Raw genomic sequence first — 115,343 nt, 5'->3', positions numbered from 1 at the left:
GGGGTTCACCCGGTCTCGATATACCCACCACTTTCGTGACAATCCCAGATACTGGTCTGGCGTCAACAAGAGGGGCTTTACCCCTTTTGGGCTGTTCGCCATGGCGTTCCCCCGCATCACGCCGGGTCAGGGCTACCGGAAACCGGTGCTGTAAGCCATTGGATCACCTCTTCAGTCCATTCGCAATGGCGCGCCCGGCGCGCTAGCGCGCCGGGCGCGAATGTTCAAATCCCGCGTGGCCGTCACAATGGATTAGTGACTGGGAAATGTGGCGGATGTTCTCTCGCCTTCCAGCCTCGGAAGGCAAAACAGGTAGTTGGCATCGAAGCAGGGGATGACGGGCGGTCCGATCTACCTCGGCGATTCGGCCAATTTTTCACACACCAGATAGTACCCGATGCATCTTCGGCCGAGAAGGAGAACTTATGGACACGGCTATTCTTGTTGGCGGGGCGGTGATGATCTTCGGCGCGCTGGTCCTCGGTACAGTGGCTATCGTCGCCCTCCTTCAGGGGGCAAAAGCTAGCGGCAGACTTGACGAGAACGGGATGTACTTGGCGGTAAGACCGTCGAGCGAGGCTGCTCAATCAGTGGGAGTAAACAACCCAAAACCGACGGTGAGAAACCGGGGAAAACAGCGAAAGAAGCGGTTGCTTTAGCGGACGATTCTCCGTTGCTCGAACAAACCACTCACCGGCCGACCTTGGTCCAGTCGCTATTCCGGTTGTAGCGGGATGCTATAAAGAAAAAATATCTTAATTATTGTTAGAATTTTTAATCTTATTATTTTTATACATAATTTTGTTCTTATGCACCATAAACGGTGCGGAAACGCTGTGAATTACATGTGAAACGACGAAGGGTGGTTCCCGCCCTTCGTATTGGTGTGTCACGAACCCGTTACTCGTCACGTAGTAAACCGGGCGTCATCTCCTCTCTTCCTTCAGGAGGTATTCGACCCGCTTGGCCGCCGCCTTCTCGTCACGCGCGCCGAACCCGCCAATGACGTGCCGTCGCGGCCGATGATCAGCGTGTGCGGGTACCCGCGGATGCCCAACTTATCGGCCAGCGCCCCCCGGCCGGCATTTTCGTCCTCACTCTCCTGCTTGCCGGACACGAGGGCCAGTGGCAGAGTTTGGCAGAGATGGCATTCCCAACCGTGCAAAATCCTGCAATAATGTGCAGGAAGTGCTGGGTACGGAGGCTTGATACCTGCCAGTGTAAGTACCGATAGAGATTGAATTTAAACGACATCCAGGTTTTGACGAGCATTCGTCTTCGGAACCGAGGGTTAGAGGTTCAAATCCTCTCGGGTGTACTCATAATCTCAAGCCCGCAGCGAGTTACAATGTTCGCTGTGTTTTTTTTACCGCCCCAGAATCGTCCCAGAATCAGTTGCCCTAGTTGTTCGTACCCTCTTCTCCCTTCTGATTTCCCTAACACTTTGCACGCCCCCAAAGGCACGTTACCAGCACGGCTGGCGCGACCCACCAGTATCCGTGCAATCCGCCGGGAACCGCGTATGTAGTGACGGTAATCGCGGCCTGCCACCACGCGATCGCAACTGCGGGAAGCCACGTTCCGTTCCGAACAAACCGAGCCGTCACCCAGAGTACGGGCAAGAGTAGTATCGGAAGGTCGAAGAGCCAGCCACCGTAAGGCGTTGCGAGAACCGATACGGCGCAGATTAGCGGCAGCGCGTGCGTCCAAGCCCACGTGTTTCCCTTGTACACTCGGTATCCCAGAAACCCGGCACACGCAACCACGCAGGGCACAAATTGAACCCAGAAGTGGCCCGGGGCGAGCCACATCCGCAGCCAGTAGGCCGGAACTGGTAGCGCCCATTCCGATAGCGGAACAGCCCCCTCTTCCGGAGTTCGCACGGCCGCGATAAACTGCGAAACGACGCGCGGGTTCGCCACCAGCGCGATCCCTAGGGCGAGCACGAGCACTGCACACCCGGCGCCGAGCGTCGCGCGCCCGCGTCGGGTAAGCACGTCAGTCACGAGCAGCACGCCGAACACCGCGAGCAGGTGCGGTTTGAGCGCGGTGAGTGCGGCACACGCACCGGCCGCGAGCGGCCGCTCGTTTTTCGTGAAGTGCACGAAACCGGCCAATCCCAGCAGAAGAAGCCCCGTATTTTGACCGTAACTGACCAGCCACCACGTCCCCACGAAGGAGAGCGCCACGAGCGCCGCGAACCAGCGGTGAACCGGGCAGTACGCGCGCCACAACAGATCACAAGCGACGAACACAGCAGCCAGTTGCAACCCGATCCACAGGAGCATGGCCCACCGCGGCGCGCAAGCGCCGAGGGGCATGTACAAGGCGAGTGCAGAGGGCGGGTTCCACATCATTACCGCGTCAGCGCGGGTCGGATCGGCGCGCTTCTGCTCAGCGAATAGTTCGGAAGGGTGGTACGGGTTCCCACCGCGCAGGTTTACGCGCCCGGCGGACCAGTACTCAAGAAAGTCGCGCGGTACGAGGAGCCCGGGCGTGCGCACGAGTCCGTCCGCAACGAACACGAGCACAACTCCACCCACGAGCAACACAAATGCCGAACGAAAGCGTGGTGACATAGTTCGGTCGAGCGGATCCTGATGGTTGTTCCTTGCCCCCCACCGGGGCTACCGCGATCGCGTCACTTCGCCGAGATCGCGCGCACACGTCGGACGGCCGCGGCGTCGCCGGTGAGATCAAAAACGTACAAGCTGCCACCGAGAATAGCCGTCGGCGCGCGCGCGCGCAACCAGGCAAACGTGTCCGGATCGTTCAAGTAAATGCCGAGCAAGTTATTCGCGCTCACGACAACGACCTGGCGCGGCGCGTCCGCGGGAACGAGTTCACCACCCGGGACACCTACGCGCCCGTATGCCGGTAACGGTTGATAGCGCATGCAGTAGGCTTCGGGTCGGTCGGTGCCGAAGTACGAGAGGTAGATCACGTCCGGTCCGTGTGCGTCGAGGTACGCCTTCAACGCGGGGAGCCCCTGCCCCCAATCCGCGTTGGAATCCGCGGCGAAACGAAGCCCGCCGCGCGGCCCACTGGCCAATTCGTTGAAATACGCGATCGGGTACGGGTCACTTCGCGCGGCCGAAGCACCCGCCCACACCAAGCAAAGTGCAAACAGAACTCGGCCTGCGACACGGCAACAAGCCCCGCCCGCCAGTCCCGCCGCAATGAGGTACAAGAACGGCAGAACGGGCAACACGACACGAATACCGAGATCGACCCGTGAGTACGATGCGAGGGCGAAGAATACGACCGCGGGTACGAGCAGGAGCGCGCTTCGTGGTACGCGAGTCAACCGGCCCGTAATGCCCACGAGCAGCACACCCGTGAGTAACCCGAGCGGCAGCTTCAGGGGCAGAAGAACCAAGAAATAGTGGTACCAACCGGCGCGCGAGAGTTCGCCGTTGAGGTACATCACCCCGCCACCGTGCGCGGCGCGCGTAAGCTGAAACTTCAGTCCGCGCCCCCACTGGTCGAAGTGGACGAAGCCGTAAGTCGCGGCGAGCGTCACGAGCCCAATCAGTCCCAGCCGGAACGTGAACTCGATAAGCGCGCGCCCACGGGGGGCGTCGGGCGAAGCGTTCGGTAACGCGAGCCTTCCGCCCCTGAGCACGAACACCGCCCCGGCCGCACCGAGCCCCAGAACGACCGCCAGTGCCGAGAACTTCGCCCCGAGTGCGAGCCCCAGAGCCACGCCCGCACCAACTAGCAACCCGCGCGACGGTGCGGCCGCGTACTCCCACACGAAGTAGCACGCGAGCAGCGTAAACAACGTCAGCCCAACGTCGGTGGAGAGGACACACGAGAGCGCGAGTAAATTTGGGTCACACACCGCGAATCCCACCGCTCCGGCGCCCGCGAGACACGACCCCCACAGTCGAAACGCCCACCACCCCGCCAACAGAACCACACACACACCCAGTGCCAGATTGACGCGGCGCGCCGGTGTCAGCAGTTCGTTCGGTGCCCGCCCCGATTGGAAGAGGAAGGCGTTCCCGACGTGCCAGTGATCGTTGTTGGTTTCACCCGCAACGTCATACGGGTACGGCGGGTTCGCACCGAACACGAGTGGCGCGGCCCAGAGCATTTTCAAGAACGGCGGGTGCTCGCGGTTGAGCCGAACGCTGCCCGTCACCCAATACGAATAACCGGCCGCGAGGTGGGCCGGTTCATCAAACGTTGGTCCGTTCGCAGCCATGAAACGCTCGCCGCGGCTCCAAAACCACGCCACAAGCGCGACACAAACAGTAATTGCAAACAGGCCGCGAGTGTTCATGCGGTAGCTTAGAACGCAGCCCGGTAGATGCCGAGAATATCGTCCTCGCTCTGCGGCATCCGCGGGTTCACGCGCATCAGCCGCTTGATGGCGAACGCCTTCGACGCGAACCCGGGCAGCATGGCTTCGGTCACGCCAATGTCACGCAGGCGCAGCGGAATACCAATGTCTGCACGAAGTTGCTCGATCGCAGAGATCGTTTTTTCGGCGAGTACCTCGTCCGAAGTCGTGCCAGTTTCACCCAGCAAAGCGCGACCGATTTCAGCCGTTTCGCGCACACGCTTTTCCAGGTTGAAGCGCATTACGAACGGCAGCAGCAGCCCGTTCCCGGCTCCGTGCGAAACGTGAACCGCTCCGCCGACCGGGTACTCCATCGCGTGAACGAGGGCGACGCCCGCGTTCGAGAACGCGAGCCCACCGAGAGTTGCGGCCAGCGCCATGCCGTCGCGTGCTTCAAGATTGTTCCCGTCCTTCACCGCGCGCCTCAAATGCGTCCCGACGAGTCGAAACGTCTCACGCGCCATTGAGTCCGCCATCGGGTTCTTGCCCTGATAAACGGTCTTCTCACCGCTCGGCAGCGGGAACTCATCGTTGTGAACGGCGCAGAAGCCCTCGATCGCGTGCGTGAGGGCGTCGATACCGGAATCGGCCGTCACCTTCGGCGGGCAGCTCACGGTGAACAGCGGGTCGACGATCGCGAACGCGGGCCGCAGGAACGGGCTGAGGCAGCTCACCTTGATGTGGTTCGCGGTGTCGGTGAACACGGCCGCCGCAGAGACTTCCGACCCGGTGCCGGCCGTCGTCGGGACGCAGATGAGCGGCTTGACCGGTCCCGGTACGCGGCAATCGCCGGTGTAATCGAGCGGGTCGCCGCCGTGGGCCAGGATCATCGACACGAGTTTGGCCGTGTCGATGTTGCTCCCCCCGCCCAAACCAATGACAACATCGGGATCGAAGGCCCGCGCTGCTGCGACGCACTCGCGCACGAGTTCCACGCCCGGTTCCGGCGTGATCTTGTCGAAGTGCGCGAACGCCACGTTCCCCGCGGTGAGCGGCTCGGTCGTTTGTGCGAGCAAGCCCACCTTCACCAGAACGGAATCCGTCACGATGAACGCGCGCTTCGCGCCGAGCCGCTCGCACGCTTCGCGGAGGTGGACGCGGACCGCGTTCCGGCCGAAGAACAGTGCGCCGGCGGAGGAGAAGGACCAGGTGCGCATGATGAAGATTCGGGTTCGGGATGGAAATTCGGGGCGCGAGAGTGCGAGTCTCGGGACACCGGGCGGTTATACTACACGGTGTGCGATCGCTCACGCGGTTCTTTCCCCGAATCCCGACCCGACCCCTCCCATGCGCATCGGCATCCTCACCGTTTCCGATCGGGCCAGTCACGGCGTGTACGAAGATCGCGGCGGCCCGGCGATCCGCGAGTGCCTGACCGAGTTCCTCTCGTGCGAATGGCAGCCGCACGCGCTGGTGATCCCGGACGAGCAGGAGCACATCGAAGCGACCCTCAAAGCCATGAGCGACGACGAGGGGTGCTGCCTCATCGTTACCACCGGCGGCACCGGCCCCGCCAAGCGCGACGTGACCCCCGAAGCGACCGAGGCCGTGTGCGAAAAGATCCTGCCGGGGTTCGGCGAACTCATGCGCCAAGTTTCGCTGAAATCTGTGCCCACCGCGATCTTGTCGCGTCAAACGGCGGGAATTCGCGGAAAAACACTCATTGTGAACCTCCCCGGCAAGCCGTCCGCGATCCGCGAGTGCCTGCTCGCGGTGATGCCCGCGATCCCCTACTGCGTCGACCTGATCGGTGGACCGCTCCTGACCACAAACGAGGCCGTGGTGAAAGCGTTCCGGCCCAAAGGCTGATTCAGAACTCCATTTCGCGCAGCGACCGTGCCCCGTAGCGCAGCGGTAACACGGTCGCGAGCATACCAATAATCAGCCCGATCGGGATGCCCACAAACACCCACGGGTTGATTTTCGCCGCGCCCCCCTTCGCGAGCTGCGTGACGTGGAACGGAACCACCATCACACCGATTACAGTGACGAGGAACGCCAAACCCATCACCATGTTCACGGTGCCGCCGAACCCGACCACGATCTTCGACGGGTCCGTTTCTCGGAACGTCGGCAGGTAGGCGCCCAACCCCACGTTCAGCGCACTCAGGCCGATTGCGACCACCGCGACCGCGACCGCGTGCAGTAGTAGAGCCTCTGCGGGGAGTGTGAGTAATAAATCACTCACCAGAATGAGAGTCTCGGCCACGATCAGTGCCCCGGTCGCGGCGAACGCGAACTTCCCCCACAGAATCTGATCGCGGCTGACCGGCGTGAGGCCCAGAATCCAGAACTTCCGCCCCTCCAATGAGATCAGCGGGAAGATGAACCGGCTCAAGCCGGCACACATTAGAATCGCGGTCCCGCAGAGGTTCATGAGGCTGATCGCGTACTTGTCCATGATCCCGATATCGGCGGAGTAATACTGGCGGAAGTTGCTAGCCCCGATCAGCATGAGCACCGCGAAAATGGCGAGCACGGCCCACTGCGTCGGGTCGCGCCGGAACGTGCGGAAGTCCTTCACCACGAGCACGCGGGTCCGTTTGTCGAAGTACCACACGAGCAGTTCCATCACCCGGTCGAGCGGGCTGGTACCGTAAATCTTCTTCCCGCGCCCGAACGCCGAAATGCGATCGTACCCGGTGCGGTAAACGCGCCGCGCGACCCACGCCGCGAACACGAAGAGCAGAAGCCCGTTGCTCCAGACCTGCGCGAGCGGGACGAGCGCCCCACTCACGTTCCCGCGGGCCGCGGCCATCAACCCGCTCGTCATCCAGTGGCTCGGCGAAAAGCTGCTCCGCAGCAAACTGAACTGCCCGATCAGGTCGTCCAGTTCCCGGCCGCTCGTCACGAGCGACTTTCTCAAACTCAGCACCACCCGGTACCCCCACACCACGAGCGCGAGCACGAAAACGAGGGCGACGAGCGCGAAGAACTGTTTGCGGTTCCGGGGCATGTACCGCACAAGCAACAAGCACACCGCGGCTGATATGGAGCCGGGCAGGAGCACGTAACCGAACAGGTACGCGGGCAAGAGCGGGTAGAAGTACCACGGCACGCTCGACATGATGCCGTAGGCCACGAAGACCGGCAGCCCGAGTACCACGAAGCCCCACGAACTGAACGTCACCGCGGCCTGGAACTTCGTCGCGAAGATCTGATCCGCGCGCGCCGGCGAGCAGAGCAAGAACCGCGCTTCCGGGCTGGTGAACAGGCTCGCGTAGAGGATGATCCCGGTCGAGAAAATGAGCATCGTACCGAGCGTGAAGAACAGCAGGTCGAAGAGCGCTTCGACGATGGCCCCCTTGAACGGGATGTTGTTGACCGCGAGCTGGTTGAACAGGTACAGGCTCACCGCGAACGTGAACGCGGCCACCACCCCGCTCGTGGCGATCATGGTGAACAGCCGCACGCGACCGTTTTCGAGTGCGACGCGCAAACCGTTGCGAAACAGTTGCGCGCGGAGGCGCCGAAACAGCGCCCCCTGATCGGCGACCGCGGGAATTTCCGCACCCATGTTCGACTCCCCACAGCATTCCGTCAGCGAGACTAACAAATGCTAACATTTCCGGACGTTCGGGCCGGCGCCATCGCCGCAACCACTAATTTGACAACCACTTGGCACGAAACCATCGCCTCGAACCACTCGAAACAGGCTAACATCCGCTAACAACCCGATTCAAAACATCCATTTTTGGCGAACGGCTGCTAACAACCACAATCAATATCGCCCTCAAACAAGAGGTTATTGCTCTCCGTTTACTAGCAGGCTCGCACCGGTCGTTCGCCCAATCTCCGCCCCAACGCACCAGGAATTAATCAATTGTATACTAGTGAACAAGAAAAGCAAAAGATTATTCCCTTTCAAGAGCTATCGGATATGGCATCGAAACGCCGGTCGTTGCATCGGGGAACAGCCGCCCCGATTTCGCAATCGCGTAGGCGAGTATCTGGTCCGTGGTCAGTTCAACGTAGAGCAGTGATTCGTTGTTGAACCAGTGATTGGGCCAGTAGAGCAAATCGGACACGTTCGCGTTCGGCAGATTGGTTTCCAGCCAGTTCAGGTAGTACGTCGCGACCGCTTCGGACAACTCCTGATCCGTCACCGATCGCAGCACCTGACGTAACTCTGCGTAGGTCAAATCGGGCACAAATGCCGGGGCACCGAGCAGCATTCCACCAACGAACGTCTCAACATCCATCGATCCGTAATACGACCGAACGTCGGACTGCGTGTACAGCGTTCCCGCTCGCGTGTTCCACCGGTCGAGGAGCGGGACCAGTTCGTCGGAAGTCGCGTCCTCGATCCGGTGGCACAGCGCGATGTACTCGCGGAACTCCTCGACCGATGGCGGCGGCGGACGCAAGCGCGGCGGTACGGGCATGGGGCACCTGCGGCAAAAGCCAGCCAACCACCCGCTGTTTTTGCTCGTGGCACAGGCCTCCGGCCTGTGTAAGCGCCTCGACAGGCCAGAGGCCTGTGCCACCAAACAAAGGCGCAAATCCATTAACAGCACATCACACCAAACCCAACTCACAGAACTCAGACCGTCGCGGCTTCTGCCGGAGTTTCTTCAGTGATCTTCATGAACAAATCTTCCAGGCTGCCGTCCTGGTTCGCCTGTTTGCGCAGGTCGGTCATGGTGCCGCACCCGAGGAGCTGACCGCGGTCCAAGATCCCGATGCGGTCGGCGAGTTCCTGGGCGATGTCCAGCGTGTGCGTGCTGAGGAACACCGTCATTCCCCCAGCCGCGAGCTTGCGGAGCAGCACTTTGAGTTCGCGGATACTTTTCGGGTCGAGACCCACCGTCGGCTCGTCGGCGATCAGCAGTTTCGGCTCGTGAACGAGCGCGGCGGCGAACACGGTGCGCTGGCGCATGCCGTGCGAGTAGCGCTCGGTGAGGTCGTCCACGAACTCGTCGAGGTGAAAGAGGTCGATCACCTCTTCGATCTTGTCCGCCGTGCGCGCGGCCGGCATCGCGTAGAGATCGGCCGTGAATTGGAGGAACTCGCGCCCGGTCAGTTTCTCATAAAGGAACGGCTGATCGGGCACGTAACTGACAAGCGCCCGGGCGTGATCGCCCTGCGCACGCACATCGAACCCGCCGATGCTGACGCTCCCCGTTGTGGGGTAGAGCAATCCGCAAAGCATCTTGATGGTGGTCGTCTTCCCGGCCCCGTTCGGTCCGAGGAAGGCGAACAGTTCACCCGCGGGGACGTGCAAATTGAGATCCCGCACCGCGACCTTCGGGCCGTAGAGCTTCGTGACGTTGTCGATTCGGATCATGGCGAGCAGCTCCAACTCTCCGGAGGGAGGATAGTTACTTCACGAAGGCAACCTAACCCCCTACCCCCCTTCCCTAAGAAGGGGGAACAGAACTCCTCCCCCAAACGGAGAGGGGCTTAAAACCGTCACCGATTGTTTTGTGCCTACTGTATTTGGTTCTGTTCCCCCTTCCTTCTTAGGGAAGGGGGGTAGGGGGTTAGGTTGCCTTTCCTCCCCCTTCCCTTCAGGGAGGGGGGCCGGGGGGTAGGTTCTTCGAGGGCGCCCCAGGAGGTAGGTTCCTTCACGCTAGTCCTCCCGGTCGAACATGAGCGACTCGCCGCCCTCAGACGCTTCCTGGCGCAGCACCTTGCCGTCGGCGACTTGCACCCAAGTGCGCGCGATCACGTCCGCGTCCCGCCGGTACTCGATCACCCAGCACGCGATGTCCTGCTTCTGCCAGCGCAGGTTTTGCGGCGCGCTATCCACTTCTGCGATCAGCGCCGCTTTAGGTTTGGGCGCGCCGAAGGTGATTCCGCTCTTGGCGATCTGCTTGCGAATCAGGTCACCAAGCGCGTCCTGGAGCGGGTTGTACTCGTGAACGACCCACGAACGCATCCCGCCGTGTACGTATGCGATCCGGTTCACCGGTTGGAGCGGGTTCAGCGGTTGCCCCTGTTTCACTTCCACCGGGTCGAGGTCGCTCGCGATCGTGAGGAGGGGGCTTTTCAGTTCGGCGCGCCCGGTCAGCTTGTTGTTTTTGACCTGCCCCCGCACATCGATCTCGCCCTCAATTGTGATGCCGCGATAAATCGCTTTGACCTTCGCCGTCATGCCCTGCTCTTTGAGGTCGCCGGCCCGGGTCATGCGCACATCAGAAATGGCTTCCGGAACTTCGAGCGTGAGTCCGGCCTGTTCGAGTTTGAGGTTGGTGTAACGGTAGGTGAACTGAAAGGCGTCGTCCGAGTCGTGGTACTTCATGAGAGTCGTGAGTTTACCGACCGATTGCCCGTTGCGGTACAGCGTCCACCGCGCGGGGACGTTCTGTTTGGCCTCGTCCGCGAGTTCGATCGAGACCGGCGGCGGGCCGGACGCGAACAGGCGCGGCCACAGGTCGCGGTACGCGATGTAGACAGTTGTGGCGAGCCAGAACACGACGATGCCCGCAACGGCGGAACGCGGCGGCATGATAAAGCACCCGTGACCCGAACCAACAAGACGTGAACACCAGATTGGCTCAGAGAGCCTTCTCAATCCTAGACATTTGACGCCGTGCGGGACAAGGCATTTCATCGTGAGAGCCGTTCCCCTTGTTTCACTTCTCCGCGGGTTCCTAAATCAATAGTTCCGGGTCCACGAATTCCGAGTTCCGTGTGGAGCGGCCGGTCACAACGATCGGTCGGCCGCCCCAGCCTCAGAACGTGAACCTTCGATTTCCGAGGTCTGTCATGATTGTCGGCGTCCCCAAAGAAGTGAAGCAAGACGAGTACCGCGTCGCGATGGTGCCGGCGGGCGTGGAAGAACTCACCCGGGCCGGCCACACCGTGCTCATCCAGTCCGGCGCCGGGTCGGGCTCCGGTATCAGCGACGAGCAGTACGTCGCCACCGGCGCGGAGATCGTCGCGAGCGACGCCGACGTTTGGAAGCGGGCGGAACTCATTGTGAAGGTGAAGGAGCCGATGCGGGCCGAGTGGGAGCACATGCGCAGCGGGCAGACCGTGTTCACGTACTTCCACTTCGCCGCGGACAAGCACCTGACCGAAGCCGTCATCAAGTCCGGCATCACCGCGATCGCCTACGAAACCATCAAGGACGCGAAGGGCACGCTCCCGCTCCTCACGCCGATGAGCGAGGTGGCCGGGCGCATGAGCATTCAGGAAGGCGCGAAGTACCTGGAACGGCCGTTCGACGGGCGCGGGATTTTGCTCGCGGGCGTCCCCGGGGTGCCCCCGGCCACGGTGTCCGTCATCGGCGCCGGGATCGTCGGCGCGAACGCAGCTCGGGTCGCGGCCGGGTTGGGCGCGAACGTGTTCATCCTCGACGTGAACCTCGACCGCCTGCGGTACATCGACGACGTGATGCCGCAGAACGTGACGACCGTGTTCAGCAACCGGCTGAACATCATGGACTGCCTCCAGCAATCGGACCTCGTGATCGGCGCCGTGCTCATTCCGGGCGCCAAGGCCCCGCACCTCGTCCGGCGCGAAGACCTCAAGAAGATGCCCCCGCGGGCGGTCATCATCGACGTGGCCATCGACCAAGGCGGGTGCTTCGAGACGAGCCTGCCGACGACCCACGCGAAGCCGACGTACATCGTGGACGACATCGTTCACTACTGCGTGACGAACATGCCCGGCGCGGTGGGCCGCACGAGCACCTACGCGCTCACCAACGTGACGCTCCCCTACGCGCTCCAACTCGCGAACAAGGGACCGGAGCGGGCGGTCAAGGAAAACGCGGCGCTGCTCGCGGGCGTCAACATTAAGGCCGGCCAGGTGACCAACGCCGCTGTCGCCGAAACCTTCGGCCTGGAGTGCGTCTCGGCGGTGTAATGGCGAACCCCGCACGCCAGTGCGGTGGGTGTACACAGCGCCGCGGGACCAAGCACCCACCGCACTGGCGTGCGGGGTTCGCCTCGACAACCTCATTCCCATGAATGATCTCGCCCGACAGCTCTTCGGCGACGATGTGCCAGCCAAGCGGTTGGCACTCATCGTCGACCTCGACGAAACGGTGTGTACCGGGTTCGCGTGCCCGCTGCGCGCCGCGCTCGATGTGCTCTCGCGCCTGCACCGGCAGAAGGTCGAAGTCCACTACGTCACCGCGCGCACCGAAGTGAGCCGCAAGGGAACGGACGACTTCCTCGCGGAACACCGGCTCCCGGGACATCGTAACGTCTACTACTGCCCGAACTGGCAGGGGTCGAAGCGCCACAAAGCCGAGATTCATGCGCGCCTCGCCCGCGAGTACCAGATCATCGCGAGCATCGGCGACACGGACGAAGAAGAAGGCGAAGCGTCGCGACTGGCGGGCGTACCGTTCGTGCTAGTCGACCGCGACAAACCCGACGGCGCCTGGGCCGTTCTCGCGGAACTCATCGTCGCTGTAGAAGGCTTTCGGGTGGAAATTGAGGAATGAGGAACAAGGAAGAGCCACGGATAAACACAGATAACGCGGATCAGGCAAGAGAGAATGAAGAGGAGATGGTCATAAAAGCAGAAGGCAGAACGCAGGGGCCGAAGTGTGTCGTTTTTTTAGCCCCGGAAGGGGCGACCGAGTGTAGCCAGGGGTGGAGTGTAGCGCAACCCCTGGCGGAGTGCCGGAGACTACGAAATACGTACTCGGCCTCGGTTCTCTGATCTGTGTTCATCCGTGGCGGATTTTCTGATGCACCCCTCCCTTCGCCGCGTGCGCCGATGGGCGCTCTTCCTCCTCGTCACTTACCTGGGAATCGTCGTTGTGTTCTGGTTCATCGAGCGCCAACTCGTGTTCCGCCCGTCCTCGGCAGAAGAAGCGTGGCTGAAGCCGGAAGACCCACGCACGCAGGACGTGTGGTTCTACTCCGCCGACGGCACCAAAATCTTCGGGCGCTGGATTCCGCCGGAGTCGCCGCAACACGGCGCGGTACTGGTCGCCAATGGCAACGGCGGCAACCTCACGCACCGCGGTCGGCTCGCGGCCGACCTGCGTCGCACCCTGGGCGCGGGCGTGTTACTGTTCGATTACCCCGGCTACGGCAAGAGTGCGGGGAAACCCACCGAAGAGGGCTGTTACGCGGCCGGCGACGCGGCGTATCAGTGGCTGACGGACGAATCGCGGATCGCGCCGAACCGGATCGTCCTGTGTGGCGAGTCGCTCGGCGGCGGAACGGCGGTCGAACTCGCTACGAAACACGAGCACCGCGCGCTCGTGCTCATCTATACGTTCACCAGCCTCCCGGCTGCGGCGAAGCATCACTTTCCGGTCTTGCCCGTTCACACGCTCATGCGCACGCGATTCGACAACCTCGCGAAGATCGACCGGTGCCCGCGCCCGGTGTTCTTCGTCCACGGGACCGCCGACCGCGTGGTGCCGTTCGACCACTCGGAGCAACTCTTCGCCGCCGCGAACGAGCCCAAACTCTTCGTTCGGCTCGACGGGGCCGGGCACAGCACGCTGCCCGGCGATGCGTATTTGGGGGAATTGGCCACGTTCCTGAACACTTACGCCCCCTGACGCACTCGTTCGCCTGCAAACGGACCGATCCGCGCCCCGCGTGAGTCGCATTGCAGCAACTCGCCAAATTCGCTATTACCCCCAGCCGGCAAGATCGCGCCACGTCCCGTACCCGCGCGGACCGGCGACTCGACCCGTTCGGTAACGACCACTCGACCGCTTCAGTCGGCGCGACAGTGCGGCCGATACGGGTAGTAACTGCGCCGGTTCGGACGGAGGGTGATAAGTGGCGGTCCTATTAACTTGGGCACTGTTCGTGGGCTGGGCTCTCGTCGGCACCGCGGTGCTGAAGTTGGCCCGGTTCCGCTGGACCACGGTGACGCTGCTCCTCGCGCCGACCGTCGGGTTCGCCGCGCTGCTCGTACCCACGTACATCCTGATACGGTTCGGCGTGCCCGTCCGCCTTTCGGCGGCCCCGGTCGGCGGCGCGCTGCTCGCGGGTGCGCTGGGGGTGCTATGGCGCACGCGCCCGACCGCGGCGCGCGCGGGGAACTTGTGGCGCCGCTCCCGGGCCTTCGGCTTAATACTCATCGCATCGTTCGTCTTAAACACGTGGCCGTTGTTCAAGTACGGGTTCGATTGGGTGGCCAACGGCAACGACGACATGGCCAACTACTGCCTGCTGGCGACCGGGTACCGCGATCACGCCTTCGCGACCGTGCCGACGGCCGACGACCTGCTCGACGGGCGCGATTCGACCCAGCCGATGTGGTTCATGGCGGTGCTCTTACAGGCCCGGTCCGGGGCCGATGTGCTCCTGGCACTGACCTCGGTCTGGACCGGCCTCGCGGCCCAGCAAGTGTTCATGCCGGTAATAGCCGCGCTGAACGCGGCCCTCGTGGCCGCGGCCAGCGGACTGGCCGTCGCGGGTACCCGGCGCCGCGGCGCCGGGCTACTGACCGGCGCGCTCCTGACGGTTTCGGCCGCGAACACATACGGGGTGATCCAACAGCTCATCGCCCAGGTCGGCGGCCTCGCGCTGTTGTGCGCGTCCCTCGCCCTCGTTTCGGGGAACTTCCGGCGGCTCCGAACGGGGCTCCTCGTCCGGCGGGCCGGGGCGTGCGGGCTCGTGTTTGCGGGGTTACTCGTGTTTTATCCGGAGGTGATTCCGATCCTCGTGGGCGGGTGCGTGCTGCTGGGGGTGCAGGATCTGGTGCGCCGGCGCCTGGCCCCCCGGCACCTGGGCCACGCGGCCGCGGCGATCGGGGTCATGGCCGCGCTGCTGCCCGTCTACCTGTACGGAGCGGCCCACTTCCTTGCCACGCAGTCGGGCGGCAACGGCGGGTCATCGGAGGCGGTGGCGGAGGTGTTCCCGTACTACCTGACCCCCCGCGCCCCGGCCCTAGTGTGCGGGCTCCTGCCGCTCGCGGGGCCCGAGTCCGCCGCCCTGCAAGACGCCTGCATCCTCTTCGGGTTCGTGTTCCTGGGCGCCGTACTGGCCCCGACCGTTTCAAACATCCGCGGGCGGCGCGCGTTCGCGGCCGCACTGGGAACGATCGCGGTTATGACCGCGGTGCTCTACGCCCAGCGGACCTCGTTCGGGCTGTTTAAAATCGCCATGTTCGCCCAACCGTTCCTGTGGGCGGTCGCGGCCGCGTGGGCGGTCACCCGGCGGTCCCGCGGGGCGGCGGCGGGGGCCGCGGCCCTCCTACTCGTCGCGGCCGGGTTGAACGCCCGGGTCCAGTTCTGGTACGTGGACCAGAGCCAGGGGCGGGAGCACCGGGTCGAGGTCACGGCCGCCACCTCCCGGCGCGTCCTCTCCGATTTCCGCGCGCAGTACGCGGCCCGCGCGGCGGCGGGCGACGTGGACCGCGTGGTCCTGGCGACCGAAAACAACGTGCTGATGAAGCTGCTCGCGTCGGAGGTCCGGGGGACACCGGTGAGCGCGATCGGGGTCTCCCCGTTCACCGAGCTGGCCGAAACCGGGTACAGCTTCATCAACGACAACAACCACTCGCCCTGGCTCCGGTTCCACGAGGAGTGGCGGGAACCGCTCCGGTCGATGGGCGCGTCCTTCCTCGCGGCCCAAAAGCGGACCCGAACCTCTTTCGTCGACCCGAGCACCCACCGGCCCGCGCACACGCTGATTTATGCGCCCTACGACCGCACGACCGGGGCGCCGGGGCGCACGCTCGTAGTGGCCGGGGGCGGGGGCCTGTCGCTCCTGAACCGGTACCGGTTCCCGGAACTCACCGGACCGGGGCTCGTGTGCGCGCCGCTATCGGAGTTTCAGAATTTTGCCGTCTTCTGCGACGCGAGCGGCGCCCGGCAGCACTTCGTCGGGATGGGCGCGCCCGAGGAGATCGCCCTCTACCAATTGGAACAGGACCCCGTGCTCCGCGACCGCACGGTCGGCGGCGTCGGCCGGGCGATGCTCCTCGACGTGCTCAACCCGGCCCCGCGCGTCCGGGTACTCGTCAACTGCACCGGTTCGTTCCGGCGCGACGCGGCGCAGCGCCGGGTGCCCCCGGTACACGTGACCGGGGACCAGCGCGTGGCACTCGGCGCGATCGGTTCCGGCTCGGCGCGACTGGTTTCACCGCCGGTCGCCACACAACCGGACGGCCCCGGGCGGTACCTCGCGCTCGATTTCGGGCCGACGGGCCGCAACTCCAACCAGTTGACCGCGATCGAGCGGCTCTGGGGGGCGCACCTGCCGCGCGACCGGCGCCGGCTGGCCGGCCACGCCCGCGACATTTCGGTGCTCTCCGAAGAAGAGTACGCGGCGTTCCGCCCGCCGGAGCGGGTGGAGCGCTTCCCCGACGACCTGACCCACCCGCACCTCGAGTACTCCGGCCTTTACGAGGAGGGCTGGGTCGGGACGGAGTTCAAGGTCCGGCTCACGCAGCCGGCCCCGGACCAGGAAGCGGTGATCCGCGGGATGATCCCCCAGATCGGGGCGGCCGAGTTCCGCACCGAGGCCACGGTGCTCGTTGACGGGCGCCCGGTCGAGACCCGGGCACTGAGCCCGGGCGAGTTCGAGATCCGCGCGCCCGGGGGCGCGGGGGCCGGCCCGCGGTGGATCGAGTTGCGGTTCTCGCACGCACAGGTACTGCCCGAGCCCGACGGTCGGAGCGCGGTCGCGCTACTCCGATCCGTGGGCTTCGAGCCGAAGAACGATGCCCTTTCGCGCCCCCCCGAGGCCCTCACCTCGTTCCCGGGCGACCTGCGCCACCCGCGCGCGGGGGTGGTCGGGGTCCACGGCGACGGCTGGTGCTCGCGGGCGTTCGCGGCGCAGGTGTGGCAACCCGAACCGGGGCGCGACCTGGTCGTGCGCGGGCAGATCCCCGTGGTCGACGGGAACACGGGGTTCCGGACCGAACTGGTGGTGGTGCTCGACGGGACCGAGGTCGCGAAACGGTCCCTGCCCCCGGGCGACTTCGAGGTGCGGGCGCCCTCGCCGAAGGGCTCTCAAGCGCACCGACTCGAATGCCGATTCTTGAACACACAAGTGCTCCCCGCCCCGGACGGGCGCGCCGTGGGCGCGCTGCTCCGGTTCGTCGGCACCGAGCCCGCGCGCCCGGCACCGTAACCGCCCCAGCCCCACGCGAACACCCAGGAGCTTGCGCAAATGCGCGCCCCACAACTGAGCCTCGTGGTCCCCGCGTTCAACGAGGTCGCGACCATCCAGCGCACGCTCCGCGCGATCGGGGAGTACCTCGCGCCACGGGGGATCACCTACGAGCTGATCGTGGCCGCCGACGGCACCGACGGCACGCGCGAGGCCGCAACCGCGCTCGCGGGCGCGCTACCGGTCACGGTAATGGGGGCTCCGGAGCGCCGGGGCAAGGGGCGCGGGGTGCGGGAGGGCGTGCTGGCCGCGACCGGCGCCATCGTCGGGTTCCTCGACGCCGACTACAAGGTCACCATCGACGAGATCGAGAAGGTGCTCCCCTGGTTCGACCAGGGGTTCGACGTCGTGATCGGGTCGCGCAAGGCGGCCGGCGCGGCCCTCCACGCCCGGCGCCCGTGGTACCGCACCGCCGGGTCCGCGGGGTTCGCGCTGCTGATGCGCCCGCTCGTCGGGCTGTACGGGATCGGCGACACCCAGTGCGGGTTCAAGTTCTTCCGGCGCGCCGTGGCGCGCGACCTGTTCGCGCGCCAGCGCATCGACGGCTACATGTTCGACGTGGAGGTGCTCTCGCTCGCGGTCCGCGCCGGGTACACGGTGAAGGAGATCGGCGTGAGCTGGCAGGACGACGGGGACACGCGGTTGAAACTCGTGTCGGGCAACTGGAAGAACCTGAAGGACCTGTTCCGCATCCGTTTCGGCCGGGCGAAGGCCGCCTGATTTTTGGGAACTCACGACATGCGCTACTTCGTTACCGGCGGGGCCGGGTTCATCGGCAGCAACCTGGTGGACCGGCTCCTCGCGGCCGGGCACCACGTGACCGCGTTCGACAACTTCAGCACGGGCCAGCGCCAGTTCCTCGCGGACGCGCGGACGAGCGCCCGGTTCGCGCTCGTCGAGGGCGACCTGCTCGACAAAGCCGCCCTCACGCGCGCGGTCGCGGGGCACGACCTCGTGTTCCACCTCGCGGCCAACGCGGACGTCCGGTTCGGCACCGACCACCCGGACCGCGACCTCCAGCAGAACACGATCGCCACGTTCAACGTGCTCGAAGCGATGCGCCTGAACGGGGTGAAGCGCATCGGGTTCTCGTCCACGGGCTCCGTGTACGGCGAGGCCGAGGTGTTCCCGACGCCCGAGAACGCGCCGTTCCCGGTCCAGACGAGCCTGTACGCGGCCAGCAAGGTCGCGGGCGAAGGGCTGATCTCGGCCTACGCGACCGGGTTCGGGTTCCAGGCGTTCATCTTCCGGTTCGTCTCGATCCTGGGCGAGCGCTACACCCACGGGCACGTGTTCGACTTCTACGCGAAGCTGCTCGCCAACCCGCACGCCATCGAGGTGCTCGGCAACGGCAAGCAGCGGAAGAGCTATCTCTACGTACAGGACTGCATCAACGCGATTTTCACTGTGGTCGAGAAGGCCACGGACCCGGTCACCGTCGTGAACCTGGGCGCCGACGAGTACTGCCAGGTCGACGACTCCCTGGGGTGGATCTGTGAACGGCTCGGGTTAACCCCCAAGGTGAACCACACCGGCGGCACGCGCGGGTGGATCGGCGACAGCCCGTTCATCTTCCTCGATACCGCGAAGCTCAAATCGCTCGGCTGGTGCCAAACCCTGAGTATCCGCGAGGCGGTCGTGCGCACGCTCGACTACCTCCGCACGAACCCGTGGGTTCTGGAAGCGCGCCACGCGGCCTGATGCCAGCAAGACACGCGCCACACGAGGCCCGGGGCACCCGCCCCGGGCCTCACTTGTTACAAAGGCCCCGAACACCACAGTTGGCCTTGCAGCGTGTTTCTCACCTCGGCTATAGACGCTTCGTTCTTATTCCCAACCCGTGCAAGTTACCGTGACCGGTGATGAGCCGTTGCTCCGGAAGGAAGCCGGATGGATTCGCGGACCGTGAAGCCACTGGCCGACCGCGTCGCTGTTGTTACGGGCGCGTCCCGGGGACTGGGGTTGGCCCTCGCCCGAGCGCTCGCCGCGAACGGGGCGCGTTTGGGGCTACTGGCCCGTGATGCCGGCGCGCTCCAGCAAGCCGCCGATGCGGTTCGGGCCGAGGGCTCTGAGGCGCGCGCCTACCCGGTCGATTTGACGGACCGCGCCGGCACCGAAGCCGCGGTCGCGTCGTGCCTGTCCGACTTCGGGCGCGTAGACGTTCTCGTAAACAACGCGGCGGTTCAGGGCACAATCGGGCCGTTCGTGGCCGAAGGCGGAGACGGCTGGGAGGACGTGTTCCGTGTTAACCTGCTCGCTCCCGTGTGGCTCACCCGAACGGTGCTCTCGGGCATGATCGAGCGCCGGTTCGGGCGCGTGATTAACGTTTCCGGAGGCGGCGCGACCGGTCCGCGCCCGGACTTCGCCGCCTACGCCGCGTCCAAGTGCGCACTGGTCCGGTTCACCGAGACGCTCGCGCAGGAGTTGGCCGGTACCGGGGTCACGATTAACGCGGTCGCACCCGGTGCGATGAACACCCGGATGCTGAACGAAGTACTGGCCGCCGGACCGGGTCGGGCGCGGGCCGAGTACGAAGCCGCGGTCGCGCGAGGCGCAAACGGCGGCACGCCCCCGGACAAGGCCGCGGCACTCGTAACGTGGTTGGCCTCTGCCGCGTCCGACGGGATCTCCGGGCGGCTCCTGAGTGCGGTGTGGGACGACTGGGCGAACCTGCCCGAGAAGAAAGACGAACTGGCGGCCGGCGACATTTACACGCTGCGCCGGATCACACCGGACGACCGCGGGGGGTGGAAGAAGTGCGCGTAGCCATCGTGGGGTGCGGGTTGATCGGCGGGAAGCGCGCGAAGTCCATCGCGGCGCTGGGGCACACCGTCGCGGGCACCGCGGACGCGGTCCCGGAGCGCGCGGCCCAGCTCGCCAAATCGTACCCGGGATGTGCAGCCAGCGCGGACTGGCGCGAGTTGGTCGCCCGGATCGACATCGACGCGGTCGTCGTCGCGACGATCAACGATTCACTCGCGGCGATCACGCTCGGCGCCGTTCGCGCGGGCAAGCACGTTCTCGTGGAGAAGCCGGCCGCGCGCTCGGCGGACGAGCTCCGCCCCGTTGCGGCCGCGGCAAAGAGCGCGGGAGTGACGGTCCGCGTCGGGTTCAATCACCGGTTCCACCCGGCCCTCCGCAAGGCGCGGGAACTCGTCGACGCGGGCGCGTGCGGGCCGATGATGTTCGTCCGCGGGCGCTACGGGCACGGCGGGCGCGTGGGCTACGATCGCGAGTGGCGCGCGGACCCGGCACTCGCGGGCGGCGGCGAGTTGCTCGACCAGGGCGTTCACCTGATCGACCTCACGCGCTGGTTCCTCGGCGACGTGGCGAGCGTGAGCGGGTTCGCGGGGACGTTCTTCTGGGACATGCCGGTCGAAGACAACGGGTTCGTCTGCCTGCACCACGCGGGCGGGCAAGTGGGGTGGCTGCACGCGAGCTGCTCCGAGTGGAAGAACCTGTTCTGCCTGGAAATCTACGGCCGCACCGGGAAACTCCAGATCGATGGGCTTGGTGGGAGCTACGGCGTCGAACGGCTCGCGTACTACCGCATGCTGCCGCAAATGGGCCCGCCGGAAACGACCATCTGGGAGTACCCGGGCGAAGACACGTCCTGGAACGCCGAGTTCCGGGACTTCGAGAACGCGATCGCGGGAACGACGGGCACGGGCGCAACGCTAACAGACGCGATCGCGGCCCTCGACGTGGTCGCGGCCGTGTACCAGCAATCCGGTGGGGCAAAGCGCGCGGCGTAACGGCCAGAGTCGAGCACCGAGCGGGAAACGGTTCGAGAAGGTGCGCGACGGAACGAGCGGATTTTCCGGCAAACTCTGGAGCAGAGTGGGCCCCGTAACCGACCATTACAATACCGCGCGATGCGCGGTTATCCCGAAGTACCACACCGCACGGAAGCGGAGTGACCGATGATTATCACGCGAAGTCCGCTCCGCATCTCGCTCGGTGGTGGTGGGACCGACCTGCCGTCGTACTACCGCGACCACACCGGGTTCCTCGTCGCCGCGGCCATCGACCGGCACGTCCACATCGTCATCAACCGGACCATCCTGCCGGAGATGATCCTCAAGTACTCGCAGACCGAGCGCGTCACGGACGTCGGCGCCATCCAGCACCCGCTGGTGCGCGAGGCGATGCGGCTCGTGGGCCTGCCCGCGGACGGGCTGGAGATCGCGGCGATGGCCGACATCCCGGCCGGCACGGGGTTGGGGTCGTCCGGGAGCTTCTGCACGGCGCTCCTGCGCGGGCTGCACGCGCTCCGCAACGGGAACCCGAGCGCCGCCGAGATCGCCGAGCAAGCGTGCCACATCGAGATCGACCGGCTCCGCGAACCGGTCGGCAAGCAGGACCAGTTCATCGCCGCGGTCGGCGGGGTCACGTGCTTCCGGTTCCACCCGGACGGGCACGTCGAATACTGGCCGCTCCGGGCGTCGTCGGACACGCTCCGTAAGCTCGAACAGAACCTGGTGCTGTACTTCACCGGCTACACGCGGTCCGCGTCCGAGGTGCTGCGCGAGCAGGACACGAAGACGAAGGCCGCCGACCAGTCGATGATCGACAACCTGCACTTCATCAAGGATCTCGGGCTGAAGAGTAAGGACGCCCTCGAGGGCGGCGACCTGCGCGGGTTCGCGGAACTGATGAACGTCCACTGGCGCTCGAAGAAGAAGCGCAGCGGGAACATGTCGAACTCCCGCATCGACGAGTGGTACGACCTCGGGCTCAAGCACGGCGGCTTGGGCGGCAAGCTGATCGGTGCCGGCGGCGGCGGGTTCCTCATGTTCTACACCGAGGACGCCGAACAACTCACCGGCGCGATGACCGAAGCCGGGTTGCAACAGGTGCCGTTCCGGTTCGACTTCGAGGGCACGCGGATCGTGAGCGGTGCGACGCCCTCGCCGGCCCTGCGCCCCGCGATCCGCCGGGCGGCGTAACTCGAAACCGGTCCGGTTCCCACGCACGAAAGTCACAAAAGTAAGGTAGCGCCCGTGACGGACCTCGCTTCGACACCCGTTCTGATCCTCGCCGGCGGTAAGGCCACGCGCCTGGGCGACGTCACGAAGGCGATCCCCAAGGCACTGGTGCCGCTCGCCGGGCGCCCGTTCGTGGACCACCAGTTCGAGGATCTTTACGAACAGGGCGTCCGAGAAGTCATAATGTGCGTCGGCCACTTCGCGGACCAGATCCGGGACTACGTGGGCGACGGCGCGCGGTTCGGCCTCCGCGTCCGGTACTCGGAAGACGGCCCGACCCTGCGCGGCACCGGCGGCGCGGTGCGCCGGGCACTGCCGCTCATCGGCGACGGCTGTTTCGTGCTGTACGGCGACTCGCTCCTCGACGTGGATTACGCGCGCGTCTTCGATTCCCTGTCGCACACCGCGCTCGGGCTGATGACCGTGTTCCACAACGAGAACAGCTTCGACAAGAGCAACGTGCTCTTCCAGCGCGGGCGCCTCTTGCGGTACAGCAAGCAGGACGCGACCCCGGACATGACGCACATCGACTACGGGCTGTCGCTGTTGCGCCGGGCCGCGATCGAGCGCATCCCGGCGGGCCAGCCGTCGGACCTCGCGGAACTGTACAGCGCGCTGGTCGCGACCGGCGAGATGGTCGGCTTCGAGGTGACGAAGCGGTTCTACGAGATCGGGTCGCCGTCGGGCCTGCGCGAGGCGGAGCAGTTCGTTCTGAGCCGCGCGGCGTAAGGTGCGAGTGCGCCCCTGACCCAATTAAGGGACGGGCCGAATCCTGCTCCCCCTTCCTTCTTAGGGAAGGGGGGCGGGGGGTTAGGTTCTCTGATCCTACAGCGAACGGAGTCGCTCGAATGTCCTTCACGAAGCAGTTCCTCGCCGAAGCGAGCGAAATCATCGCCCGGCTCGACACCGGCGCCATCGATCAGGTCGTGGACGCGCTCGCGAGCGTGCGCGGGCGCGGCGGGCGCCTGTTCATCCTCGGCGTCGGGGGCAGCGCCGCGAACGCGGCACACGCCGTCAACGACTTCCGCAAGATCGCGGGCATCGAGACGTACTCGCCGACCGACAACGTGTCCGAACTCACGGCCCGCACCAACGACGAGGGCTGGGAGACGGTGTTCGTCGAGTGGCTCCGCGGCAGCCGGCTGAACGCGAAGGACGGCATCCTTGTATTTTCCGTCGGCGGCGGCGACCTGGAGCGCAACGTCAGCCCGAACCTCGTGCGCGCCGTCCAGCACGCGAAGGCCGTGGGCGCGACCGTGTGCGGGATCGTCGGGCGCGACGGCGGGTACACCGCGAAGGTCGCGGACGCCTGCGTGATCGTGCCCACGGTGAACGCGGCCCACGTCACCCCGCACGCGGAAGCGTTCCAGGCGGTGGTATGGCACCTGTTCGTCACGCACCCGGCACTCAAGGCCGCCGCGACCAAGTGGGAATCAACGGCCGCGGCCGACGCGAAGAAGGTCGCGTAGTCACCGACGGGGCAAAAGTAACAGATTCGCGGTACGGTGGGGTTTCGCAATGGGGCAGCGGGTCGTGTTCCTGGACCGCGACGGGGTGCTGAACAAAGCGTTCCCCGAGGGCGGCACCACGCGCCCGCCGGCGAGCGTGGACGAACTCGAACTGCTCCCCGGCGTCGAGCGCGCGCTCGCCCGGTTGCGCGGGGCCGGGTTCGTACTCGTCGTCGTGACGAACCAGCCGGACGTCGCCCGCGGGACGCAGACGCGCGCCGCGGTGGAGCGGATCAACGCGGAACTGTACCGCGCGCTCCCGCTGCTCGACGTGCTCGCGTGCTTCCACGACACCGCGGACAAGTGCTCGTGCCGCAAGCCGAAGCCGGGGATGCTCACCGCGGCGGCGGCGAAGTGGAACCTGGACCTGTCCGGCGCGTTCCTGATCGGGGACCGCTGGAGCGACGTCGCGGCGGCGCGCGCCGCGGGCTGTCGCGGCGTGCTGATCGATACACCGTTCGGCCAACCGGAGCGGTGCGCTCCGGATCACGTGGCGCCCGATATTACGAGCGCCGTGGACTGGGTTCTGGCAACGAGTGCGGGCGAGGTCGCGGGGCGCTCGGCCGCTTGAAATATATTCACAAACGGGGGCTGGCATGAAACTGTTCGTCGATACCGCGGACGTGAAGGAACTGGAAACGTGCCTCGAGCGCGGGTTCGCGTCGGGCGTCACCACCAACCCGATGCTCATCGCGCGGTCCAACTGCGTGGACTTCGGCGAGCACATCCGCTCGATGATCGACGCGCTCATCAAGCACGACGCGAAGATCCCGCTGAGCGTCGAGGTGAACACCACCGACCCGGCGAAGATGGCCGACCAAGCGGAGCAGTTCGTCAACGAGTTCGGCGACTACCCGTACCTGAACATCAAGATCCCGATCGGGTGGAACGAGCTGAAGGTGATCGCGCAACTGGCCAAGCGCGGCGTGCCGGTGAACTGCACGTGCTGCATGTCGTACAACCAAGCGGTGATGGCCGCCAGCGCCGGCGCGAAGTACGTCAGCCTGTTCTGGGGGCGCATCCGGGACATCGGCTACGACGCCGGCTCGGTGGTCCGCTCGACCCGCGAGTCGCTCGACCGGCGCGGGCTGGACAGCGAGATCATCGTCGGCAGCATCCGGCACCTCGTGGACGTGAACGAGGCGATCCAGGCCGGGGCGCACATCATCACGGTACCGCCGAAGTTCTTCCCGCAAATGTGCGGCCACCCGAAGACGGACGAGGCCGTGGGCCAGTTCATGACCGAGTTCCGCGCCTGGGAACAGGCGGTTCAGGCGAACCAACTGAAGCGCGCCGCCTGAGTGCGGGCGCTGACAACGAGGTAGCTGGGTGAACCCGGTGAGCGCACGCGACGCTCGCCGGGTTCACTCTTTTGCGCAGTTTCACGCGGCGATTTGGTGCGAAAGTCTCTCGACAGCACTTCTCTTCTTCGGTATGCGGGGCGCCATTCTTTAAGACAAAGGGGCACCCGTTATGAACCGTCTCGCCGCGCTGGTCGCGGGCCTCGCCCTGCTCTCTTCGACCGGGTGCATGCACGACAGCGAGTGGTCCGTGTCGCGGGCACTCGGGTGGGACGACAATCCCGGCTTCGACCCCAAGAACCCGCCGAAGGCGTCCCTGCCCGTCGCGGAGCGCGTCGAGGTGCTCGGCCGGAAGATCCTCGCGCAGAACACGTTCACAGGCATCGAGCCGCTCATTTTCACGGCCGGCGTCAAGGAATCGGTCCTGTTCCACCACGGCACGGAACAGCTCTGGATCAGCGAGGGGTTGGTGAACAAGTGCAAGACGGACGCGGAACTCGCGGCCGTGTTGTGCGCCGAACTGGGCCAGATGGTGGCCGAAAAGCGGTCCGCGAAGAGCGTGGGGCGCGACGTCGACCCGATCCGGGACGCGAGTTTCGGCGGCAGCCCGGTCCTCGGGGGCGGCACGCCCGTCGACGCCGGGCAACAGGCGAACCTCGCGTTCCACGAGAAGCGCTTCCCGCGCGGTAACCGGGGCGTCGACGCGGCCGACGCAGCACAGGCCGCGCGCGACCTGCTGAAGGGCGCGGGCTTCGACCCCGCCGACCTCGACCGCGTCTCACCGCTGCTGAAACAGTCCGAGCGCGGCGAGAACATCCGTAAGCAGATGGGCAGTTCCGCCCCGGCACCGGACTGGAAGAAGTAACGGGCGCGAAATCGGACCCGCGCAGTGACGTCTTCACTTCACCCGGTAACGCGGATGTGGTGATGACGCCACCGCACGTTCTCGCCTGTTTATTTTACGTAATGAGAGAACGTTCCCGGGCCGGCGCCGAGGGAACCATGTCACTGGCGAACACGTTGCCCGATCCCGCTGTACCCACGACATCGGCCCCGAGCGGTGCGGTCACCGCGATTCGCTGGGGACTGGCTGGTGCGATTTGTGCCGGTGGCGGGTGGGCCGGTGTACTCACCGTCCTCATTTTTGGGTTCCCGTTCGGGGTCATTTCGACCGAATTGACCGACCACACGATCCTGATTTCTCTGCTCCTCGGCGGCTTCTCTAGTATCGCGGGGCTCATTGCGGGCGCTGTCGCTGGTCTGCTCCGCGGCGGGAGCGAACGCGACACGGTCGCAGCAACTTTCGGCGCGATCGGCGTTCTTATGGGAGTCATCGGCGGCGGGTTGAGCGTTCCGGCGGTCGTTGCACTGAGCGAATGGTTGCACCCGATCGTCAGTTCCTCAATCCCGTGGGCACTTGCGGGACTGATCGCAGGACTAATCGGTTACGACTGGTCCCAGTGGGAACAACCGTCCGTTCCCTTCGCAGGTGAAAACGAGGGTGTAGAAATAGCCCCTTCGCGGCGCATCGAATGGCTCCTCCGACAACCCGAGCGCGAGTTGCGCGACTGGCCCCTGTTCCGCGTGTTGCCGGTGCTGATCGTGACTGCGTTCGTACTCGTAGGCGGGGCCGTACTCGCACCCTCGAACGCGGCCCTCGCGCTCGCCGGTGTAGGTACGCTGGGGTTGGCCACCGCACTCGTGATGCAAGTGCAAGAACGCCGTTTGCGCGCCCTCGAAGCCCGGCTCCGTGAACTCGAACGCCGGTTCCGCGGCACGCCCGATTGAATGCGATCGAATTATCCCGTCGAGCCACCAGCGAGCCCCGCTCACGAGCAGGAAGTGCGCGGCCCCCCAAAAGAAACGTGCGGGGGAGTAACAATCCGATACTCCCCCGCACGCTACGAATCGCCGTTTCGCACCGAACCGCTACTGGCGCTTGCCGTGTCTCTTCCCCTTATCGCGGTGCGACTGACCGCTGCCATTAGGCGAACCGTTGGCGTGGCCGTTCGCCGAATTCGCGGGCACCGTACCGTTCACCCCCGCAGCGTTTTCGTTGTGCGTTGCAGCGCCAGCGTCCGGCGCTGGTGGTGCTGTCGCGCCCACTACTTCAGTGACCGGAAGTTTCTGTGCCGCGCCCCGACGAGTCGCGCTCGCCCAGAAGTGGCGCGGGATCACGGCCCCGCACACCAGGACGACGAACTGGAGCAGCCAGAAGTTGAAGCACCCGTCCGCGAGCCGGCTGTCGAACCCGTAAGCGTGGAGCCCGATGCCGAGCTGGTTGGTGCCGAACCAGCTCCACGCCGTGATGGTGTTACCGAACACCGCGAGCACCGCGACACCGCGGTCCTTCACGATACCGGCCCAGCGCGCGTGCAGGATCAGGGAGTTCCACAGCACGATGAGAACGGCCCCGTTCTCCTTCGGGTCCCAGCCCCAGAACCGGCCCCACGACTGGTCCGCCCAGATGCCCCCGAGAACGGTGCCCACGAAACTCAGCAGCGTCGCGAACGCTACCACGCCATAGACCATCTGGCCGAGGATCTTACTGGACTCGGGCGTAAGCGCGAGGCCGGTGATCGGTTGGGCCAGTTGGGGCACCTGCCCCTGGAGCGGCTTTCCGTGCGCGTCCACGCCCGCCGCCGACACCCGCAGGAGCATCGTCATCAGGCCGCACACGAGTCCGCCCGCGGCCGCGAGCCCGAACGCCCCGTCCAACAGGATCGGGTTCACCAGCTCGAACTTCTCCAGCGCGACCTTGAGGAACCACAGGAAGAACATGGGAACGGCGACGAGCCCGACGACCGCGGTCCCGAACGCGAGCAGCGCCCCGACCGTCGGCTCGCCCCGGCTCTCGAACGAGTCCCGGACGACCGTCCCCAGCACGCACAAAACGTAAATTGCGCCGAGGAACCCGGCCACGAACGTGGCCGTGTAACCGAGGGTCACGGTGGTGACGTGCGTGGCGAGCCAGAAGTTCGTGTCCAGCACCGCCTCCATCATCTCCAGCGTGTCCTGCTGCGTGCCGAGGTTGTGGGCCACGATGCACGTGGCCAGCCCGAGCGCCGCGGCGACCACGTTCCCGACCCCGATCGGGAACAGGCGCTCCAACACCAGGCACAGCGCCACGCACCCCCACCCGATGAAGACCGCCGACGAGTACAGGTTCGTGACGAACACCCCGACCCGCTGCATGAGGTACATGCGGGCGAACAGCGCGACCGTGTGAACGACGAGCGCGAGGATGAGGACGTTCGTCCCGGACCGGCGCAGCGCGGTCGCAGCGCCCGGCTTCTGGGCCGCGCTCGCCGCGAACCCGATGATCGACAGCACGAACCCGATCACGTACAGCCCGGTGCACTGGTAGAAGGGCTGGAACCGGTTGAACGTGACCTCGGTGCGCGACTTCCCGACCCCGTTGAACGGGCCGTAAACCAGGCGCTCGGAAAAGTCGTGTGCGGGGTTCACGTCCGCAACGTTCCCGGCGTGCTTCGCCCGGTACTCCCGGACCACCGCGTTGAACTCGTCGGATTGCTTCGCCCGGTACGATTTGAGGAGCTTGACCCAGTCCGCGGCGGGCGGGTTCTTCGCGACGGCCGCGGGCTCGAGTTCCTCGATCCGCGCCCTCAGCTTCGCGGAGAGCGCGGCGTGCTCCTTCTCCGACATTTTGGCGAGAGACTCTTCCGAGATCATCGGGAACTCGGCCTGGAGTTGCGGCCGCATCTGCGCTCTAACGTCCTGCAGGAACGCGCCCAGCGAGGTCCAATTCTCCCCCTCCCCGTTCGACGGTGGCAAGAAGAGCACCCGCCCGGGCGCGCTGGGGAGCGGGCCGCTCTCGGCGGCGATGCGAAAAATTGTGTTGATTCGATCGACCAATTCTTTGAACTTCATCTCGGTCTGGTCGAGCTTCTGTTTACTGTCGACTTTCTTCTCGAGGGCCGCGCCGCGCTGCCCGATGAGCGCGAACTTCGGTGCGAGCTCTTCGAGCGAGTACCGCAATCCCTCCACGGGCCTCAGTTCCAGCGCGCTGAGCACCTGTTCGTTGTCGATGCGAATGACCCGGTGCTTCCACGCGGCCCCACGGTCCTCCAGGCTCCCGCTCGAAAGCACGTCCAAGTACCAGCGGATCGCCGGCTGCTTCTTACCGGCTTCGTCCTCCCACTCCTCGCGCCCGCTCACGATGCGCAGGTTCACGCGCGCGACCGTGTCGAGCGGCTTCACCCGCCCGCCCTCGACCACCGGGATACGCCCGAACGCATCGAGGTCATAAGGCTCGGTTTTGGGCGCCATCCGGCCGAAAACCGAGAGCAGGTAGATCACCATCGCCACCAGCATGAGCCACGGGAAGTACCGCGTCCCGACGGGTACGGTCCCCGGAGCAAGTGCGGTGGCCGCTGAAACGGGGGCCTGGGCCGCCCGTGTGCGGAGGAGGAACTGAACGAGGAAGATCCCGAAGTGCAGCAGCAGCCCGAACCCGACCACCGCACACGAGATGTACGGCAGTAACCAGCCCGGGTTCTTCACCACCTGGAGAATGGTCATCTTCTCCGACGGATCGAAGCCCTGTTGGTAGAACGTCTCGCCCGCGTACCGCAGGGGCTCGTTCATCGAGATGCGCTGGGTGATGACCGGCTCCCCGCCGCTCTGGTCGTACACCCGCACGTCGCTGGAGTAGTTCTTCGGCTTGCCGGTGCCGATGTAGCGGTCGAACCGGAACTGATCGAGGTGGATGCGGTACGGCTTGTAATACCGTTTGGGCCGGAGTACGAGTTCGTACCGTTTCCCGTCCGCTTCGACGTAATCGCACCGCCCCAGCCGGTACAACCAGAGGGACGTATAGTAGGCCCCGAGCGCCTCGTCGGTCCCCTTCTTGAAGAGCTTCACGTAAACGGTCGGGGTGTCCACTTTCTGTTCGGTATCGACGCCCGCGACCTCTTTCCGCTTGATCCCGATGAGGTGCAGCCCCCACCCCGTCGTCGCGGGGTTCGGTGCCCCCGGCGCGGACTTGGTGAACTCCGAGTTCGCCATGTAGTCGCCGACGACCTCGACATCAACGGGCAGGTCCGGGTGGGTGATCCGCCCCTTCGCGCTCCTGAGAAGCTCTTGCGGGACCGCGACCACGCGGTCGGTCTCCGGTGCCGAGTGGTCGATGAAGGCGAGTTGCACGTTCCGCGCGTCCTCGGTGAAATCGACCGACTTCCCGGTCTCGATCGCCATCCGCTGCTCAACCGCGTACTCGCGCGTGATGAACTCGCCCACGAACAGGAACAGCAGGCCGCCGTGAATGAGGAAGATCCCGGACCGTTTCCAGGTGAGCCGGAACCGGACCGTGTGCGCGGCCAACAGGTTCACCAGCATCGCCCCACCGAGCAGGATGCCGCCCGGCAGCGGGAACGCACCCGACCACTCCGGCTGCCCGTCCGCGAACCCCTCCCTCCAGAACACGTTCAAGAACTTGTGAATCAGTTCAAACGGGACCATCACGACCGTCGACCAGAAATACTTATCGACAACGGTCCAAATCCCGTTTTCGAGTTGGGCGAGGGTGCCGAAGAAGACCAGCAGAATGCCCAGAGCGAAGAGCACGACCGTGAGCTGGAGCGAGGCGAGCGCCTTCAGCCCCCGGAACACGTAGTAGCCCGGCCCCCGACTGGGGGTGCGAGCGGGCGGTTCACCGTGTTCGCCCGGGGCGTGCGGCGTGGTCGGGGTCATTGCTGGTTCCTCGGAGATTTGGACCACGGGGTGTGCGGTGCTACTTTCCGCCGCCCATCATCGGGCCGCGGTTGGTAACCGGGTTCTTCGGTCCCCGCAGATCGACCCTCAACACCTTCGTACCGGTCCCGTCGACGGTCTTCGTGTATTTGGTTACGTCGTCCGGACCGGACTGCAAACCGATCATGCCGACCCACCGCGTTAGGTTCTGCTCTATTCCGCCACCCGATTGGGCGATCGAGACCTCTTGCTTCCCGTCGGCCGTAACCACCGTGGCGAACACCTTGACGAACCCGTCTCGCCCAGGCCCGCGCACCCACCCGGCGGGCGGAGCAAATTCTGGGGGCGCGTCCCCGGTCTGTTTCACGGTCGCGGCCAACTTGTCAAAATCCGCTTCGTACTTCGTTATTTGGTCGGCCGGTCCGTTGTATTTGAAAAACCACACCGGTTTGTCGGCCGGAACCATCAAGCCGAGCAACCGGTACTCGGCTACCGCTTCGACCGCTCCGGGCGCCTCGCCGCCTTCGGACTTCGGCGCCGTGTACGTTTGCACGCTCTCAGCGCCCCCGCACCCGATCACACTAACCGTGAGGCCCGCGACCAGCGCAAATGGCAGAACAAAACGCACGCGAAGTTGTGGCAATGGCATTTATGGAAGTCTCGGAGACGGCCCTCGCGGGCCGGTGTAGAGGCGGGCACATCAGCGGGAGCCGTACACGCATTCTCGACAGGTTGACACCCGACGTCAAGGCGGACGTGCATAGGTAACGGCTGTTCGACCCATCGGCGGCCCCCGCTCGTAAAGGCCGCGTGCAGCCGAAATCGCGCCGGGTAAAGGGTATTCGCCGGTGGTAACGTCAAAGATCGTCTCTTATTGAGATCTTTGACGTTACCACCGGCGAACGAGAGTTTACGCCCCCTCTATCGCGATCGGGGCCACGTAACCCGTGCGGGCCGCGTCAGTTAACGTACACGCCGCCCTTGAAGGCCGCGCCGAACGCGAGGAAGCTGTTGATTTCCGACCCGGTGCCGCCGTCGAAGCCCTTCACGTGCGACGCGCCCGACGCGGTCCCGACGAGGATGTCGGCGAGCCCGTCGCCGTTCACGTCCCGGGCCGCCACGTTCAACCCGCCCGAGTAGCCCGTCGCGAACGGGCGGAAGGTGCGCATCTCCGTACCCGTCTCGCCGTTGAACACCTTCACCGACGACGTCGACGACACGGCGCCCACGATCACCTCCGCGTGCCCGTCGCCGTTCGTGTCGCCGGCCGCCACGGTCACCCCGCCCGGTTGCCCCAAGAACGAGTGGTCCACGAACGCGAACATGCTCTGGATCGTCGCGAAGGTTCCGCCGGCGAACACCTTCACGTGCGAGGTGCCGGTCGCGGTCCCGGTGATGATGTCGTCGCGCCCGTCCCCGTTCACGTCCCCGGCCGCGACGTTCACCCCGCCGGCGAACCCGTTATAAGCGTAGAAGCTCGCGAGTTCGTCGCCGTTCGCCCCGCTGAACGCTTTCACGTGCGAGAAGCCGGCCGCGGTCCCCACGATGATGTCGTCGAACCCGTCGTCGTTGACGTCCCCGGCCGCGAGCGTCAGCCCACCCATGAAACCCTGGCCGAACGCGAAGAAGCTGCGGATCTCCGCGCCCGTTACACCGTCGAACACCTTCACGTGCGGCGCCCCCACGCGCGGGGCCGTGATGATGTCGGCCACGCCGTCGCCGTTCACGTCCCCGGTCGCGACCCGCACGCCCGCGGTCATGACGCCCTCATACGGTAGGAAGCTGCGGCCCGGGGTGCCGTCCGCGTTCAGCAGTTGCACCCCGCCGGCCCCGACCCCGGTTCCGAGAACCGTCCCCGACCAGCCCGTGGGCGGCGGCGGGGGCGGCGGAACCGTCGGATCGGTATCGGTGACCGTCACGGTCGTGGTCGATTGCGCGCCGAGGGCCGCGCCACCGGTCGGAGCCGACAGCGTCAGCGTGATGGTCTCGGCGGGCTCCTCGACCCCGTCGTTCGCGATCGGGATGTTCAGCGTTGCCGTGGTCTGACCGGCCGCGAAGGACACCACGAACGAGCTACCGGTGAAGTCGGTCCCCGGCGTCGCGGTGCCGCCCGTCACCAGGACCGAAACCGCGGCCGCGGCGCTCGTGTCGCCGGGGCGGGTGAGTGTGATCGTCGCGTTCGTGCCGGTTTCCGACGCGGCGAACGTCGCGCTCGTGAACGCGACCGACGCGGGAGCGAGGGTCAGGCCGCTCACGCCCTGCGGCGCGACACCGCGGTCGACCGCGGCGCCCGTCGTCAGGTCGATCTCGTAAATGTGGGTGACGTTGTTCACCGTGAGGGCGGCGACGCCCGTGTTCCCGGAGATGTCGAGCCCGTTCGCGCGGGTGAAGTCGAGCGGGGCGCCGTTCAGCGTGATGCCCACTTGCGCGGTCTGCGACCCGCTGTTCGCGTTCTGCACGAACAGGCCGTTGCTCGCGGCGTCGAGCGTGTACTGCGTCGCGCTCCCGGAGCCCCCCACGAACGCGGTCGCGTCGACACCGGTCGAACCGGTGGGCAACCCGTTGATCGCGCCGTCGGTGTTGACGCCGTTCACGCTCCCGGCCAGACCGGTGTTGCCGTCGATGGCCGCACCGGTGGCGGGATCGATGCGGAAGTTCAGCCCGTTCGCGGTCACGACGCGGAGCTGGCCCGTCGCCGGGTCGAACGCGACCCCGTAGCTCACCGCGGACGGGTCCGGCAGATCGACCTGGCTGCCAACGGTATCAACGAACTTGACCGAACCCGGCGTGCCGATGGCCGTGGCCTGACCGGTCTGCGTCGAGATCTTGTAGAGCGTCGCCGTGTTCGCGGCCGCGTCCACACCCAGGCTGTAAAGGGCGCCGTCCTGGGAGCGGAAGTCCAGGCCGACGAGCGCTTCGTTCGAGCTGACACCGGTAATCGCGGTCACCGGCGCCGCGGACGGGCTGGTCGTATCGAACGAGAGTAAGTTGCTGCCGCTGAGGGCGTACACGGCCGCGGGTGTGGCCCGATCTTCCAGAGACTCAACTGCGAGCCGAGCACCCGGCTTGGTGGTCCGATGAAACGCACTCATGACGGCTCCTATAAGGCAAGAGTTTGTCATGGTTAATCGGAATAATCCGGCCAAACCTCCGCAGAAGTTTTCGCTCTTTTCGAGATTCACTGAAGATTCCGTAACCCAATCCAGCCGAGTGGGGAACCTGGGGAAGCGACCTCCTCGCGCCGCTTTCCCCCGCGCGAGCAAGTACCCAATCCCCCTACTTTTTCGCGCGCCGGAACTCCTGGTCGAAGAACCGCATGCTCTGCACCTCGCCGTTGGTCCCGAGACGGAACTGCACGTCGAACGTGCTGCGGTCGAACGAAATCACGTCGTCCTTCGGCTCCACGGGGATCGCGGTGAACGTGTCGAAGTGGTAGTGCTCCACGCGGAAGGTGTATTTCCCCCACCGGATCATCAGCTTGTCGTTCTCGTAGATGACCTCTGCGCGCCCGTAAGCGCGTTCCTCGAACGCCCCCGCGTAGTCCTTGAGAGGCAAGCTCGGCTTGGTGTCGGGTTTGCGCGACGCGGTGCGTTTCTCCTTCGCGGACGCGACCACGAAATCGAGCCGCTTCAACTGGCTCTTGTAGAACGTCACCCAGTCCTCGGCCGGCAACTCCAGCAGCGCGTCGAGGGCAGTCTTGCACACCGATTCGCACACGTAGGACGGGCGCAGGTTACACAACACGAACACGCCGATCTTCTTTTCCGGCACCAGCATACACTGCGCGCGGAACCCCGTGAGCGTGCCACCGTGCGAAACGCAGTTCGCCCCGCGGTAGTCGTGGACGAACCAGCCCAGGCCGTAACTCGTGAACCGCGTGACCTTCGGCGGGAAATAAACGATGAACGGGTCTTGGGGAATGAAGAGCATCTGCGACGTGTGCGTTTCCTTCAACGCGCGCTCGGTGATGAGGCGCCGACCGTCGAACTTGCCGCCCGCGAGCTGGAACTGCAACCACGAACCCATGTCGCGTGCCGTGCTGTTGATGCACCCGGCACCGCCCGCGTGGTCGATCTCGTCCCACCCGATCGCGGTGACGGACTTGTCGAACCCGTAATAGTGTGCGGTCGCGTGGTCGGGCGGCGCGCTCCCTTCTTTCCAGGTGCAACTACTCCGCTCCATGCCGAGTGGCTTGAAGATGCGGTTCTTGATGACGCTCGCCCAGTCGCTCCCGTCGAGCTTCCCGGCAATCACGCCCGCCGTTGTAAAGGGCACGTTCGCGTATTCCCACTTCGAGCGGAACGAGGTTGAGGGCGTGGCCCGGCCCCAGCGCCGGATCACGTCGCCACCGTCCGTGCTCAACCCGGACCAGAGCGCGTCGTGTCGGGGCATCCCGGTGCGGTGGCAGAGCAGGTCGCGGAGCGTCACCTCGCGGTCCGCGAGTTCGTCCGACAGGCGGAAGTAGTCGAGGTGGTCGTGGACCTTGTCGTCCCACTTCAGTTTGCCGTCCTCCGCGAGCATCGCGAGTGCAGTCGCAGTGAACGCCTTCGAGCACGACGCGATCGGGAACACCGTATCGGGCGTAACTTTGTCTTCCTTCCCCTTCGCGCGGACACCGAAGCCCTTGAGGTAGATCACCTGCCCACCCTTCACGATCACCACGGACGCGCCTGGCGCATCAAACTCCTTGAGCGCTTTGGTAACAGCCTCGTCGATCGGTTTGGGATCGAACTCCGCCGCGCGGAGTGACGGCGCGACGAAGACCAGCGCGCACAACAGAAGATATCGGCCCATTTGGGGTTCTCCGAACTGGTGGGGACCGGCACAGGGTACTTGGTAAACGAATGCGAGAATACCACTCGCTCGTTGGCACTCGCAGTTCGCCCGCAGCTTTCTTGGCGAACGGCCGGCGTGCGCCGACTGGTGAGAGGTTCCTCCCGCCGGTCACAAAGGCTCGGGTGAACTGGCCGTGAGGTGCGAACACCAGAAGCGTTTTTGACAGGATCAACCGGATCAAAGCCGAATGCAACGTTGCCTTCCGAACCCGGTCGATCCCGTTAATCCTCAAAAATGTTTGCCGCTCTATCACGCTGGACGTTACACGCGGAATCGTAGTGTCACTTCGCCAAAACAAACCCAATTTGCGGTTTTTGATAGGCCTGAAACGTGTGCGTCGCAAAACGGGAGGTTGCGGTTGCGTGGGTTAAGTGAATTGTGTAAACCGCTTCCCGGAATTCTGCCGAATGTATTGAGTAGGCACGGGCGCCGCGACGGGGGCGGCGCTAGTTCCGGGCAACTCAGGGAAGGGAACCGATGGACCTTCGGAACAAGCGAATCCTGGTGACCGGCGGCGGCGGGTTCCTCGGTCGGCACGTCGTGGCGGAACTGCGGCAAGTGGGCTGCACGAGCCTGTTCACCCCGCGCCGGGCCGAGTACGACCTGACCGACGCCGACGCGGTGCGCCGGGCGCTCGATTGGAGCCGGCCGGACGTGGTGATCCACCTCGCCGCCGTTGTCGGGGGGATCGGTGCGAACCGTAAGTACCCCGGCACGTTCCTCTACGACAACCTGATGATGGGTGTGCAGCTCATCGAGGCGTGCCGGCGCCGCGGGCTGGAGAAGTTCGTTTGCGCCGGGACCATTTGCGCGTATCCGAAGTTTACTCCGGTGCCGTTCAAAGAAGAAGATTTGTGGAACGGCTACCCGGAGGAAACCAACGCTCCTTACGGGCTGGCGAAGAAGATGTTGCTCGCGCAGCTCCAGGCGTACCAGCAGGAATTCAACTTTCCTGGTACCTACGTGCTGCCGGTGAACCTGTACGGTCCTTGGGACAACTTCGATCTCCAGTCGTCGCACGTGATTCCGGCGCTGATCCGCAAATGCGTGGACGCGCAAATTGCGGGGGTGCCAGAAGTTCCCGTATGGGGCACCGGTAAAGCGACGCGCGAGTTCCTCTACGTTGCGGACGCGGCCCGGGGCATTCGGCTCGCGGCCGAGCGCCTCGAAACCCCGGACCCGATCAACCTCGGTTCCGGGCACGAAATTGCGATCCGCGACCTGGCCCAAATGATCGCCGACCACGTCGGGTACCGCGGGACACTGAAGTTCGACCCGACCCAACCGGACGGGCAACCGCGGCGGTGCTTGGACACGAGCCGCGCGAAGGCGCTGATCGGGTTCGAGGCCACAACGACACTGACCCGCGGGCTCGCGGACACCATCGCGTGGTACCGCGCACAACTTTCGGCGCCGACCCGGATCGCCGCCTGATCCCACAGCCGCCACAGAGGGGCACAGCTATGAGCTCGCCGGAAACCGACACGAACGCCGCGGAGTACCCCATTATTGTGGGGATGGAGCGCCGCGTCCAAGAGCTGGCGAACCAAGTTCAGGTGCTCCAGCAAGAGTTGGGCCGGCTGAAAGCGTACACCCGCCCGCGGCTCCCGTGGAAGTTCTGGATCCGGCACCAGATCAAAGTGCTGTTGGACCTGCGCGTGGTGCTCGGCAAGCTCTCATTCAGTGAGCCGCCGAAGGTCGTGGGCGTCCCGAAGTGGTACCACACCAAGCCCGCACTCAAGAACCCGCCGGTCATCTCGATCGCCACCCCGTCGTACAACCAGGGGGAGTTCCTGGAGGGCACGATGCGGAGCGTACTCGATCAAGAGTACCCGAAGCTCCAGTACGTCGTGCAGGACGGCGGATCAACGGACAGCACCGTCGACGTTCTCGCCCGGTACAAGTCCCGCTTGCACCACTGCGAAATGCAGAAGGACCGGGGCCAGTCGCACGCGATTAACCTCGGACTGGCGCGCACCGACGGCGAGATCATGGCGTACCTCAACTCGGACGACATCCTGTTGCCCGGGTCGCTCCACGCGGTCGCGAAATATTTCGAGGACCATCCGGATGTGGATGTCGTGTACGGCCATCGCGTCCTGATTAACCAGCAGGGGGACGAGATCGGGCGGTGGGTACTGCCGCCGCACGACTCCGGCGTGCTGAAGTGGGCCGACTACGTGCCGCAGGAAACGATGTTCTGGCGGCGCCGGATCTGGGACAAGGTTGGCGGGATCGATGAGAGCTTCCGGTTCGCGATGGACTGGGATCTGATCTCGCGGTTCGTTGAGGCCGGGGCCAAGTTCTACCGGATGCCGCGGTTCCTCGGAGCGTTCCGCATTCACGACTCGTCCAAGACGATGACGGTGGTGAACACGCACGGCCAAGAAGAGATGACGAAACTGCGCCGGCGCATGCACGGGCGCGACGTGACCCCGCAGGAGATCCAAAAGGGCATTCGTCGCTATCTGGGGTGGCACGTGATTTACAACCGCCTGTACCGGCTCGGTTTGGTTCGGTACTGATCGCGCGGGCCACCCAGCAACGCGAGAACCCCGGTGCTTCAAGCACCGGGGTTCTCGCGTTGCTGGGTGGCCCTATTGTTTGGGGCAGTGTTTTTAAGCGACGTTCCAGAGCGATTGCCCGACCGCCGTCTGACTGACGGCCCGGAGCTCCAGCGGACCCACCTGTTCGACCCGCCAACGCGCCCCGGTCCGTTTCATCCGCAGATTCAAGCAGTAGTTGCCAAGGCGATTGTGTGGCAGTCCCATATTAGGGGTGATTGGGTTGGGTAAAATGGTTCATGAGAACCTCATCCTACCCCAGTGATGTTACAGACGCGCAGTGGCAGCTGATCGAACCGCACCTCCCGGTGTACCGGTTACTCCTGGTCGGGGTGGGCCTGGTGGATCGCGGCACGCGGTGCCACCTTGGACGAGATCCCCTGGGATCTGTGATCCTCACACCCGTACCCACCGACACACGAACCCAACCACCGACGACTGCAATGGCAACTACTGCAATAAAGTGCGCACGCCCAGCCGTGACAGATAACTATCGATTCCCGTGGGGAACGCACCCTTTGGCCGGCCCCGTGTCTCTAACCACGTATGAGCCGACCAATTGGAACCGTTGAGGAACTGGAACGGCGCCGTAAGCGGGCCGTGCCCGCCGTGGCCGACGGCCAGTCCCGAAAGACCGTCGCTCAGGTTCTGGGCGCTCACATCAAGACCATCCCTCGATGGGTGCGCGCCGCGCGATACCCGTGCGGGCAGGGCGCCAAGACCCTGCCCGGGACGACACTCGGACTGAGCGACGCCCCGCCCGGACGTTGGAGGCCCTGTTGGTTCGGGGAGCCAAGGCCCACGGGTGGCACAACGAGCTGTGGGCGGCCACGCGGGGCGCCCACAGCTTGAGCAACGGTTCCGGATCGGGTACCACCCCGAGCACGTGCGCAAGATCCCCAAGCGGGCCTCGGGTGGACCAGCCAGAAGCCCGTGAGCGCAACGACAAGGCGGTAGCCCAATGGGTCGCCGACGAGTTCCCCCGGATCGTCCGGGAAACGTTCGAGCGCAAGACGCACTACGTGTTCCTCGACGAGTCCGGGTTCTTCCTGGCTCGGACCGTCCGGCGCACACAGGCACCGCGAGGGAAGGCGCCGGTGTTGCGCGCCGGGAACCGGCGGGACAAGTGGTCGGCGACCCGCTGCACCACCGTCAGCCCCGTGCCCGTGCGACCGGGACGATACTTCGAGTTGCTCGACCACAACGTTCACGGCGAGGACGTGGTCCCGTTCCTGAAGGGCCGGCACCGGCGCGTGGACCCGCAGACAGTGATCTGGGACCGGAACCCGATCCACTCGACGTCGAAGGCGGTCCAGGCGCGGGTGGCGAAACATCCGAGCGTGGTGGTGGAGGACTTCCCCGGTTACGCCCCGAGTTGAATCTGGACGAGGGCGTCTGGGGTGGACGAAGTACGGTCGATTGGCGAACCTGGCGGCCAACAACAAGCAGGAACTCTGGGATCATGTGGTCGATGAATTGATCGCGCCGAAGCACCGACCGGACCCATTGAGAGCGTTCATCCAAGAAACCCGACTGCTGGGGCTCGCGCTCGCCGTTTGAGGGGGGATAATTCCCTTGCCGGAACCGGTAAGGGGTGGCGCGAGGCGCCACAACCTTCGGCTGGGGATTTTCGTTTGGTAAGCCGGGCGTGAAAGGAGTTTGGTGAGAATTTACCGTTGGTGGCGACTGTTCGGGTTCCTAGAATTACGGGGCGGCCAGGGCCGTTTCAGGGATCGCATAAGTCGTTATTCTTTAGACTGGCGGCCCCACTATTCGGGCTTTCCGCATTGACCTTACGTGATCCCTGAAACGGCCCTGATGGAGTGAGGCCGAGGGGTTGACCTGCAGCGCCCGCTGTAGTAATCTGATCCGAACAATCGGATTGTTTTTCTGTGTAACTATTCACGGTGGCTGTAGCTCAGTTGGTTAGAGCGCCAGATTGTGGATCTGGAAGTCGCGGGTTCAAATCCCGTCAGTCACCCTTGCCTTAAGTCCTTTTAGCCGAAGCACTTCAGCTTACCACCGGGCGTTCCGGTGCGACGTCTCGACAGCCTTGATACTGCGGGAACTCCCGCAATACGAAAGGTGTCAGAATGTCGCGTCGGAAAAATCCGTTCCCGAACCCCCGTCAACACAAAGGCGCCGCGGTCGTCGATATTTACGACGGTCCGACCCGCCGCACGGTCACACTCGGTCCCTGGGGTTCCGAGCAAGCTCAACTGGAATACGAACGGTTACTCGTGCGGCTTCGTGCGGGCCGATCGGTTGCGCCGGTCCACGGGGCGCCGGCGCCCGTTAACGCGCCCACCGATCTGACCGTGGCCGAAGCGCTCGTGAAGTACGTTTCACACGTCGAAGGTTACTACCGCAATCCGGACGGTACGCCGACCGGAACGGCCGAAGACATCAAAATTACACTCCGCTACCTCCAACGGTTTTTCGGCGCGCTGCCGCTGGCGGAGTTCGACATTCGGTGCTTCAAAACGGTCCGTCAAGCCATGATCGGCGACGGCCGAGTCCGGAACCAAGTCAACCGGCGCGCGAAAATGGTGCGGGGGTTCATTCGTTGGTGCGTCGAGGACGGGTTACCCGTCGCGGTGGGGGTGCTGGAAAAATTGAGCGCGGTGCGCCCCCTCGCGCCGGGGCGTGACGGGGCCGCGGAGGGAGAGGCTCGTATGCCCGCCGATCCGACCGCGGTCGCGAAGGTGTTACCTCTGCTCCGGCCACCGGTGGCCGCGATCATCCGCACCCTTCGGCTGACGGGGGCGCGCCCGTCGGAGATTCTGAAAATGAAACCGCGCGAGATCGATCGCACCGGCCCCATCTGGGAACTGAAGCCGACCCGTCACAAGAGCAGTTGGCGCGGGAAGTCGCGGGTCGTCTACATCGGGCCGGACGCCCAAGCGGTCCTGGCTCCCTGGCTGGACAAAACGCCCGATCCCGATGATTACGTCTTCTCGCCCGCCCGCGCGCACGCCGAACACAACACTGAGCGGTCCGCGGCCCGAAAGACGAAACGCTGGCCTTCGCACATGCGGCGAAACGCCACGAAGCGAAAAGGAGCGGCCCGGAAACGCGCGCCGGGCGCGGTCTACTCGCACCTCACTCTTTCATGTGCCGTGCGCCGCGCGTGCCTGAAAGCGGGTGTCGCCCCGTTCACACCCTACACGCTCCGCCACCTGCGCGCCGTTGAGTTGCGCGAGCAATTCGGCCCCGACCACGTTCGCGCGGTGCTCGGGCACTCCGCCTTGAACATGTCCGATCACTACAGCCGGACCGCGGACCGCGCGCTCGCGATGCACGCCGCGGAGCGCGCCGGTTAGTGCCCGCGACCCCGAAAACACTCACTCGCAACGGCCGCTGCAACACCAATTGCAGCGGCCGTTGCAATTCCCATCGTGATTCGCACATACAGCGCGAAATACTGCCTTTTTCAGCGTTTCTGCCCCTAGTGCGCCGTCTCGTCGCGTGCCTACTAATTAGTGACAGCCTTTGCGAACTCACACGACACGAACGGGAGCCGAACGTGAGCGACAACGGGACGCGCTTGATCGGGCTGGCTGAAGCCGCGCGACGACTCGGCGACACGGGGCGCGGCGGGCGCGGTGTTCACTCGGCCACGCTGACACGTTGGATTCAAACGGGCGTGCGCGCGGGCGATGGAACGCGCGTGAAGCTGCGCGCGGTTCGCGTCGGCTCGAAATGGGCGACGTGCCAGGACTGGCTCGATGCGTTCATCGAGCGGACCACGGCTACGCACGTGGCACCGGACGATGCACCCGCTTTGCGCACGCCCGCGGAACGGGGACGAGGTGTCGCCGCGGCGAATGCGGCGCTCGCGCTCCTAGGTGTCTGACGTGCAACGGATCGCGCCGTCGGCACCGCGGAAATGTTCCCGAGAGAACCCAACTCGACGTGACGGCAGAAGCCAAAACCGCTCAATGATCGTGTGATCGTTGAGCGATTAACCGAACTCGAAGCGCTTCGGATGAGTGGGGATCAAACGAAAACACGCCGCGGAACCACACGGCGTGTTTTCGGCCCCGGCTGAACACAATCCGGAGCAAACAGGAGCACGATGGAAAATTATACGCCGCTAAAAGATGACAATAAAGCGCTAAATCTGGCAATCGATTCAATTGCGACCGATTCCGGTGCGAGCAACCCGTCGCGGAAGGGCGACACTCAAGCCGACATTGAGGCGTTGACGGATCAACAGAGCCATGCGCCGAGAGGCGAGGTCACCCTTCGTGGGATGAAGCAGTCGGCCGAACTCGGACAGACAATTACCGCTCCTTCGATGGCCGAAGCATTTCGTAGGGCGCTCGACCAGACCGACTACACGGCGCCGGAACCGGTCGTCACTTGGTCGAAGAACTCGATAGACGATCTGGCCGCGCTCGACATCGATTTCCACTACGGGAACAGCGCTCACAAGCCGAATCGTAACCACCTCGACTTGCTGGCGCGACACGTCGCGGAGGCGGTCGGGGCGCTCTACTGGTGGCCGACACACGGTGGCGGTGTGCGAATGATCTTCGCGCGCGTTGAGGGCTACACCGCACGTGAACTTGCCATGCTTGCGGTCGTCGAATTCAACGCCGCACGGCCGCGGTACATCGGGAGGCGAATCCCCACAGGCATCGAGATTAAAACGGAAACGCGGCATCCGGGGTACGAGCGTGCCGACGGAGCGACCGCGGGAAGTGTGGAGGGGCGCGGGGGCATCCCCGACCTGAAAGCGGTCGCGGCGCGGTTGACGGGCGCGGGCTATAGCAACCCGGAAGACGAAGCTATCGAGGACTTCCTCGAAGAGAGGGGAATGCGACGCGGGCAGAGGTATCGGCTGTGCCCTATCAAACAGGGTGAGCATTCAACGGATTGCGTCCGCCCCCTCGACTTCGGAATCAACTGCTACACTTGCGCCGGTAAAAACCGATTCTACCCCGGCGAATCAAAGCCGGGGTTTGTCTCTTATTCTCGGTTCCTTCGCGGTGAAGTGGCGAGGGTTAACTACCTTCGGCTGGCGGTAAAGCACTGTTGCCATTGGCCCCACGCCAAGCACATCGTCCGCGCCTACGCTGGGGGCTGGTGGTCGGAACGCGACCTGCAAGCGCTGTACGGGGCGCTCCTGAAGCTCTCTCACGTGTTCGACGTACCGGACGGTGACAGGCGTCACGAGGGCATCAAAACACGGATCAACAGCGCGCTCTACAGCGACGTACCGATGCTCTTTGTCGAGGGACGCTGGGTCCACGAGAGCGACCCGTCGCGCGTGCGGAGCGACAAGGCCGCAGCGAGCCTTGTGCGGTGCCTTCCCGCGCCGTGGTACATCGACACTGAAACCGGAGAAAAGACGTTCGATGGTAAGATGCACGCGATCCTGTGCGACGGAGGCGACCTATCGCGATACGGCTACGCGGGCGTTGAACCGATACACGGCATCGACTTCTGGAAGCGAATCGGAACGCGCGAAGACGGACAAAAGTCGTTCCCGTTCTTGGTCCCGATGACACCGGCGTTCCGCTACCGATCGGCCGACGAGCGAGCGAAGGGCATCGCGCTCCTGTCGTGGCAGTTGCACATCGACGGCGCGTTCCCCGGTATGAACCTCAATTTCGCCAAGCTTCTCGTCGGGGCGCGTGCGTTCTGCCAACGGCCCGGTCAGTGCGAACCGCCGCGCGTACTCGTGCTGGGGGCCACCGGCTCGGGAAAGTCGAGGACGGTCGATTTCTCCGCCGAGATCACGGGCGGGAGTGTCGTCGGTGCGCCGATCGCGACGCCGAAAGATCGGAGTGAGTTCAAGAACAACTACGCGACTGGCATCGACCGGGGTGCGTTCGTGTTCTGTGATGAGATCGCGAAACCCAACTTGCCCCCGCGGGAATTCGGTTCCTTGATCTTGTCGGTTCAGCGCGGGCAAACGTACCGCCTCCCCTACGGCCAGCCGGCAACGTTCGATCGTCTCGCCCCCTTCGTCGCGGCGGACACGCGCAAGCCGGACGCCTTCACAGCAGACAATCAAATCGCCCGTCGATTCCCCAGCGTGGACCTGGGCGCGGGGATACAAGCCCGGGCCGACGCGCGCGACTGGTACGAAACGTCGAACGGTGGCGTTATCGGTTGGCGATCTCGTTCGGCGCTCAACACCGATGCGGCTGACATGCTCGTGTCCGAAGTGATGGACGAACTCCGCGCGCTCGGCTCGGAAGCCTCCTTCATCGACTACGCGCGCACACTCGGGTTCCCGGTGGGGAACGAAAAGACCGACGACGGTTTCGATCCTGAAGACGCTTTCCGCGAACTGTTCATCGCCGCGGCCCGTGCGCCGGACACTCGCGATGGAACTTGGAAGGGGCGCGGGTGGAAGGTGTTCGAGCCAACGGACGGAAACAACGAACTCGCGGCCGCGTGGCGCGCGTGCGGTGACGAGAGCGGTTGTGTGGACGAACAGACGATCAGCGGCCGCCAATGGTCGAAAACGATCGACGCACCGGGCGTGTGGTGCAAGCTCGCGCGCAAGGGACGGAAGATCGGGCTGCGGTTCGGCGCGGGCGATCCGCGATCTCCAACGACGGCGTTCGGTGCCGACATGCTCCCGGACGGTCATCCGATGCGGGCACGCCTCGACGCGCCGCCCGGAGACGTTCTCTCGTTCGAGATTTCCGCCACAACCCCGGTGGCGGAACCTCGCGGAAGGGTCGCGGAAGGGGTCGCGGAAATCGCAACATTATGATCCGTAATGTCTTGCGTCGATTTTTGCGGGTGGCGGAAGAAATACCCCCTCAAAAGATTTCATCGACTGATTGGTGAGGGAGAAGGGAACGGAGAAGGCGGTACGGGGAAAGTTAAGGGCGAATTTTTCCGCGACTGGCTCGAATCGACGTAGGGCGCGGCGGTTGAACAACTTACGATTTCCGCGAGTCTTCCGCCACCTTCCGCGACCCTCAACTATTTCCGCCACCCCACGGAACTGGCCCCCCGGCCGCAACGCGAGCGAAAAATCGCGACGCTTTGGGCCGCCGCGATTTGCGATCCTGTTCGCGTCCTCGCGGGCTACGAATTCAACCACTGTGATCGACGCTTGAGCCGTTCCGCGGCGCGGTGTCGTGGAACGATTTTCCTCTGTGACTGGAGTTACGAGATGAGCAATGGAACGACCGCTGTGATTGGTGCGCCGCGTCTGGAAACGACCGCCGACCCGGGGCGCCACACGTTCGCGATGCCCGTGGGTATCACGCTCAGCCCGACAGAGGCCATCGCGCGACTGCGGCAACTGGAAATTGCCCGCGCTGCGGCCCGCGTGGACGTCGCCACCAAACTACCGGTCACGACGCCGGCCGCGGCCCGCGAAGCGATCGCATCGTTAACGGCGGAAGCGCAATCTCGCCTCAACGTGCTCGCAGCCGAGTGCGCCGAGTTCGTGTGCGACCGATTGAACGACGCCGTCGCGCTACAGGCCACGATCGACGAACTCACGATGAAGATGCCGTACTGATTCCCGCTCCGATCCGCGTTGCACCACAGACCGCGGCGCGGCTTGGATGGAGGATGCAATCTATGAGTCTCAATGAACTTTCGATGCGCGACGAAGCCCTCGTCGCGCTGTTGGCGGAGGGCAAAACGCCGGTCCAGGCTGCGGCCGAACTCGGGGTCGGGCACGCGACCGTGTACCGCGCGTTGGCCCGGCCCGACGTCCGAGTCGCGCTCGCGACCGCGCGGGGGGCGCACTGGTCCGAGTCCGTGACGACGCTTAAGCGCGAGTTCCGGTCGTCCGTGGACGTGTTGCGGGAGATCCGCGACGACACGAACCAGCCCGCGATGGTGCGAATGCGGGCCGCGCTCGCACTGGCGGACCTGGCACTGCGAACGTGCAAGGTTACGGACGAGGACGTGCGGCTGACCGTACTGGAACAGATCGCCGCGGACCACCGCGGTCAACGTGAAAGGAGCTGAGATGGGAACTGGAGCATGGCTTCGCAGGCTCGAACGCCGTTTAGCGCGCTACGAGGTGGCTCAGGCCGCCAAGAGAAAGACCGCGGAGGAAGCGGCAAAGCGGGCAGCGATTATCGCGGAGCAGGCGGCGGAACAGGCCGCGCGTGCGGCCGCCACACGTGCGGCCGCGGAGAAAGTGATCGCGGAGCAGGCCGCGCGAGCAGCCGCAGTGAAGGCCGCACGGGACGAGGTTCTGCGCAAGCGCGAGGCCCGGGTGGATCGTATGCGACTCGATAAGTCTCCGTGTGACGTGTGCCGCTCGGAGGGGCGCGGGTACACCGAGGACTGCATCTCGGACCTGCACGGGTGCGACGAGCGGCGCATCCGCGTGGTACAGGAGGCGTGGGCCGAACAGGACCGTTATGAGGCGATGATCGCCGCGAATCACGCCCGCACGTCCCGACGGTAGAATTGTGATCCGAGTCGGTCGCGGTTTTCTTGACCGCGACCGGCCCTTGAGATCGGCTCAGGGCGCGGGTACAGTGCATCCTGGTGTCATTCACAGCGCGGGTCGAGTAGATTCTCTCAACACAAACCCATTACAGACTCAGAGGGCACGCAGTAATCGATCCGTTAAGGTAGTTCAACGAAGCGGAGTAGCACGCAATATGGCTTTAAAGACTGACGTCCTCGCTCAATTAGATACGCTAATCGAGACCGGCAAGCACCTTGCTCGCACGTTTCGACTGTGCGAAATGGCCAGCTACGAGTCCACCGCATCTGAAGAAGAGTTGCGCGCGTTCGTCACGTCGGCGTTGGCGGCCATCGAGCGTATCACTGGAACCGAGAGCCAATATTTTAAAAATATTCCTGCGAAAAAAGTTGCCGAGCAAATTGCGCTTGCTGGATTCGACAAGTCGTTCGTTCCAACTGTAACTGGCGTACTGACCTCGCTCCGGTCTGATGTTGACCGTGGTTATCTGACCACACTTGAGGCGCGGTTGCGAGCGAACGTCCACGACGACTTCATGGTACAGGCTCACGAATTACTGAAAGCGAGTTACCACGTGGCCGCGCTGGTAATTGCAGGCGGCGTCCTCGAAAATCATCTGCGACAGATGGCTACCACTAGAAATTTAACGTGGACCGGAAGCGGAAGCATTGCAAAGTACAATGACGTCCTGCGAGACAGGGCTTATGCGCAACCCATCTGGCGTCGAATTCAGGCTGTTGGCGACTTAAGAAATCATGCGGCGCATGGGAACGGTACGGTGGTATCCGCGGGTGAAGCCGAGGACACCGTAAAATTTATCGCACGTTTTATCGCCGACAATCCAACATAGATTCATCGGCACCACATCCTGTGGTCACAAGGCTCCGGCCGCTTAGTTCATTTCCCGTTGCTTGCTCGCGTAACTTGACCCACTGCACGCGAGCTATGCCATTTCAAGTACCCATCGCCAGGAACACCCGTTTCAAACGCGACGCCGCAAAACATATAATCTTTCGCCAATTTGTTCTTCAATGCGAACAGGGTGAACGATGCCAGCACTGGAACCGCCGGACGCGGAAGAAATCGCGACGTGGGAAATTCGGGAGCGCGGGGTTCGGGACGGGGGCAGCCCGACCGAAGCGTTCGAGGGGTCCAGTTCACACGCGGAGCGAACGTTTTTCTGTAAATGGGACAAGCGCGCCGACGTCGTGAAGTGGATGCTGGGACACGCGATCGTGTGGGATGATTCGGGAACGCTGAAACTGTCGCGGTTGCTCGCACAGGTTCACCCGGACTTCCCCGGGCTGATCTGCACGAAATGCACGTCGATCCGCGGGCACCGCTGGGTCGATAACGCGGTGCCGATCGATCCCGATGAGGGGTACGAGTTCAGCGCAACGCAGGTGAACCAGTTCCAGGACGCGGAGCTAAGTTTCCAGTACGAATCAATGCCGTTCACACAAGCAACAGACGTGGAAGTTGCCACTGCGGACGGCGATGAAACGATCCGTTACGTGAGCCGAGATAGTTTTGAAGTTTCGGGCGAATACCTCAGTCTTCCCGGCTCCGCGTTTGTGTGGCAGCGGAGCGGGGCCGCAGCCCCAAACGGCCAGTCGATCCCCTCGAACGTCGGAAAAATCGTTCCCGGTGCCGTGATGTCGGTGACGTGGTGGCGATTACCCGATTCAGTTTTTGAACCCGAAAGCGCGCTTTGGGGGCGCGTGTTCGGAACTGATGAAGGGGACGACCCGTTCTTAGGGAAGATCAACAGCGCCGAAATGTTCGGGTTGCCTCAAGGCTGTGTGCTGTTTTCCGGCTTCAAGCCCATTCGTCGCCGTGCGCCACTTGGCGACAGCTACGAATGGGACATTACGTTCGAGTTCACGTTCAAGCCGTCGGGCCACAATTGGGTTTACTTCATGGACCCAACCGATGCCACGAACAGTGGCTACTATTTCGTGGGCAAGCCGGGCAGCGGCGTTCAGCCCGCCGATGTGCTCGACGACGGGGTGTCGATCTACAACAGCATCGACTTGAACGACTTATTTAAGGTGAGCTAAGGCTTCTTTTTCTCGCACGTAAGCACCCACCGCTCACCTTGCCCGCCGCGCGTAGCTTTGCTGATCGTCCACGTTACCTTGTTGGCGTCGATGAGGCGCCAACCCACCTCCGGCTTCTCGGTCCGCAGTGTGTTGTTTTTCACGACAAACCCGGTCCCGTTCTCGGCTCGCGTAGCCTCGACGTTCTCGACGGTGCGAAGCACCTTCCCGGTCTTCGAGTCAACGACTTCGAGGGTGAGCTTTTCGAGATCTGCAGCAACGCTCATGTTCGGGTATCCCGCAACGAGGAAAAGGGTACCCATTATAAGCGCGAGAACGTTGATTCTAAACACTGTAAATCCTCCGTTTCGGCCCGCGACTTCTTGCGCGATCGACCGCAACGGAGCACGATATCAGCGCGATCGGGCCAAAGAAACAGGCGATTTTGCGATACAATTTGCGACACAATGTATCGCAAAATCGAAATGAATACGCCTCAATTTCCGTCATTGTGACGTTGATTGAGGCGTTGCGAAGCGGTTACGCGACTCAAACGGTGCGAATTTGCAGCAATAGTTCGACCACTGCCTCAGCCGGTGACAAGTCGCCGTGTTCCGCGAAGAAGTCTTCTGCCGCCCGCACATTGAAGCGGTGCGGGTCCATCGGCCCGCCCCGCGCGATCGACGCGAGGTTGGCGAGATCTTGATTGGTGAACCCACCCTCACTGTGGTTGCACGAGCACGCTGTTTCGGATACTGTCACTTACAACTCCGAAAGGGGCCGGCCGTCGCGCAGAGTAGGTCGCAAGCTGCCTCTGCGCGACGGCTCTTTTTTTGTCCCGGCCGAAGTTGACCGGGTTGGCTCACTATAGACGTATATGTCTACAGTGGTCAAGCTGGTTGCGCTGGAATCTCTACGGCGTTGGCGTGAACCGAGATGGGAAAGAAGAAGCCGGCACCTCCCAAACAGAAAGAGCCCAAACAGAAACCGCGGCAAGCGCCGAGCGCGTTCGACAGCGTGAAACTTCGTGATCTGCGCTTAACTGCGGAACTGAGCCAAGCCGCACTAGCGGCCGCGATCGGTTTGACGGCCACCGATATCAGCCGCTACGAGCGCGGGCTGTACGAACCGAGCTTCACAACCGCGGTGAAACTCGCCACAGCCCTGAGCGTGACGCTCGACGCACTTAAGAGGGCGCCGGGTGCAGAGTAACCGGCGCGGCGCCCCGGACATCATGACGTCTGATAGTTCCACCACACCAGAAAGAACCGCGAGCCCGCTGCCGTAGAAACAGTGGCACGCCGTCGTTGATTCTGTGCGGGAGGAAGTCACGAGTTGCCCTTACAAACAAAGAGGTTGCCCCGGCGCCGTACTGTGTCATGTGCGAGCGGGAGCGGGGTATGACGAAACCTCATGTAAACGCGGCGCAGCTTGCCACAGGCGCGGTACGCCAGGGTCAACGCGCATTTAAAATGCCGAAAATCCTAGCACTTTGCGATTTTTGATGCCCCAAAACACGCCGTTTTCAGCGGTGCTTGTCACTGAAAATCCTGGAAATTCAAGCAAAAAGGATAACGGGCCTTCCCTCAAACTGACCCGTAAGCTGAGAAAGACGAGTATGGCTCAACTCGACGCCATGCTACCCGCGGTCCTCGACCGGGCTTTCCGCGGCGAACTCTGATCAGGGTCGGATCAAACCTGCCCAGACTTCCGAGCACTCAACCCACCGATCAGCAAAATACGAAATGGGGCTCAATTTTCTCGCGTGCCGTGTCGACATTGCAAGGAGGTAGTGTATCGATCCTGATCTGGCTGCTAGGCAAGACCGAAACGTAACTTCGACTGGTCGAAAGACCGTTTGTTTGGCTGTTCTTGCCGAGGCAAATCGGTACTACTGACGTCCGGGGTGGAGCAAGGCCCATGACGGTCCAAGTCACGCGGCTTTCCGGCGACGAGTGGCAGGAGTGGGCGACCCAACTCCTCACGCAACGCTACGGACCTACCGAATACCAGAAAGTTCCGGACAATCAGAAAGGGGATGCTGGGATCGAAGGGTTCAGCCGCTGCGGTCACGCTTACCAATGCTACGGCTGCCAGGAGCCCATCGGCTCGAAGGCTCGTTACGAAGCTCAACGCGACAAGCTGACGGAGGACATCGGGAAGTTCATCAACAACAAGGCCAAACTGACACCCATCTTCGGCACGCTGAGAGTTACTCGCTGGGTTCTCTTCGTCCCGTTCTTCGACAGCAAGGATCTGGTCTCCCACGCTGCAAAGAAGACGACTGAGGTGGTCGGGGAGAATCTCGCTTACGTTGAGCAAGGGTTCCAGGTCGTCATCTGCGACGAAGATCAGTTCCGGGCCGAACGCGACATCCTGCTTCACGCCCGAGACGAATCTCTAAAGTTGAGTTGCACCGACGCTACTCCGAACCAGATTCAGAATTGGTCGGATGGTAACGACGAGATGGTCCGTAAACTGGATGACAAGCTCCGACGACTGAATACTCTCAAAACGCCTGACGCCCGCAACGTTTTCCGAGAGAACATTCTCCGCTGGTACCTAGAGGGGCAGGAACTCCTCGCGTACCTCCGGAACTACCCACAAACTCACGAGAAGGTCATCGCGGCGAAGGCTCACCGGGAGAAGGGACTCACAGTGGCGTCCCTGACACACGAGGGAACGGCAGCCGAACTTCTAAATTGTACCCTCCGAGAACTGAAGGACGACCTCCGCTCCACGGCGAAAGAGTTATCGGCGGCATCGGCCGAATCACTCACACGGGAGGCCGTGAGCGATTGGCTCCTTCGTTGTCCCCTGGATTTTCCGAGGTGACCGGTCATGGACAGCTTGGCAATGATCGCCGACAACTTCGAGATCCCCGAACTCGCCGCTCCCTTCATTTTCCAGCAGCGCCCGATCGACCTTCCCGGCGACCTTCGACCTGTTTGGCGCGTCGGGCTCATCGTACTCTTGCTGAAAACTTGCTGCCGCCAAAGCAGGGCTCGGTTCCGACAACTGCACGTCCTGAACTGGGGGGTAAGGAACCAGGAAAACCGCAAAGCTTTGGAGGAGGCGGTGAATGGGCAGGCGCCCCTCGATACCGTCCTCGTCCGCATCGAGCCGTCACTGAACCGAGCCGTTGATCTCGCCCTTGGTGAAGGGCTGCTCCACCGGAACGCGGGCGACCAGATCGAACTCACGAAGAAGGGACACGAACTCGCAGTAGCCATCGAGAAAGATCCCAACCTCTATCGCCCCGAACGTGTCTTCATGGGTCGCCTCAGAAAGCGGGTGACGGAAACACTCGTCGATGGCTTCTTCGGGTGAGGTGCGGTGATGCGACTTCGACAGCTCAAACTCCGCCTCCAGACCTCTGGCGGTCCCTACGGGACGACGATCGATTTCCCCGACGGCCTGGTCGTTGTCTGGGCCGACAACTCGATGGGGAAGTCGACCTGCGTGAAGTCCATCCTGGTCGCACTTGGCCTGGAGGCGATGCTGACCACCAACCAGTCCGAACTGCCACTCACCCCCGCGGTCCTGACGCGACTTCAAGGAGAGGGGGACCGAGAGGTCACGGTGACGGAGTCAGAGGTCTACCTCGAGATCGAGAACGGGAAAGGCGAACGGATCGTTGCCCAGCGAACCCTGAAAGGCTCTCGGGACAAACACCTCATTACTGTCCATTCCGGACCCGCCCTCACCTCACCGACCGGGACGTACCCAGCGACGGACTACTTCGTGAACCGCCCTGGTGGGGCGTCTCGAGAGCGTGGCTTCCACCACTTCTTGGCGGGCTTCCTCGGCTGGAACCTCCCGCAGGTGCCCAACTACGACGGTACTGAGATTCCCCTCTACCTGCAGTACCTATTCCCTTACTTCATCGTGGAACAGACCCGCGGCTGGTCTACGATTCAGCCTCCGGTCCCAACCCACCTGAGGGTGCGTGAACCGGGCAAGCGGGCCGTCGAGTTCCTCCTGAACCTCGACGCACGCAAGATCGCTCTCCGCCGTCAAGAACTCCACTTCGAGCGTACCGTTCTAGAAACAGAATGGTCGGGACTGCGGCGTCAGATTCAGGAACTTGCTTCTCGTGACTCGGCCGAAGTTCAGAACCTTCCCGGCCGCCCCACCGCGGTTTGGCCGCCAGAGGTGCCCCCGAGCCTTATGGTTTCCGAAGGGGAGAGGTGGGTTCCGCTGACCGAGAGGACCGTCGCACGTCAGGGCAAACTCACGCAACTCGTCTCCGAAGAGATCCCCAAGGTGCAAGAAATCGCATCGTCTGCGGCACAAGACCTTGCTGATGCCGAGCGAACGCTCAGAACGCGAGAGGCCTTCCTGTCTCGACTGCTCGAAGCCAGTGCAATGGAGCAGGCGGAACTGGAATCGCTGCGGCGGCGAATCCGGGCGATCGAGGAAGACCTACAGAGAAATCAGGACGTCGAAACGCTCCGGTCCCTGGGTTCCACACACCTTCCCTCAGTCACGGACGGAAGTTGCCCCGTTTGCCATCAGCCAATCAGGGATATTTTGGTTCCACTTCCCGAAGACCAGGCGGTCATGTCAGTAAAGGAGAACATCGAGTTTCTCAAAGATCAGAGGAAAACGTTCCAGCTCGTTTTGAGTAACGCGGAGCGGGTCACCGAGACGCGACAACATCAACTCGAAGCACGCCAGTTGGAGGCGAACGATCTCCGCGAACGAATCCGGGCTCTGCGGCAGACACTCGTCATGGATGGCCGGATGCCATCGGTTGCGGCAATCCGCGAGCGGTTTCAATTGGAGATGGCGATCCGGCGAGACAACGAACTGGTCGAATCGTTCACCAAGCGTCTGGATGAGTTCGAGCAACTCGCCTCTCGGTGGCAAAAGAACCAGGCCGAGCTTTCGGCCCTACCGGTGGGTGACACGACGGCAGAGGACCGGAGTAAAATCGATGCGTGGTCGAAGGTGTTCAGGGAACAGTTGACGCAGTACGGCTTCAAGAGCATTCCCGTTGCTCAGACTTCGGTGTCTCCGGACAACTATCGCCCGGAGTACGACGGGTCGGACCTTGATCTGCAGACCAGTATCTCGGCCAGTGACCTGATTCGCACCATCTGGTCCTACCTGCACGGGATGCTAGAGGTTGCCCGATTTTCCGAGACGAACCACCCTGGGTTCCTACTGTTTGATGAGCCGAGGCAGCAGAGCACCCGGGACATCAGTTTCTCCGAGCTTCTCAAGAGGGCGTCCACCGCCGGTCGGTTCAACCAGCAGGTAGTGTTCTTCACCAGCGAGAAGATGCCGGTGTTGAAGGGCCACCTCAGCGAACTCCCGCATCGCTTCATTGAATTCGATGGGCGCGTGATTCGGAAGGTCGTGAAGCTTCGGAGCGCTCCAGATCCGAGCCGTTCACACTGACGGAGTCGCCTGAAAAGCCCATTCTTGTGCTGAGGGCAAATCCGCCTCTTTTCGCGTCGGTTTCAAATGTAGCGACAGCGTTAGCCCCAATGCTTCCCCGTCGCGTTGGCATCGCGCGGGGGTGTGAAACACTTCTGCAGTCGCCACGTGTGCAACCCTCTTGCGAAACCGCTTCTTCCCGCTGTCTCATTCCCCGGAGATCGGCACTATAACCGCGATCGATCGTGCCGGGGCCGGTTGAGAACTGGTGGCCGCTTACCACGCCCCCGGCGAGATCGGGATAATCCGCTTCGTGTTCAAGCGGCCAAAAACGGCGAACCGCTCAATACGTGTTTGAGCATCGAGCCGCTACCCCGATCCACAACCATCCCCGCGCTCCTTTGTGACGTTCTAACCGAAGTTGAGCGGTTCCGCGTCCGGCCGCATACGGCGGGCGATGTAGCGGAGCCGGCAATCAGTAATTGCGGGGACTCCACATGCCAATGGTTGATTTGGATGCGGACTTGGTGCCGGGAATCTCCGCCGCCGGTTGGCGGATCGGGGCTCAACTTGCGGAGTGCGGCGAGTTGCTGCGTGGCGCCACACAGGTCGAATACCGGCCGGTTTTTCACTTGGTGGATGCGATCAATCAAAACACCGGAGTATTGGTTGTTCGGGACGCATTGCCGTTGGGGTCCGGGAATACCGCCATTTTCTTCGGCGCGGACGTGGTTCGCTTCGACTTCAACGCGGCCGGTGACTTGTTCTGCATCTGGGCGTTCGAGTGGTATCGCGGCCGGGCGTTCGGTCGGGTCGGGATCGGCTGCCCGCTTCAGCAGGTACTATCGCAGTTCCCGCTGTTCTTCGATAGCGGCGACGAGATGTACTATCCCGATTGGGAGTCAGCCCCCGGCGCCCCAATGGGCATCGCGTTCGTGGCGCACGAGGACGAGCAGCCCGGCAGGATGCCGGTGCTCGGCATCAGCATCCACAATTGGGATATCATGCGGGGCGCGAGTGCATGAAGGGCGCAGTAAACTGGCGGAAACGGGCCACAGTGACGCGCGGCGTGCCTTAGCTATCCTGAATGTCTGTCGCTGCCCGGAACCACATGCGCGGGTACCGGGGCGTCGATTTCGAGCAAGGGGAGAGCATGTCGCGTCTGTTTTTTGTGGTTGCAATTGCTTTGTTCGGCGCCAGTTCAGCGCACGCGGGTTTCGTCACGGGCCTCTATAACACCGGCATCGACACCAACGGGAACCTCGCCAATGATCGCACCTCGGACCCCCACTACACCCTGATCCGCAGTGCGGACGGCTCCATCAGTGTCCCTCAATCTGCGGTCGTGGCGGATACTACCAAATTCCCCTTCGTCACCGACGGCTGGCTGGCGAGCGGAACGCTCTCCAAGTGGATCGCCCCAATATCGAACCAGAGCGTCGGAAACTCCATCGGGGACTACGTCTACCGAACATCGTTTCAGATCGTGGGTGGTGACCCCACCGGTATCCGCATCACCGGGATTTGGACGGCCGACAACTACGGCAAGGACATCGTCATCAACGGCCACTCGACGGGGATCTCCTACCGCGCGCCGGGCGACTACACATTCAAGGCGTTCCAATCGTTCGTCTTGCCCAGCGACTACTTCGTGAACGGCACAAACACACTCGACTTCGTGGTTAACAACAGCGACAACGGCAACGGGAAAACTCCGACGGGTCTCCGCGTGGAGTTGGTGGCGACGACCATTGCCCCCGAACCTTCGAGTTGGGTGCTGGCAGTGTGCGGACTGGCCGCGCTGGGTCTCTACCGCCGCCCGCGTTTTTTAGTTGGTGGGTAGATGCCCGCGGCCCCCGCTCAGTGCTTGCGAGGGCGGGTTTCAGGGGTATAAGTTGAGGCGCAGGAGCAATCCCGCCGAGCTTCCCTACCGCTCCTCGAACCGGATGTCGGCCCACGCTTCGACCCGGACGCCGTTGATGGTCACGGCCTCGTGGTGGACGACCCGTAGCATCCCGCGCACCGTGTGCGTCTTCCCCTCTCGCGTCTTCCTCGTCCGGTCCCCGATCAGCGACACAGTGCGCTCTTGGTCGTCACCGTCGCGCATCACGGGGCCGCAGATCGTGCGCAACTGGCCGTTGACGGGCCACGTGTACGCGGGCGCGTCCCCGACCGTGAACCGGATCGTCACGTTGTGGTCCGCGAAGCGCGCGGCTTGGTCGGGTGTGAGGGTATCGAACTTGATGACGGGCGTGGTCGGCTGGGCGCCGAGAAGGGCGCAAAAGATGAGCGTGTTCATGGGATTAATTGGAACAGACCAGCGTGCGGGACGCAACAATTTCGGTCGGAATCATGTGGGGGACAGACGTGGTTGCGTCCACATCGGCGCGGGCGTGCCTTCAACAGAGGCGCCGATGTCCACCAACGGTCACCGAACGCAACTATGTTGCTGAGCCGGTTTCATCCCTCCACCGCCCGAGTGCCGTGATGCCGCGTCCGCCCAAGCCCCCAGTAAACCCATCCCCGTGTCCACAGTGCTTCAGCGGACGCATCTGGTGGCCCGAGCCCAACTCCACATTCGGGTACGCGCCCGCGTGCGTGGAGTGCAATGCCGAGAGCCTTGATGACGTACCCGAGGACGGGTTCCCTTACGACGCCGCAACCGTTTTGGAAATGAAAAGCCTGTAGTGGCGGAGCGACCGAATCACACACTCCGGACGTGTGCCCTGGCGCCGTACCGGGAACGATTCCCCATTCCGCGTTAGATCGGCCTGAGCAATAGCACGCCCGAAAACGAAACACGTGGGTGTCATTGGACGGGCAGGTGCCCTTCGTCCCAGACTTGGCGCACATCTTCGTCGGACACTTCGGGTAAGCCACTGGCCCGGATTTCGGCCGCGATCTGCCCGGGAGTTACGTTCCCACCGAGCCGCGCTCGGATCTCCAGAACGAGCCGCGGGGGTCCGGTCCGAAGCAAGAACGGAAGCCGCCGCGGATGTACATTCTGACCGTCATTGATCGATTCGCAACTTGGCACCGGGCGCCGGATCGGTCATGCTGGGAGCGGTTCCAGGGAGCGACCGATGACCGAAGCGGAATGGCTCGTGTGCGAAGATCCAACGCGGTTATTGGCGTTCCTGAATGACGGCAACAACCGCGACCGCAGGTTACGGCTGTTCTCCTGTGGCTGCTACCGGCGACTGCCGGACTGTACGGAAGACGAATCGACCCGCTCGGCCATTGAAGCGGCGGAGCGGTTCGCAGACGCGCTGGCCGATTCGGAAGAACTCCGAGGGGCACGGACGGGCAAGGGAGGGCCGCATAACGCCCGCTTCTGGGTCACTCGCACCTCCGCATTTGCCGCGGCCGGCGGCGCCCTGTGGTCACTTCGAGACGCCGGCACCCAACCCTACGACCGGGTAGCACAGCACTTCCGCTTCCCCAAAGCTCTTGCGTTGCTCCGCGACATCTTCGGCTACCCATTCCGTCCCGTCACCTTCTCTCCTTCGTGGAGCACCTCCACCGCGGTCGCGCTCGCATCCCAGATGTACGAGTCGCGCGACTTCGGCGCGATGCTGATCCTGGCCGACGCGCTCCAGGACGCCGGGTGCGACAGCGCCGACGTGCTTGATCACTGCCGCGGTCCGGGGCCGCACGTGCGCGGGTGCTGGGTAGTGGACCTCGTGCAGGGGAAGGAGTAGGCTCGCGGGGCGAATCCGTACAAGTTGTACGGGATGGGTCGGGGTTCGGGGGTGGTTTTCTCGTCTTCTTCCTCTCAGGGCAGTGCTGTTCGCGTGTCAGGGCGTTAAGGTCGGCTGACTTCCTCGCGTGGTCGGTTCTGGGTACACTCTCCGCAGTGCTCACACCGCTCGGAGATTCCCCTATGATCCGACACGATTCGGACCCGGCATTTGTTCGTCATTGCATCTTGGAGTGCCTTGAGCGCACGCTGCGGAACCCCCGTATTGAAGGCTTCTTTCTTGGCTTGAAGGCAGGCCGGATGGATGCTCTGTCCGCCACAACCGAACCCGACAACGACGATGTGACAATCACCCATACAGTTTACCCGCTCCGCTTCTGGGTGCCGATGGAAAGGTTTAAGTCGAGTGAAGAAGAGCGGTTCTCTGAACTGATCAACTACGCTTTTCAGAAGATGCACGAAGACAGCAACGTAAAGGCGCGCGTGTGGTTCAAAGTGATACCGACACTCGTCCCTGCCACGGAAAGCGGACTGAACAACGCTTCGTTCAAAGTCGAGTCCACTATTGCTCACGACGAACTACGGTTTCGATCCCGTTCGGAAATCGCAATCTACGATGTCTTTAAGAGCCGAGACGTTCTGTTTTTCCCCAACGCAGCCGCCATCTTGGGAAGGCACTCACCGGAAGCGTTCGAGAAACGAGAGCCGGATTTCCTCGTCTGTCACAAAGGGAAGTGGGGCATCTTGGAAGTGTCGGGGGAACCGTGGCACTCGGGAGCGATTTCAACCGCGAAGGATCACGACCGCTCGCGCCTGTTCCAGCATTACGGGCTTGTGTGCGTTCAGCACTTCGACGCGAACCGGTGCCGTCATTCCCCGGCGGATGTGGTAGATGAGTTCCTCTTACTACTCGCGAAATCGTAACGGAAGCTAAACGAGACGGGCCAGGGAGATGAGCCCCGGCTCGCTCCGTTCCCGTGGTGTCTACTTCCCGACCTGGGACGCGGAACGCTCACGGCAACGCCGCCCGGTCCGACTCGGGCCGCGAGTGGGAACCGCGATCGGCGAGGTTGTTCCGGGCACACTCGCGGCCCGAGTCGGACCGGGCGAGAGCGGTGCTGGAACAGCGGTCCCCGCGCGAGATGTGGCGGAATGTGCTCGGCTGACGCAACATCAGCCTGTTGCAGAGCGACGAGCTAAACCGACCGCGGGAACGCGGGACAGCGTACTCGCGGCACAAGCGGACTGCGAGGCGCGGAACCGCTCAATAGCTGTCAGAACGAGATTGATTGCCGATTCCGAAGACTCGGATAGCGTGAAAAACGTTCCCAACCTCAAACACTAAACGCTGGGACTTCTTCGTTCGCGGCAATTGCAGTGTACAAAATGTCAAATTCCAGCATTGCGGTACTTGCAATCCACCGGGACAATGCCCTAAATGGCGGAATTTAAATCCCCAAACACAACCGGGCTTACCCAATGCGAATGATCCTGTTCGCCATTCAACCTCAGTTCACCTCAACGCAAGAGGCAGTAAAAGCGGTACTGGCGAACGTCTCGCAGTGGTTCGATGGGCTGCGCCGCGATCAGTTTACCCGGTTCCGGTATCACCTCTTCACGAAACCGGGATCGGGAATGCTCGTTGGCTTCCGTGGCAACGGTACGCGGTGCGAAGTTCACATCAACAACAACCGGTTGACGTACTTCACGGAACAGGGGACAGCGGCGTAAAGACCGAAACGCGAAGCCCCGGCAAGCCGCGCCAACGGGTTTGCTGGCGCTTTTTCTGCGCCTTCGCCTGACGACTGAGCGAGCTATTCGTCGGCGAACCTCTGAGCAAGGCGGGAGTCTCTTTTGGGGCTGACTTTACGACTTACGAGAGCGAATCATGAGCTTGGAACCGGGAATGTCGTTGTTCGTGGCACCGGAAAACGGTCGCCGCTACTTCCACGTTGAATACGCTCAGGTTTCTTACCCGATATTCCCCGGCCACGCTAATGCTTTCAAGACCGCTGCCGAAATGCTCATCGACCAGTATCTAGGCCAGACCTTTAACAACGACAGTCTCGTCTTTCCGGTCCTCACGCTTTATCGGCACAGCGTTGAGACCGTTCTGAAAGATTTGGTCAGGCTCGGTCTCGCGATGGGCGTTTACGACGATGACGACCTCGCGGTCATTCTCGGCAAAGACTACAAAGCTGGGGAGTTGAGCCGGGATGCCGTACTGACCAAGCACAGGCTCCCGCCGCTGTGGTGCTACGCTCTGAAACTCATCACCAGCGTTGAAGCGGGCGACAAAAGAGTGGCGGTTGCGGCTGAACTCATCGACCAGCTTCACGCGGTTGACGGAGATGGGCAAACTCAGATACGACCGGGACGCACGAACGCTACGCTGGAACCGAGAACGATTCAAGGACATGCCGCAAGTCATCGACGTTGCCAACCTGCGCCACGTCGCCAACGCGCTGTTCGATTACTTGGAAGGCTGGCACGGCTACATTACCGATCTTCACTCCTCTGCCGATTGACCCACGAAGAAGCTCCTCGAAACATTCCGGGGGGACAAAAACGAAATGGAAAACAGTTCCGACCCGATACTCGCCGCAATGATGCACCCGCAGTACCGCGCACTCATGGACCGCGTGTTTATGTCCATCACCAACGAGAGCTGGCCGGTAGAGCATTCGGCGAGGTTCTGGGGCTGGCGTCACACACCGCAAGCTTTCATTCCACCATTCGCCTTTTCGATGCGTTGGTTTGGTGAGAACACGTTGTCGCAAGAACAGGAAGATCGACTGCACGTCCTTCAAGCGTTCGGTCATGTGCGGACTCTAACTTTTGAACGCAACGAGGAACAGTTCCAACAGCAACACCTTGTTGTCTTCGACATGCCGCCGCAACCGAAACCCGTTGCGATGTTCCACGCAACACCAACCACGCACATCACGAGTATTCTGGCTTCGGGTCTACAGCCCGGTTGGGCGACGAAAGTGAACACCACCAACTTTCCAGAGACACACCGCTGGATTCACCTATTCGAGTCACGCGAACACGCGACCGAGCGCTTTTTGCTCCTTCCAAAAAACACAGGGCGTATACCATCTGGTGCTTATACGATCTTGCAGATCGACACCGCCGGACTTGATGAGTTGCTCTGTGATCCGTTCTCTGTTCACGGCTTTGTGACTCGGGCCGAAGTGATTCTACCGGAACACATCACCGTTCAGAACGAAGTCGTGGTCCCCTAGTCAATTGCATTAGGTGTTGGGTGACACAACAATCGTTCTGTTGCAAAGCAGCGAGCTAAATCGACCACGAGAACGGGATCAACGTAGCCGGGACCGAGGGGGCACAAGGCGCGGAATCACTCCACGGCCGCCGGAACACTGCTCCCGCAATTCCCGCAATTGCTCCCGTGCGGCCCGCAATTCCCCGTAGTTTTTCGCAACGAATAGCGGGACTTGCAAAGTGCCGATGAGATGTAATAATGCCTATGTTTCAAGGCTTTCGAGACGCGAAGCAGCTTCAACTTTTCGGCTTGTGGATCTGGAAGTCGCGGGTTCAAATCCCGTCAGTCACCCTAGTGCAGTGTCAGGTTTTGATTTTAGGGTAGAGCGATTTCAGTTTGGTCCGCGCGTCGTCGATGCGGAACTGCCAATCGACGCCGCGTTGTTTGTCGTTGGTGTATTCCGACCATGCGGCCGTCTCCGCTCTCAACTCCTCGATCGTCGCGAACCGACGGCCCTGCACGCACTGCCGGGTCATCGCGCTCAACTCGTTCTCCGCAATGTTTAACCAACTGCCGTGCTTGGGTGTGTGTCGGAACTCGAGCCGGCGCACCAGCGACCGCGCCGTTACTGGATCGAACGCTTCGTAGAACGCCCCGATCGTGTGCGTGTTCAGGTTGTCGCACACGAGGATCACCTTCTCGGCCCGCGCGTACCGGCCGCGCAACAGGTCCGCCATCTCCACCGCCCAATCGACCTTGGTCCGGTGCTCCCGTACCCGCACCTGGCGCCACCCGGCCAACGGCTCGCAGAACATAAAGAGGCTCGCCGTACCCGCCCGCTCGTACTCGTAATCGATCCGGCGCGGGTGATCCTTCGTGGCCGGAATCGGCCCCCGTGTCTCCCGGAGCAACTGGATCGGTTGCTCGTCCATGTTCAGCACCGGGTACCGGCAATCGTAGGGCGCCGCATAGGTGTCCAGCACCACCTCCATGTGGCCCACGAACTCGCCATTGGCCTTCGGAGGGATCACCCAGTACTCGATCTTCCGCCTCGTCAGTCCGCTTTTTTTGAGGGTCTGGCGGATCGTCTCGTGGCTGATCGCCTCCACGATCTCCAGTTCCACGACCTTCTCCGCCAACAGTCGCAGACTCCAGTTGGCGAATCCCTTGGGTGGAGACCCCAACCGTAGCGCGATCACCGGAGCTTCTTGCTCCCCGTCGAGAACATCCGCGCGCGGCGCGTGCGCGCGACACTTCCCGTTGAGGGTGACTTCAAATCCGCACGTCACGAGCCGCGCGCGGATGTTCTCGACGGTCTTGGTGCGGCACCCCACGGCCTCGGCGATCTTCACGTCGGTCCAAGCCGGGCCGTCGGCGTCGGCCTTCAGCAAGATCTGCGCGCGACGTACCTTCTGCGACGAGCCCTTGAGCTTCTTGACCACGTCCGCGAGCGCCGCTCGCTCGGCATCCGTGAGCCGCACGATATACTTCTTCGGCATGGCCGAACCTCCAGGGGTTCAACCATCTTCACGAAAACACAGGACCACCGATACCCTAATTCGTTAGCCTGACGCAGCACTAGACCGATTGTGACCGAAACCATTTAGCCGAAGCGTCTTACGCTTACACCGGAGTTCTCCGGCTGCGGATTCCTCGCTGTGAAGTGTGGAACGATTCCACACTTCACAGCGAGGAATCCGCAGCCGGTCGCCCGACGCAAACCCACCCCATCCTATCTCCTCCACAAACAATCCGGGCGCGAGAGCCGTCTGGACCGATTCCACCGGCACCCGGCAGCAAAAACTCCCGCCCGGACCGTTCGATTCACCCGAGTCCCGGTCCGCGCTCGCCCGACCGCTCCTCGAACGCGAGGAGCACGCGCGCACTAACCCCGACGGCGCGACCGTCAACGAAGTGCTCCTCGCGTTCATCACCTTGCCGAAACTCACTACCGCCGCGCCGACGACACTACCACCAACGAACTCGTCTCCCGACACGTCTGCGAACTCTACGGCGACCGCCCCGCCGCCGAGTTCGGCCCACTCGCGCTCAAGGCCCGGTCGCCGGGGTGACCTCCGACGGCCAGTACTCGGTCCGCAAGGCGGTGGCCAAGGCCCTTCCCAGTTCTCCCCACCCGTTGTGGCCGTTCCACGACCTGCGCGAAGCCGCCAGGCCCATCTGAGAGGCCGATCGGCACACCGAAGTAGGGCTTAAGAAGAGGGTACGGGGTGCGCCAGATCGAGGGGCGAGCGGACCCGGAGGCCGAGGTGGTGCGCGGGCACGGCTCGGCCGTGCGCGGCGCCGTAACCGACGGGCGCCCGCCCCTGGAGGCGCCGGGGCTGAATCTCCACGCCCGGCTGAGCGCAATCGCACTCAGCCGGAACCGCGCGAAGGGCACGGGGGCACGCCGCCGGAGCTGACGCGGTTGGAGGTGATCCTGCGCGACGGGTTGCGGTCGGCCCACAGCGCCGGGTCGAGCGGAGACGGTTCCGACGCGATCCCGATGGGTACCTGAAGGCCCTGGTAAACAAGCTCATCCAGTCACGTTTGCCGACCTAGAAAAAGGGACCCCGGCCGGTGTAGTCCGGCTTTCGCAAGACGGTGCCCGGTTCCCAATGGTCCCGACCCTCTGTCGCACGCGGGTCAAGGGCCACCGTCTCGTCGCCGGTATTTGGGACTGCGAAAACATGTTGCGTGTCTGTGCTTCTTCGATCCCGGATTCGATCCCTCATCGCCGACTGCTACAGGGCACCCGTAAACCAGGCGCTCATCGCCGGACCGTGAATGAGAGATGGCCTCGGGCGTGGTGTGCCCGCCCATCACCGCCCCCAGGGACAGGGTCAACAACCCCACAGCGGGTACCGGCCACCGTGACGGCTCCGCAGGTCCGGCAACTCGGCCAACCGCTCGACCAGACGGGCCGTACACGGCTCCCCGTTTCCGGAACCGTACACATACCCACACGCCGCAACATACCCAAGACCAATCCGTGCGCGCCCCAGGGGTTGGGCCACAAAATGATACAAAAGCGGACCACGAGTTCGAGATCAGGAGCCGGCCCGTAGGCCTTTTTGATTCCGGCCCCTTGATCCGCCGTCTTTCCCGACCGAACCGGAGGGCCGCCTGTCCCGTAGTACCGCTGGAGACTACAAAGGCAGAAGTCCTATTTTCCGGTCCGGGGTCCGTGCAGTCATGGCCGAACCGACTCAATCACCCGCGCTCCCGTCCACCGCGGACGCGACCCCCTACGTCCCCATTTCGTGGACCGCGGTCGCAGCGGCCGTGACCGCGGGCGTGTTCGCGATTACGCTCCTCATGCTGGGGATCTTTGCGTTCATCAGTAAGAAGCCCCTGCTCATGCAGGAGTTGCTGGTACTGCCCGTTATTGCGGTAGTATTGAGCTTCGCGGCCCGTCGCATCATTCGCAACTCTGAGGGCACGCGCACTGGCGAGGGGCTGGCGAACGCGGCGTGGTGGGCCTCCTTGGTGCTCGGACTGGGATACGTTGCGTACCTGTTCGCGATCGATTACTCGGTGCGCCGGGACGCCGCGAACAAGGTCGAAGAGTGGATCGGGCAGGTGCGCGACGATAAGGTCGGGGGAGCCTTCTACACGACGCTCTTGCCCCAGCAACGCCAGGGCGTTTCGCGGAGCGACACGAGCCTGATCGAGATGCGGTTCCGGGACGAATTTCTCACGTTCCGTAACTCCGATTTGGTGCGCCTTGCACAGCGCAACAAGGCCGAGGGCGAATTTAAGTTCACCTCGGTCGGGGTCGCGGACTGGTCGTACAAACCGGGCGCGATCGACTGCGCGTTCGCGGGAACGGTTACGTGCCCGGAGGGTACGTTCCCGGTCCTGGTGAAACTTAGAGGCGTCGAGGGGGTCACCGCGAGCGAGGGCGGAGGGGGCCGCCAGTGGGCCGTCGCGTTTCAGCCGGGGTCCGGGTTCATCCAACAAGACAAGGTCGAGCGCACGGCCTACGGGTGGATGCTGGTGCTGCTGGAGATCAACGGGGGTTCGTTCGGTAAGGGCTTCATCGAGTACATCAACTCCGGTCCGTTCACACAACCGTTCGCGTACCAGGGCTTCATCGCCGAGGGCGGCGTTCCGAGCGAAGCGGTGGCCGGTTCGCGGAACGGGACGGTCCTTCTCACGTCCTTCGTCCCGCTCGGTGTGGCCGCCGCCGGTCAGGGCGGGTACACCCGGCACATGGCGGACAGCGTCTTCAAGTTGCCCGGCGGGGGCGAGCCGAGTTCGGGGCAGAAGGAGAAGTTCCTCGCGTCGTGGAAAGAACAGGGCATATTTGAGGCCGGTCGGCGCCTGAAAGACCCGAACGGTGGCGTGCCCGACAAGGACGTTATCCTCAAAATCACGGATACCGCTGTTGAAGTTTTCTTGCCGATCGAAATCCCCATTCAAAACACCACCGGCAGGGCGGAAACCGCGCGCGGGAAGGTCGTGGTCGCGTGCAAAGACCCGGGGCTGCTCGCCGAACTCAAGGCGCGTAAAGCTTCGGCGGTCGGGGGAGAGAAACCGACCAGCAGCCCGCCCCAAGAACTGACCCAGTGGGTGAACCTCCAGTGGCGCGTGGTGCGGATCGAGTCGGACCTGAACCCCGTGAGCATGCACCAAACTGGTCAGGGCGGTCCCGGTGGCGGCGGCCCGCCGCCCGGTATGGGCGGCGGACCCGGGATGCACGGCGGGTAGCGCATTCGCTCCGGGTGGCCGTTACAATAGTGGTGACGCTATCTCGCCCGGAGACCGCTATGCCCCGAACCGCCGAAGGATTTTGCAGCATTGACGCGGCCCTCGACGACCTCCGTGCCGGCCGCATGATTGTGCTCGTAGACGACGAGCACCGCGAGAACGAGGGCGACCTCGTAATGGCCGCGGAAGCGGTAACGCCCGCGGCCATCAACTTCATGATCCGGTACGCCTGTGGGCGCCTCTGCGTTTCGTTCTCGCGCCCGCACGCGGAGCGACTGGGCCTCGAACTGCTCCCCGGCGTCAATCTCGACCCCACCGCCACGCCGTTCACGCACAACTTCGACGCCCGGTTCGGCGTCTCCACCGGCATCTCCGCTTTCGACCGCGCCCGTACCGTGCAAGTGTGCGCCGACCCCGCGTCCGGCCCGCAAGACCTCGTCCGCGACAAGGGACACTTGGACGGCCTCATCGCGCGTCCCGGTGGGGTGCTCGTGCGCGCCGGGCACACGGAGGGGAGCGTCGATTTGTGTCGGCTGGCGGGGCTGCGCGAGATCGCCGTGATTTGCGAGGTACTGAACGACGACGGCAGCATGGCGCGGCTACCGGACCTCCGCGAGTTCTGCAAAAAGCACGAACTGAAGATGTGTACGATCGCGGACCTGATCGAGCACCGGCGCCGCCGCGAGAAACTCATCAAGCGCGAGATCGCGCTAAAACTCCCTACCGAGTTCGGCACGTTCGACCTGTTCGCGTACACCTCAATGGTGGACCAGGAACCGCACCTCGCGCTGGCGCTCGGAGGCATCGGCCTACCGACCGCGGACGCGGCCGGCGCGTCGAACATCCCGGTCCAAGAGGAATCGGTTCTGGTGCGCATGCACAGCGAGTGCTTGACCGGCGACGTGCTGCACTCCACCAAGTGCGACTGCGGTCCGCAGTTGAAGTACGCGATGCAGCAGGTGGCGGAAGCCGGGCGCGGGGTGATCGTGTACATGCGACAGGAGGGCCGCGGGATTGGGCTGCTCAACAAACTGAAGGCGTACAAGCTCCAGCAGGAAGAGGGGCTGGACACGGTGGAGGCGAACAAGCGCCTCGGCTTCGCCCCGGACCTGCGGCACTTCGGCATCGGCGCGCAGATCCTGCACGACCTCGGGGTCCGCGACATCAAGCTCCTGACGAACAACCCGCGCAAGGTGATCGGGCTCGAGGGCTACGGTTTGCGGATCGTGGAGCGCGTGCCGATCCAGATGCAACCGGGCGACCACAACCGCGACTACTTGCAGACGAAGAAAGACAAGCTCGGGCACCTGCTCGACGAGTTCGAGACGGGCGGCGAGGATTGATTTGCGGAATCGTTGGTTTCTTTCGTAGTGTGAACCGCGTTCCACTCGCCGTAAAGTGAGTGGAACGTTCAAGTTTGAAGCGTGGGTGTGGGGTGGTTCAATAGAAGATGATCGTGAAGGCGTAGTGCAGCACTTCTGAAACTGGGCACGGGAATAGACGCTCGGAACGCTCGCATTTCTGTGGCTTCCTAATCTGCAAAATCGGAAAATCATCCCCAGCTTTTCAGACACCTGTCTTGTGAAAGGCCAGGGAGCGGCCATGAACCCGACTCGAATTCACACCGTCGCCAGTCGGCTCACCGCTCCGCGGTCACGGACCGACGCGCCCACCGACGCCGAACTGCTCGGCCGGTTTCTGGACGCACGCGACCAGAGTGCGTTCGCCGACCTCGTCGCGCGGCACGCGCCGGCGGTTCGGGCGGTGTGCCGATCGGTGCTCCGCGACCCGAACGACGCCGACGACGCGGCTCAGGCTACGTTCTTGGTGCTCGTTCGCCGGGCCGGGGCGGTTCGCGACCGCGCCGCGCTCGGCGGGTGGCTCAGTCGCGTCGCGTCGCGCACGGCGAATCGGCTTCGTGCCGACAACCTGCGCCGCAGCGACCGGACCGCCGGCGTCGATCCCGATTTCACGCCTGCGGCGCAAGTTGCTGGCGATTCTCCCGATTTGGCGGCCGTACTCGACGAGATCGGGAAGTTACCGGAACGGTATCGCGTCGCGGTGCTCACTTGCTACGCGACCGAGACGCCGACCGCCGAGGCCGCGCGGCAACTCGGGTGGCCGAAGGGCACGCTTTTGACGCGACTGGCCTGGGCGCGAAAGCGGCTCCGGGACCGGTTGGCCCGACGGGGCGTCACCCTTGCTGGTGGATTGGTTGTGGCTCTCGCGGACCGACTCGGGTCGGCCGGGGCCGCATCGTTTTCGGATCGAATCACGCGGGTCGCTACAGCGCTGGTTACCGACGCGCGGGTGGAAGACGGATTGGTATCGGAACGAGTTTTCCCTCTCACGAATGGAGTGGTGCGAGCGATGATCGGAACCAAACTCAAAGCGGCTATCGGGATCGGACTCCTTTTGGCCGTGCTACTCGGGCTGGGCCTCGGCCGCTCGACGGTCGCCGTTGCCGAAGCGAATCCGGGTGACGGCAAGAAACCGGTCACCGCTGATAAGGTGGAAAAGGCCGACAAAGGAGCGCCGGCGAAGGCGGACGAAGAGCAACAACCGAACGTTGTCGTGACCGGTCCGGGCAAGGAACTCGTGGTGCGCCGGCCGCTCGGCAGCTACACCCGCGAAGTTCAACCCTACGGCCGTGCGACGCTCACGTTCACCGAAGACCGACTGCACGTCCAGGCGACCGTGAGTATCGAGAAGTTCACCGTTACCGTCACCGCGGACGCCGACTACAGCATTAATCGCGAGAGCCTTGTATATGGGGTAATCACGGGAGCGGATGTTACCGGAACGGGCGAGGCCGCGGGAGCGTTCGCACCGTTGGCTGCGGTCGCGACCGATCTGCCTTTCGCGTTCCGGGTTCGGGTCGAGGACGACGCGATTACGATCAAAGACATCAAGGCCGGGCCGTTCGGCTCGCCGCTGTTCATGGAAGCACTGGCGAATGAGAAAACGGGCAAGGAGATGCTCTTGATAACGTCTATGGTGGGCGGGAAGTATAAGGCCGACCCGAACCCGGATCGGAACGCTGCTCCGCCGGTGGCACGTCCGCGGAAGAAATAAGGACATGCAGCCGAACCGAGTGCGAGCTACCCGCGTGTCGGGTGGCTCGCGTCACTTACGGCAGCAGTTCGTTCACGGGAATGGTGCCCCAGTCGCCGGACCGGTTCTCACCCAAGACGAAGCGGAGCGGCCTGCGTGAGCCACCCGCCGACCGCGAAGAACGCGGCACCACCGAGAGCGGGTGCGAGGTGCCACAAATCGTCGTAGCCGATCGCGGGGTGGACGAGGATCGCACTCCCGAACCCCGCGAGTCCGGCGAGGGCCAGCGCCTGCCGACCGGCGCGGTCCAACTCACCGCGCCACACCACGCCCGCGAGAAGAACACCCCCGCAACACACCGCGCCGCCGAACCCCGCGCGATCGTGCGCGATGAGAGGCACCAAGCGCGGGTTGATCGCGCGCAGTTCGGCCCGGCCCATTCCGATGAACGCCACGTCTTCTGGTACAAATACGGTCGTCATACCCACGGCCATGATCGTCAGCCCGCCGCCGACCATTCCCGCCGCCACAACGAGTAACAGCACTCGACCCACGCACACGCGGTCGCGCCACGACGTGAGCCATACGGGACGCTTGAACCAACGCGATTCGTGGGACCGCCACGCGATGTGCCGACGGGCCGCGGCCAGCCCCGCGAGGAACAGGGGAGCCAGTGTTACGGTTGCGGCCCCGTGCCAAGTATCGAGGTAGCCGTAACCGAGGTACGCGAGGAAGCTGGCGAACCCGATCGCGCCGCTCGCCGCGAGTACGTCCCACGTCCACCGCTCTCCGTGCCCCATTGGTCCGGCCGCGAGCCACAGGTACATTGTTCCGATCGCGACGAGGGCACCGCCGAACGCGACGCGATCGTGAACCATGAAGTGAACCACGCGGCACTCGTTTACCGCGCAAAGGTCGCCGGGCGTCATCCCGAGGAACGCGACGTCGTGCGGGAGGAACTCCCCGCGCGCCGCGACGAACACCGCGAACCCACCGGCCACCGCGAGGGCCAATCCCACAACGGCCAGCGCCGGTCGGCCGTCGCCGAGCAACAGCCCGAACAATCCGCGGTCGGAACTGGGAGGAGAGTACGACATGGGGCTTAAAGACCGAGTCGGATGACGGGAACGGCGCTGCGGTCGAGAACCGGGTCGAGCCGGCGGCCCAGTTCCGGCCACCGATGGTGCGGTACCGCCGGGTACAGGTGGTGCTCCAAGTGATACAGGTGATCGAGGGCGATGAGCCGGGCGAGCCGACCGCGGAACCGCCGCGTCTGTGAAAGTGGGCTGTCACCATTGGGCGTGTGCGGAACATACGCGGTCGCGAGCGGCACGATCCACGTTCCCAAATACACGGTCCCCACATACACGAGCGGAACAATCGACCAACCGCACACCGCTGCGCCAACGGCTGCAACCACGAGAATCGCGATCGCACAGCCCTCGAACATGAGGCGCGTGCGGTGCGCCGGGTATCGCCGAACGGCCCACACCCACAACCGAAGGAAGAACAGCGGACCGCTCGCGAGAGCCCCCCACAATCCGCCGTGAGCGGCCGCGGCTTCTGGGTCGTTGGGCGCGTCGGGGTAACGCGCGTGGTGGTTCAGGTGTGCCAGTCGGTACGCCCGGCCGCTACGGAACAGGAGGAGTTCGATGGTGGTGAGAAAGAATTCGTTCCACCACTTCGGGAGCCGGAGTGTGCGGTGGACGAGATCATGCGACACGGAGCCATAGGTCACGAAACTAAGTGCGACCACAGAGCCGACTGCAAATACCCAATGGCCCGCGACCGCGAACCCAAAATATGCGAAGGTGAACACGAACGGGGCCGAGAGCGAGAGCGCAACGCGCCACCAGGGTACCGCGAGCAGATCGCGGCCGAGTTCGTTGAGTGAAGGCAGTTTCAGGTCTTGTGGTGACGGCACTGTGCGCTCCCGCGGAAACTCTCCCTTTTTACCCGCGAACGCCGCCCACAATTAACACCAAGTTCGTGTCCGGCCTTCCGTACCCGCGCGCGTTTCAACAATCGCGTCGTTCGAGCTGTGGTCGCTGTGAAGAGAAAATGACGAAAGCCCGGCTTCAAGCCGGGCTTTCGCGTTACTGGTTTTCCGGACGAGTGCCCGGAACTCACCGGTTACTTGTCGCGGGCGGTGTCACCGAGGGCGGCTTGGGCCGCGGCCAGGCGCGCGATCGGCACACGGAACGGCGAGCAGCTCACGTAGTCCATCCCGACCTTGTGGCAGAACACCACGCTGTCCGGGTCGCCGCCGTGTTCGCCGCAGATGCCGACCTTCAGGTGCTGGCCGTGCTTCGCCTTGCGGCTCTCGCGGCCCAGCTTGATGCCCATGTCGATCAGCTTGCCCACGCCCTTCACGTCGATCGACTGGAACGGGTCCACCGGCAGGATCTTTTCCTTCAGGTAGGTCGGCATGAACCCCTTGATGTCGTCGCGGCTGAAGCCGAACGTCATCTGGGTGAGGTCGTTGGTGCCGAAGCTGAAGAACTCCGCTTCCGCCGCGATCTCGTCCGCGGTGAGCGCGGCGCGGGGCAGCTCGATCATCGTACCGATCTGGTACTCGACCTTGATGCCCGCCTTCGTCATGCACTCTTCGGCGGTCGCGATGGCCCGCTTCTTGAGCATCGTGAGTTCCTCGACCACGCCCACGAGGGGGATCATGATCTCGGGCAGCACGCTCTTGCCCTTCTTCTTCACTTCGATGGCGGCCTCGATGATGGCCCGCACCTGCATGTCACCGATTTCCGGGAACACGACCGGCAGCCGGCACCCGCGGAACCCCATCATCGGGTTCATTTCGTGCAGCTCGTCCACGCGCTCGCGGATCGCGCTGACCGGCACGCCCATCTGCCGGGCCACGTCCTCGGTGCCCTCGACGTTGTCCTTCTGCGGGAGGAACTCGTGGAGCGGCGGGTCGAGCAGCCGGATGGTGACCGGGTAGCCGTCCATCGCCTCGAAGATGCCGACGAAGTCCGCCTTCTGGAACGGTTCGATCTTCGCCAGCGCTTTCTTGCGGTCGTCCGTGCTGGTCGCGAGGATCATCTCGCGCACCGCGGCGATGCGGTCTTTACCGAAGAACATGTGCTCGGTGCGGCACAGGCCGATGCCTTCGGCGCCGAACTCGCGGGCCTTCGCCGCGTCCGCGGGGGCGTCGGCGTTGGTGCGGATCTTCAGCTTGCGGCCCTTGTCCGCCCACGTCATGAGAGTGGCGAAGTCGCCGGTCATGCTCGGGGCGACGGTCGGCACCTTGCCGATCATCACGTCGCCGGTGGTGCCGTTGATCGTGAGGAACTCACCGGCCTTCACGGTCTTCCCGGCGATCGTGATCGTCTGGGCCTCTTCGTTGATCTTCATCGCCTCGCAGCCGACGACGCACGGCTTGCCCCAACCGCGGGCGACCACGGCCGCGTGGCTCGCCTTACCGCCGGTGCTGGTCAGAATGCCCTTCGCCAAGTGCATGCCCGCGACGTCTTCCGGCGACGTCTCTTTGCGCACGAGCATGATCGAGTCGTTCGGGTTCTTCTCCGCGTGCGCGACCACGGCTTCGGCGGACAGCAGCACGATGCCGGAGGCGCCGCCGGGGCTGGCCGCGATCCCTTGAGCGACCACTTCGACCTTCGACTTCGGGTCGAGTTGCGGCTGGAGCAGGTGGTTGAGGCTGTCCGGCGCGACGCGCTTCACCGCGGTCGTTTCGTCGATCAGCCCTTCCTTCACCATTTCGACCGCGATGCGCACGGCCGCGGTCCCGGTGCGCTTGCCGGAGCGCGTCTGTAGCATGTACAGGACGCCTTCCTGGACCGTGAACTCGATGTCCTGCATCTCCTTGTAGTGCTTTTCCAGCGTGCTACGGATGCCGACGAGTTGCTCGTACACCTTCGGCATGTCTTCGTGCAGCTTGGCGATCGGCTCCGGGGTGCGGATACCGGCCACCACGTCTTCGCCCTGGGCGTTGATGAGGTAATCGCCGTAGAAGACGTTCTCGCCGGTGTTCGGGTCGCGGGTGAACGCCACGCCCGTGCCGGACGTGCCGCCCATGTTGCCGAACACCATCGCCTGCACGTTCACCGCGGTGCCCCTGAGCCCGGTGATGCGCTCGATGCGGCGGTACTCGATGGCCTTGTTACCGTTCCACGAGTTGAACACCGCGTTGACCGCGAGGAACAGTTGTTTCTTCGGGTCTTGCGGGAAGTCGTCCTTGACGTGGGCCTTGTACACGGCCTTGTAGCGCGTGACGAGTTCCTTGAGGTCGTCGGCGCTCAAGTCGGTGTCGAGCTTGGCCCCCTTCGCCTTCTTCATCTCGTGGATTTCGTGCTCGAACTTCTCGTGCTCGCAGCCCATCGCGGTGGACCCGAACATGTCGATGAGGCGGCGGTAACTGTCGTAGGCGAACCGCGGGTTGCCGGTCTTCTTCGCCAGCCCCTCGACGCTCGCGTCGGTCAGACCGAGATTGAGGATGGTGTTCATCATCCCGGGCATGGAGAGGGCCGCGCCCGAGCGCACGGAGACGAGTAGCGGGTCGGCGGGGTCGCCGAGCTTGCGCCCTCCGAACGCGGCTTCGACCTTCTTGAGCGCTTCCTCGATCGCGGGAACGGCCGCTTCGGGGATCTTCTTTCCCTGTTCGTAGTAGGCCGCGCAAACTTCGGTGGTGATGGTGAAGCCGGGCGGCACGGGGATCCCGATGCGGCACATCTCGGCGAGGTTGGCGCCCTTACCGCCGAGCAGCTCTTTCTGCCCCTTCGCGTCCAGGCCGGTGTCCTCGGCCGTCTTGCCGCCGAAGAAGTAAACGTGCTTCGCGCTCATTGTCGTCCGCTGTGAGGAGGGGTAGCGCCGCGGTGCGGCATCTGTTCACGAGATGATTTACGGACGAGAGAACCGTGCGGCAAAGGCGGCGGTTGGCCTCCCCTTATCAACTCGGAAGTCGTTGAGGCCGGTCCATAATCTGATTTGGCTATGGCGTTGCGACTGTAGAGATTGCCATTCATGCGTCGGCGACTTCTTCAACGGCCACAACCGGCCTCGCCGAATGCGAGCCCCCTTGTCACACTGAATCACACGACACGGAAGATTGCAATCAGTGAGCGGGAACGATGCGGATACCAGAGTTCGGGTCGGTATACGGGGTGGACTTCTCCGGAGCGAAGCAGGCGGGGCGCACGATCTGGATCGCCCGGACCGAACCGCGTGCGCGGGGGAAATTCGCGCTTGTTACACTCGACCGACTCGATTCGCTCTGTGGGACCGCGGAGCGCGAGGTGTGTCTTGCGGAATTGGTCCGGATCGTGAACGCGAGCGATGCGGCCCTGTGGGGCTTCGATTGCCCGTTCGGGTTGCCGGTCGAGTTGTTTCCCGAAGGGGCGCCGTGGGTGGACCAGTTCGCGTTCCTGGCGCAATACGACGACGCTTACCAGTGCGGTCTGGAGTGCATTGCCCGCACGAAACGGCTCCCCGAAGGGCCGCTCCGCAGCGCGCTGCACTGCCGGCGCCAGTCCGACTTCGACGCCAAAGCGCCGTTCGACGGGTTCCACTACCGGAAGGTTAACCTCCATTACCGGATGCTGTAAATGGCGGAAAAATGACGGAATTTGCAACGTATTTTTCCGTTCGCACTTTTGAGATCGCACTTTTGCCAGTAAGATCCACTGTCGCCCGTCGGGAACACGGGAGGGTCTTGCAATGGCTCGTAAGCCCGGCATCTGGTTGCGGAAAGGAACTCCCTGGTACTACGTGACCCTTAAAGGTGATCAGATCCGCCTGTCGAAGGACGAAAAAGAAGCGCAGCGGATGTTTCACGAGTTGATGGCTAAGAAGGTGGCGGAGGCTCCCGATCCCGAACCCCCCGCCGCTCTGGGCGTTTCGTTCAAAAAGCTCGCCGACGAGTACCTGAAGGCCACGCAAGGGGACAAGGGGCAGCGGGCGTTTCAGCAGCAGACAAAGACGCTCCAGCTCTTTAGCAATCACGTGAAGAAACTCCGGGCCGACGAGGTCCGCCCACACATGGTTCGCGCGTGGCTGGCGACGAAACCGGAGTGGAACGTCTCGACGCAGTCGGGGCAACGCAAGACGATCAAGGCGGTGCTCAATTGGGCGGTGAAAGAGGGCTATCTCAATGAGAGCCCGCTAAAGAAGATGGCGGGTGGCGAGGCGCTTCGTCGCGACCGGGTTTTCACTGAAGAAGAGAAGAAGAAGATCTCGGAATTCGTTTCGCCGGACTTTGCCGACTTCCTGAAAGCGATCGAGCTTACCGGGGCACGGCCGTTCTCAGAGATGGCCCAGGTGACCGCGACCGATGTGGATCTCAACGCCGGAACCATCACACTTCAGAAGCACAAGAACCGGAAGAAAACCGGCAAGCCGCGGACGATTTTTCTCGTGCCGGAATTGCTCGCGATCCTTAAGAAGCGGGTCGAACAGCACCCCAACGGGCCACTGTTTCAGTCGCGCCGCGGGGCGAAATGGAACAGCGGCAGCTCGCGTAAGTGGTTCAGCGAGATCGAAAAGGAACTAGGCATCAAGGCACACGCGTACGTTTACAGGCACTCGTATATCACGGCCGCGCTGATCCGGGGGGTTCCGGTCGAGGTGGTCGCCGAACTCGTCGGCAACACGCCGTCGGTCTTGCACCGAAATTACGCGCACGTAGGAAAAGACAAAACCGCTCTCAAAGCCGCGGCCCTGAAAGCGGTGACGGGGTGATTGGCGGTTACTTCAGAAACGTCAGTTCATCTTCTCCTTGAGTAGCCTTCGGGGCCTCAATCCTGAACGCTGCCATCCAAGCGTCAACGTCTTCGGGGAGGAACAAGATTTTCCCCCGGCCGTTGACACCGGGACGGTAATGCACGACCAGCTTTCGGCGGCAGGCTTCGTACAACATGCTCTCGGAGACACACGCTCGGAGAGCGGCCTGGGCGATCGTTAGATACGCTGGGCTGTTCACGGGTGCCCTCTTGTTGCGTCAGGATGTCCGTGCTCGGGCTACGCGGTTCAACTCCCGACTGCGAGCGGTGTGCGAGTCGATTGCGGGTGAACCGCCGGTACCAGCCGGTGAGCCCGTTCTCACGGCACGGAGCTCTTAGTAACGAGTAACACGGGCACGTTCGCCTTCTCAGCGGCCTTCGCTGGCGCTATCAGTTTCGAGGTGTTTCCCCTCGACCACTTTCATCGCGGTGAGCATGCCGGCCAGTCCCAAAACAATTACGGCAATTGCCGGCCCGCGGTACTCAATTGTCAGGTGGAATAATTCTCGCATCACCCACCGCGCCCCGGTGTCGAACGCCGGGACCTCGAAGGCCAGCGCGATCCCACCGAATATGCTCGCGACCACCAGCACAGCCTTCGCGTACTCGTGTAAGAATTTCCTCATACGGCTCCTCCGGTTCGAGCGACACTGTTGAAGATCCCGTTCCGACTCGTCGGGCGTGGAGACACGGGACGCCTTCGGTTGCGGCGCGGTGTCCCTACGCCCGGTACATTCAGGCCGCGGGGCGTGGGCGACGCCCCGGATCCGTCTCACTTCGTCGGTTGCTCCTCCGGCTTCTTCGCCAGGTAATTAGCTAACAGCGCTAAGACCCCGATGTCGTCCAGCCACCCGATGATCGGGATCACGTCCGGGACCAGGTCCACCGGGCTGACCAGGTAGAACACCGCCCCGATGACCGCCACCGCCTTCTTCATGAGCTTCCTCCCGTTTGTGGGCGCCCCCGCGCCCGGCCACGAACCGTTACCACTCCCGTCCCGAATCGATCTCGTGCGTGCGCACCTCCTTTCGAGTCGAGTAATCGATCGCTGTGCCGGGCCGCTCGAGTTCCGGGATCGGGGCACTGAGCGTGGCGACCGGCAGGGCGAGCCCGAGGAACCGCACCTGCTCCCCGGTCGGTTCCACCACCCGGGCCGAAACCAGAGCCTCCAACAGGCCCTCGGACCGGTCGAAATCGTTCACCACGACCTGACCGGGTTTGAGATCCGCAAGCGGCGTGTTAAGGGTCGCCCACGCCGCGAACCCGCCGTGCTCCGCGTCGAGCAGGCACACCGCGGTCCCCCCGTTCGGGTGCCGGCTCCGGAACACGAGGCACTCGCGACCCCGGAACGTCACCCGGACCCGCTGCGTGTTCATCGGATGCCCCTCGGCTTCAAGTTCGGGAACCCGGGTGGAGCCCCCGGCGGCTACCCCGTACCGGGCGCACCTGGTACGCGTTCAACTGCTCGCACAACTCGTCCGCGATTCCGGCCAGGAGTTCTTCCTGCGGCGCGTCGGCCAGTTCGCTCACCCGGTCCAGGAGCGCCTGACGGGCGTGGTTCAACCAGGCCCGGAACGCACGGGGTTCGGTCACGATCGCCATCACGGCTGGATCCTCCTCGAAAAGCACCGCCCCACCGGGCGGCGCGGGTCAGTTGTGACTGGGTGCGGGAACGGCGCCCGGTGGTTGGAACTCACAGAACGCCAACAGGGTGGTCATGAGGACCTCGGTCACGCGGCGGACCAGTCGCTCGCGCGCGGCCCCGGTCGCGTGCGGGAACAGTTCCTGGACCAGGACGCACGCGCTCGGGAGGGCCACGTCCTCGGCGTGGCCCGGGTCAAATGTCACGGGCGCCCCCGTCCTGCGGCTTCGGCGCGGCCGCCAGCAGCGCCTTGAGCTTCTCGACGAGGCCCCGCGTGAGGCCGGAGTGTAGGGCCAGCAGCAGGCCCCCGCACGCGGTCAGCGCGAAGCAGAACGTGAGGCACCCCAACCCCATCAGGGCCTCGCCGACCAAACTCGCGGGCATGGATGATCTCCTCCTCGGGTGTGACGGCCGTCCGTGGCCGGTAACCGGGCCCCCCACCGGGGCACCGGGACAATGATTCATTCGTCGTTGTGACCGTGGGGCACCGGACCGCGTGTGCGCACCTCCTTTCCCGCGGCCGGGGCCGTTGAGTCGGTTCGGAGTCGGGCAACGTGCCCAACTCCGAACCGTCGGCGCCTTTAGCGCTTCTTGAAGAACCCTTCCAGGAGTTGCTGGGCGGCGCCCTTGCCGGCTTCCTGGGCGAGGGCCCCGCCGGCCCCGCTGCGGATCAGGAGCACGCCCGCCGCGAGCAGGCCCCCGCACCCCAGGAAGAACAGGAAGCACAACTGGTCAAAGAAGCTGCCAAACAGGGCCATGAGATCCTCCTTTTGAGTTGGGGCGAACTTACATCTCCATCCCGCCGCGTTCCTGCTGGTGCTCGGGCGGTTGGTGGTCCATCTGGGGGGCCTCTTGGGCCGGGCCGGGTTCGGGCGCGTGCGTGTGCTGACCAGCGCCGTACGGCACGAACCCGCTCCCGGTGAACAGCACGTTGGCGATCTCGGCCGCTCCTTGCACGCCCAGGCGGTTGAACTCCGCGCCGACCTCGGGGCCGATGTCCTTCACCCGCGCGGCCGCGGCCTCGAGTGCCTTGTTCAACCAGTCCATCGTTTTTGCCACGAGTTACCTGCCTTTCGGTGCGGAGGGCGGGGTGTGGAAGTCCCGACCCGCGGGGAAACCGGTACCGGTCGGGCTCGGGCCGGGGGCGGGCGCTCCGATATCTGACCGGGCGGGCCCCGACGCGGTGTCGAGGGCCGCGAGCGCGAACGCCGCGGCAATGAGGAGGAGGAGCAGGGCTTGGCACAGGTCGTTCAGGGCCTTCAGCAGTTGCCGTACGGGGCCGGGAGGGCGACCGAACCCGCGCTCCTCGTAGTAGCGCAGCAATCGTGTCAGGATCGGGGGCACGCCCGGGGCGAAGGTGATCGCCGTGCGCGGGTCCAGGTTCAGCACCTCGTCCGGTTTGAGCAGGCGCCGCCCGACCTGGGACCAGTTGTCGTTGTGCCCCGACGACGACCCGCTCGTCTGCTGGCCCGGGCCGCTCCCGCCGGACGAACTCGAGTACGAACGCCCAGTGCTGGAGCCCCCACTGGTGACCACGACCGTAGCCTCCCCGAGCCGGTTGCTCACGTACTCGGCGGTGGGCAGGTCGTTGACCCCGAAGAACACCTGGGCCGTGTTCGACAGGAGCGTCTGGCCCTGGTCCTCGGGCCAGCAATTCTTGAGCTGGCCCATGCTCTGATAGTAAAATTGACATCTGATTCCGTACCCGCGGTACTTGTCCACCGCGTCGGCCAGCGCGTTCATCCCGTGCCCCAGACTGGCGGCTTCGTCGAGCACGAAGTGGATTTTTCGACTTTCCTGAAGGCCGCCGTGTACGACCGCCCGCATAAGGGTCCCGATCCAGAGCCGCAACAGCCCCATGCACGCCCTCATGTGTTCCGGTGGGAGCACCAGGTACACGGTCATCTTGCCCCGGCGCAGTTCGGCCGGATCGAAGCTGGACGCGCGGGTGCTGGCCGCGATCGCCGGCGTGTCGAGGAACCGGAGGAACCGGTTCGTCGTGGTGAGCACGCTGGACAGTTCCTTGTCCTTGAACTGCGTCAACTGGTGCCCCATTCGGGCGAGGTACTCGTCATTCGACGCGCACAACAGTTGGACCGCCGTCTCCATCTTCTTCGGGTCGGTGAGGAGCCCGCGGACGGTCTGTAGGGAACGGTCGTCGGGGGGCGCGTAGTGCGCGACACAGGCGATCTGGGCCGCGATCCAAGTTTCGGCGCTGTCGGCCCAGTGGGGCTCTTTTTCCTGGCCCGTGCGGACCGCCAGGGCCTCCGCAACGGCGCGGATGTCGTCGAGCGCGTCCGACACCTGTTTGGCGATGGCGTCGAGCGGGTTTAGGGCGTCCGGTTGGTCGGTGACGATTCGAAATGGGTCGAGGACGACGGTCCGGTGGCCGAACACGCGGCGCCGGTGGGCGGCCGTGAGCCGCGCGTTCTCCCCCTTGAAATCGATGACCACGCACGTGTCGGGGCAGGTGAGCAGGAACGAAGCGATGCACGAAACGTTTTTGCCCGCCCCGGTCGGCGCGAACACCACGGAATGCACCGCATTGTTGAGCCGTACCAACTCCCCGTCGTTACGCCGGCGCCGGAATACCCGCAGGAACTGCTCGCAGGCCGGCCGTGCTGCCAGGCGCCGGTCGAACAGGGCGCGGAGCGCGGGCCCGAGCGGACGCACGGTCGTGGCGAGCCGCCCGAGGATGAGACCGCCTTTCGCGTCGAGCAGGCCCGCGTTCCGCACGTCGTCGAGGTCGGCCGTGCGGGCGGTCCCGTGGGCGGTCAGGTGCGGCCGACGGGCGTTCCGGGCCAGTCGCGCGCCCGCGAGCACGACCAACAGGACGACCGACCACGGGGCGGTGAGGGCCGCGAGCACCATTAGGCCGTAGAGGGCGGCCAGGACGCTCGCCACCAGAACCAGGCGGGTGAGCCTATACATGGTCGCCCTCCGCGCGGGCCTTGGACCGGTCGGCCATCATGCGCTGCCACGTCTTGACGTCGAACCGGGCTTCGGTCGCCCTGCGAGCCTCCTTGAGGGTTTCGGCGAGAATTTGGACCACGTTCTCCATCGTCAACTCGGCCCCCGAGATGCTCACGGCCGAACCGCTCGGAAGGGCCAGTTTCACCCGCGCGAGGCGCACCGCGGGTGCGGACGTGAGAACCGGTTTGCGGAGGTGGTCCTCGAACTCGGCGCGGGACGTGACGCGGGCGAGCCCGGCCAGTTCGATCTGCTTGGCGGGGTCCGGTTCCTGGGTGATCAGGTACGCCTTCGAGGCGTCGAGTTCGCCTTCGTTGACCAAGGACTGGACCTCCGGGGGCAACCCGAGCAGGGCCAGAGCGCGACTCACCTGGGCCTCGCTCACGCGGACCGATTCGGCCAACTGCCGGGCGGTCCACTGGTTCTCGTCGCGGATCGCGCGGAACAGGTTGGCCCGGTCGATCGGGGGCAGGTTCTGGCGGTGCTGGTCGATCGAGGCCTGAGTCAGGAGCAGTTCGGCGCGGGTCGGCTCTTTGCCCAAATCGAGGGCCAGCACCTCGGTGAGCCCGGCCAGTCGTGCCCCTTCGAGCCGGCACCCACCGTCGCAGATGACGAACCGGGCGCCGTCGGTGTACCCGATGACGGGCACCTTCTGCCCGTGGAGCCGCATGCTCTCTCCGAGCCGGCGGCAGTACTCGGGGTCGAGCTTGGAGCGCGGCTGCGACAAATACACACACAAGCTGACCAGCACGTTCTTCAGGAGCGCGGTCATGCACGGATCCTTTCTTGGGAAAATGGACTGCGGGGCCGGTTCGGGGAGGCGAACGGCGCTCACCATCAGCGGATCAATCGGGCGCGTGGAAGGATGGCCAATGGCGCGGCCGTCATGTTCGTCGCCCGCGCCACACAGTTGCACGCGGAAGCCGGTTCCGGCCCGCGAAAACGAGCGAATCGAGCCAAAAAACGTTTCGGGTTGGGACCACACTCGCGGGCGGTATTCGACACTAACTCTGCGTGCCGGAGGTCGGAAATTAGCGCGGTTCCGTTAGCGCGATTTTTTGAATTATCTTGCACCGTGTTGCGGCCGCCGTTTGTTGACAACTGGCGCCCGTATCCGGCCCAAGAAATACCGAGATCGGTCGTCACGATCTCCGACCCGCGCGGTTCGCCGTGCGCGCGTGCTCCCCGAACCAGGGCGCGATTTTCGTTCGGAGCACGCCCGCGACCGGGAACCGCGCGGATCCGGCGCAAGGGCGCGTATTTTTAAAGGCAAGCCGGTTCTCAACGGGTGCCAACTCAGCGGAGGCCGGAACTCCGGAGCGGGCACCCGTTGAGAACCGTGAACGGTCCGTGGGCACGGACCGCCCCCTATAAGAGCGGGCGGCGGGTCGGCTCACATCGGGGCCGGTTCCGGCGCGCGGCACGCCGCGACCATCTCGGCCGGCGTCATCGGGAACCGGTACCGGCACACGCGGTCCCCGCCGGACGGGAGCGCCCGCAGCGCGGACAGGTCGCGCTTCCCGTACATCCGGGCCAGGTACCGCGTGCCCCGCACCTCGCCCCGGGCGTGCAGGACGCGGGTGTTCGAGAGGACCAGAACCTTGCCGGGCGCGACGCACTCCCCGCGGACGACCGTGCCGTCGCGCAGAACCCGGCCGAGGGCGCCGAGCGCCGCGGTGACCTCGGGGTCGTCGCCCGCACTGAGCGTGTACTCGTTGAAGTTGAACACCGGCCGCCCGTCGGGGCCCTCGGCGATCACCGGCATCGGGTGCGACAGGACCGGTTCGCTACCGTCGAGGTGGAACGAGGCCGGGGTGGCGTACCGGAACAGCGGCTGGCGCAGAACCTGTTTGTACCGGCCCCCGTACTCCTGGAGCGCGGCCAGCACGTCGTCGATCAGGGCGAACGAGGTCACCACCGGCTCGGTCGACACCAACCCCATCAGCGCGAGGAAGTCCGGCCGGTAGTCCGGGGCGAACGGGAGGTTGTCGACGTGCCACCCGAGTTGGGCCGCGCCCTTGGACGACCGCGAGGCTTCGTGCCCGGGGACCGGGGACACCGGCATGACGAGGTCCAGGCCGGCCTCGGGCACCAGCGCCATCGGGAACCCGGCCCCCTGGACGATCCCGAGCAACGCGATCTCGTCGAACCCGAACGGCTTGGCCGGGTTGCGGCGGCCCCGGACCGGCATGTGGCGCCCCGGGTCGATGTCGACGGCCCCGGGGCCGAGGTCGAGTACGGCCGCGTCCGGCCCGCCCGGCCGACCGAACCGGGCGAAGAACTCCGTCACCGCGGGCGGCGCGGTGGCCTGGGCCACGATCGAGCCGAGCACGAACTCGTCGTTGATCGGGCGCGGGGCGCCCCGCACTTCGGTGAGCGCCTCCCGGGGCGCGAGGGCGTAGAGGTCGGTGGCGCCGGACGGGTAGCCGAACTTCCGGACGTTCTCCTGCCAGCGGGTCACCTCGGCCGGGGGGAGGGCGAGGGACCGGAACGTTTTGGTCACGGTTGAATTCCTCAAAACAGAGCGAACGAAGGCCCCACGGGACGGACCGTCCGTCCCGCGCGAACGAAACTTGATTGCAGGCAAAGGGCCGAAACGAAAGCGCGAGCGGGGAAACGAGAAGCGGTCGGGATTGGGCCGGGCGGTCCTGCGCCCGGATCCGCGAACCAACTGGTCAAACCGCGAGCAGAAACCGACACCTTGAGGGGTGTCAGGCCCGGGCGGGGGCGCTCAAGCCCCGCAGGACCCAGCAGTTCGCGGTGTGGTCCGCGTGCGCCCGGCAGTGGTCCAGGATCAACGGGTTGTCGCACCCGGCGTCCTGGAGCGCGTCGCCCAGGATCGGCATCCCGTCGAACGCGCGGCGGGCGCGGATCCCCTCGGCGATGATCCGCACGCAGCCCCCGTTCCACGTCAGCCAGTCGGGGGCGATTGGGGGCAGCGGTACGGCCCGCCCGGCCGCGTCCCGGGGCCGCGCTCCGCGGCGGCGAGGGCCGGGTTGCGGCCCACCTTGGCCGCGTCCACCTCCCGCCCGAGCACTTCCAGGAGTTGCCCGTGCTTCCCGGTCGCGGCCAGGAAGTGCAGGTACTCGAACACGCCGGGGCCGACCGCGCGCCGGGCCGGGGCGCCGGCGCGGGTCCGGCCGCGCAACTGCAGGTGCCCGAACGACACGTGCCCGGCGTAGTACCCGTCGGGGCGGAACGCGTGGGGCCACCACGCGGCCACGGGCATCCCGGCCAGGCGGCCCGCGCGGCGCCGCGGGTGAACCTCGGACAGTGCGTCGGCCGGGTCCGTTTGGCCCATTTGGGCCCCGATCCGCGTGGCCTCACGGGCGTAGAGCGGCCCGTACCCGTCCCACCCTTCCTCCAATGAGTTGTGAACTTCCATGACGAACTGCTTCACCATCTCGCCCAGGAGCCGGTCGGCAATGAGGCGCAGCACGCCCGGTGCGTCGGGGTCGTCCGTGCGGACCAGGCGCCGGTCGGTGCCGAACATCAGGCCCGGCGAGAACACGATGTTGGTCCGGGCCCCGTAGTCCGTGTTGACACGCGTTTCGCTGATCCGCCGGCTCGAGGTCGGCCCGATGCTGATCCGGGGCGCGGCCAAACGGTCCTCGAAATAACGCGCGTTGTTCTCGTTCCAGAGCGGGAACAGGTGATTGAACCGGTGCTGGAACGGCGCGGCCGCGTGGCGGCGGGAGAACTCCTCGCGCGAGATCCGCTCCGCTTCGTCCGGGTCTGTCGGTTTGCTTTCTGACACGGGCGTTGTCTCCCCGGATGATTCGTCGCCGGTCGCGGGGCCGGCTTCGGCGCCGGGCGCCGGAATAAATGAGGGCGGCGTGGCCTGTGGACCCGATTCGGGCCGCGGGTGTTCGCGGCGCGAACCCGTATCGAGCCGGGTTCTGCCCGCGAGCGGACCGCGGGCGGTATTCGACACTAACTCTGCGGGTCGGCGGCGGGAGTTAGCGCGATTCTGTTAGCGCGATTCCGGGAGAATTTCGGCCTGCCAGGGGGCCAACAAGGCGCGCAACCGTTCGGTGGTGCGGCGCACCAACCTCGTGACGCTCGGGGGGGAAATGCCGAGTTGGTGTGCCAATTCTTTCTGCGAGAGCCCCTCGATCCAGAGGGCCTGGACGACGGCCCGCATCCGCGCCGGGAGTCGCTCCAATGCGGCCCACAAGTGGTCGCGGAGGTCCGCCTCGCGTTCAGCAATGGACGCGTCATTTCGGGCGAGGCGGTTGAGCGCTTGCTTGACCAACTTGTCCCGGTTCCGGGTCACTCGGTCCGCCATCCGGTGGTGTCCCACGCGGACGTCGCGGACGATGGTGCTTAAGTGCTCGGGCCGCGGTTCGTGTGACGGGTTGTCGCACACGCGCTTCCACAGGCGGAGCATCACATCCTGTTGCACGTCGTCGCGATCGTCGACATGAATCAAATCGTCTTTTTGAATGATCTTCACCACGAGGGGCATGAGAGCAGCGATCCAAGCCGTGGGAACGGAGTTAACGGGTGTTTCTGTGGGTGTACTGGGTGATCTGTGCTGGGGCAGGCGACCCGGGGCCGGGCCGGGGTGGATGGTCATGGGACACCTCCGAAGTACGTGAGGGGGCGCGGACCAACGGCAGGGCCGCGATCTTCGTCCGGTTCGTAATGTTTGCCGTGGGAAGGCAGATCTACACCGCGCCATGTTGCGAGCGGTGCATGCCGTTTGATTTCTGAGGGAAATGTACCTTCGGTTTGCCAGGATGAATATTGTGCGCGTAGTGCGCGATCTGATCAGTGATGAGATGCGTGACTGTGCGCCTCGCGCACAATCAACTAGTGGGTTAACCGGTCTGGATTGACGGGCATCCTGTGATCGGCTCTCATGGTCGTCTAAGGAGGCCTGTCGTGGAACAAAACGCGAAGTTCGTGGTGCGCTTGGATGAAGCGGAGCGCGGGCGGTTGCAGGAGATGGTGGATCGGGGTGAAGGCTCTAAAACGATCCGCAACCGGGCACTGATTCTACTGAAGGCCGACGAGGGCGAGGGCGGTCCGGCGTGGACCGACGCGAAGATCGCCGAGGCCTTCGGGGTAGGCGTGCGGACGGCCGAGCGCACGCGCCGGTTGCTCGTGGTCGAAGGGTTCGAGGCGGTGCTCGCTCGGAAGCCCTCGATGAACCGTCAGTACCGCAAGCTCGACGGCGCGCAGGATGCCGAGTTGGTGAAGCTGGCGTGCTCGAAGCCCCCGGCGGGACGGGTACGATGGACCTTGCAGTTGCTGGCCGACCGACTGGTGGAACGGAACGTGGTGACGTCGATCGGGCGCGAGGCGGTGCGCACGACGCTCGAAAAAACGACCTCAAGCCGTGGCTCCGTGAGCACTGGGTATTACCCCCGGAAGCGGACGCCGAGTTCGTGTGCGCGATGGAAGATGTGCTCAACGTGTACCACCGCCCATACGACCCGAAACGCCCGCAGGTGTGCCTCGACGAGACGAGCAAGCAACTGATCCGGGAGACCCGAGCACCGATCCCGGTGGAACCGGGGCAACCGGAGCGCGTGGACTACGAGTACGAGCGGAACGGGACCGCGAACCTGTTCATGGTGTTCGAGCCGCTCGCGGGCCGGCGCCGGGTCAAGGTGACCGAGAGGCGCACCAAGGTCGACTTCGCGCACGTGATCCGCGAACGGGTGGACGAGCCGTACCCGACGGCGGAGAAGGTCGTGCTCGTGATGGACAACCTGAACACGCACCGCCTGTCGAGCCTGTACGAAGCGTTCACCCCGGAAGAGGCGAGGCGGTTGATCGGACGGTTGGAGGTCCACTACACCCCCAAGCACGGCGGTTGGCTCAATATGGCCGAGACGGAACTGTCGGTGCTGAATAATCAGTGCCTGGATCAGCGCATCGGCGAGAAGGACGAACTGCGAACCGAAGTGGCCGCATGGGAACAGCGCCGCAATACGACCACGTGCCGGGTCGAGTGGCCGTTCACCACCGCCGACGCGCGCGTCAAACTCAAACGCCTCTACCCGTCGATCCAGACCGGTTGACCCACTAGTCACGGGCTGGGTTCGCGGTTCGTGTGCCCTGGTGCCCACCTTGTTCTTCAACGTAGCGGATCAGGAGGCGTGCGGTCTCGGGACTATCTGCCAGTTTGAAATGCTGGTAAAGTGGCTCCAATTCCATCCGCGCGGCGGCGGCGCACTCGTGGCATTCTTTGTCGAGGATCTGGTTGGTGTGCGATTCAAAGGCGTGGTAAAAGGCGTACTCGGCCAGAACTCGTTCCTGTGAAATCATTTCCGCAAGTTGCACGAGTTGAGCGGGCCGCTCGTGATCTACTGGGAAAAACAGGTTGCTATAGCCGTCAGTTAAGTTTCCCGTTCCCGTATCGAACTGGTTTGGAAAGATAGTGCGGAGCCGTTTGACTGACAGTGCATCGCTCGGAAATTCGATCCCAGGAAAGTAAACTCGTCGAGGGTGACTTGCGGGATGAATTGGCTTGTATTCTTCAGGTAGCTGAGACATATTTTATCAGACATGAGTGAACTAGTCGCTTACTATTTCTGAAAAATTATTATATGTCAATAGTTGTTATTAGATATTTGTAATAGTGGGTCGCAAGCCTTGAAGTTTCAGGAAGCGGTTAACGTATATCCAAGCTTTTCGTGCTCGCGGGGTCCATCGGCCGTGGGCACGGCTACCGACCCAACCCTCAATGCGCAGGGCAGATTGTTGTTCCTCGCCTGACCAAGCCGAATCGCTAAAGGGTAAACAGTTAAAGTAGCTCTCCAAGTCGGCGAGGCAATTTTCCCGAATGTAACCAATACTTCTTGGTAACGGAATGTGCGCAAACTGTGGATTGGAATTTTTCAATTTGGATGCCAATTGTTTGTAACCAAGTGCAAGATCAGTTGATTCCAGGGCGTCACGATCCAGCATTCCTATGCACCAAAATACTTGTAATTTAACTAGCCACTCGGATAGCGGGTTGTTTATGTTATTCTTAAACCATGAATATATTTCCTCATCAGTAATTTCCTCGGTGCGATTCGCGCTGTTTTGAATAATTTCTTCGGCGGAGTCGGAAGGGGGGTGTTCCGGAAATATATTTGTTTCAATAGATATTTGATTGGCTGGGTGATTGCCTAGAGGCGAAACTTTCTGTAGTTGGGTAAGATTTTGTTGAATTAGAATGGCACGCGGATCTCCAATCGACTCATAAAACGCTAGTGACAGTTCCAGTAACGGGACGGCGGCTGAGAACTCGCCAAGTTCCACAATCGCCCACGCCTTGTTCCAGCGCGCGAATGCTTCTCCGTGGCGGTCTTCGATTTCTCGGGCGATAGCTAATTGCTGGTCATAAAAGGTAATGGCCTTCCTAACGTTACCCAAATCAGCCCATGCGTTTCCTAAATTCCCCAATGCGCGGCCTTCACCGCACCGGTTTCCGAGTTCTCTGGCAACAACGAGATACCGGTCATAGAAGGAAATGGCCTTTGTCGCGTCACCCGCATCGGCCCATGCGTTTCCTAAGTTCTCCAAGGCGTGTGCCACCCCTTGGCGGTCTCCATTTTCGAGGTAGGCGAGGAGTGAATCTTGATGCCAGTTTACAAACCATTGATCAAAGTGGTGCGAATTGTCATTATGTTTTTTTCGTACAGGCGGCCGCCAAATAAATTGGTCGTGCAGATGCCAAGATGACGGGACCGATTCGCCCAGGCTTGTCCGTGGTTGATGTTGGTGATCTCAGAGGCAATATTGTCAAGGTCCTGACGAATGTGGCTGTCGTTTTTGTTATGATGGAGGCTAATTTCAGATGCTTTATTACAATAAAAAATTGCAAATCGCCTCTTAGCCGCGGCGATACATCTTGCCGAATCAGCTTGTAAAGGGTGCCCTTCGACATATTCAAACACTTCGCGGGAAATTGGGCGCATCAGATCGTGAAGTGAGTAACGGTCTGTATTCGTGTCGTATTGCACGAGGCTGCGGTCGATCAGTGCCGTAAGTTCTTCTTCAACAGTGCCTGAGGCCCGTGAGCTATCGGAAATCAGATCCCAAACTGCGGCGACGGCAAATTTATCGAAATCAGCTGGGAACACCGAGAGCATTTGCCACCGCTGGGCTAGTCTGGCGTTTTCGTGGACAAGTTCACGGGCACTCAGGGACAACACCGCTTTCACGTCGTCTGTGATTGTCTTGCCTTTCAGACGCTCTAATCGTGTGTTTTCCACTTCTAACGCTTCGATATACTGAGATGTTGACTGGCTTTTGCGGATTGTGAGATTGCTACCAGCTACTCTCAAAGCCAATGGTAGGTGGCCACATAATTTTGCGATTGCAGATAGATTTCTATTATTTACTTCACTTGAAGTAATCCTTGCGAGAAACTTAATTGAGTCGCTGCTTGGTAGTACGTCTAGCGAAATCGATAAGACGCTGCTCAACGCAAGGGCGTTGCGACTGGTGAGGATGAATCCAACTGTCGGTGCGGCCGCGAGGAGATCTTGGACCTGCTCTTCATTCTTAACGTTGTCGAATAGGATCAGTGCTCGCTTGCCGTAGAGGACGGTCCGGTATCGTGCACGCAGCTCGGGCTTTTTGTCGGGAAGTTTTTCGTCTGGATGGAACGCGTGAATGATGGAAGCCATCGCCTCGGAAGACGAGATAGGTACGTCCGACATGGCTTGCAAATTGAGTTCGATCAGTGCATCAGGGAACTGATCGGCAACCGCGTGAGCCACGCTCTGAGCGAGTGTGGTTTTTCCCACCCCACCCATACCCCACAATAAGAAGGTGCCAACCGTGCCGGCTTGAAATCGATCAACCATCTGGCGGATTTCGACGCCTCGCCCCGTGAAATCAGGGGCGGCCCGTCCCAGTGAGAACCGACGGTCGCCAAGTCCAAGGATGGGTGTATGTGCGATGTGTAGTTGATTTTGTCTCTCTTCGCTCATTGCCAACAGCCTTTCAAACACGTATTTGCGCTAAAGCTGTGATTGCCTTCCCAAGGCAATCTACTCTTCGAGTGCGATTTGATCAGTTCCTCCCAAGTTTCCTGATCGATTGTCAAGAAGCAAGCCCTAGGTGGATCGATATTCCAGAACTGATTTGCTCGAATCTCTTCCTGGGGAGGTACTGGTGCTCACCGTTCTTACTCTTAAGTGTTCGGCCGAGTTATGGAAGAGTTCTCGTTCATCGAGAGGCAACTGGCCTTTCTCTTGTCGCTCGATGGTAGGTCGCGTTCAGAACGCACCAACGCGTCGAGCATGTTTCCGTACGTTATTCAATAGAGCGAAGAAACACCGGGGCGATTGCTCCGAGCCATTCATGCTGAGTTTCATGGGACTCGAATTCGCCCACTTCAATACCGTCGATCGTTGGCTCGTTCCGTGGTGCTCGACGCAGTTCGTCCTCGTCCATTTCACGGACCCATAACACCCGGTGCCGCTGGATCCCGCGGTCGGTCAGGTTGACGGTCCCTTGGTTCACGAACGCGTCGAGATTGCTGCCCCGGATCAGCACCAAGTTTACCGTATCCCCCGCGAATTTGAGCAGGATGCCGACGGACGGGTTGTATTTGCACGGACCGAGCAGGCTGTACGGGTACCACTCGCGATTTCCGTTGCGGAACCGGAGTTCCAGCATCAGCGCCTTGTCGCGCGTTCCCCGGACAAAGCCAAAAGCGGGGCACGCTTCCTCGTCGCTTCCTTCTGGTTCGATTTCTTTGGGTATCGCTCGCGGGCGCTTGTCGGCGAGGTTTTCCAGCAGGGCGTGGGGATCGAACCCGCGCGTCCCGGTCTTATCGCTCATGTCGAGCCTCCCGCAGCGGTTCGGTTCGCTCTCGGTCCACTGTGTGCGGCGCATGAATCCGGTTGAACGTCAACTGTCGGCGCAGGTACGTGAGATGCCGGTTGAGGCGCTGCCGGAAGGGGTTCCACCGGTTCCGCCCGTGCACAAGGTCCACGGCCGAGAGCGGATCGTCGGGCTTCTGGGCAATTGCTACGAGTTCCTTTTTGCTGTCCGTGAACAGCATGACCTCGTCGCGGCCGCGAGTCGCAGCTACGTACAAGGAGCGCTGACTCATCGCGGGCAATGATTGGCTCGACAATCCGACGAACACCTTGTCCACCGTCTTGCCCTGCGACGCGTGGCTCGTTACCGCGTACCCGTGTGTCAGATGCACACCGTTGTTCGCTCCGACTACCCAACCATGATCGATCACGACATCGCCCTTCGGGGTGAATCCTCGAACCGTGTAGAGCGCACCATTGTCGAGTCTGTGTTTCCCGTCCCGGGTGCGGCAGTTGGACGTCACCCGTACGCGGTCGCCGATTGCGACCGCGATGGTAGCGGGGCGGAACACTTCAAACCGGTCGGTGTGGGTGGTCGGTACGTTTGCTCCTTCTGTGACGACGACGCGGGCACCGTTCGTAATTCCCGGGGCGTTCTGGTGGTAGAGGAGTAAGTCGCCCGTTTCGTAGTTCGACGCGTCGCGCTTTTGGGCATCGGTGAAATGTGCCGGGATCCAAGCTGCGAGCGGACGCTCCTCGCCCAGTTTGCCTTGGTCCTTGAGCGCGTTGCGAATACTCTGTGTGATCCGAGCCAACTCTGCATGGGTTGGTGCGACGATGAGCGCGGATTTGTTACCGCCGCCGCGCTTCTTCTCCTGCACTGCAGACAAGTACGCCTCGGCCAGCGCCTGGTACCGCTCGGCATCGGGCACCTCACGTATCCAGCCAAGTCGGTCGAGCATGGCGAGCCCTTCCGCCGTTTTGCCTTCTCTCAGCGCCTCGGCAATCTTGCGATAATCCCCTTTCTGGCGGACGATCTCAGTGACTTCGGCGACCGGTAGCCCGGCTTTTTCTTCCAAAAGCTTGAGCAACTGGCCACGGCTTACGCTCCGGTGCTGGCGGGAATCGCCGAGGACGACGACCCGTGCGTCCTGGTCTTTCGCGATGTTATGCTTTACGCGCCCAGGAGTGACACATTGTTCCAGGTCTGGAAGTTGTGGGCCAACAGAGTCGCCAGTTTCTCTCGATGTTTGGTCGGCAGATCCGCGAGGCACCCGTCGATGGCACTCTGGAACCTCTTGAAGTCCTGATGGTGCCGACTGTTGAGCACGTCCTTCTTCACGAACTTCCACAGGCGCTCGATCAAGTTCAGGTTCGGCGAGTACGACGGCAGGAACAGCAGCTCGATCCCCAACTGCTTGGCCGCGTCCTGCACCAACACGCACCGCTGATACCGGGCGTTGTCCAGCACCAACGTGACGGGCACCGAGCCCGCCCGGCGCGCGATCGTGTGAAGCAACGCGCACACCGACGTGGCGGTGATGTACGTCGTGTTGATCTCCGTCACCAGTTCGTGCGTGACCGCGTTCAGCGCGCCCAGCACGTTGTACCGCTGCCGACCACTTGCCGCGCGCACGTGCAACCGCACGAAGCACCACACCCAACCCAGGAACGACGCCAATACGAAGTGCGACGCATCCACGAAGTACACCGACCGCTTACCGCTCCGCGCCTCCGCCAACTTCGGTTCCAGGTCCGCCTTTTAAAAAGTCCGCCTGCGCTCGGGCGTGTTCCTCGATCGTCTTCTTGGGCGGGACCGGGATCGGTGCCACCTTCAAGCACTTCATCCCCAGGTCGTCCTTGAGGAATTTGCGCACCCGCGACACTTTTCGTCGGACGCCCGTCAGCTCCTCGATCCGCCGCGCCGCCTCGTGAGCCGTGTGAGGCGGGTGCTTGCGGAACTCCTGTTCGATCGTTGCCGCGTGTGGCGTCAGGGCACTGGGTTGTCCCTTCCACCCGAACGACCGAATCCCATCGAGGCCCTTCGCCGCGAAGATGTGCAAGGTCCGCTGAACCGTGGACCGGGACACGTTGGCGAGTTCGGCGATGCGCCCGTGCGACTCGTTCTTGCTCTTGAGCCACAGGATCTCCATGCGCTCCTGAACGCGCGGGTCCGGGTGCCCGTACCGATCGCGCACAATCGCTTCGACAACCGACTCGGGGAACGAGTACGTGGGACGCATGGAGCCTCTCCCGGTAACGGATTACGGTGAGCACCGATCTTCCGCTACAGCACCAGGCTCCTCAAGGATAAATTGTGTCACTCCAGGGTACGCTGAGAATAAATAAGGCCAGGGCGTCTTTTGCACCGAGTAAGCTGGCTTCGTCGAGCAAGATGACGCCCGACCGCGCCCGTTTCTGCATCGTCTGGTCCTTGAGAAACCGGGCTACCGTGTCTGCACCCGAGAAGCCCGCCTCTTCGCGCAGCACGCCGCGACTGGCGCCGGCCGACGGCGCGAGCGCCACGCACGGCTTGCCCAGGTCGGTCAGGGCGTCGCCGAGTTCTTGTTCTAGTATTGTTTTGCCAGTTCCGGCCGATCCGCGCACGAGAATAAGGCGGTCTCGCGAGCCGAGAATGTGGCGAACGGCAGCCTGCTGCCCGTCATTCAGCCAGGTCCGCTTTACGTCGCGTTTGGGATCCCCGAGTGGCCGAAACTTGCCCCGCCCCCGCCGCGCAAAATCGATGATCCGCTGTTCCTCCGCCAAAACCGACGCCGTAGTTGCAACGGCTCGCCCGTTCCGCCGGTCGCGAATCAGCGGCCGGTTGGCGAGTTCCGCCTGCACGCCCTCGACCGTGACACGCCCCAACCCGTATTTCAGGGCCTCGGTCGCGAGTTCGCGTTCCGCGGCGACGGACTTGCGCGCGAACACGTGGTCCAGCGCGTAGTCGACCGCACCCTGCTCGTCGCGCGCGGGACGAGAAATGGGTACAGTGCGGCTCTGCACACGTTTGAGAGGCTCGCGCTCAGACGGGCTCAACCGGTCAGCCCACTGTTTCTGGAGTTCCGCCCAGGTGAGCGTGTGATCTTTCTTCGCGCGTGTGGCCGCCCCGAGTTTGTCCTTGACCTTAGGGTTAGTGATGCCCAGTTCCGCGGCCTTGTCCTCGATCTCTTTTGTCCGGCGTGAGAAACGTTTGAGGGTTGCAGCCGAAAGACCCGCGAGCTCGAAATCGTCCCGCTTGCGCTCGATCACGTATCCTAGGTCTTGGAGTTTGTTCGCCAGCCGCGCCCGAAACGCGGCTTGGTGATACGGGGCGCTGGCTTTTAACTCGCGGAACTGGCCCGCCTTCCACTGCCGTTCTTCGTCATCCCAAGTCGAATTGAACACGAAACAGTGTGTGTGCAATTGGGGGTCGGGGACGCCGTCGACCGGACGCGATGTGTTGTGGACGAACTCGGCCCAGACCATGTTGCCCGTCGTCCGCTCCGTATCCTGCCCGCGCTTGCGGACCCGCGCTTTCATCTCGCGTTCGATGTCGCGCATAGTCTCGTCGACTGCCGCCCGAAACGCGATGGAGATGTCGGTGTTGCCGGAGAGCGCGTAGACGAGTGAGACGCTCTTGGGGACGCTGAACGTGAAGTCGTACCCGACCGTGCGATCGGTGCGGGTACGGGCCGTGAGTTGCTTCCCGGTGGCCGGGTCGAGGTTATCACACAGGTTGTCGAAGGCGTGTTGATCGACCGTTCCTTGCAATCCCAACCGGCGCGCACCGTCGCCGCCCCACAAGCCGACGGTTTCCAGTCCCTCGGTGTAGTAATCGGCGCGCGTGTAGTACGTCTTGGCGCCGTCGGCGCTGGTTTGTTGGGTGATCCGGAGCATGCGCCATCATAAGCACCCGAACTGGAGAGTAAATCATTTCGTGTGAGGCGAGGAAAATCTGTGACTTTCACAACCGGGACGGGCTGCCGCGGGCGGTGTGCCGATTCGCTTCACTTGGTCATTGGCCCGGAAATTCCGCGGCCCCCACACAAAGGGATCGAAGGACCGGGGATGCGAGGGTGGCCGGCTTTGGGCGCTTAGCCGAGTGAGATTTCACCGGGTGGACATTTTAAAATTTCGGCTCATGAGGCTGTCGGGGTGGGCAGGGACAGCCGAAGTAGGGTGCGGACCATGCCGGCCACGCCGACTTTGTTGTACGCTCACTGGAAGACGGCGACGTACTGATGGAGGTAGTGCTTGCTGATCCCACGGAACGGTCGGAGGTCCGGGCCGCCTAAGCGGTAATGAACAATTTCGGCGCTCGAACGGGTTTGCACAAGGCATGGGTTGAACTCGCGTCCATCGACCGCTTGCTCCAGAAGCCCCCAACGAACGCTTTGTTGGACTCGGGGGCGGTGCACTGTACAAGGAGCGAGTGCCCGAACCGCTCGTTCCGCACGCCCCGCCCCGAGGTTGGTAAAATGAGACGGTCCCTCTTAGCTCGACTGGTGCCGATTCTGGGCGTTCATGCGATGGGTTCCTGTTGCACTTATCCGCTCTGCCATAGGGCGATCGGACCAGTACCATGCGTCATAACGCTACCCGAAGTTTGTCACGGGCCTCGATCAACTCCTGGATGGCCCCCACCGCCCCGCCAGCGTCGGGGTGCGCGATTTTGACCTTCTGCCGAAAGGCGGCCTCGATCTCAGTCACTGTCGCCCCCTTCGGGACGCCGAGAACGTCGTACGGGGACTTCGGTGAGGGCAGCGCCACGAAACCGGTGAACGCCTGCTCGACCATGCTCCCGCTGCCCCACCGCTCGATCCCGCGCAACGCCTCGATAGTCTTGGCCACCGCCTGCATGTTTTCCCGGATGGTTTCCCACCGGTCGCACGCGAAGCACATGGGCCTGCCTTTGAGAGTGAAATACACGGCCACGCCCTGGTCACGTGGCTCCTTGAAGGTCGCGTAGGGCAATCCGTCTTTACGCAGTGGGATGTTGGTGGAGAGAACGGGCTGCGTACCGCCCAGGAGTTTGACCTCGTGCAGCACCTGGGCGCGGGCCCGGGCAAAAGATACGTCGAACCGGCTCCGCTCGGGACGGATCGTTCGGGGTTTTCCGGCCGGCCATTGAAGGGGATAGGCTTCGATCGATTGGCTCACTTCACCTCTCTTCCCGCCCCTTACAGGAGACGACGCGCTGACGTGCCCGCGACTGCGCGCTGCCTGCCGAAAAGGGCTCGAATGTGGGGGATGAAGATATTGCTGGCATAACGGGGCGAGTGAAGCACGGTCCGGTGGCTCACGCAAGGGATTTGCGCAGCAATACTGATGGGCCGGGCCGCGGTCCTGGATTACGTCCCCTCCCGAAGGGGGCTCGCGGGTACGCAACTCGAGTGGTTCGGCGGGTTCTTCGAGCAGAGGTGGCGGGAGTACAACTTCCGCAAGGGCCGGGTGCTGGCGCGCCCGACCTTGGAGAGTATGTTGGGTGCGTACCCGGAACAGGACGGGGGGCACCGTACGCGATCACCCCGGACCTAGAGAACAGTGCCAACGAGCGCTTGAGGGACACGCAACCGGCCCCGCGCGTTCGGTTCCGTGACGCGCTCTTCGAGCGCGTCAAGACCCTCGCGGAAGTGCTCGAACCGCACGGGTTTCGGGGATGGTTGTTACGGCGCACGACCGGCAGGGTCGGGGCGATCGCGGCGGAGTACGCTCGCCACCTGCTCGACGATTAACTCGAATTCTGATTGCGGAAACGGTGGTCGCGCCCTCGCGGGTCACCGATGATCCGTAACGAACTCCGATTCGAGCGACTTCCGAGACGACTTCTGATGCGACCGCAACCGTCGCGCTTAACTTCGGAGAGCAATTCCCGCGACGAACAGTTCTCTCGATCGCGGCCAGCTAACGTGGTGGCGTTCCGATCGTTAGATGAGGTGGCGGGCAAAAAACGCCAGGGTTCGGGATTTCGACAACGCCCGGGCCGCCGCGTTGGCCGCGGGATCGTTCCCGATGGAGCCGAAGCCGTGGTCGGCGCCGGCGTACGTGTACGAATCGGTGCTCACACCTTGGGCGGTCAGGTCGGCGGTAATTCGGGTCGCGTTGGTCGCCGGAACGATGTGGTCGTCACCACCGTGATGGATGTCGGGCGCTGAAATAATTCCTGAAATCACATTTGCTTCTTAGCCCAGGAACGCGCACTTAAGTGCAGTACACACTCAACAGTGCCGCGATTGCGCGGCACTGTAATTCTGGCCTGACAAAAATCAGAGATCTATCCCGCGGCGTTGGACCTCTGAGCGCATCGCGCGATGAGAACAAGTTCTATTCGATCAAATACTGCCAGTAGCTTAACGACTGACAGCCGCAATCGCGACTCGCCAGTTGCGTCGCAATTTGTTATGGCATAGCACGTTGTGCAATCTCGGGAAGAAAATTATGCTCTGTGGTTGACAATAGCTTATTCGCGCGAGATCATCATTCACGTTCAGTCGGTATCGTAAATCGTGCGCGTGACTCTCCTGACCTTTGATCCACTCGCACATCACGGCCGAACGAATAGCCCTTGCCAAGGACGATGTCTTGAATCTCCTCATTCGCCTGCCCGTCGCGTCGATCGAGTTCGCGGCCCCCCCATTACTTTTGTGCTCGCCCTTGCGATCTGCGGCCGCATCTCGCCCAGCATAAGGCGCGCGGCCGGGACTTCCACATCACAGTATAAGTCGGCTCCCGACACCACGTTGTTGCTCGCGCACTCGTCGCGCTCCGGGACGTGGTGCGGAATGCCTCCGCCTTTTCTGCGAGATCGATAGCTCAATGAATTCCGCCGTATCGAGTGGTTGCTCCCCGTTCGTTTCGGTCGTCGTGCCCGTGTTCAACGGCGCCGGGTTGATCGAGCGCGCACTCGCCTCGCTCCGGCGCCAGACCCTGACTGCGTGGGAGGCCCTGATCGTCGACGATGCTTCGACCGATGGGACCGCAACCGTGGCCGAGCAACTGGCCGCGCACGACCCCCGCGTCCGCGTGATCCGGCGTCCCACCAACGGAGGCGTCTCGGCCGCGCGCAACGTCGCGCTCGCCCGGGCCAGGGGGGATTGGGTGGCGTACCTGGACCAGGACGACGAGTTCTACCCGGATTATCTGGAACAGATCCGCACGCACGCCGCGGGCGAGGCCGACGTGCTCGTGTTCCGGTACGACCTGCTCGAGGAGCGCCTGGGCCACCCACGGTACGGGCACACGTACACGCACGACCCGGCTCAAGTCCACGACCGCCTGTTCCGCGAACACATCGCGGTCCCACTCGGGGTTGCGCACCGGCGCAAGGTGACGGATCACACGGACGGGTTTGACGAGCGGTTGCCCCGGGAGCAAGACTCAGAACTGTGGCGCCGGTTCGCGACTGCTGGGGCCGTGTTCACGTTCCGCCCCGAGAAGAGCGGGCTGTACCACATCCGGGCCGAGGGCGCGTCCCGGGCCGGCCCCCGGATCCGCCGCTGCCGGGCCGACCCGCGCCGACCCGCCTCCCGTGGCGCCAATCGCTACCCGTATCTAACGAACCCGCATCTCCAGCCGCTTCGGTGCTGAAGGGAGCGGTGACCGTTGAAGTGAGCAAGGGGGCCGCGCGGCACGTGCTCCACATGCCCCCGCGCGACGCCTGGGTCGTGGGCCAGATCTTTGAGCAGGGCGAGTATTCGGGGGTGGCCGCGGCGGTTCTGTCCGATCCCCCGGTCGTGGTCGATGTGGGCGCGCACTGCGGGGCGTTCGCGGCGTACGCGCGCCTCGCCTGGCACCCAGGCGCGATCGTGCACGCGTTCGAGCCGTTCCCCGAGCACGTAGAGCTCCTGCGCCGCAACACGGCCCCGTTCCCGGAGGTTACGGTCCACCCGTTCGGTCTCGGCGCAGCGGACGGAACCTCCGATCTGCTTCTCGATCCCGGGTCCGGGGCCGGGCACTCGATCGTGCCCGAACTGGTCCCGAGCCCCGCCGGGCGCGTACCGGTGTCGATCCGGGACGCCGCGGCCGCGTGGGACGAACTCGGACTCGAGAACGTGGACGTGCTTAAGGTCGATGCCGAGGGCGTCGAGGGTGATATCCTGGAGCGCCTCGGGGAACGCTTGGCCCGGGTTAAAGTGGTCCTGGTTGAGTACCACACGGACGCGGCCCGGCGCCGCGTGGACGCGCTGCTCCCCGGGCACGCGCTGCTCGGCGCGCTCGTTCACTCGCCCCGGGTGGGAACCCTCAAGTACCTCCGGAGCGATCTGGCCGTCCCGGTCCCACCCACAAAGGCCGTCCCGACCGGGCCCCCGCGCGTGCTGTTCGCGTCGTACCACTGTTTCGAGGACCGGACCAGTGGCGCGGCCCTATGCACCCACGACCTGTTCGACCTGCTCACCGCGCGCGGGTGGGCGTGCGAGGTGTTCACCGGGCCCCACCTGGACACGGACGGGCTCCCGATTGGTGAAGTCCTGCGGACCCGGATCGGTGCAACCGCGGTCCCGGGTCGTGCAGGAGCCGTATCGTTCACCGAGCACCGGTACACGGCCCCGGGCGGGTACCCGGTTGCCGTGTTCGAACCCGATCCGCCCGCGGCCCGACGCTCACCATCGCCCGACGAGGCCCGGGCGTTCGCGGCCCGGCTCGACCAAGTCGTGAAGCGGTTCCGCCCGGACGTGGTCCTGTTCTACGGGGGCGACCCGGCGAGCCAGGTGGTCCCCACGATCGCCCGGTCGGTCGGGGCCAGGGTCGTGTTCTGGCTCCACAACTACGCGTACCCCACGCGCGACGCGTTCCGCGGCTGCGACGCGGTCGTGGTCCCGTCCGAGGCGAACCGCGCGCACTACCGGACCATCGGGTTGGACCCGGTGGTGCTCCCCGGGCCGTGGAACTGGGACCGCATGGTGTGCGACGTGGTGAACCCGAAGTACGTCACGTTCGTGAACCCGGACCCGGCCAAGGGCGTGTTCTGGTTCGCGCGGATCGCCGAGGTCCTGGACCGGAGCCGGCCCGACATCCCGCTCTTGGTGGTCGAGGGCCGGGGCACGATCGATTGGTTCGCACAGTGCGGCCTCGAGTTGGGCCAGTCGGGTTCTCTGCGGCGCATGCGGAACACCCCGGACCCGCGCCGGTTCCACCGCCTGAGCCGGTTGGTGCTGATGCCGTCGCTGTGGCGCGAGGGGCTCCCCCGGGTCGCGGTCGAGGCGATGGCCAACGGGATCCCGGTCCTCGGCTCGGGCCGGGGCGGGCTCCGCCAAGTGCTCGACGCAGGCGGGTTCCGGCTCGACATCCCGGACCGGTTCACCCCGGACACCCGGATCACCCCTACGCCCGAGGACGTCGGCCCGTGGGTCGAGGCCATCGTGCGGCTCTGGGACGATCCCGTGGCGTACGCGGAGGCTTCGAGTAAGGCGAAACGGGCCGCGCAGCACACCTGGCACCCGGACGTGCTGGGTCCCAAATGGGTCGACTTCCTGGAAAACCTGACGCGCGCCGCGAAGACACGTTCCGCGTGACGGAACGTAACTGAACCGAAACTTTTGAGTTCGCCCCGATGTCCGCGACCGTGGCACCTCCCGCCGACCCGTGCCCCGGTACGCGCCGTGCCGGATACATAATTTCCCCGGACGTAAGTCACTCACCCCCTCGTGAGAGCCTCGCCATGACGTGCCTGAACCGTTGGATCCTGCTGAAACCGTTCGGCCGCCTGGTCCGGCGCCTCAAGCGGCGCTCCGCGCCCGCGCCCCGACCCGTGCAACTCCACGTCACGGGGCTCGAGGACCGGGTCGTACCGGACGGGCGCCCGCTGCCCGTGCCGCTCGTGTTCGTTGGCGGTGCCACCGGGGCCCCGCCGCTAGTGCGCGCGTATCAGGCCGAGACCGGGGAGCTCGCGTTCGAGCGCCAGCCGTTCGACGCCGGGTTCACGGGCGGGGTGCGCGTGGCCGCAGGGGACGTGAACAACGACGGGATGCCCGACCTGATCGCGGCCGCCGGGGCCGGGGGTGGGCCCCACGTCCGGGTGTTCGACGGGCGCACCGGGGACCAGATCGCGGGCCCGCTGGGGAGCTTCTACGCGTACGACCCCGCGTTCACGGGCGGGGTGTACGTGGCGAGCGGGGACGTGGACGGGGACGGGTGGGCCGACGTGATCACCTCGGTCGGGGCCGGGGCCGGGCCCCACGTCAAGGTGTTCAGCGGGCACACGGGCGAGGAGCTCGCGAGTTTCTACGCGTTCGCCCCGGCGTTCGCGGGCGGGGCCACGGTCGCGGCCGCGGACTTCACGGGCGACGGCAAGTCCGAACTCGTGGTCGGAGCTGGTCCCGGGGCTGGGCCCCACGTCCGGGTGTTCGATCTGAGCACCGGGGACGTGATCGGCGGCCCGCTCGGGAGCTTCTACGCGTTCGACCCGTCGGTCACGACCGGAGTCGAGGTGGGTGCCGACTTCCTGGCGGGCGACGTCACGGGGGATGGACGCGCGGACCTGGTTGTGGGGACCGGCGCCGGTACGGGCTCCCGGGTGCGCGTGTTCGACGGGGTTTCGGGGGCCGTGGTGTCGGACTTCAGCCCCTTCGGGGCCGGGATGACCGCCGGGGTCCGGGTCGCGGTCGCGTACGTAAACGACGATCGGTACGCCGATGTGGTCGTGGGGACCGGCGAAGGTGTACCGGGTACGGTCAAGGTGTTCGACGGGGCGACCCTTGAGGAACTTCCGACCCCGATGGGCGCGTACGTCCCGTTCGGGGCCGATTACACGGGCGGGTTGTACGTCGGCGCGAGCAACGATCCGGTCCCCCCGTCGGGCGGCGGGTCGGGCGGGAGCGGGGGCACGGACACGGTGTGGATCACCGGGGACAAGGGCGCGTCCGAGACCGATCCGACCGGGACCGGGAAAGGGTATTTCGTGGTGCACCGGTTCGGGTCGACCGGGGACCTGACGGTGTACTACTCGGTCTCTACGGCCCCGGGCCAAGCCACGCCGGGCGTCGATTACACCGGGCTGAGCTCGCCCGTGGGGTCGGTTACGATCCCCAGCGGCTTGACGTCCGCGTCCCTTTACGTGACCCCAATTAACGACACTCTGGTCGAAACTAACGAACCGGTGACCGTGGCCGTGGCCAGCGGCGGTTACATGGTCAGCGGCGTCCCCGCGACCATTTACATCCAGGACAATGATGGGTCCGGGGGGAGCGGCGGATCCGGAGGGAGCGGCGGGTCCGGGGGGAGCGGCGGGTCCGGGGGAACGCCGGTTGTAACGGTGAGCCCGCCCCTGCAGAGTGTCGCGGAGGGTGCGGGCGCGGGCGGGTTGATCACGGTTAGCCGCACCGGGAGCGTGGCTCAACCGCTGCAAGTGGTTCTCACCCTGGGAAACAGCAGCGACCCACAGGCCACGGAGGGGGCCGATTACACCCTTGCGGCAGGGGGGCCCTTTCGGGCTCGCCGGGCACCAGCCAACGGACCCTCACGATCCCGGCCGGGTCGGCGTCCTGGACGATCGGCGTCAGCGCCCTGGCGGACGATGTAGACGAGGGTACCGAAGGGTTCCGGGTGACCGCGATCGCCGGAACCGGGTACGCCCTCGGCACCGGCACCATGGCCGACGTGCAAATCACCAACGTGCCGCTCACCGTCAGCATCAGCCCGCCGAGCCAGACGATGTCGGAAGGGGGCGGGGGAACGATCACCGTTTCGCGTACCGGTGCCGGGTCGCAGCCGGTGACCGTGAACCTGGGATTCGGGACCAGTAACGGGCGGCCGCTCGCCACGTGGGGCACCGACTTCACACTCGTTGCCGGGAACGGGGCCACGCTGTCGGGCCCGGACGCCAATGGTACCCGCACGTTGCTGATTCCCGCTGGGATCCTGTCCGTCCCCCTGTCCGTCACCGTCAACCGGGACAACCTGGTCGAGAACCCGAACGAGGGGTTCCGCATCAGCGTGCTGACCGGGTCCGGGTACACCCTCGGGAGCGTCGCGGCCGCGGACGTGGAGGTGGTCGACGTGCCCCCGACGATCACGTTCGGCCCCCCATCGCTGGTCCTCTCGGAGGGTGGCTCCGGGGGCACACTCACCGTGTACCGCGAGGGCGGAGATCCGACCCAGCCTCTGACCGTGACACTCGCGTTCGGAACTGACACGTGGGGCGACCCGTTGGCCACGCCCGGGGCCGACTACACGATCACCGCGTCCGGTGGCACCCTGTCGGCCCCGGACGGCAACGGGCGCCGCACGCTCCTGTTCCCCGCCAATACCGCGTCCGTGGCCCTGAGCGTTACCGCGCCCAGGGACAACATGGTCGACAACACCGAGGGGTTCCGTGTCTCCGTTTACAGCGGGGCCGTACCAGGTGCCGGTATACCGGGCTCCGGGAGCGGGGGGAGCGGAGGAAGTGGGGGCCTCGGGAGCGGCGGGAGCGGGGGAACCAGCAGCGGGACCGCCGGGACCGCGGACGTGCGGATCACCGACGCGCCCCCGGCCGTGACCTTTGGCCCGGCAACACAAATCATTTCGGAGGGCGGCTCGGGAGGTTCTTTCACCGTGAACCGCATGGGCGGGGACACGGCCCAACCGCTGACGGTGATGCTCGCGTTCGGCACCGACGCCTGGGGCGACCCGCTGGCCGCGCCCGGGTCGGACTACACGATCACCGCGCCGGGTGGGGTCCTGGGCGCCCCGGACGCGAACGGGCGCCGCACGCTCCTGTTCGGGGCCGGGGTGACGTCCGTGTCCCTGAGCGTCACCGCGCCCAAGGACAACCTGGTCGAGGGGTTCGAGGGGTTCCGCGCCTCCGTCGACAGCGGCGCCGTAACCGGGAGCAGCGGCGGTTCCGCGACTGCCGACGTGCGAATCACCGACGTAATTTCACTCGACCTCAGTGCCGCCCCGAGTCCCACCGTGTTCGGCCAGTCTGTTACGCTGACCGCGACGTTCGGGCCCGTGGCACCGGGCGGCGCGGTACCAACCGGCACCGTGACGTTCCGGGACGGGACCACGGTTCTGGGGACCGGCACGGTCGGCCCGTCCGGGGGAGCGACCGTTAGCGTTTCGGGCCTGGCGATCGGAACCCACGCCGTTACCGCCACGTACAACGGCGACGCCACGTTCGCCGCGACCACCTCGGCCGCGGTTAACCACCGCGTTGATCGGGCGGCAACGACCACCTCGGTTGCGGACGTCACCACCGTGTACGGGCAGGCGGTTACCCTCACGGCTACGGTCGCCGCCCTCAGTCCCGGGGCCGGCACCCCGACCGGACAGGTCGTTTTCACGATCGCCGGCCAGGTCCAACCGGCGGTCACGCTCGACGGCAACGGGCGGGCGACGCTGACCGCGACGTCCATGACCGTTCAGGGCGGGGGCACGATCCCGTTCTACGTCGGAACCCTTCAGGTCACGGCCCGGTACGCCGGGGACACGAACTTCGTCACCAGCACGTCTCCCGCGGCCGCGCTCACCGTTCGGGAGGCCGAGACGACGACGGCGGTCGCCGCCGACCTCCCGCTCGTCGCCTTTGGGCAGGCGGTGACCTTCACCGCCACGGTGGCCCCGGTGGCCCCGGGCGCCGGGGTGCCCACCGGGCAGCTACACTTCACGATCGACGGTGTGGCCCAACCGGCCGTCACGTTGGACGGCCAGGGCCGGGCACGTGTCACCCGGTCCGACCTGGCGGTCGGCACGCACCGCGTGTTCGCCACGTACTCCGGGAGCCCGGAGTACGGGTTCAGCGTGACGCAGGCGCCGTTCGATATTGAGGTCGTCAAGGAGTCGACGGCGACCGTGGTGGCCGCGTCGGACCCACGCCTCGCCGGGCAGGAGGTGACGTTGACGGCCACGGTGACGCGGGTCCACCCCGGCACCGGCGTGCCGGGGGGAACGGTCTCCTTCTCCTCTTCGGGCACGTACCTCGGGGACGGAACGCTCGATGCCGACGGCGTCGCGACGCTTCGGACCACAGCACTGGCCGCGGGAGCACGTACGGTCTACGCGATTTACACAGGCAACTCGAATTACGCGCATAGCACCTCCCAGGTTTTGGACCTGACCGTTCGGTCGGCCGCGTCCGTCAGCGTCTCGGCGTCGGCCGACCCGTCCGTGTTCGGACAAGCGGTGACGTTCACCGCCACCGTTACCGCGGGCGCCGGCCCGGGCACCCCCACCGGCACCGTGACGTTCAAGGACGGCGAGACCACGCTCGGTACGGGCACCCTCGACGCCCAGGGGCGGGCCACACTCACCACCAGCTCGCTGAGCGTCGGGTACCACAATGTTCAAGTGTCGTACGGCGGGGACTCCACCTTCGGCCCGTCCGAGGGCGCGCGCGACCTGTCGGTCAACCCCGCGGAGACGAGGACCCAATTGAGCTGGACGTGGGGCGCCGGCGGGTCGGTCACCCTGACCGCCACCGTTACAGCCGTGACCCCGGGCTCCGGCACCCCGACGGGGAACATTAAATTCTCTGACGGGGTTACGGATCTGGGCTCCGTGCCCCTCGACTCCCAGGGCCGGGCCACCACGACCGTGACCCTGGCTGAAGGGCCACACAACATTGTCGCGAGCTTTGACGGGGTGACGAACTTTAACCCGAGCGCGTCCTCGAACGCCCCGCCCACGGCCCCGGGCGCGTCGGTGCAAACGAACGCCGGCGCCGCCAAAACGGTCACCATCGCGATCGCCGATGCGGACAACGACGCGGTCGACGTCGTCGTCAAGCAGCCGGCCAACGGGACGGCGGCGTACAACGGGCAGGGCGCGTTCACGTACACGCCCCCGAACGCTACCTGGTTGGGTACGGCCACGTTCACCTACCTGGTGCGGGACGGGCGGGGCGGCATGTCCGTCGGCACGGTAACGGTCAAGGTGACCGACCCGAACTCGCTCGCCCCCGATTTCGGCACCTCCACGCACCCGAAAAAGGCGGTGGCTTACGCCCCACAACTCCCGGCCGGCACCACGCTCACCGGCAACACCCAGGGCGCGCACGGGACCGTAACGTTCGCCAACGGCACCCTCACGTACACCCCCACGGCCCTCGACTGGACCGGTCTTGACACGTTCACGTACACCGTGACGAACGGCACCCGGACGGACGCCGGTAAGGTGACCGTCGAGGTCACCCCGTGGCCGGAGCTCGTAGTCACCCCGAGCGCCGATCCGGCCCCGTTCAGGGCCGGACAACCCGTGACCTTCACCGCCACCGCTTCCGGGGGGACCGAGCAGGGGTACACGTACAAGTGGGATTTCGGAGACGGGTCGGCCGTGGCCACCGGGGCAAACCAGACCCACACGTACGCGACCGCCGGGGTGTACACGGCGTGGGTGACGGTGACCGACAGCGTGGGGAACAGTGAAGCCGAAGCGGTCGAGGTCGCCGTTACCGACACCGTCACGGTTACCTCGTCTTCGTCCGTGGCCGAGGGCGGGGACCCGGGGGCGTTCACGTTCGCCCGCACCGGGACCAAGGGCGACCTGACCGTCACCTACACGGTCCTCGTCGCGTCCACGGCGACCGCGGGCGACGACTACGAGGAGCTCTCGGGCTCGGTCGTCATTCCCGACGGGGCCACCAGCGTCGACGTGCGGCTCACCGCCCGGCGCGACAACCTGGTCGAGGGCTCGGAGCGGGTCGAGGTCAAGGTGGAGAACGGGACCGGTTACGAGGCCGGGGCCCCGGGCACCGCGTTCATCACCATCGCCGACGATCCCCCCACGATCACGGTCACCAAAACGACCGACGCCCGCGAGCAGGATCTGTCGGCCGGTCGGTTCACGTTCACCCGGACCGGCGGGGATCTCGATTCCGCGCTCGTCGTCAACTACACCGTTGGCGGGACCGCCGAGCAGGCCAACGACTTCGTCGCGCTCCTCGGGTCGGTCACGTTCAGGCCGGGCGAGACGACCGCCACGGTCGACGTTACACCCAAACGGGACAACGTTGTCGAGGCGGGCGGCGAGACCGTGACCGTGACCGTGCGCGAGGCGAGCACGGGGACCAAAACGTACCTGACCGGCGCGCCCGGGACCGCGTCCCTGACGATCGCCGACGACCCGGCGATCGTGTCGGCCACGGGCGGGGCCGCGAAGGAGCTCGGGCAGGAGGCCGCGACGTTCGAGGTCACGCGCACCCGGGGCAACCCGGACGAGGCACTGACCGTCGCGGTCGCGCTCGGCGGGAGCGCGACCCTGAACACCGATTACACGCTCGCCCTGTCCGACGATCCGAACGGGCCCTGGACCGACCTCGCCGGCGCGCCCGCCTCGATCACCATTGCGGCCGGTAAGGGAACCGTCTACTTGCGCGTCACCCCGAAACTCGACAACGCGGTCGAGAACGGGGGCGAGACCGTGACGCTCACGATCACCCCGGACGCGAACAAGTACCAGGTCGGGGCCGGCCCGGCGGCCACGGTCACGATCGCCGACGACCCCCCGGTCGTGACCGTCGATGCCGAGTTCCACCGGGACGCCTACGAAGAGAACCCGGAGCAGTCGTACGGCTTCATCATCTTGAAACGGACCGGTGGCGACACGTCGGTCCCGATCGACGTGTCGATCGGGCTGTCGGGCCAGGCCGAGTCCGGGGTGGATTACAACGCGCTCCCCGCGACCGTTGCGCTCAAGGACGCGGCCGAAATCAAGATCGTGCCCAAGCGGGACAACCGCAAGGAGGGCCCCGAGACGGTGACGCTGACCGTCACGCCCAACGAAACCAAGTACAAGGTAGGCGCCCCGAACGAAACCTCGATCAGCATCGAAGACGATCCGCCCGTCGTGAAGATCGAACGCGTCAAGGACGCGGCCGAGCCCTCGGCGGCCGGTGAGTTCGTCATCACCCGGAGCCACGGGAACTTGGAGGAGGCACTGACCGTCTACCTCCACACCGACACGTCCCCTCAAAAGTCCGCCACCCCGGGCACCGATTACGATGCCCTCCCGGCGTCGATCGAGTTCGCGGGGACGACCGAGCTCACCGACGAACAGCAGCTGACGGTCAAGGTCACCCCGAAGGACGACACGGAGGAAGAGGGGAGCGAGACCGTCACGCTGGCTTTTTCGGAGGGAGACTACACCGTCGGGGGCAGTTCCTCGGCGGTCGTAACGATCGAGGACGACGACGGATCGGGCATTCAGTTTACCGACCCGGGACTCGGTGACGGGTACAACGCGGCAGAGGTCAGTGAGGGGGCCGAGTTCACCCTCGTGGGGACCTATCGCCCGGCGGCGGGGACCCCGAGCGGGACGCAGTTCCTGATGACGATCAACTGGGGCGACGGGACCCAACCGACGACGCACACGTACACGCTCGGCTCCGCGGGGGCCATGATCGGGTTCTCGTACGCGCACCGGTTCGCTGACGACGGGTGGGTCGACGACGGGTTCGGGGGCCGCGCCCCCGGTAACGGTACCGCTAGTGACCCGACCCGGGTGCAGGTCAGTTTCACCCGCGTCGGGGACACGAGCGTAACCGCCCGTCGCGCGTTTACCACGACCGTCAAGAACGTGCGCCCGTCGGCGGTCACCGGTCAGGTGACCGTCAACCCGGACGGGCGGGGCGAGAACGACCCGCGCGGGGTCCTGGTCCAACTCACCCTGAACGTGACCGACCCGGGCTCGGGCGATTTCCACAAAGCGACGATCACCTGGGGCGACGGCAAAACGACGCAGGTCGATTTTAGCCAGCCGGTTCGGGTGTACCACACGTACGAGGTCGGGGTGGCACCGGGGGCCACGCCCGGCAACAGGGTCTACAACATTACGTTCAACGTGGCCGACGACGACCAGCCGACGCTGACCGTCAGCGGGGCCGCGAGTGTCACGGTCCGCGAACAGGCCCCGGTCCTGGTCATCGATCACATCTCGCCGTCGAACCCGAAAGAGGGGGACGAGGTGACGGTCGTCGGGTCCCTCATGAACCCGGGTCAGACCACCTGGGGCCAGGTCCGGGTCACCTGGGGGGTAACCGGTGCCGAATCGAACGTGGCGCTGGTGCCCTGGGCTCAGTTCAACGATGCGTTCGGCCGCCCCGAATCGCAGTCCTACAGTACGGCCCTCCGGTTCGAGGCCAAGTACACGTACCGGAACAACAAGGACTACGACGGCGAAACGCCCCCGCGGCCGTTCCCGTACGCCCTCCGGGCGACCGTCAAACCGTCGGGCGGCGGGACCGAGGTGTCGGTCCTGGGCCAACCGGTTGTCGAGAACGTGGTCCCGTCGAAGTTGCGCCTGCAACTGGCCGCGCCGCTCACGACCGCCCCGGCCCCGGGCCAGCCGGTGACGATCACTCTGAAGGGGTCATTCGTCGACCCCGGGCTGGACGACGAACACACGGTCTCCGTCGACTGGGGCGACGGCTCACCGGTGACCACTTTCACCCTCACGCGCGGATCCCGGGCGTTCGACCCGTCCGAAATCGGCACCAAGTTGAGCCACACGTTCACGGCCCTGCCCCAGGGCGGGATCAAGGTCACCGTCAGCGACGACGGACCCGTGGGCAGGAACTCGGTCACCTCCACGCTCGCCACCAAGGTCCTGTCCCCGGGGCAGGTGCTCAGCGGGTACTACCAGGAGTCACAAAAGGTCAAGGAACAGAGCACGAGCGAATCGTGGGTCGAGATCATCGTCCAGTACGCGAACCGCCTGTACGACCTCACTGTCGGCGCGGCCACACAGTTCATCGACTCGGTCGGCGACTTCGTGAGCAAGTTGTCGCAACTGGAACGCACGCTGTCCTCGCTGTTCGGTGAGACCGTGCCCAAAGTCCTGGACGGGCTGCTCGCGGATCCGACCGGGTTCGGCAACCGGTTGGTGGAGGCCGGGAAGCGCGGGTTCGCGGCCTTCTTCCAAGAAGAGCACCTGCTCCAGACGATGCAGAACGTGGTGCTCAACTGGGTGAAGAACAAGATCCCGGCGGACGTCCTCATCGAAGCCAAGGACCTGCCGGACATCACGAAGGCCCCGGAGGTCGCCGGGTTCGTGCTCAAGGTGCTGGGGCTGACGTGGGACGACTTCGTGGCCCGGGCCGCGGCCAAGATCGGCCCAGACAACATCCAGTTGCTGTCCACGGCGTACGACTTCATCAGCGCGCAGTTGCAAAAGGACGACCAGTTGGGGTTCCTCACCGGGCTCCCGGAGATGCTGGCCAACGGGCTGCGGGAGTTAGAGGACAACACCAGTGTGCAGGCGCTGCTCGGTGACGTGCTGACCGCCGACAACATGAAGAACTTGGCGCTGGACGCGATCAAGAACCAGGCCCTCAAAATCGTGGCCACCAAAGCGATACAGTGGGCCGGCAGCATCATCAACCCGGCCGGGGGTGGGCTCACGGCCTTGTACAACGTGGCCACCTGGCTGGTGACCAACATCAATCAGGTGAACGATCTGGCCCTCGCGGTCAAGGAACTGGGGGACAACGTCGACCAACTGAAGGTGAACTCCGACGCGGCGATCAACGCCGTGGCGAACAAGATTACGGCGCTCCTGGAAACGAAACTGGCCCCTTTGGCCTTGGACCTGGGGATGAGCGTGCTGGGGCTGAGTACCCTGCCCCGGGACGTGTTCAAGGCTGTTGCATCACTGCGACAAAGGATCGGCGATAAAGTCGATCTGGTGATGGATAAAGTCGTTTCTGCAGTTACGCGAAAGTTCGATAAGGTGTTGGCGAGGCCCGGTCTCGGGCGGCCAGATCAATTTGCCGGTCTCATCGGCAATGTGGTAACCTTTGAAATCGGAGGTTTGACCTACCGCATGTGGGCAGTAGCCGGTACTAACGGCGGAGCCCCAAAATTTATGTTTGGTAGCCTTAACGCACCGCTAGACAAGTACGTTGCCGATTGGACGTTGGAGGCGCGGACTACGCCAGCGCTTCGTACCTTGCTCAACAACGAGGCGAAGGCTCAACAGGCCGCAACACCTAAGCTAAAGCTGGCAGATACCGAGTATCAGAAGCTCAAGACCGAGATGAAGGCTCAGGCGCCCGCGGCTGATCCAAAGGCACTGGCTGCGCAACAGGCGAAGATCAAGAAGCAGCTTGTCGTGTTTGGTAAGGCAACCGCAGATCTGAAAGCGATTGAAGGTGGAACAAAGCCTGGCGATGCAATTGGTGAACTGGCACAAACCGTTTTGGCGTGTCTCAACGGGGCATGTTTCGTCGCTGGGACGCCACTCCTGACACCGAATGGTGCTAAGTCGATTGAGGAAATAACGGTTGGGGAATTAGTTCTTTCGCGCTCGGAACTCGACCCATCCGGGCCGGTCGTGGGGAAGGTAGTGGAGGCGGTACTCGTGCGGCCCGCGCGGGTGCTTAACTTGCACATTGGTGGGCAAGTTATTGGCACTACTGCTGAGCACCCGTTCTTCACCAGCGATCGGGGCTGGACCCCCGCAGGAGAATTGCAAGCCGGAGACCGAATTGCCACCCTGTCCGGCGAATGGATAGGGATCGAAGAGACATTCGATACAGGCCTCGACGCTACCGTCTACAACTTGCGGGTAGCAGATTTTCACACATACTTCGTAGGTGGTGATCATTGGGGATTTGCCGCGTGGGCCCACAATACCTACGAATTCTTGAGCGGGCGCAAGGTTGCGACAGATGTTGCGGCGAAAATGGGAACCACTATCTATTCCATGGCCGCAAAAAATAAAATTGTCGAATTAATTCTCGCAGAAGGAGCTAAGGGGGCAGAATATGGCGTTGTAGGCGACTACAATGCGATCACTGATGCGATTGCTGGGAACCTCATAGGGTCATACGGGTTTGAAAACCAGGTGCCAACTGTAGAGCGGGTCATAAGGAGCTATTTTGGACAGGCGAATATAGCTCAATCGCGGGCTACATTGGAGAATGCGATTCCGCCAGGAGGCTGGAAAGAGTACATCAAAAACAAATTAAATGATAAAGACGCTATCGGGCGAGATCTGGCAACGTACAACACATATATATCCGGTCTAGGCCTGTCGACTAATACGCACGGGCATCATATCATAAATAAACTGGCTGCAGCCAAGGGTACAGGTAAGGCTGAGGGTCGCGATGCACGCGATATCCTTCTCTATTTCGGGATTAACCCGTATTGGGGACAAGAGAATCTGGCATACGCGCCCAATCACGGGCACCCTAAAGATGCAATCGTCTATATGGACAGCGAGCTTAATAAGGCATTCATAGACAACCTGGGGAATTTTGCCGCTGGTAAAGCTGCGACTGTTACTCTTTTGCAGCAATTTGCGGCGGCCTTCATTCTGAAACAGCTTCCTGGTCAATGAGAGGTGCTCACAATGAGCTTTCAACCCTTGCGCACTCGCTTCTTTGATATGCTCTGGCAACGCGATGACGCGGGGATCCGACAACTCTTGATCAACAACCCGGCATTCTTGAATGACCCTGAGTGCCGGGCCGATCTGATGATCGCAGCGTCCACACGCCGCGAAGAATCACATTTGGTCGAATTGTTATTCGGTGTGGGCGTTGAGCTTGACATTAGCCCGCCAAACAACCCGATCAACCGGCCGGTAAACGCCGCTGCCAGCACCAATCGATGGTTGATTCTAGAATGGTTGGTGAAACACGGTGCTCATATTAACTATGAGGTCGAAGGCCGTGAGCCTCATTGCTTTCCGCTAGCCCCGGCGATTTTGGCGGGCCGGTTGGATGTCGTGCAGTTATTAGTTGAGGCGGGCGCCGTACTTGATGTATGTGACCGTGCAAACAATACACCGCTCTCTTGGGCGATCGCGTACGGAAAGACCGAAATTGCCGACTATTTGCGTTCAAAGGGGGCCGTCGAATCCGAACAGGCTCGCAATTACAGGCAGCCGCCACCGATGACACCAGTTTTTCGATATATGGAGGAACGCTGCGGCTCAATCATACCCTTGGGGTGGCAGCCGGTTTTTCCAGGAAGTGCCTCTGTTACAGTTCATACTGTCCTGCATGAGGATTTTGCGGGCGCGTTCACCGATGGAATGTCATCGCGACCTATGGTGGTGCCAAGTGGCATGGAACGTTACAGATTCGCAGAGCTAGCTATGCCACTGGGCGAATATTGGCCCGATCATCCGGCAGCTTGGAAAGAAGAGAAGTACTCATGGGCTGTCCAATGGCTTCTACGCCTTGCAGAGTATCCTTTTGAAGCGGGTTTGTGGCTGGGGCAGCCTTATAGCATTGTTGCTAACGGAGATTCGCCCGCACCGCTCTCGGCATACACTTTAATGACTTGCTGGTTGTTGTTAGTTGACAAATCGCCGCTTACAGGTTTCACGCGTCCAAATGGTGATGACGTGGTGTTTTATACAGTATTGCCGATTTATACTGCCGAGCGCGACTTTGAACGCCGCTATGGTTTGCGAGCTCTGTTGGAATTGTTTGCGAAAAATAATGTGTCGCCTTATCTGGATCCCCATCGCAAATGTCTCATCTAGCTCGCTTCGCTCTGTAGCCGATGTCTCATAACGTCCTTTATGACGGAGCAGGGGCCATACTGCGTCGATGCCCGTCCACGCACATTCTAAATTTGTTGACATCATTCTCGATTTGGTGTTACGATCGCGAGATCAGCAACAACGAGATGAGGTGTGTGTGACCGAGGTGCGACTGCGCAATGTGGATGCGGATGTGTTGGCCGTGATCCGGGAACTGGCCCGGCTGAACCGCCGCACGATGGAACAGGAGATCCGGGCCGGATTGGTAGAAATTGCCAACGCGCGCAAGACGCACCTTCTGAACCGCCTGGCTCGCGAGCGCGCCGAGCAACTGGCCCGGTTCGGCGAGTTATCCGACAGCACGGCAGAGATCCGAGCCGAGCGCGAGACCCGGTGGTGATTGTGCTCGACGCGTGCGTGGCGACCAAGTTGTTTGTGGTCGAGCACCAGTCCGAGGCGGCGGCCCGCCTGGTCGCCCGGTACCCGCTCCTGCTGGCCCCCGAACTCGTGGGGCTCGAAGTGACCTCGGCGATTACCCGTAAGGCGCGCAACCGCGAGCTGGACCGTCCCGCGGCCGAACGCGCGCTCGGCTCGTGGTGGGAGTTCCTGCGCCTGGGGAACTTGCGCCTGACTCCGGACCGCGCCCTGATGACCGAAGCGGCCGACCGGTCCCTGGCGCTCGGGCACCCGCTGGCCGATTGTTTATACCTGACCCTGGCCGCACGCCACAACGTGCCCTTGGTCACCGCGGATACCCCATTCTACGACGCGGTGCACGGCACCTTCCCCAGCATTCACTTGCTCGCCGAGTTCGGCACCGGGAACCCGTGACGGTGTGCGTTCCAGCGGGAACAGGCGCGTCACCGGCCGACTTTTCTTCGGTGGTGGTCGCCGACATCCCGGTCCTGTTCGCCGATGCCGGGGCGCGTGGGGTGTACTGCCGCATCGAGTTCCTCACGACCAAGATCCATAAAACTGCTGTGTTTCACGATGTACTTGACCGGAACATTGTTCTGCGCTACGGTCGGCTCACGCATGGGCAATGAAGCCCGGCGAAGGAGCACAAAGGCAAAGACGTGACGGAAGAGCTGAAAACCAAGGTGTGCAAGATTTGCGAGAAAGAGAAACCGCTCTCCGAGTTTGGCGGATGCGGATTCACTCGCGATCGCCTTCAGACGAGCTGCAAGCCCTGCCACGAGAGACAAAGGCTGGCGGGGCGGATGGCTGGAGCGGCCAAGCGCGCGGCCCTGGCTTCCGCGCGGTCGGAAGCGCCGATTTCCGATGCTCATGTGGGTCACGAGCCGATACCCATTCCTTACCCCGGGTTTGAGGAGATCCCCAAAGGAATGTGCGATGGACGGGTGATGGCAAAGGCCCTGGCCAATCACGCGGTCATGACTCTGAACGCGCATCCCGACCACCCCAACCGGGAGCGGATCGCGAGCGCGGTTCGGAAACAATCACAGATCGCGGACATGGACGATGACCAATACCTGAGCCATCAGTTGCATGAGGCTAATCCCGTGCACAAACTGACTCAGGATGAAAAGTTGCAGTGCATTCGCGAACTTCCCTTGGACATCGTGAGGAAGCTCTTCCCGCATGTCTGACCGCACGAACACATCATACAGCGGCATGACGCCAGCCGAACTCCGCACGTTCGGTGAACAGCTCTACGGCACCGAATGGCAGACCCCGCTCGCGCGGGCCCTACCCGTCTCGACGCGCACCGTCAGCTATTGGCTGTCCGGGGACAGAAAGATCCGAGAGGTGATCGCGCGCCGGATCCGGTCGCTCCAGGCCGAACCCACAGGGACAGTCGAATAGAAAAGAACGAACCTCTGACCACGTCCTGTTGACCTTGTTCACCGCCACGTGTCAGTGCCACGGGATCGATTCCGGGTCGGACGTGCTCGCGCGGTTCCTCGAGACCCAAAGCGCCTCGCGGGGTTCTCCAGTGGTCCGAATTCGGGCGCATCGCCACCTGCACTTCACCGAGCGCTTCAGTTTTGCGAACCGATCTTGATAAAGGCGATGGACTGGATTCGTTCGCAACTTGCGAACGGTTGATCGCGCGGGCGTTCTCGTAGCCGATCGGATCGATTTGGGTGAGTGAACAGAACCGTGCCCGCTCCTTCGTTTGGATGTTTAACGAGTACCCGATCCGTTACAGCGTGTGGTGGCACCACCTTGCTCCGTTCCCGGTCGAAATCCCGGACGCCCAGCCGGCCGGCCGTCATGCCAGCTTGTCGGCTTGCTGGCATGACGGCCGGCCGGCTTCGGTCAGCGCGACAGAATCCAATTAGTGGATGATAAAGGACGTTATCATTCACGAGTTACTATTCGGCGTGTTGGTGGGCGTGCCGCTCATTTCCCGGACGGGGCGCGAAAGTGCTTGACAGGTTCGGGCTTTTCGTGCCAACCTGATTCTCGTCACATCAACGGATTCGGTACGCCCATGACCCACTACACCCACACCCGCCTCGGCGAGGACCGCCGCGTCACCATCCCTGCTAAGGTCTGCACCCGGCTCGGGCTCGCCGCGGGCGAACCCCTCGTCTGGGAAGAGGAGGGCGACACACTCCGTCTGATCCCGTGCAACCACCTGCTACGTGACGTTCAAGCCGCGTTCGCCCCGTACCACGCCCCGGGCGAGAGCCTCGTCGACGAACTGATCGCTGAGCGCCGGGTCGAGGCCGCTCGTGAGTAGCTGCGTCCTCGACGCTTCAGCGCTAATCGCGTTCCTGTTCGGGGAACCCGGGGCCGATGTCGTGGCCGCGCGCATTCCCGGGGGCCTTGTTTCGGCCGTTAACCTATCGGAAGTCGCAGCCCGGGCCCTCGAGAAAGGGATGCCCCTGGACCGGTTTGATTACGAACTCGGGCGCCTGCCCCTAACCGTTGTCCCGTTTGACACGCCCCTCGCCAAAGTGGCGGCCACGCTTCGGGTTCCGACCCGTCCTCTC

107 protein-coding genes and 1 tRNA gene (2 of these 108 only partly in view) are annotated in these 115,343 nt (G+C 63.8%); 61 read left to right on the top strand and 47 right to left on the bottom strand.

The window, feature by feature from the left end; all coding sequences use genetic code 11:
• Window positions 1–9, bottom strand: the 5' portion of a protein-coding gene (locus VT84_RS06925) for a hypothetical protein (protein WP_082839012.1). Its footprint begins 546 nt before the window's first position; only the first 9 of its 555 coding nucleotides appear in the window; it begins with the start codon at window positions 7–9; the stop codon falls past the left edge of the window.
• A 416-nt stretch (window positions 10–425) separates the two neighbouring features.
• Here VT84_RS06925 and VT84_RS06920 point away from each other — a divergent pair, with 416 nt between their 5' ends.
• Entirely contained in the window at window positions 426–659 is a 234-nt protein-coding gene (locus tag VT84_RS06920) for a hypothetical protein (protein WP_082839011.1), read from the top strand.
• A 777-nt stretch (window positions 660–1,436) separates the two neighbouring features.
• Here the strand turns inward: VT84_RS06920 and VT84_RS06915 are convergent.
• The 3 genes from VT84_RS06915 to VT84_RS06905 form a co-directional block, all read right to left on the bottom strand.
• Window positions 1,437–2,579, bottom strand: a complete 1,143-nt coding sequence (locus VT84_RS06915) for a glycosyltransferase family 87 protein (protein ID WP_082839010.1) — start codon at window positions 2,577–2,579, stop codon at window positions 1,437–1,439.
• A gap of 62 nt (window positions 2,580–2,641) precedes the next feature.
• The gene (locus VT84_RS06910) at window positions 2,642–4,210 is read right to left on the bottom strand and encodes a phospholipid carrier-dependent glycosyltransferase (protein WP_162271626.1); all 1,569 of its coding nucleotides are present in this window, start codon (window positions 4,208–4,210) and stop codon (window positions 2,642–2,644) included.
• 86 nt (window positions 4,211–4,296) lie between these two features.
• Window positions 4,297–5,505: an iron-containing alcohol dehydrogenase gene (locus tag VT84_RS06905; protein WP_082839008.1), complete on the bottom strand. Its 1,209-nt coding sequence runs from the start codon at window positions 5,503–5,505 to the stop codon at window positions 4,297–4,299.
• 130 nt (window positions 5,506–5,635) lie between these two features.
• Here VT84_RS06905 and mog point away from each other — a divergent pair, with 130 nt between their 5' ends.
• A complete protein-coding gene (gene mog, locus VT84_RS06900) occupies window positions 5,636–6,157 on the top strand; it encodes a molybdopterin adenylyltransferase (protein WP_082839007.1) in 522 nt (173 codons plus the stop codon).
• Window position 6,158: 1 nt separating this feature from the next.
• Here the strand turns inward: mog and VT84_RS06895 are convergent, their stop codons facing one another.
• The 4 genes from VT84_RS06895 to VT84_RS06880 form a co-directional block, all read right to left on the bottom strand.
• Window positions 6,159–7,865 carry a putative ABC transporter permease subunit gene (locus tag VT84_RS06895; RefSeq protein WP_082839006.1) on the bottom strand — a complete coding sequence of 569 codons (1,707 nt, stop codon included), beginning with the start codon at window positions 7,863–7,865 and terminating at the stop codon, window positions 6,159–6,161.
• Between the two features lie 337 nt (window positions 7,866–8,202).
• Window positions 8,203–8,733, bottom strand: a complete 531-nt coding sequence (locus VT84_RS06890) for a hypothetical protein (protein WP_082839005.1) — start codon at window positions 8,731–8,733, stop codon at window positions 8,203–8,205.
• A gap of 158 nt (window positions 8,734–8,891) precedes the next feature.
• Complete coding sequence (locus VT84_RS06885) at window positions 8,892–9,635, bottom strand: ABC transporter ATP-binding protein (protein ID WP_082839004.1); 744 nt, start codon at window positions 9,633–9,635, stop codon at window positions 8,892–8,894.
• Between the two features lie 285 nt (window positions 9,636–9,920).
• Complete coding sequence (locus VT84_RS06880; protein ID WP_082839003.1) at window positions 9,921–10,799, bottom strand: hypothetical protein; 879 nt, start codon at window positions 10,797–10,799, stop codon at window positions 9,921–9,923.
• A gap of 260 nt (window positions 10,800–11,059) precedes the next feature.
• Between VT84_RS06880 and ald the strand changes: the two genes are divergently transcribed.
• The 15 genes from ald (at window position 11,060) to VT84_RS06805 (ending at window position 26,982) form a co-directional block, all read left to right on the top strand.
• Window positions 11,060–12,163 carry an alanine dehydrogenase gene (gene ald, locus VT84_RS06875; RefSeq protein ID WP_052559217.1) on the top strand — a complete coding sequence of 368 codons (1,104 nt, stop codon included), beginning with the start codon at window positions 11,060–11,062 and terminating at the stop codon, window positions 12,161–12,163.
• A 100-nt stretch (window positions 12,164–12,263) separates the two neighbouring features.
• Window positions 12,264–12,749: a hypothetical protein gene (locus VT84_RS06870; protein WP_157469278.1), complete on the top strand. Its 486-nt coding sequence runs from the start codon at window positions 12,264–12,266 to the stop codon at window positions 12,747–12,749.
• A gap of 249 nt (window positions 12,750–12,998) precedes the next feature.
• Window positions 12,999–13,826, top strand: a complete 828-nt coding sequence (locus VT84_RS06865; protein WP_082839001.1) for an alpha/beta hydrolase — start codon at window positions 12,999–13,001, stop codon at window positions 13,824–13,826.
• 226 nt (window positions 13,827–14,052) lie between these two features.
• Window positions 14,053–17,358: a hypothetical protein gene (locus tag VT84_RS06860; protein WP_082839000.1), complete on the top strand. Its 3,306-nt coding sequence runs from the start codon at window positions 14,053–14,055 to the stop codon at window positions 17,356–17,358.
• A gap of 39 nt (window positions 17,359–17,397) precedes the next feature.
• A complete protein-coding gene (locus VT84_RS06855; RefSeq protein ID WP_052559210.1) occupies window positions 17,398–18,117 on the top strand; it encodes a dolichyl-phosphate beta-glucosyltransferase in 720 nt (239 codons plus the stop codon).
• Window positions 18,118–18,135: 18 nt separating this feature from the next.
• Window positions 18,136–19,098, top strand: a complete 963-nt coding sequence (locus tag VT84_RS06850) for an NAD-dependent epimerase/dehydratase family protein (RefSeq protein WP_082838999.1) — start codon at window positions 18,136–18,138, stop codon at window positions 19,096–19,098.
• A gap of 189 nt (window positions 19,099–19,287) precedes the next feature.
• Window positions 19,288–20,163, top strand: a complete 876-nt coding sequence (locus tag VT84_RS06845) for an SDR family NAD(P)-dependent oxidoreductase (RefSeq protein ID WP_082838998.1) — start codon at window positions 19,288–19,290, stop codon at window positions 20,161–20,163.
• Complete coding sequence (locus VT84_RS06840; RefSeq protein WP_082843231.1) at window positions 20,154–21,152, top strand: Gfo/Idh/MocA family protein; 999 nt, start codon at window positions 20,154–20,156, stop codon at window positions 21,150–21,152. Before VT84_RS06845 ends, VT84_RS06840 begins: the two co-directional genes overlap by 10 nt.
• Window positions 21,153–21,320: 168 nt before the next feature.
• Window positions 21,321–22,346 carry a galactokinase gene (locus tag VT84_RS06835; protein ID WP_082838997.1) on the top strand — a complete coding sequence of 342 codons (1,026 nt, stop codon included), beginning with the start codon at window positions 21,321–21,323 and terminating at the stop codon, window positions 22,344–22,346.
• Between the two features lie 54 nt (window positions 22,347–22,400).
• Window positions 22,401–23,114 carry a nucleotidyltransferase family protein gene (locus VT84_RS06830; protein WP_082838996.1) on the top strand — a complete coding sequence of 238 codons (714 nt, stop codon included), beginning with the start codon at window positions 22,401–22,403 and terminating at the stop codon, window positions 23,112–23,114.
• Between the two features lie 119 nt (window positions 23,115–23,233).
• Window positions 23,234–23,854, top strand: coding sequence for an SIS domain-containing protein (locus VT84_RS06825; RefSeq protein ID WP_052559197.1), 621 nt, complete (start codon window positions 23,234–23,236; stop codon window positions 23,852–23,854).
• 49 nt (window positions 23,855–23,903) lie between these two features.
• Entirely contained in the window at window positions 23,904–24,464 is a 561-nt protein-coding gene (locus VT84_RS06820; protein ID WP_082838995.1) for a D-glycero-alpha-D-manno-heptose-1,7-bisphosphate 7-phosphatase, read from the top strand.
• 25 nt (window positions 24,465–24,489) lie between these two features.
• Window positions 24,490–25,194 carry a transaldolase family protein gene (locus VT84_RS06815; protein WP_052559193.1) on the top strand — a complete coding sequence of 235 codons (705 nt, stop codon included), beginning with the start codon at window positions 24,490–24,492 and terminating at the stop codon, window positions 25,192–25,194.
• A 172-nt stretch (window positions 25,195–25,366) separates the two neighbouring features.
• Window positions 25,367–26,059 carry a hypothetical protein gene (locus VT84_RS06810; RefSeq protein WP_082838994.1) on the top strand — a complete coding sequence of 231 codons (693 nt, stop codon included), beginning with the start codon at window positions 25,367–25,369 and terminating at the stop codon, window positions 26,057–26,059.
• Between the two features lie 137 nt (window positions 26,060–26,196).
• Window positions 26,197–26,982: a hypothetical protein gene (locus VT84_RS06805; protein WP_082838993.1), complete on the top strand. Its 786-nt coding sequence runs from the start codon at window positions 26,197–26,199 to the stop codon at window positions 26,980–26,982.
• Between the two features lie 141 nt (window positions 26,983–27,123).
• Here the strand turns inward: VT84_RS06805 and VT84_RS06800 are convergent, their stop codons facing one another.
• The 4 genes from VT84_RS06800 to VT84_RS06785 form a co-directional block, all read right to left on the bottom strand.
• Entirely contained in the window at window positions 27,124–30,906 is a 3,783-nt protein-coding gene (locus VT84_RS06800; protein ID WP_082838992.1) for a cytochrome c biogenesis protein, read from the bottom strand.
• Between the two features lie 40 nt (window positions 30,907–30,946).
• Entirely contained in the window at window positions 30,947–31,555 is a 609-nt protein-coding gene (locus VT84_RS06795) for a hypothetical protein (protein ID WP_157469276.1), read from the bottom strand.
• A 310-nt stretch (window positions 31,556–31,865) separates the two neighbouring features.
• Window positions 31,866–33,998 carry a DUF4394 domain-containing protein gene (locus VT84_RS06790; protein WP_162271625.1) on the bottom strand — a complete coding sequence of 711 codons (2,133 nt, stop codon included), beginning with the start codon at window positions 33,996–33,998 and terminating at the stop codon, window positions 31,866–31,868.
• A gap of 184 nt (window positions 33,999–34,182) precedes the next feature.
• Window positions 34,183–35,700: a serine hydrolase gene (locus tag VT84_RS06785; RefSeq protein ID WP_082838989.1), complete on the bottom strand. Its 1,518-nt coding sequence runs from the start codon at window positions 35,698–35,700 to the stop codon at window positions 34,183–34,185.
• Between the two features lie 519 nt (window positions 35,701–36,219).
• On the opposite strand from VT84_RS06785, the gene VT84_RS06780 reads away from it, so the two are divergent.
• From VT84_RS06780 to VT84_RS06725, 13 genes are all read left to right on the top strand, one after another.
• On the top strand, window positions 36,220–37,176 hold the full coding sequence (locus VT84_RS06780) for a GDP-L-fucose synthase family protein (protein WP_052559178.1): 957 nt from the start codon (window positions 36,220–36,222) through the stop codon (window positions 37,174–37,176).
• Between the two features lie 29 nt (window positions 37,177–37,205).
• Complete coding sequence (locus VT84_RS06775; RefSeq protein WP_052559176.1) at window positions 37,206–38,267, top strand: glycosyltransferase family 2 protein; 1,062 nt, start codon at window positions 37,206–37,208, stop codon at window positions 38,265–38,267.
• Between the two features lie 953 nt (window positions 38,268–39,220).
• Complete coding sequence (locus VT84_RS06770; protein ID WP_162271624.1) at window positions 39,221–39,685, top strand: transposase; 465 nt, start codon at window positions 39,221–39,223, stop codon at window positions 39,683–39,685.
• A gap of 40 nt (window positions 39,686–39,725) precedes the next feature.
• Complete coding sequence (locus VT84_RS38210; RefSeq protein WP_157469272.1) at window positions 39,726–39,866, top strand: hypothetical protein; 141 nt, start codon at window positions 39,726–39,728, stop codon at window positions 39,864–39,866.
• Between the two features lie 347 nt (window positions 39,867–40,213).
• A tRNA-His gene (locus VT84_RS06765) sits at window positions 40,214–40,287 on the top strand.
• A gap of 112 nt (window positions 40,288–40,399) precedes the next feature.
• Entirely contained in the window at window positions 40,400–41,629 is a 1,230-nt protein-coding gene (locus tag VT84_RS06760) for a tyrosine-type recombinase/integrase (protein WP_082838987.1), read from the top strand.
• Window positions 41,630–41,832: 203 nt separating this feature from the next.
• Window positions 41,833–42,162 (top strand): DUF1580 domain-containing protein, encoded by a 330-nt coding sequence (locus VT84_RS39490; RefSeq protein ID WP_082838986.1) that lies wholly within the window; start codon window positions 41,833–41,835, stop codon window positions 42,160–42,162.
• Window positions 42,163–42,384: 222 nt separating this feature from the next.
• A complete protein-coding gene (locus tag VT84_RS06750; protein WP_082838985.1) occupies window positions 42,385–45,042 on the top strand; it encodes a hypothetical protein in 2,658 nt (885 codons plus the stop codon).
• A 408-nt stretch (window positions 45,043–45,450) separates the two neighbouring features.
• Window positions 45,451–45,804, top strand: a complete 354-nt coding sequence (locus tag VT84_RS06745; protein WP_082838984.1) for a hypothetical protein — start codon at window positions 45,451–45,453, stop codon at window positions 45,802–45,804.
• Window positions 45,805–45,866: 62 nt separating this feature from the next.
• Window positions 45,867–46,262 carry a helix-turn-helix domain-containing protein gene (locus VT84_RS06740; RefSeq protein ID WP_082838983.1) on the top strand — a complete coding sequence of 132 codons (396 nt, stop codon included), beginning with the start codon at window positions 45,867–45,869 and terminating at the stop codon, window positions 46,260–46,262.
• A gap of 1 nt (window position 46,263) precedes the next feature.
• The gene (locus VT84_RS06735; protein WP_082838982.1) at window positions 46,264–46,710 is read left to right on the top strand and encodes a hypothetical protein; all 447 of its coding nucleotides are present in this window, start codon (window positions 46,264–46,266) and stop codon (window positions 46,708–46,710) included.
• A gap of 199 nt (window positions 46,711–46,909) precedes the next feature.
• A complete protein-coding gene (locus tag VT84_RS06730) occupies window positions 46,910–47,584 on the top strand; it encodes a hypothetical protein (protein WP_082838981.1) in 675 nt (224 codons plus the stop codon).
• 199 nt (window positions 47,585–47,783) lie between these two features.
• The gene (locus tag VT84_RS06725; protein WP_082838980.1) at window positions 47,784–48,794 is read left to right on the top strand and encodes a hypothetical protein; all 1,011 of its coding nucleotides are present in this window, start codon (window positions 47,784–47,786) and stop codon (window positions 48,792–48,794) included.
• On the opposite strand, the gene VT84_RS06720 is transcribed toward VT84_RS06725, so the two are convergent.
• Window positions 48,791–49,060, bottom strand: a complete 270-nt coding sequence (locus VT84_RS06720; RefSeq protein ID WP_082838979.1) for a hypothetical protein — start codon at window positions 49,058–49,060, stop codon at window positions 48,791–48,793. The genes VT84_RS06725 and VT84_RS06720 overlap by 4 nt on opposite strands.
• Window positions 49,061–49,322: 262 nt before the next feature.
• Window positions 49,323–49,535, bottom strand: a complete 213-nt coding sequence (locus VT84_RS06715; RefSeq protein WP_082838978.1) for a hypothetical protein — start codon at window positions 49,533–49,535, stop codon at window positions 49,323–49,325.
• A gap of 174 nt (window positions 49,536–49,709) precedes the next feature.
• Here VT84_RS06715 and VT84_RS06710 point away from each other — a divergent pair, with 174 nt between their 5' ends.
• The 6 genes from VT84_RS06710 (at window position 49,710) to VT84_RS06685 (ending at window position 56,001) form a co-directional block, all read left to right on the top strand.
• Window positions 49,710–49,985, top strand: coding sequence for a helix-turn-helix transcriptional regulator (locus VT84_RS06710; RefSeq protein WP_082838977.1), 276 nt, complete (start codon window positions 49,710–49,712; stop codon window positions 49,983–49,985).
• Window positions 49,986–50,693: 708 nt separating this feature from the next.
• Entirely contained in the window at window positions 50,694–51,608 is a 915-nt protein-coding gene (locus VT84_RS06705) for a hypothetical protein (protein ID WP_082838976.1), read from the top strand.
• A 21-nt stretch (window positions 51,609–51,629) separates the two neighbouring features.
• Window positions 51,630–52,103 carry a hypothetical protein gene (locus VT84_RS06700; protein ID WP_157469268.1) on the top strand — a complete coding sequence of 158 codons (474 nt, stop codon included), beginning with the start codon at window positions 51,630–51,632 and terminating at the stop codon, window positions 52,101–52,103.
• Window positions 52,104–52,112: 9 nt separating this feature from the next.
• Window positions 52,113–54,179, top strand: a complete 2,067-nt coding sequence (locus VT84_RS06695; protein ID WP_157469266.1) for a hypothetical protein — start codon at window positions 52,113–52,115, stop codon at window positions 54,177–54,179.
• A gap of 476 nt (window positions 54,180–54,655) precedes the next feature.
• Complete coding sequence (locus VT84_RS06690) at window positions 54,656–55,183, top strand: hypothetical protein (protein ID WP_082838973.1); 528 nt, start codon at window positions 54,656–54,658, stop codon at window positions 55,181–55,183.
• A gap of 128 nt (window positions 55,184–55,311) precedes the next feature.
• On the top strand, window positions 55,312–56,001 hold the full coding sequence (locus VT84_RS06685; RefSeq protein WP_204249721.1) for a hypothetical protein: 690 nt from the start codon (window positions 55,312–55,314) through the stop codon (window positions 55,999–56,001).
• A gap of 84 nt (window positions 56,002–56,085) precedes the next feature.
• Here VT84_RS06685 and VT84_RS06680 read toward each other — a convergent pair whose 3' ends face one another.
• On the bottom strand, window positions 56,086–56,457 hold the full coding sequence (locus VT84_RS06680; RefSeq protein WP_082838971.1) for a hypothetical protein: 372 nt from the start codon (window positions 56,455–56,457) through the stop codon (window positions 56,086–56,088).
• Window positions 56,458–56,645: 188 nt separating this feature from the next.
• Between VT84_RS06680 and VT84_RS38200 the strand changes: the two genes are divergently transcribed.
• Entirely contained in the window at window positions 56,646–56,846 is a 201-nt protein-coding gene (locus VT84_RS38200; protein ID WP_157469262.1) for a hypothetical protein, read from the top strand.
• A gap of 121 nt (window positions 56,847–56,967) precedes the next feature.
• Here VT84_RS38200 and VT84_RS38195 read toward each other — a convergent pair whose 3' ends face one another.
• Entirely contained in the window at window positions 56,968–57,135 is a 168-nt protein-coding gene (locus tag VT84_RS38195) for a hypothetical protein (RefSeq protein WP_157469260.1), read from the bottom strand.
• 106 nt (window positions 57,136–57,241) lie between these two features.
• On the opposite strand from VT84_RS38195, the gene VT84_RS40570 reads away from it, so the two are divergent.
• From VT84_RS40570 to VT84_RS06665, 3 genes are all read left to right on the top strand, one after another.
• On the top strand, window positions 57,242–57,859 hold the full coding sequence (locus tag VT84_RS40570) for a hypothetical protein (protein WP_239465718.1): 618 nt from the start codon (window positions 57,242–57,244) through the stop codon (window positions 57,857–57,859).
• A gap of 182 nt (window positions 57,860–58,041) precedes the next feature.
• On the top strand, window positions 58,042–58,782 hold the full coding sequence (locus VT84_RS06670; protein WP_157469258.1) for a hypothetical protein: 741 nt from the start codon (window positions 58,042–58,044) through the stop codon (window positions 58,780–58,782).
• 555 nt (window positions 58,783–59,337) lie between these two features.
• Window positions 59,338–59,589: a hypothetical protein gene (locus VT84_RS06665; protein ID WP_082838969.1), complete on the top strand. Its 252-nt coding sequence runs from the start codon at window positions 59,338–59,340 to the stop codon at window positions 59,587–59,589.
• A gap of 307 nt (window positions 59,590–59,896) precedes the next feature.
• Here the strand turns inward: VT84_RS06665 and VT84_RS06660 are convergent, their stop codons facing one another.
• Window positions 59,897–60,196 carry a hypothetical protein gene (locus tag VT84_RS06660; RefSeq protein WP_082838968.1) on the bottom strand — a complete coding sequence of 100 codons (300 nt, stop codon included), beginning with the start codon at window positions 60,194–60,196 and terminating at the stop codon, window positions 59,897–59,899.
• A gap of 13 nt (window positions 60,197–60,209) precedes the next feature.
• On the opposite strand from VT84_RS06660, the gene VT84_RS40000 reads away from it, so the two are divergent.
• Both VT84_RS40000 and VT84_RS06655 read left to right on the top strand, forming a co-directional pair.
• Window positions 60,210–60,386, top strand: coding sequence for a hypothetical protein (locus VT84_RS40000; RefSeq protein ID WP_204249720.1), 177 nt, complete (start codon window positions 60,210–60,212; stop codon window positions 60,384–60,386).
• Window positions 60,387–60,431: 45 nt separating this feature from the next.
• Window positions 60,432–61,106 carry a hypothetical protein gene (locus VT84_RS06655; RefSeq protein WP_082838967.1) on the top strand — a complete coding sequence of 225 codons (675 nt, stop codon included), beginning with the start codon at window positions 60,432–60,434 and terminating at the stop codon, window positions 61,104–61,106.
• Between the two features lie 343 nt (window positions 61,107–61,449).
• Here VT84_RS06655 and VT84_RS06650 read toward each other — a convergent pair whose 3' ends face one another.
• Window positions 61,450–62,586, bottom strand: coding sequence for an IS630 family transposase (locus VT84_RS06650; protein WP_082838966.1), 1,137 nt, complete (start codon window positions 62,584–62,586; stop codon window positions 61,450–61,452).
• 729 nt (window positions 62,587–63,315) lie between these two features.
• Between VT84_RS06650 and VT84_RS42135 the strand changes: the two genes are divergently transcribed.
• The 4 genes from VT84_RS42135 to VT84_RS06630 all read left to right on the top strand — a co-directional run bounded on the left by VT84_RS42135 (window position 63,316) and on the right by VT84_RS06630 (window position 68,872).
• On the top strand, window positions 63,316–63,507 hold the full coding sequence (locus tag VT84_RS42135; protein ID WP_082838965.1) for a hypothetical protein: 192 nt from the start codon (window positions 63,316–63,318) through the stop codon (window positions 63,505–63,507).
• Between the two features lie 772 nt (window positions 63,508–64,279).
• Window positions 64,280–65,797, top strand: a complete 1,518-nt coding sequence (locus VT84_RS06640) for a DUF4190 domain-containing protein (protein ID WP_052560759.1) — start codon at window positions 64,280–64,282, stop codon at window positions 65,795–65,797.
• A gap of 59 nt (window positions 65,798–65,856) precedes the next feature.
• On the top strand, window positions 65,857–67,140 hold the full coding sequence (gene ribA / locus VT84_RS06635) for a GTP cyclohydrolase II (protein WP_082838964.1): 1,284 nt from the start codon (window positions 65,857–65,859) through the stop codon (window positions 67,138–67,140).
• Window positions 67,141–67,399: 259 nt separating this feature from the next.
• A complete protein-coding gene (locus VT84_RS06630; RefSeq protein WP_082838963.1) occupies window positions 67,400–68,872 on the top strand; it encodes an RNA polymerase sigma factor in 1,473 nt (490 codons plus the stop codon).
• A 107-nt stretch (window positions 68,873–68,979) separates the two neighbouring features.
• Here VT84_RS06630 and VT84_RS06625 read toward each other — a convergent pair whose 3' ends face one another.
• The 3 genes from VT84_RS06625 to ppdK form a co-directional block, all read right to left on the bottom strand.
• Window positions 68,980–69,948, bottom strand: a complete 969-nt coding sequence (locus VT84_RS06625) for a hypothetical protein (protein WP_239465716.1) — start codon at window positions 69,946–69,948, stop codon at window positions 68,980–68,982.
• A gap of 5 nt (window positions 69,949–69,953) precedes the next feature.
• The gene (locus VT84_RS06620; protein ID WP_052560755.1) at window positions 69,954–70,775 is read right to left on the bottom strand and encodes a fatty acid desaturase family protein; all 822 of its coding nucleotides are present in this window, start codon (window positions 70,773–70,775) and stop codon (window positions 69,954–69,956) included.
• A 209-nt stretch (window positions 70,776–70,984) separates the two neighbouring features.
• Entirely contained in the window at window positions 70,985–73,666 is a 2,682-nt protein-coding gene (gene ppdK, locus VT84_RS06615) for a pyruvate, phosphate dikinase (RefSeq protein ID WP_052560754.1), read from the bottom strand.
• 287 nt (window positions 73,667–73,953) lie between these two features.
• On the opposite strand from ppdK, the gene VT84_RS06610 reads away from it, so the two are divergent.
• Both VT84_RS06610 and VT84_RS06605 read left to right on the top strand, forming a co-directional pair.
• Window positions 73,954–74,427, top strand: coding sequence for a hypothetical protein (locus VT84_RS06610; RefSeq protein WP_082838962.1), 474 nt, complete (start codon window positions 73,954–73,956; stop codon window positions 74,425–74,427).
• Between the two features lie 112 nt (window positions 74,428–74,539).
• Window positions 74,540–75,559: a tyrosine-type recombinase/integrase gene (locus VT84_RS06605; protein WP_082838961.1), complete on the top strand. Its 1,020-nt coding sequence runs from the start codon at window positions 74,540–74,542 to the stop codon at window positions 75,557–75,559.
• Between the two features lie 7 nt (window positions 75,560–75,566).
• On the opposite strand, the gene VT84_RS42130 is transcribed toward VT84_RS06605, so the two are convergent.
• The 15 genes from VT84_RS42130 to VT84_RS06535 form a co-directional block, all read right to left on the bottom strand.
• Window positions 75,567–75,800: a helix-turn-helix domain-containing protein gene (locus VT84_RS42130; protein ID WP_082838960.1), complete on the bottom strand. Its 234-nt coding sequence runs from the start codon at window positions 75,798–75,800 to the stop codon at window positions 75,567–75,569.
• Window positions 75,801–75,968: 168 nt separating this feature from the next.
• The gene (locus tag VT84_RS06595) at window positions 75,969–76,226 is read right to left on the bottom strand and encodes a hypothetical protein (protein WP_082838959.1); all 258 of its coding nucleotides are present in this window, start codon (window positions 76,224–76,226) and stop codon (window positions 75,969–75,971) included.
• A 146-nt stretch (window positions 76,227–76,372) separates the two neighbouring features.
• Window positions 76,373–76,537, bottom strand: coding sequence for a YkvA family protein (locus tag VT84_RS06590; protein WP_082838958.1), 165 nt, complete (start codon window positions 76,535–76,537; stop codon window positions 76,373–76,375).
• Window positions 76,538–76,583: 46 nt separating this feature from the next.
• Complete coding sequence (locus VT84_RS06585; protein ID WP_082838957.1) at window positions 76,584–76,976, bottom strand: hypothetical protein; 393 nt, start codon at window positions 76,974–76,976, stop codon at window positions 76,584–76,586.
• A 16-nt stretch (window positions 76,977–76,992) separates the two neighbouring features.
• Entirely contained in the window at window positions 76,993–77,202 is a 210-nt protein-coding gene (locus tag VT84_RS06580; RefSeq protein WP_082838956.1) for a hypothetical protein, read from the bottom strand.
• 48 nt (window positions 77,203–77,250) lie between these two features.
• Window positions 77,251–77,448, bottom strand: coding sequence for a hypothetical protein (locus tag VT84_RS06575; RefSeq protein ID WP_082838955.1), 198 nt, complete (start codon window positions 77,446–77,448; stop codon window positions 77,251–77,253).
• The gene (locus tag VT84_RS06570) at window positions 77,438–77,626 is read right to left on the bottom strand and encodes a hypothetical protein (RefSeq protein ID WP_082838954.1); all 189 of its coding nucleotides are present in this window, start codon (window positions 77,624–77,626) and stop codon (window positions 77,438–77,440) included. Before VT84_RS06570 ends, VT84_RS06575 begins: the two co-directional genes overlap by 11 nt.
• 197 nt (window positions 77,627–77,823) lie before the next feature.
• Complete coding sequence (locus VT84_RS38190) at window positions 77,824–78,000, bottom strand: hypothetical protein (protein ID WP_157469254.1); 177 nt, start codon at window positions 77,998–78,000, stop codon at window positions 77,824–77,826.
• Window positions 78,001–78,028: 28 nt separating this feature from the next.
• The gene (locus VT84_RS06565; RefSeq protein ID WP_082838953.1) at window positions 78,029–78,289 is read right to left on the bottom strand and encodes a hypothetical protein; all 261 of its coding nucleotides are present in this window, start codon (window positions 78,287–78,289) and stop codon (window positions 78,029–78,031) included.
• Window positions 78,290–78,304: 15 nt separating this feature from the next.
• A complete protein-coding gene (locus VT84_RS06560; RefSeq protein ID WP_082838952.1) occupies window positions 78,305–80,173 on the bottom strand; it encodes a type IV secretory system conjugative DNA transfer family protein in 1,869 nt (622 codons plus the stop codon).
• Window positions 80,166–80,984: a ParB/RepB/Spo0J family partition protein gene (locus VT84_RS06555; RefSeq protein WP_162271622.1), complete on the bottom strand. Its 819-nt coding sequence runs from the start codon at window positions 80,982–80,984 to the stop codon at window positions 80,166–80,168. Before VT84_RS06555 ends, VT84_RS06560 begins: the two co-directional genes overlap by 8 nt.
• A gap of 621 nt (window positions 80,985–81,605) precedes the next feature.
• A complete protein-coding gene (locus VT84_RS06550; protein ID WP_082838950.1) occupies window positions 81,606–82,715 on the bottom strand; it encodes a TauD/TfdA family dioxygenase in 1,110 nt (369 codons plus the stop codon).
• A gap of 208 nt (window positions 82,716–82,923) precedes the next feature.
• Window positions 82,924–83,106 carry a hypothetical protein gene (locus VT84_RS06545; RefSeq protein ID WP_082838949.1) on the bottom strand — a complete coding sequence of 61 codons (183 nt, stop codon included), beginning with the start codon at window positions 83,104–83,106 and terminating at the stop codon, window positions 82,924–82,926.
• Between the two features lie 17 nt (window positions 83,107–83,123).
• Window positions 83,124–83,969, bottom strand: a complete 846-nt coding sequence (locus VT84_RS06540; protein WP_157469253.1) for a hypothetical protein — start codon at window positions 83,967–83,969, stop codon at window positions 83,124–83,126.
• Window positions 83,970–84,185: 216 nt separating this feature from the next.
• On the bottom strand, window positions 84,186–84,791 hold the full coding sequence (locus VT84_RS06535) for an RNA polymerase sigma factor (protein ID WP_162271621.1): 606 nt from the start codon (window positions 84,789–84,791) through the stop codon (window positions 84,186–84,188).
• Window positions 84,792–85,162: 371 nt separating this feature from the next.
• On the opposite strand from VT84_RS06535, the gene VT84_RS38185 reads away from it, so the two are divergent.
• A protein-coding gene (locus tag VT84_RS38185; protein ID WP_157470365.1) for an IS630 family transposase occupies window positions 85,163–86,244 on the top strand; the annotation gives its coding sequence in 2 pieces (ribosomal slippage) (window positions 85,163–85,538 and window positions 85,538–86,244; 1,083 coding nt in all).
• Between the two features lie 4 nt (window positions 86,245–86,248).
• Here the strand turns inward: VT84_RS38185 and VT84_RS38180 are convergent.
• The 9 genes from VT84_RS38180 to VT84_RS06485 all read right to left on the bottom strand — a co-directional run bounded on the left by VT84_RS38180 (window position 86,249) and on the right by VT84_RS06485 (window position 95,130).
• A complete protein-coding gene (locus VT84_RS38180; protein ID WP_157469251.1) occupies window positions 86,249–86,719 on the bottom strand; it encodes a hypothetical protein in 471 nt (156 codons plus the stop codon).
• 69 nt (window positions 86,720–86,788) lie between these two features.
• The gene (locus VT84_RS06515; protein WP_162271620.1) at window positions 86,789–87,748 is read right to left on the bottom strand and encodes a tetratricopeptide repeat protein; all 960 of its coding nucleotides are present in this window, start codon (window positions 87,746–87,748) and stop codon (window positions 86,789–86,791) included.
• A gap of 53 nt (window positions 87,749–87,801) precedes the next feature.
• Entirely contained in the window at window positions 87,802–89,151 is a 1,350-nt protein-coding gene (locus VT84_RS06510) for an ATP-binding protein (protein WP_157469249.1), read from the bottom strand.
• A gap of 325 nt (window positions 89,152–89,476) precedes the next feature.
• On the bottom strand, window positions 89,477–90,007 hold the full coding sequence (locus VT84_RS06505) for a hypothetical protein (protein ID WP_082838942.1): 531 nt from the start codon (window positions 90,005–90,007) through the stop codon (window positions 89,477–89,479).
• A complete protein-coding gene (locus VT84_RS06500; RefSeq protein ID WP_082838941.1) occupies window positions 89,997–91,262 on the bottom strand; it encodes an AAA family ATPase in 1,266 nt (421 codons plus the stop codon). The genes VT84_RS06505 and VT84_RS06500 overlap by 11 nt, the downstream gene beginning before the upstream one ends.
• On the bottom strand, window positions 91,163–91,729 hold the full coding sequence (locus tag VT84_RS42125; RefSeq protein ID WP_410000365.1) for an IS630 family transposase: 567 nt from the start codon (window positions 91,727–91,729) through the stop codon (window positions 91,163–91,165). The genes VT84_RS06500 and VT84_RS42125 overlap by 100 nt, the downstream gene beginning before the upstream one ends.
• On the bottom strand, window positions 91,707–92,231 hold the full coding sequence (locus tag VT84_RS42120; RefSeq protein WP_052552795.1) for a helix-turn-helix domain-containing protein: 525 nt from the start codon (window positions 92,229–92,231) through the stop codon (window positions 91,707–91,709). Before VT84_RS42120 ends, VT84_RS42125 begins: the two co-directional genes overlap by 23 nt.
• A gap of 61 nt (window positions 92,232–92,292) precedes the next feature.
• Window positions 92,293–93,867, bottom strand: a complete 1,575-nt coding sequence (gene mobF / locus VT84_RS06490; RefSeq protein WP_082838940.1) for a MobF family relaxase — start codon at window positions 93,865–93,867, stop codon at window positions 92,293–92,295.
• 690 nt (window positions 93,868–94,557) lie between these two features.
• Complete coding sequence (locus VT84_RS06485; RefSeq protein ID WP_239465714.1) at window positions 94,558–95,130, bottom strand: J domain-containing protein; 573 nt, start codon at window positions 95,128–95,130, stop codon at window positions 94,558–94,560.
• 398 nt (window positions 95,131–95,528) lie between these two features.
• Here VT84_RS06485 and VT84_RS38175 point away from each other — a divergent pair, with 398 nt between their 5' ends.
• Window positions 95,529–95,705 (top strand): hypothetical protein, encoded by a 177-nt coding sequence (locus tag VT84_RS38175; protein ID WP_157469247.1) that lies wholly within the window; start codon window positions 95,529–95,531, stop codon window positions 95,703–95,705.
• A 192-nt stretch (window positions 95,706–95,897) separates the two neighbouring features.
• Here the strand turns inward: VT84_RS38175 and VT84_RS06475 are convergent, their stop codons facing one another.
• Entirely contained in the window at window positions 95,898–96,143 is a 246-nt protein-coding gene (locus tag VT84_RS06475) for a dienelactone hydrolase family protein (protein ID WP_082838938.1), read from the bottom strand.
• Between the two features lie 643 nt (window positions 96,144–96,786).
• Here VT84_RS06475 and VT84_RS06470 point away from each other — a divergent pair.
• From VT84_RS06470 to VT84_RS39480, 7 genes are all read left to right on the top strand, one after another.
• A complete protein-coding gene (locus tag VT84_RS06470; RefSeq protein WP_082838937.1) occupies window positions 96,787–97,557 on the top strand; it encodes a glycosyltransferase family 2 protein in 771 nt (256 codons plus the stop codon).
• An 8-nt stretch (window positions 97,558–97,565) separates the two neighbouring features.
• Window positions 97,566–99,482, top strand: a complete 1,917-nt coding sequence (locus tag VT84_RS06465; protein WP_157469245.1) for an FkbM family methyltransferase — start codon at window positions 97,566–97,568, stop codon at window positions 99,480–99,482.
• Between the two features lie 146 nt (window positions 99,483–99,628).
• On the top strand, window positions 99,629–101,488 hold the full coding sequence (locus VT84_RS06460; protein WP_162271619.1) for an FG-GAP-like repeat-containing protein: 1,860 nt from the start codon (window positions 99,629–99,631) through the stop codon (window positions 101,486–101,488).
• 23 nt (window positions 101,489–101,511) lie between these two features.
• Window positions 101,512–111,225, top strand: a complete 9,714-nt coding sequence (locus tag VT84_RS06455) for an Ig-like domain repeat protein (protein ID WP_082838934.1) — start codon at window positions 101,512–101,514, stop codon at window positions 111,223–111,225.
• Window positions 111,226–111,237: 12 nt separating this feature from the next.
• Entirely contained in the window at window positions 111,238–112,380 is a 1,143-nt protein-coding gene (locus VT84_RS06450) for a suppressor of fused domain protein (RefSeq protein ID WP_082838933.1), read from the top strand.
• Between the two features lie 157 nt (window positions 112,381–112,537).
• Window positions 112,538–112,780: a hypothetical protein gene (locus VT84_RS39485; protein ID WP_162271618.1), complete on the top strand. Its 243-nt coding sequence runs from the start codon at window positions 112,538–112,540 to the stop codon at window positions 112,778–112,780.
• Entirely contained in the window at window positions 112,777–113,211 is a 435-nt protein-coding gene (locus VT84_RS39480; RefSeq protein WP_162271617.1) for a type II toxin-antitoxin system VapC family toxin, read from the top strand. The genes VT84_RS39485 and VT84_RS39480 overlap by 4 nt, the downstream gene beginning before the upstream one ends.
• Window positions 113,212–113,240: 29 nt before the next feature.
• On the opposite strand, the gene VT84_RS38170 is transcribed toward VT84_RS39480, so the two are convergent.
• The gene (locus VT84_RS38170; RefSeq protein ID WP_157469243.1) at window positions 113,241–113,417 is read right to left on the bottom strand and encodes a hypothetical protein; all 177 of its coding nucleotides are present in this window, start codon (window positions 113,415–113,417) and stop codon (window positions 113,241–113,243) included.
• Window positions 113,418–113,456: 39 nt separating this feature from the next.
• Between VT84_RS38170 and VT84_RS06440 the strand changes: the two genes are divergently transcribed.
• From VT84_RS06440 to VT84_RS06425, 4 genes are all read left to right on the top strand, one after another.
• Window positions 113,457–113,990 (top strand): hypothetical protein, encoded by a 534-nt coding sequence (locus tag VT84_RS06440; protein WP_082838931.1) that lies wholly within the window; start codon window positions 113,457–113,459, stop codon window positions 113,988–113,990.
• A complete protein-coding gene (locus tag VT84_RS06435; RefSeq protein WP_239465711.1) occupies window positions 113,983–114,207 on the top strand; it encodes an adhesin in 225 nt (74 codons plus the stop codon). The genes VT84_RS06440 and VT84_RS06435 overlap by 8 nt, the downstream gene beginning before the upstream one ends.
• 631 nt (window positions 114,208–114,838) lie before the next feature.
• Complete coding sequence (locus VT84_RS06430; protein ID WP_082838929.1) at window positions 114,839–115,090, top strand: AbrB/MazE/SpoVT family DNA-binding domain-containing protein; 252 nt, start codon at window positions 114,839–114,841, stop codon at window positions 115,088–115,090.
• Window positions 115,083–115,343, top strand: the 5' portion of a protein-coding gene (locus VT84_RS06425) for a type II toxin-antitoxin system VapC family toxin (RefSeq protein WP_082838928.1). The gene runs 123 nt beyond the window's last position; the window shows 261 of its 384 coding nt (coding positions 1–261); it begins with the start codon at window positions 115,083–115,085; the stop codon falls past the right edge of the window. The genes VT84_RS06430 and VT84_RS06425 overlap by 8 nt, the downstream gene beginning before the upstream one ends.

The sequence above is a fragment of the Gemmata sp. SH-PL17 genome, assembly GCF_001610855.1.
Classification (GTDB): domain Bacteria; phylum Planctomycetota; class Planctomycetia; order Gemmatales; family Gemmataceae; genus Gemmata; species Gemmata massiliana.
The sequence above is the reverse complement of the archived record's forward strand: the minus strand, read 5'-3'. Positions and strand labels throughout refer to the sequence as shown.

Bases quoted from the DNA above. Each gene is read 5' to 3' on its own strand.
- VT84_RS06920 (WP_082839011.1), top strand. From the start codon at position 426: ATGGACACGGCTATTCTTGTTGGCGGGGCGGTGATGATCTTCGGCGCG.
- VT84_RS06915 (WP_082839010.1), bottom strand. From the start codon at position 2,579: ATGTCACCACGCTTTCGTTCGGCATTTGTGTTGCTCGTGGGTGGAGTT.
- VT84_RS06910 (WP_162271626.1), bottom strand. From the start codon at position 4,210: ATGGCTGCGAACGGACCAACGTTTGATGAACCGGCCCACCTCGCGGCC.
- VT84_RS06905 (WP_082839008.1), bottom strand. From the start codon at position 5,505: ATGCGCACCTGGTCCTTCTCCTCCGCCGGCGCACTGTTCTTCGGCCGG.
- mog (WP_082839007.1), top strand. From the start codon at position 5,636: ATGCGCATCGGCATCCTCACCGTTTCCGATCGGGCCAGTCACGGCGTG.
- VT84_RS06895 (WP_082839006.1), bottom strand. From the start codon at position 7,865: ATGGGTGCGGAAATTCCCGCGGTCGCCGATCAGGGGGCGCTGTTTCGG.
- VT84_RS06890 (WP_082839005.1), bottom strand. From the start codon at position 8,733: ATGCCCGTACCGCCGCGCTTGCGTCCGCCGCCGCCATCGGTCGAGGAG.
- VT84_RS06885 (WP_082839004.1), bottom strand. From the start codon at position 9,635: ATGATCCGAATCGACAACGTCACGAAGCTCTACGGCCCGAAGGTCGCG.
- VT84_RS06880 (WP_082839003.1), bottom strand. From the start codon at position 10,799: ATGCCGCCGCGTTCCGCCGTTGCGGGCATCGTCGTGTTCTGGCTCGCC.
- ald (WP_052559217.1), top strand. From the start codon at position 11,060: ATGATTGTCGGCGTCCCCAAAGAAGTGAAGCAAGACGAGTACCGCGTC.
- VT84_RS06870 (WP_157469278.1), top strand. From the start codon at position 12,264: ATGAATGATCTCGCCCGACAGCTCTTCGGCGACGATGTGCCAGCCAAG.
- VT84_RS06865 (WP_082839001.1), top strand. From the start codon at position 12,999: ATGCACCCCTCCCTTCGCCGCGTGCGCCGATGGGCGCTCTTCCTCCTC.
- VT84_RS06855 (WP_052559210.1), top strand. From the start codon at position 17,398: ATGCGCGCCCCACAACTGAGCCTCGTGGTCCCCGCGTTCAACGAGGTC.
- VT84_RS06850 (WP_082838999.1), top strand. From the start codon at position 18,136: ATGCGCTACTTCGTTACCGGCGGGGCCGGGTTCATCGGCAGCAACCTG.
- VT84_RS06845 (WP_082838998.1), top strand. From the start codon at position 19,288: ATGGATTCGCGGACCGTGAAGCCACTGGCCGACCGCGTCGCTGTTGTT.
- VT84_RS06835 (WP_082838997.1), top strand. From the start codon at position 21,321: ATGATTATCACGCGAAGTCCGCTCCGCATCTCGCTCGGTGGTGGTGGG.
- VT84_RS06825 (WP_052559197.1), top strand. From the start codon at position 23,234: ATGTCCTTCACGAAGCAGTTCCTCGCCGAAGCGAGCGAAATCATCGCC.
- VT84_RS06820 (WP_082838995.1), top strand. From the start codon at position 23,904: ATGGGGCAGCGGGTCGTGTTCCTGGACCGCGACGGGGTGCTGAACAAA.
- VT84_RS06815 (WP_052559193.1), top strand. From the start codon at position 24,490: ATGAAACTGTTCGTCGATACCGCGGACGTGAAGGAACTGGAAACGTGC.
- VT84_RS06810 (WP_082838994.1), top strand. From the start codon at position 25,367: ATGAACCGTCTCGCCGCGCTGGTCGCGGGCCTCGCCCTGCTCTCTTCG.
- VT84_RS06805 (WP_082838993.1), top strand. From the start codon at position 26,197: ATGTCACTGGCGAACACGTTGCCCGATCCCGCTGTACCCACGACATCG.
- VT84_RS06800 (WP_082838992.1), bottom strand. From the start codon at position 30,906: ATGACCCCGACCACGCCGCACGCCCCGGGCGAACACGGTGAACCGCCC.
- VT84_RS06795 (WP_157469276.1), bottom strand. From the start codon at position 31,555: ATGCCATTGCCACAACTTCGCGTGCGTTTTGTTCTGCCATTTGCGCTG.
- VT84_RS06790 (WP_162271625.1), bottom strand. From the start codon at position 33,998: ATGAGTGCGTTTCATCGGACCACCAAGCCGGGTGCTCGGCTCGCAGTT.
- VT84_RS06785 (WP_082838989.1), bottom strand. From the start codon at position 35,700: ATGGGCCGATATCTTCTGTTGTGCGCGCTGGTCTTCGTCGCGCCGTCA.
- VT84_RS06780 (WP_052559178.1), top strand. From the start codon at position 36,220: ATGGACCTTCGGAACAAGCGAATCCTGGTGACCGGCGGCGGCGGGTTC.
- VT84_RS06775 (WP_052559176.1), top strand. From the start codon at position 37,206: ATGAGCTCGCCGGAAACCGACACGAACGCCGCGGAGTACCCCATTATT.
- VT84_RS06760 (WP_082838987.1), top strand. From the start codon at position 40,400: ATGTCGCGTCGGAAAAATCCGTTCCCGAACCCCCGTCAACACAAAGGC.
- VT84_RS06750 (WP_082838985.1), top strand. From the start codon at position 42,385: ATGGAAAATTATACGCCGCTAAAAGATGACAATAAAGCGCTAAATCTG.
- VT84_RS06745 (WP_082838984.1), top strand. From the start codon at position 45,451: ATGAGCAATGGAACGACCGCTGTGATTGGTGCGCCGCGTCTGGAAACG.
- VT84_RS06740 (WP_082838983.1), top strand. From the start codon at position 45,867: ATGAGTCTCAATGAACTTTCGATGCGCGACGAAGCCCTCGTCGCGCTG.
- VT84_RS06735 (WP_082838982.1), top strand. From the start codon at position 46,264: ATGGGAACTGGAGCATGGCTTCGCAGGCTCGAACGCCGTTTAGCGCGC.
- VT84_RS06730 (WP_082838981.1), top strand. From the start codon at position 46,910: ATGGCTTTAAAGACTGACGTCCTCGCTCAATTAGATACGCTAATCGAG.
- VT84_RS06725 (WP_082838980.1), top strand. From the start codon at position 47,784: ATGCCAGCACTGGAACCGCCGGACGCGGAAGAAATCGCGACGTGGGAA.
- VT84_RS06720 (WP_082838979.1), bottom strand. From the start codon at position 49,060: ATGAGCGTTGCTGCAGATCTCGAAAAGCTCACCCTCGAAGTCGTTGAC.
- VT84_RS06710 (WP_082838977.1), top strand. From the start codon at position 49,710: ATGGGAAAGAAGAAGCCGGCACCTCCCAAACAGAAAGAGCCCAAACAG.
- VT84_RS06705 (WP_082838976.1), top strand. From the start codon at position 50,694: ATGACGGTCCAAGTCACGCGGCTTTCCGGCGACGAGTGGCAGGAGTGG.
- VT84_RS06700 (WP_157469268.1), top strand. From the start codon at position 51,630: ATGATCGCCGACAACTTCGAGATCCCCGAACTCGCCGCTCCCTTCATT.
- VT84_RS06695 (WP_157469266.1), top strand. From the start codon at position 52,113: ATGCGACTTCGACAGCTCAAACTCCGCCTCCAGACCTCTGGCGGTCCC.
- VT84_RS06690 (WP_082838973.1), top strand. From the start codon at position 54,656: ATGCCAATGGTTGATTTGGATGCGGACTTGGTGCCGGGAATCTCCGCC.
- VT84_RS06685 (WP_204249721.1), top strand. From the start codon at position 55,312: ATGTCGCGTCTGTTTTTTGTGGTTGCAATTGCTTTGTTCGGCGCCAGT.
- VT84_RS06680 (WP_082838971.1), bottom strand. From the start codon at position 56,457: ATGAACACGCTCATCTTTTGCGCCCTTCTCGGCGCCCAGCCGACCACG.
- VT84_RS38200 (WP_157469262.1), top strand. From the start codon at position 56,646: ATGCCGCGTCCGCCCAAGCCCCCAGTAAACCCATCCCCGTGTCCACAG.
- VT84_RS40570 (WP_239465718.1), top strand. From the start codon at position 57,242: ATGACCGAAGCGGAATGGCTCGTGTGCGAAGATCCAACGCGGTTATTG.
- VT84_RS06670 (WP_157469258.1), top strand. From the start codon at position 58,042: ATGATCCGACACGATTCGGACCCGGCATTTGTTCGTCATTGCATCTTG.
- VT84_RS06665 (WP_082838969.1), top strand. From the start codon at position 59,338: ATGCGAATGATCCTGTTCGCCATTCAACCTCAGTTCACCTCAACGCAA.
- VT84_RS40000 (WP_204249720.1), top strand. From the start codon at position 60,210: ATGGGCAAACTCAGATACGACCGGGACGCACGAACGCTACGCTGGAAC.
- VT84_RS06655 (WP_082838967.1), top strand. From the start codon at position 60,432: ATGGAAAACAGTTCCGACCCGATACTCGCCGCAATGATGCACCCGCAG.
- VT84_RS06650 (WP_082838966.1), bottom strand. From the start codon at position 62,586: ATGCCGAAGAAGTATATCGTGCGGCTCACGGATGCCGAGCGAGCGGCG.
- VT84_RS06640 (WP_052560759.1), top strand. From the start codon at position 64,280: ATGGCCGAACCGACTCAATCACCCGCGCTCCCGTCCACCGCGGACGCG.
- ribA (WP_082838964.1), top strand. From the start codon at position 65,857: ATGCCCCGAACCGCCGAAGGATTTTGCAGCATTGACGCGGCCCTCGAC.
- VT84_RS06630 (WP_082838963.1), top strand. From the start codon at position 67,400: ATGAACCCGACTCGAATTCACACCGTCGCCAGTCGGCTCACCGCTCCG.
- VT84_RS06625 (WP_239465716.1), bottom strand. From the start codon at position 69,948: ATGTCGTACTCTCCTCCCAGTTCCGACCGCGGATTGTTCGGGCTGTTG.
- ppdK (WP_052560754.1), bottom strand. From the start codon at position 73,666: ATGAGCGCGAAGCACGTTTACTTCTTCGGCGGCAAGACGGCCGAGGAC.
- VT84_RS06610 (WP_082838962.1), top strand. From the start codon at position 73,954: ATGCGGATACCAGAGTTCGGGTCGGTATACGGGGTGGACTTCTCCGGA.
- VT84_RS06605 (WP_082838961.1), top strand. From the start codon at position 74,540: ATGGCTCGTAAGCCCGGCATCTGGTTGCGGAAAGGAACTCCCTGGTAC.
- VT84_RS06595 (WP_082838959.1), bottom strand. From the start codon at position 76,226: ATGAGGAAATTCTTACACGAGTACGCGAAGGCTGTGCTGGTGGTCGCG.
- VT84_RS06590 (WP_082838958.1), bottom strand. From the start codon at position 76,537: ATGAAGAAGGCGGTGGCGGTCATCGGGGCGGTGTTCTACCTGGTCAGC.
- VT84_RS06585 (WP_082838957.1), bottom strand. From the start codon at position 76,976: ATGAACACGCAGCGGGTCCGGGTGACGTTCCGGGGTCGCGAGTGCCTC.
- VT84_RS06580 (WP_082838956.1), bottom strand. From the start codon at position 77,202: ATGGCGATCGTGACCGAACCCCGTGCGTTCCGGGCCTGGTTGAACCAC.
- VT84_RS06570 (WP_082838954.1), bottom strand. From the start codon at position 77,626: ATGCCCGCGAGTTTGGTCGGCGAGGCCCTGATGGGGTTGGGGTGCCTC.
- VT84_RS38190 (WP_157469254.1), bottom strand. From the start codon at position 78,000: ATGGCCCTGTTTGGCAGCTTCTTTGACCAGTTGTGCTTCCTGTTCTTC.
- VT84_RS06565 (WP_082838953.1), bottom strand. From the start codon at position 78,289: ATGGACTGGTTGAACAAGGCACTCGAGGCCGCGGCCGCGCGGGTGAAG.
- VT84_RS06560 (WP_082838952.1), bottom strand. From the start codon at position 80,173: ATGTATAGGCTCACCCGCCTGGTTCTGGTGGCGAGCGTCCTGGCCGCC.
- VT84_RS06555 (WP_162271622.1), bottom strand. From the start codon at position 80,984: ATGACCGCGCTCCTGAAGAACGTGCTGGTCAGCTTGTGTGTGTATTTG.
- VT84_RS06535 (WP_162271621.1), bottom strand. From the start codon at position 84,791: ATGACCATCCACCCCGGCCCGGCCCCGGGTCGCCTGCCCCAGCACAGA.
- VT84_RS38180 (WP_157469251.1), bottom strand. From the start codon at position 86,719: ATGTCTCAGCTACCTGAAGAATACAAGCCAATTCATCCCGCAAGTCAC.
- VT84_RS06510 (WP_157469249.1), bottom strand. From the start codon at position 89,151: ATGAGCGAAGAGAGACAAAATCAACTACACATCGCACATACACCCATC.
- VT84_RS06505 (WP_082838942.1), bottom strand. From the start codon at position 90,007: ATGAGCGATAAGACCGGGACGCGCGGGTTCGATCCCCACGCCCTGCTG.
- VT84_RS42120 (WP_052552795.1), bottom strand. From the start codon at position 92,231: ATGCGTCCCACGTACTCGTTCCCCGAGTCGGTTGTCGAAGCGATTGTG.
- mobF (WP_082838940.1), bottom strand. From the start codon at position 93,867: ATGCTCCGGATCACCCAACAAACCAGCGCCGACGGCGCCAAGACGTAC.
- VT84_RS06470 (WP_082838937.1), top strand. From the start codon at position 96,787: ATGAATTCCGCCGTATCGAGTGGTTGCTCCCCGTTCGTTTCGGTCGTC.
- VT84_RS06460 (WP_162271619.1), top strand. From the start codon at position 99,629: ATGACGTGCCTGAACCGTTGGATCCTGCTGAAACCGTTCGGCCGCCTG.
- VT84_RS06450 (WP_082838933.1), top strand. From the start codon at position 111,238: ATGAGCTTTCAACCCTTGCGCACTCGCTTCTTTGATATGCTCTGGCAA.
- VT84_RS38170 (WP_157469243.1), bottom strand. From the start codon at position 113,417: ATGCGTGAGCCGACCGTAGCGCAGAACAATGTTCCGGTCAAGTACATC.
- VT84_RS06435 (WP_239465711.1), top strand. From the start codon at position 113,983: ATGTCTGACCGCACGAACACATCATACAGCGGCATGACGCCAGCCGAA.
- VT84_RS06430 (WP_082838929.1), top strand. From the start codon at position 114,839: ATGACCCACTACACCCACACCCGCCTCGGCGAGGACCGCCGCGTCACC.